The sequence below is a fragment of the Azohydromonas aeria genome, from assembly GCF_009760915.1.
Lineage (GTDB): Bacteria > Pseudomonadota > Gammaproteobacteria > Burkholderiales > Burkholderiaceae_C > Azohydromonas > Azohydromonas aeria.
Genome location: NZ_VIDQ01000006.1, coordinates 56,565 through 150,859 on the forward strand (window position 1 = coordinate 56,565; position 94,295 = coordinate 150,859).

Annotated in this window: 84 protein-coding genes and 4 tRNA genes (1 of these 88 only partly in view); 27 read left to right on the top strand and 61 right to left on the bottom strand. The window is 70.6% G+C overall.

Translation table 11 applies throughout. The features are described from left to right. From hflX to FJ694_RS05700, 14 genes are all read right to left on the bottom strand, one after another. Positions 1-137, bottom strand: partial view of a GTPase HflX gene (gene hflX / locus FJ694_RS05635; protein ID WP_157265215.1) — the start only. It extends 1,096 nt beyond the left edge of the window; the window shows 137 of its 1,233 coding nt (coding positions 1-137); the start codon lies at positions 135-137; its stop codon lies beyond the left edge, outside the window. A gap of 91 nt (positions 138-228) precedes the next feature. Next, entirely contained in the window at positions 229-471 is a 243-nt protein-coding gene (gene hfq, locus FJ694_RS05640) for an RNA chaperone Hfq (RefSeq protein ID WP_028999187.1), read from the bottom strand. A 92-nt stretch (positions 472-563) separates the two neighbouring features. Beyond that, complete coding sequence (gene der, locus FJ694_RS05645) at positions 564-1,907, bottom strand: ribosome biogenesis GTPase Der (RefSeq protein ID WP_157265088.1); 1,344 nt, start codon at positions 1,905-1,907, stop codon at positions 564-566. A 13-nt stretch (positions 1,908-1,920) separates the two neighbouring features. Further along, on the bottom strand, positions 1,921-3,039 hold the full coding sequence (bamB, locus tag FJ694_RS05650; protein WP_157265090.1) for an outer membrane protein assembly factor BamB: 1,119 nt from the start codon (positions 3,037-3,039) through the stop codon (positions 1,921-1,923). Continuing rightward, positions 3,036-3,719, bottom strand: a complete 684-nt coding sequence (locus FJ694_RS05655) for a YfgM family protein (protein WP_157265092.1) — start codon at positions 3,717-3,719, stop codon at positions 3,036-3,038. The genes bamB and FJ694_RS05655 overlap by 4 nt, the downstream gene beginning before the upstream one ends. 14 nt (positions 3,720-3,733) lie before the next feature. Continuing rightward, positions 3,734-5,062, bottom strand: a complete 1,329-nt coding sequence (gene hisS / locus FJ694_RS05660) for a histidine--tRNA ligase (protein ID WP_157265094.1) — start codon at positions 5,060-5,062, stop codon at positions 3,734-3,736. A gap of 84 nt (positions 5,063-5,146) precedes the next feature. Beyond that, positions 5,147-6,418, bottom strand: coding sequence for a flavodoxin-dependent (E)-4-hydroxy-3-methylbut-2-enyl-diphosphate synthase (gene ispG / locus FJ694_RS05665; protein ID WP_157265096.1), 1,272 nt, complete (start codon positions 6,416-6,418; stop codon positions 5,147-5,149). Positions 6,419-6,433: 15 nt separating this feature from the next. Further along, the gene (locus tag FJ694_RS05670) at positions 6,434-7,297 is read right to left on the bottom strand and encodes a helix-turn-helix domain-containing protein (protein WP_157265098.1); all 864 of its coding nucleotides are present in this window, start codon (positions 7,295-7,297) and stop codon (positions 6,434-6,436) included. Then, positions 7,290-8,084, bottom strand: coding sequence for a type IV pilus biogenesis/stability protein PilW (gene pilW, locus FJ694_RS05675; RefSeq protein ID WP_157265100.1), 795 nt, complete (start codon positions 8,082-8,084; stop codon positions 7,290-7,292). Before pilW ends, FJ694_RS05670 begins: the two co-directional genes overlap by 8 nt. A 51-nt stretch (positions 8,085-8,135) precedes the next feature. After that, positions 8,136-9,293 (bottom strand): dual-specificity RNA methyltransferase RlmN, encoded by a 1,158-nt coding sequence (gene rlmN, locus FJ694_RS05680; RefSeq protein WP_157265102.1) that lies wholly within the window; start codon positions 9,291-9,293, stop codon positions 8,136-8,138. A 50-nt stretch (positions 9,294-9,343) separates the two neighbouring features. Further along, the gene (gene ndk, locus FJ694_RS05685) at positions 9,344-9,769 is read right to left on the bottom strand and encodes a nucleoside-diphosphate kinase (protein ID WP_157265104.1); all 426 of its coding nucleotides are present in this window, start codon (positions 9,767-9,769) and stop codon (positions 9,344-9,346) included. A 130-nt stretch (positions 9,770-9,899) separates the two neighbouring features. Then, positions 9,900-12,443: a pseudouridine synthase gene (locus tag FJ694_RS05690; RefSeq protein WP_157265106.1), complete on the bottom strand. Its 2,544-nt coding sequence runs from the start codon at positions 12,441-12,443 to the stop codon at positions 9,900-9,902. After that, positions 12,440-13,135: an SMC-Scp complex subunit ScpB gene (scpB, locus tag FJ694_RS05695; protein WP_157265108.1), complete on the bottom strand. Its 696-nt coding sequence runs from the start codon at positions 13,133-13,135 to the stop codon at positions 12,440-12,442. The genes FJ694_RS05690 and scpB overlap by 4 nt, the downstream gene beginning before the upstream one ends. A gap of 310 nt (positions 13,136-13,445) precedes the next feature. Continuing rightward, the gene (locus FJ694_RS05700) at positions 13,446-14,423 is read right to left on the bottom strand and encodes an RluA family pseudouridine synthase (protein ID WP_157265110.1); all 978 of its coding nucleotides are present in this window, start codon (positions 14,421-14,423) and stop codon (positions 13,446-13,448) included. 57 nt (positions 14,424-14,480) lie between these two features. On the opposite strand from FJ694_RS05700, the gene FJ694_RS05705 reads away from it, so the two are divergent. After that, a complete protein-coding gene (locus FJ694_RS05705) occupies positions 14,481-15,308 on the top strand; it encodes an outer membrane protein assembly factor BamD (protein ID WP_157265112.1) in 828 nt (275 codons plus the stop codon). Between the two features lie 123 nt (positions 15,309-15,431). Here FJ694_RS05705 and yoaA read toward each other — a convergent pair whose 3' ends face one another. The 6 genes from yoaA to FJ694_RS05735 all read right to left on the bottom strand — a co-directional run bounded on the left by yoaA (position 15,432) and on the right by FJ694_RS05735 (position 25,016). Then, complete coding sequence (yoaA, locus tag FJ694_RS05710; protein WP_157265114.1) at positions 15,432-17,531, bottom strand: DNA repair helicase YoaA; 2,100 nt, start codon at positions 17,529-17,531, stop codon at positions 15,432-15,434. Positions 17,532-17,574: 43 nt separating this feature from the next. Then, positions 17,575-18,672 carry a cell division protein ZapE gene (zapE, locus tag FJ694_RS05715; RefSeq protein ID WP_157265116.1) on the bottom strand — a complete coding sequence of 366 codons (1,098 nt, stop codon included), beginning with the start codon at positions 18,670-18,672 and terminating at the stop codon, positions 17,575-17,577. Positions 18,673-18,743: 71 nt separating this feature from the next. Next, entirely contained in the window at positions 18,744-20,174 is a 1,431-nt protein-coding gene (gene lpdA, locus FJ694_RS05720; RefSeq protein ID WP_157265118.1) for a dihydrolipoyl dehydrogenase, read from the bottom strand. 34 nt (positions 20,175-20,208) lie between these two features. Further along, a complete protein-coding gene (locus FJ694_RS05725) occupies positions 20,209-20,676 on the bottom strand; it encodes a DUF29 domain-containing protein (protein WP_157265120.1) in 468 nt (155 codons plus the stop codon). A gap of 87 nt (positions 20,677-20,763) precedes the next feature. Beyond that, the gene (gene odhB / locus FJ694_RS05730; RefSeq protein WP_157265122.1) at positions 20,764-22,035 is read right to left on the bottom strand and encodes a 2-oxoglutarate dehydrogenase complex dihydrolipoyllysine-residue succinyltransferase; all 1,272 of its coding nucleotides are present in this window, start codon (positions 22,033-22,035) and stop codon (positions 20,764-20,766) included. A 125-nt stretch (positions 22,036-22,160) separates the two neighbouring features. Then, entirely contained in the window at positions 22,161-25,016 is a 2,856-nt protein-coding gene (locus FJ694_RS05735; RefSeq protein WP_157265124.1) for a 2-oxoglutarate dehydrogenase E1 component, read from the bottom strand. Positions 25,017-25,272: 256 nt separating this feature from the next. Between FJ694_RS05735 and FJ694_RS05740 the strand changes: the two genes are divergently transcribed. Beyond that, entirely contained in the window at positions 25,273-25,596 is a 324-nt protein-coding gene (locus tag FJ694_RS05740; RefSeq protein WP_157265126.1) for a hypothetical protein, read from the top strand. 48 nt (positions 25,597-25,644) lie between these two features. Here the strand turns inward: FJ694_RS05740 and FJ694_RS05745 are convergent, their stop codons facing one another. From FJ694_RS05745 to FJ694_RS05760, 4 genes are all read right to left on the bottom strand, one after another. Next, positions 25,645-26,601 carry an NAD(P)H-dependent flavin oxidoreductase gene (locus tag FJ694_RS05745; RefSeq protein WP_157265128.1) on the bottom strand — a complete coding sequence of 319 codons (957 nt, stop codon included), beginning with the start codon at positions 26,599-26,601 and terminating at the stop codon, positions 25,645-25,647. Between the two features lies 1 nt (position 26,602). Continuing rightward, positions 26,603-28,393: an acyl-CoA dehydrogenase gene (locus tag FJ694_RS05750; RefSeq protein ID WP_157265130.1), complete on the bottom strand. Its 1,791-nt coding sequence runs from the start codon at positions 28,391-28,393 to the stop codon at positions 26,603-26,605. 75 nt (positions 28,394-28,468) lie between these two features. After that, positions 28,469-29,401 carry an electron transfer flavoprotein subunit alpha/FixB family protein gene (locus tag FJ694_RS05755; protein ID WP_157265132.1) on the bottom strand — a complete coding sequence of 311 codons (933 nt, stop codon included), beginning with the start codon at positions 29,399-29,401 and terminating at the stop codon, positions 28,469-28,471. Position 29,402: 1 nt separating this feature from the next. Beyond that, positions 29,403-30,152: an electron transfer flavoprotein subunit beta/FixA family protein gene (locus FJ694_RS05760; protein WP_157265134.1), complete on the bottom strand. Its 750-nt coding sequence runs from the start codon at positions 30,150-30,152 to the stop codon at positions 29,403-29,405. A 99-nt stretch (positions 30,153-30,251) separates the two neighbouring features. Between FJ694_RS05760 and murI the strand changes: the two genes are divergently transcribed. Further along, positions 30,252-31,055, top strand: coding sequence for a glutamate racemase (gene murI / locus FJ694_RS05765; RefSeq protein ID WP_157265136.1), 804 nt, complete (start codon positions 30,252-30,254; stop codon positions 31,053-31,055). Positions 31,056-31,058: 3 nt separating this feature from the next. Here the strand turns inward: murI and FJ694_RS05770 are convergent, their stop codons facing one another. The 14 genes from FJ694_RS05770 to FJ694_RS05835 all read right to left on the bottom strand — a co-directional run bounded on the left by FJ694_RS05770 (position 31,059) and on the right by FJ694_RS05835 (position 44,382). Further along, complete coding sequence (locus FJ694_RS05770; protein WP_157265138.1) at positions 31,059-32,357, bottom strand: MFS transporter; 1,299 nt, start codon at positions 32,355-32,357, stop codon at positions 31,059-31,061. A gap of 178 nt (positions 32,358-32,535) precedes the next feature. Next, positions 32,536-32,997, bottom strand: a complete 462-nt coding sequence (locus FJ694_RS05775; RefSeq protein ID WP_157265140.1) for a hypothetical protein — start codon at positions 32,995-32,997, stop codon at positions 32,536-32,538. A gap of 122 nt (positions 32,998-33,119) precedes the next feature. Beyond that, a complete protein-coding gene (locus FJ694_RS05780; RefSeq protein WP_157265142.1) occupies positions 33,120-34,145 on the bottom strand; it encodes a type II toxin-antitoxin system HipA family toxin in 1,026 nt (341 codons plus the stop codon). A 72-nt stretch (positions 34,146-34,217) separates the two neighbouring features. Further along, positions 34,218-34,364, bottom strand: a complete 147-nt coding sequence (locus tag FJ694_RS05785) for a hypothetical protein (protein WP_157265144.1) — start codon at positions 34,362-34,364, stop codon at positions 34,218-34,220. Then, positions 34,361-34,690, bottom strand: a complete 330-nt coding sequence (locus FJ694_RS05790) for a helix-turn-helix transcriptional regulator (RefSeq protein ID WP_157265146.1) — start codon at positions 34,688-34,690, stop codon at positions 34,361-34,363. The genes FJ694_RS05785 and FJ694_RS05790 overlap by 4 nt, the downstream gene beginning before the upstream one ends. A gap of 304 nt (positions 34,691-34,994) precedes the next feature. Beyond that, positions 34,995-35,083 (bottom strand) — tRNA-Leu (locus tag FJ694_RS05795). A 66-nt stretch (positions 35,084-35,149) separates the two neighbouring features. After that, the gene (gene queE / locus FJ694_RS05800) at positions 35,150-35,782 is read right to left on the bottom strand and encodes a 7-carboxy-7-deazaguanine synthase (RefSeq protein WP_157265148.1); all 633 of its coding nucleotides are present in this window, start codon (positions 35,780-35,782) and stop codon (positions 35,150-35,152) included. A 15-nt stretch (positions 35,783-35,797) separates the two neighbouring features. Beyond that, complete coding sequence (locus FJ694_RS05805; RefSeq protein WP_157265150.1) at positions 35,798-36,862, bottom strand: 6-carboxytetrahydropterin synthase; 1,065 nt, start codon at positions 36,860-36,862, stop codon at positions 35,798-35,800. Positions 36,863-37,015: 153 nt separating this feature from the next. Further along, a complete protein-coding gene (locus tag FJ694_RS05810) occupies positions 37,016-38,167 on the bottom strand; it encodes an AI-2E family transporter (protein WP_198320728.1) in 1,152 nt (383 codons plus the stop codon). Between the two features lie 102 nt (positions 38,168-38,269). Next, a complete protein-coding gene (locus tag FJ694_RS05815; protein ID WP_157265152.1) occupies positions 38,270-39,484 on the bottom strand; it encodes an ABC transporter permease in 1,215 nt (404 codons plus the stop codon). Beyond that, complete coding sequence (locus FJ694_RS05820; RefSeq protein WP_157265154.1) at positions 39,484-40,296, bottom strand: ABC transporter ATP-binding protein; 813 nt, start codon at positions 40,294-40,296, stop codon at positions 39,484-39,486. The genes FJ694_RS05815 and FJ694_RS05820 overlap by 1 nt, the downstream gene beginning before the upstream one ends. A gap of 13 nt (positions 40,297-40,309) precedes the next feature. Then, positions 40,310-41,644, bottom strand: coding sequence for an efflux RND transporter periplasmic adaptor subunit (locus FJ694_RS05825; protein ID WP_157265156.1), 1,335 nt, complete (start codon positions 41,642-41,644; stop codon positions 40,310-40,312). Positions 41,645-41,715: 71 nt separating this feature from the next. Then, entirely contained in the window at positions 41,716-43,116 is a 1,401-nt protein-coding gene (locus FJ694_RS05830; protein WP_232539911.1) for an efflux transporter outer membrane subunit, read from the bottom strand. 102 nt (positions 43,117-43,218) lie between these two features. Further along, positions 43,219-44,382, bottom strand: a complete 1,164-nt coding sequence (locus FJ694_RS05835) for an ABC transporter substrate-binding protein (RefSeq protein WP_157265158.1) — start codon at positions 44,380-44,382, stop codon at positions 43,219-43,221. Positions 44,383-44,621: 239 nt separating this feature from the next. Here FJ694_RS05835 and FJ694_RS05840 point away from each other — a divergent pair, with 239 nt between their 5' ends. Genes FJ694_RS05840 through FJ694_RS05850 form a run of 3 tightly spaced genes read left to right on the top strand, consistent with a single transcriptional unit; the run spans position 44,622 to position 47,325 of the window. Beyond that, positions 44,622-45,320, top strand: coding sequence for a PIG-L deacetylase family protein (locus tag FJ694_RS05840; protein ID WP_157265160.1), 699 nt, complete (start codon positions 44,622-44,624; stop codon positions 45,318-45,320). Beyond that, complete coding sequence (locus FJ694_RS05845) at positions 45,320-46,231, top strand: glycosyltransferase family 2 protein (RefSeq protein ID WP_157265162.1); 912 nt, start codon at positions 45,320-45,322, stop codon at positions 46,229-46,231. The genes FJ694_RS05840 and FJ694_RS05845 overlap by 1 nt, the downstream gene beginning before the upstream one ends. After that, positions 46,231-47,325 carry a radical SAM protein gene (locus FJ694_RS05850; RefSeq protein ID WP_157265164.1) on the top strand — a complete coding sequence of 365 codons (1,095 nt, stop codon included), beginning with the start codon at positions 46,231-46,233 and terminating at the stop codon, positions 47,323-47,325. Before FJ694_RS05845 ends, FJ694_RS05850 begins: the two co-directional genes overlap by 1 nt. Before the next feature lie 137 nt (positions 47,326-47,462). Here FJ694_RS05850 and FJ694_RS05855 read toward each other — a convergent pair. The 7 genes from FJ694_RS05855 to FJ694_RS05885 all read right to left on the bottom strand — a co-directional run bounded on the left by FJ694_RS05855 (position 47,463) and on the right by FJ694_RS05885 (position 53,817). Further along, positions 47,463-47,536: transfer RNA gene (locus FJ694_RS05855), tRNA-Cys, on the bottom strand. Positions 47,537-47,577: 41 nt separating this feature from the next. Beyond that, positions 47,578-47,653 (bottom strand) — tRNA-Gly (locus FJ694_RS05860). A gap of 77 nt (positions 47,654-47,730) precedes the next feature. Continuing rightward, the gene (lon, locus tag FJ694_RS05865; protein ID WP_157265166.1) at positions 47,731-50,163 is read right to left on the bottom strand and encodes an endopeptidase La; all 2,433 of its coding nucleotides are present in this window, start codon (positions 50,161-50,163) and stop codon (positions 47,731-47,733) included. A gap of 101 nt (positions 50,164-50,264) precedes the next feature. Continuing rightward, positions 50,265-51,527 (bottom strand): ATP-dependent Clp protease ATP-binding subunit ClpX, encoded by a 1,263-nt coding sequence (gene clpX, locus FJ694_RS05870; protein ID WP_157265168.1) that lies wholly within the window; start codon positions 51,525-51,527, stop codon positions 50,265-50,267. Positions 51,528-51,682: 155 nt separating this feature from the next. Next, positions 51,683-52,291, bottom strand: a complete 609-nt coding sequence (gene clpP / locus FJ694_RS05875) for an ATP-dependent Clp endopeptidase proteolytic subunit ClpP (protein ID WP_157265170.1) — start codon at positions 52,289-52,291, stop codon at positions 51,683-51,685. A 104-nt stretch (positions 52,292-52,395) separates the two neighbouring features. Further along, complete coding sequence (gene tig / locus FJ694_RS05880) at positions 52,396-53,703, bottom strand: trigger factor (RefSeq protein WP_157265172.1); 1,308 nt, start codon at positions 53,701-53,703, stop codon at positions 52,396-52,398. Between the two features lie 27 nt (positions 53,704-53,730). Continuing rightward, positions 53,731-53,817: transfer RNA gene (locus tag FJ694_RS05885), tRNA-Leu, on the bottom strand. Positions 53,818-53,942: 125 nt separating this feature from the next. Here FJ694_RS05885 and hpnC point away from each other — a divergent pair. From hpnC to FJ694_RS05905, 4 genes are all read left to right on the top strand, one after another. Then, positions 53,943-54,794 carry a squalene synthase HpnC gene (gene hpnC / locus FJ694_RS05890; RefSeq protein ID WP_157265174.1) on the top strand — a complete coding sequence of 284 codons (852 nt, stop codon included), beginning with the start codon at positions 53,943-53,945 and terminating at the stop codon, positions 54,792-54,794. Next, on the top strand, positions 54,791-55,639 hold the full coding sequence (gene hpnD / locus FJ694_RS05895) for a presqualene diphosphate synthase HpnD (RefSeq protein WP_157265176.1): 849 nt from the start codon (positions 54,791-54,793) through the stop codon (positions 55,637-55,639). The genes hpnC and hpnD overlap by 4 nt, the downstream gene beginning before the upstream one ends. Beyond that, positions 55,639-56,958, top strand: coding sequence for a hydroxysqualene dehydroxylase HpnE (gene hpnE, locus FJ694_RS05900; RefSeq protein ID WP_198320729.1), 1,320 nt, complete (start codon positions 55,639-55,641; stop codon positions 56,956-56,958). The genes hpnD and hpnE overlap by 1 nt, the downstream gene beginning before the upstream one ends. A 119-nt stretch (positions 56,959-57,077) precedes the next feature. Continuing rightward, positions 57,078-57,854, top strand: coding sequence for an IclR family transcriptional regulator (locus FJ694_RS05905; protein WP_157265178.1), 777 nt, complete (start codon positions 57,078-57,080; stop codon positions 57,852-57,854). A gap of 113 nt (positions 57,855-57,967) precedes the next feature. Here FJ694_RS05905 and pbpG read toward each other — a convergent pair whose 3' ends face one another. From pbpG to FJ694_RS05940, 7 genes are all read right to left on the bottom strand, one after another. Further along, positions 57,968-58,978, bottom strand: coding sequence for a D-alanyl-D-alanine endopeptidase (pbpG, locus tag FJ694_RS05910; protein ID WP_157265180.1), 1,011 nt, complete (start codon positions 58,976-58,978; stop codon positions 57,968-57,970). A 161-nt stretch (positions 58,979-59,139) separates the two neighbouring features. Continuing rightward, positions 59,140-60,681 carry a 2-isopropylmalate synthase gene (locus tag FJ694_RS05915; protein ID WP_157265182.1) on the bottom strand — a complete coding sequence of 514 codons (1,542 nt, stop codon included), beginning with the start codon at positions 60,679-60,681 and terminating at the stop codon, positions 59,140-59,142. Positions 60,682-60,694: 13 nt separating this feature from the next. After that, positions 60,695-62,386, bottom strand: a complete 1,692-nt coding sequence (gene leuA, locus FJ694_RS05920) for a 2-isopropylmalate synthase (RefSeq protein ID WP_157265219.1) — start codon at positions 62,384-62,386, stop codon at positions 60,695-60,697. Positions 62,387-62,658: 272 nt separating this feature from the next. Further along, positions 62,659-63,501 carry a CDP-diacylglycerol--serine O-phosphatidyltransferase gene (gene pssA / locus FJ694_RS05925; RefSeq protein ID WP_157265184.1) on the bottom strand — a complete coding sequence of 281 codons (843 nt, stop codon included), beginning with the start codon at positions 63,499-63,501 and terminating at the stop codon, positions 62,659-62,661. A 120-nt stretch (positions 63,502-63,621) separates the two neighbouring features. Next, positions 63,622-64,638 (bottom strand): ketol-acid reductoisomerase, encoded by a 1,017-nt coding sequence (gene ilvC / locus FJ694_RS05930; protein ID WP_157265186.1) that lies wholly within the window; start codon positions 64,636-64,638, stop codon positions 63,622-63,624. Positions 64,639-64,801: 163 nt separating this feature from the next. Continuing rightward, the gene (ilvN, locus tag FJ694_RS05935) at positions 64,802-65,293 is read right to left on the bottom strand and encodes an acetolactate synthase small subunit (protein ID WP_157265188.1); all 492 of its coding nucleotides are present in this window, start codon (positions 65,291-65,293) and stop codon (positions 64,802-64,804) included. 167 nt (positions 65,294-65,460) lie between these two features. After that, positions 65,461-67,233 carry an acetolactate synthase 3 catalytic subunit gene (locus FJ694_RS05940; RefSeq protein WP_157265189.1) on the bottom strand — a complete coding sequence of 591 codons (1,773 nt, stop codon included), beginning with the start codon at positions 67,231-67,233 and terminating at the stop codon, positions 65,461-65,463. A 250-nt stretch (positions 67,234-67,483) separates the two neighbouring features. On the opposite strand from FJ694_RS05940, the gene FJ694_RS05945 reads away from it, so the two are divergent. The 8 genes from FJ694_RS05945 (at position 67,484) to FJ694_RS05980 (ending at position 73,367) form a co-directional block, all read left to right on the top strand. Beyond that, complete coding sequence (locus FJ694_RS05945) at positions 67,484-68,050, top strand: RNA polymerase sigma factor (protein WP_157265190.1); 567 nt, start codon at positions 67,484-67,486, stop codon at positions 68,048-68,050. Next, positions 68,047-68,505 carry a DUF3619 family protein gene (locus tag FJ694_RS05950; protein WP_157265191.1) on the top strand — a complete coding sequence of 153 codons (459 nt, stop codon included), beginning with the start codon at positions 68,047-68,049 and terminating at the stop codon, positions 68,503-68,505. Before FJ694_RS05945 ends, FJ694_RS05950 begins: the two co-directional genes overlap by 4 nt. A 137-nt stretch (positions 68,506-68,642) precedes the next feature. Further along, the gene (locus FJ694_RS05955; RefSeq protein WP_157265192.1) at positions 68,643-69,305 is read left to right on the top strand and encodes a DUF3106 domain-containing protein; all 663 of its coding nucleotides are present in this window, start codon (positions 68,643-68,645) and stop codon (positions 69,303-69,305) included. Then, positions 69,302-69,820 (top strand): RDD family protein, encoded by a 519-nt coding sequence (locus FJ694_RS05960; RefSeq protein WP_232539912.1) that lies wholly within the window; start codon positions 69,302-69,304, stop codon positions 69,818-69,820. The genes FJ694_RS05955 and FJ694_RS05960 overlap by 4 nt, the downstream gene beginning before the upstream one ends. Before the next feature lie 44 nt (positions 69,821-69,864). Further along, complete coding sequence (locus FJ694_RS05965) at positions 69,865-70,248, top strand: diacylglycerol kinase (protein WP_157265221.1); 384 nt, start codon at positions 69,865-69,867, stop codon at positions 70,246-70,248. A 70-nt stretch (positions 70,249-70,318) separates the two neighbouring features. After that, positions 70,319-71,545 (top strand): glycosyltransferase, encoded by a 1,227-nt coding sequence (locus tag FJ694_RS05970; RefSeq protein WP_157265193.1) that lies wholly within the window; start codon positions 70,319-70,321, stop codon positions 71,543-71,545. Positions 71,546-71,611: 66 nt separating this feature from the next. Next, positions 71,612-72,256, top strand: coding sequence for a DapH/DapD/GlmU-related protein (locus tag FJ694_RS05975; RefSeq protein WP_232539913.1), 645 nt, complete (start codon positions 71,612-71,614; stop codon positions 72,254-72,256). Positions 72,257-72,476: 220 nt separating this feature from the next. After that, on the top strand, positions 72,477-73,367 hold the full coding sequence (locus FJ694_RS05980; protein ID WP_157265195.1) for a PEP-CTERM sorting domain-containing protein: 891 nt from the start codon (positions 72,477-72,479) through the stop codon (positions 73,365-73,367). Between the two features lie 142 nt (positions 73,368-73,509). Here FJ694_RS05980 and FJ694_RS05985 read toward each other — a convergent pair whose 3' ends face one another. From FJ694_RS05985 to FJ694_RS06010, 6 genes are all read right to left on the bottom strand, one after another. After that, positions 73,510-74,643 (bottom strand): nitroreductase family protein, encoded by a 1,134-nt coding sequence (locus FJ694_RS05985; protein WP_157265196.1) that lies wholly within the window; start codon positions 74,641-74,643, stop codon positions 73,510-73,512. Continuing rightward, complete coding sequence (locus FJ694_RS05990) at positions 74,633-75,514, bottom strand: ThiF family adenylyltransferase (RefSeq protein ID WP_157265197.1); 882 nt, start codon at positions 75,512-75,514, stop codon at positions 74,633-74,635. Before FJ694_RS05990 ends, FJ694_RS05985 begins: the two co-directional genes overlap by 11 nt. Positions 75,515-75,651: 137 nt before the next feature. Continuing rightward, positions 75,652-77,991, bottom strand: coding sequence for a DNA topoisomerase IV subunit A (gene parC, locus FJ694_RS05995; protein ID WP_157265198.1), 2,340 nt, complete (start codon positions 77,989-77,991; stop codon positions 75,652-75,654). A gap of 66 nt (positions 77,992-78,057) precedes the next feature. After that, positions 78,058-78,492: a PIN domain-containing protein gene (locus FJ694_RS06000; RefSeq protein WP_157265199.1), complete on the bottom strand. Its 435-nt coding sequence runs from the start codon at positions 78,490-78,492 to the stop codon at positions 78,058-78,060. Then, the gene (locus FJ694_RS06005; protein WP_157265200.1) at positions 78,492-78,728 is read right to left on the bottom strand and encodes an AbrB/MazE/SpoVT family DNA-binding domain-containing protein; all 237 of its coding nucleotides are present in this window, start codon (positions 78,726-78,728) and stop codon (positions 78,492-78,494) included. The genes FJ694_RS06000 and FJ694_RS06005 overlap by 1 nt, the downstream gene beginning before the upstream one ends. A gap of 64 nt (positions 78,729-78,792) precedes the next feature. Then, positions 78,793-80,775, bottom strand: a complete 1,983-nt coding sequence (locus FJ694_RS06010) for a DNA topoisomerase IV subunit B (RefSeq protein ID WP_157265201.1) — start codon at positions 80,773-80,775, stop codon at positions 78,793-78,795. A 300-nt stretch (positions 80,776-81,075) separates the two neighbouring features. Between FJ694_RS06010 and FJ694_RS37755 the strand changes: the two genes are divergently transcribed. From FJ694_RS37755 to FJ694_RS06040, 7 genes are all read left to right on the top strand, one after another. Further along, positions 81,076-82,650 carry a calcium-binding protein gene (locus FJ694_RS37755; protein ID WP_310735032.1) on the top strand — a complete coding sequence of 525 codons (1,575 nt, stop codon included), beginning with the start codon at positions 81,076-81,078 and terminating at the stop codon, positions 82,648-82,650. A gap of 63 nt (positions 82,651-82,713) precedes the next feature. Next, positions 82,714-83,940, top strand: coding sequence for an MFS transporter (locus tag FJ694_RS06020; protein ID WP_157265203.1), 1,227 nt, complete (start codon positions 82,714-82,716; stop codon positions 83,938-83,940). 14 nt (positions 83,941-83,954) lie between these two features. Next, positions 83,955-84,092 carry a hypothetical protein gene (locus FJ694_RS36640; RefSeq protein ID WP_198320730.1) on the top strand — a complete coding sequence of 46 codons (138 nt, stop codon included), beginning with the start codon at positions 83,955-83,957 and terminating at the stop codon, positions 84,090-84,092. 73 nt (positions 84,093-84,165) lie between these two features. Then, on the top strand, positions 84,166-84,732 hold the full coding sequence (locus FJ694_RS06025; RefSeq protein ID WP_157265204.1) for a class I SAM-dependent methyltransferase: 567 nt from the start codon (positions 84,166-84,168) through the stop codon (positions 84,730-84,732). A gap of 67 nt (positions 84,733-84,799) precedes the next feature. Further along, positions 84,800-85,681, top strand: coding sequence for a 4-hydroxy-tetrahydrodipicolinate synthase (gene dapA / locus FJ694_RS06030; protein ID WP_157265205.1), 882 nt, complete (start codon positions 84,800-84,802; stop codon positions 85,679-85,681). A gap of 85 nt (positions 85,682-85,766) precedes the next feature. Continuing rightward, entirely contained in the window at positions 85,767-86,900 is a 1,134-nt protein-coding gene (gene bamC / locus FJ694_RS06035; RefSeq protein WP_375140201.1) for an NlpB/DapX family lipoprotein, read from the top strand. A 43-nt stretch (positions 86,901-86,943) separates the two neighbouring features. Continuing rightward, entirely contained in the window at positions 86,944-87,720 is a 777-nt protein-coding gene (locus FJ694_RS06040) for an MBL fold metallo-hydrolase (protein ID WP_157265207.1), read from the top strand. A 136-nt stretch (positions 87,721-87,856) separates the two neighbouring features. Here FJ694_RS06040 and FJ694_RS06045 read toward each other — a convergent pair whose 3' ends face one another. Further along, on the bottom strand, positions 87,857-88,078 hold the full coding sequence (locus FJ694_RS06045; RefSeq protein ID WP_157265208.1) for a hypothetical protein: 222 nt from the start codon (positions 88,076-88,078) through the stop codon (positions 87,857-87,859). A gap of 387 nt (positions 88,079-88,465) precedes the next feature. After that, positions 88,466-89,593, bottom strand: a complete 1,128-nt coding sequence (locus FJ694_RS06050) for a JmjC domain-containing protein (protein WP_157265209.1) — start codon at positions 89,591-89,593, stop codon at positions 88,466-88,468. A gap of 38 nt (positions 89,594-89,631) precedes the next feature. Here FJ694_RS06050 and FJ694_RS06055 point away from each other — a divergent pair, with 38 nt between their 5' ends. Both FJ694_RS06055 and FJ694_RS06060 read left to right on the top strand, forming a co-directional pair. Then, a complete protein-coding gene (locus FJ694_RS06055) occupies positions 89,632-90,162 on the top strand; it encodes an FKBP-type peptidyl-prolyl cis-trans isomerase (protein ID WP_157265210.1) in 531 nt (176 codons plus the stop codon). A gap of 22 nt (positions 90,163-90,184) precedes the next feature. Beyond that, positions 90,185-90,811 (top strand): LysE family translocator, encoded by a 627-nt coding sequence (locus FJ694_RS06060; RefSeq protein WP_157265211.1) that lies wholly within the window; start codon positions 90,185-90,187, stop codon positions 90,809-90,811. 219 nt (positions 90,812-91,030) lie between these two features. Here FJ694_RS06060 and FJ694_RS06065 read toward each other — a convergent pair whose 3' ends face one another. Then, the gene (locus tag FJ694_RS06065; RefSeq protein WP_157265212.1) at positions 91,031-94,138 is read right to left on the bottom strand and encodes an efflux RND transporter permease subunit; all 3,108 of its coding nucleotides are present in this window, start codon (positions 94,136-94,138) and stop codon (positions 91,031-91,033) included. Between the last annotated feature and the right edge of the window lie 157 nt (positions 94,139-94,295).

Genomic DNA, 94,295 nt, shown 5'->3' on the forward strand with positions numbered 1-94,295 from the left:
TTGCGGCGGGCAATCACGCGCGCAACGACCTCGTCTCCGGCCGATTCGGCCAACAGGGCAAGTTCGTCGAGCGTGGGATCGAAGGAGGAGGCGGGGCCGAGATCGACCCCGACCAGGACCGCGCGCGCCAACTGCATCGCAGACGACGTGGCGGCAGAGTTGTCGGAACTCAAGGTGTTAGTAATGGTGAACTCAGCTGGGTGGTGCGGTCACCGGAATGGCGGCGCGTCAGGAAGCTTCGTTCTGTTCTTGGGCGTGGAAGTTCACTGCACGCCCAGGCACGACGGTGGAAATCGCGTGCTTGTAGACCATCTGCGTCACGGTATTGCGCAGCAGCACCACGTACTGGTCGAAGGATTCGATGTGTCCTTGCAGCTTGATGCCGTTGACGAGGTAGATCGACACCGGCACGTGCTCCTTGCGAAGCAGGTTCAGGAACGGGTCTTGTAGCAGTTGCCCTTTGTTGCTCACGTGTTCTCCGTGATGAAAGTCCAGAAAGTCTGCACGTTAACACAGGGTTGCGTGCCCTCGCCGGGCACGGTTGATGCAGTCAAAACGCCGCTTTACTCCTTGTCCACGAACGGGTTTTGCGAGGACTTCATCTCGATGCGCAGCGGTGTGCCCACCAGCTTGAAATGGTCGCGGATGCGCCCTTCCAGATAGCGCTTGTAGCTGTCGGTGATGTGCTCCAGCGAGTTGCCGTGCACCACCACCACCGGCGGATTCATGCCGCCCTGGTGCGCATAGCGCAGCTTGGGCCGGAAGTGCCCGGCGCGCTTCGGCGCCTGGTGCTCCACGGCCTCCTGCACCAGCCGCGTGAGCACCGGCGTGGGCAGCTTGCGCGTGGCCGAGGCATGCGCGTCGGCGATGGCCTTCCACAGCGGCCCCAGGCCCTGCCGCTTGAGCGCGGAGATGTGCAGGATCGGCGCGAACTTCAGGAACGCCAGCCGCTGCGCGATCGAGCGCTCCACCATCTCCCGCTGGTACGCGTCCACCGCGTCCCACTTGTTGATGGCGATCACGACCGCGCGGCCCGAATCGAGCACGTAGCCGGCGATGTGCGCGTCCTGCTCGCTCACGCCCTGCATCGCGTCCACCAGCAGCAGCACGACGTTGGCGTCGGCAATGGCCTGCAGCGTCTTGACCACCGAGAACTTCTCGATCGCCTCGAACACCTTGCCCTTGCGGCGCAGCCCGGCCGTGTCGATGAGCTCGAACTTCTGTCCCAGCCGCTCGAAGGGGACGCTGATGGCGTCGCGCGTGGTGCCCGGCATGTCGAAGGCCACCAGCCGCTCCTCGCCCAGCCAGGTGTTGATCAGCGTGCTCTTGCCCACGTTAGGGCGCCCGGCCACGGCCAGGCGGATCGGCCGGCCGGCCTCGTCGGCAGCCGCGTCGTCCTCGTCCTCCTCGGGGAAGCCGAAGCTGTCCAGCACCGCTTCGAGCAGGCTGCGGATGCCCTGCCCGTGCGCCGACGAGATCGGGTGCGGCTCGCCCATGCCCAGCTCGTGGAATTCGGCCAGCAGCGGCGAGTCGGACATGCCCTCGGCCTTGTTCACGGCCAGGAACACGCGCTTGTTGCACTGGCGCAGGTAGCGCGCGATGTCGTGGTCCTGCCCGGACACGCCGTTGCGCAGGTCCACCACGAACACCACCGCGTCGGCCTCGGCCACCGCCTGCTTGGTCTGCTTGGCCATCTCCGCCACCACGCCGGACGGCTTCTCGGGCTCGAAGCCACCGGTGTCGATGACGATGAACTCGCGCGCGCCCAGCCGCGCGTCGCCGTAGTGGCGGTCGCGGGTGAGCCCGGAGAAGTCGGCCACGATCGCATCGCGGCTCTTGGTGATGCGGTTGAACAGCGTCGACTTGCCGACGTTGGGTCGGCCCACCAGGGCCACCACGGGTTTCATCAACGTTTCTTCCTCATTCAGGACGGAAGGCGAACACGCCTCCCTTGCGCGTGAGCACGATCACGGCGTCGCCGGCGCGCAGCGGCGTGCCCACCACCGCGGAGCCGTCGGTGGCCAGGCGCTGCAGCGTCTGGCCGTTGTCGCGCGACAGGAAGTGGACGTAGCCCTGCGCGTCGCCGAACACCACCGCGCGCTCCAGCGCCAGCGCGCCGCTGAGATCGCGGTTGAGCAGCTTGTCGCTGGTCCACGCCACCTCGCCGCTGGCGGCGTTCCAGGCGCTGATGCGGTCGCTGGCGTCGGCGCCGAACACCTGGCGCGCGTCGGCGCCCACCGGCGCGATGCCGCCCACGTTCTTGGCCCACAGCAACGTGGCGCGCTGCGCGTCCACGCAGCCCACCGCCGACTGGAAGGCGCGTGCGCACACCACGTCGCCGCTGCGCGCCGCCGGCCCGACCAGGTCGGCCAGGCGCTCGACCTCGTTGCTGCCGCGCGGCAGCGCCACCGCCACCTCCCAGCGCAGCGAGCCCTGCAGCGGATCGACGCCCGCCAGGCGCGGGCCCTGACCCACCAGCAGCGTGTCCTTGAAGGGCGCCAGCACGCCGGGCTCCAGCAGCGTCAGCGGCTCGCCCGGGCGCTGCAGCCGCCACAGCTGGTGGCCGTCGATCGCGTCGAAGGCCTGCACCGAGCGGTCCACGCCCAGCACGAACACGCGCTCGCCCGCCACCAGCGGCGCCGTGACCACGCGCGAGTTCAGGCGCTGGCGCCACAGCAGCTTGCCGCCTTCGAAGGTCAGCAGCTCGTTGTCGCGGCTGACCACGCTGGCGAAGCGCCCGTCGCTGCCGACACCGGCGGCCAGCGGCGCGCCGGCGCTGGCGCGCCAGAGCTCGCGCCCGCTGCCGGCCTCCAGCGCCAGCACCGCGCCGTCGCTGCCGGCCAGCACCAGCGTGTTGCCCCGCAGTGCCGGCGTGAGGGAGAAATTCAGCGTGCCGACGCTGCTGCGCCACAGCGGCTGCGCCGCCAGCTGCGGCTGGAAGTCCTGCAGCGCCGCCGGCTTCGGACGGCCGCCGGAGGACGCGCAACCCGCGGCCAGCACCGCCGCGGCCAGCGCGGCAACGATCAGGCGGCGGCTCATTGCGCCACCCCGCTGGCGGCAGCCGGGGCGGCGGATGCCGCGGGCGCGGCGCCCAGCGCCGTGAGCTTGGCCTCGACCAGCTGGCGGTACTCCACCGCCGCGTCCATGCCGGCATACGCCGCCTGGTAGGCCGTGCGTGCCTCGGCGGCCTTGCCCTGGAGCTGCAGCACGTCGCCGCGGCGATCCGCGACCAGCGCCTTGAACTCCTCGCCCTTGACGCCGTCGAGCGCCTTGAGCGCCTCGTCGTACTGCTTCTGGTCCATCAGCACCGCGGCCAGGCGCAGCCGGGCGATGTCGCGGTAGGCGTCGTCGCCGCCCTTGTCGGCGGCCCAGGTGAGTGTGGCGCGGGCGGCGTCGGCCTGGCCCTTGTCGGCCTGCACCCTGGCCGCCAGCAGCGCGCCCTGCGCCGCGTAGGTCGTGCCGCCGTGGCGCTCGCGCAGGTCATTGAAGGCCTGCGTCACCTTGTCGGACTCGCCGGCCTGCGCCGCGCGTTCGAGCTCGCCGTAGAGCGCGCCGGCCTTGTAGCCCTGCTCGCGCTGCCACCAGTTCCAGCCGTTCCAGGCCGCGAAGGCGCCCAGCACCACGATCAGCACCCAGGTGATGAGGTTGCCGTACTGCTTCCAGAACGCCTTGAGCTGGTCGATCTGTTCCTGTTCCTGCAGGTCGAGTGAGGTGGCCATGAAGCTGAGGGCTGTCAAAACGCGGGATTATCGTGCAGCAGGTGCGGCGCCCAGGACGCCACCTCCGCCAGCGCCAGGCTGCGCTGCGGCAGCTGCGAGCCGTCGGGCAGCGCGCGCAGCGCCTTGAGCGCCACCTCGCCGCGAGCCACTTCGTCGTCGCCGAAGATCAGCGCCCATTGCGCCCCGGACGCGTCCGCGCGCTTGAACTGCGACTTCATGCTGCCCTGTCCCGGGTGCATCAGCGCCGCCACGCCGGCCGCGCGCAGCGCCTCCAGCGCCACGAAGGCCTGGGGCAGCGCCGTGGCCGACGGGATCACCGCGTACACGCGCGGCGGCGGCGGCGGTGGCAGCACGCCGGCTTCTTCGAGCAGCAGCAGCAGCCGCTCCATGCCCAGCGCCCAGCCCACGGCCGGCGCCGGCTTGCCGCCAAGCTGCGCGATCAGCGGGTCGTAGCGCCCTCCGCCGCAGACCGTGCCCTGGGAGCCCAGCCGCGTCGTGACCCACTCGAAGACGGTGAGGTTGTAGTAGTCCATGCCGCGCACCAGGCGCGGATTGACGCGGTAGCCCAGCCCCGCGGCGTCGAGGATGGCGCACAGCCCCTCGAAATGCGCGCGCGACTCCGCGCCCAGGTAGTCCATGAGCTTCGGCGCCGACTCCACCACCGGCTGCATCGCCGGATTCTTGGTGTCGAGGATGCGCAGCGGGTTGCTGTGCAGGCGGCGCTTCGCGTCCTCGTCGAGCAGCTCGGCATGCGCCTCGAAATGCGCGATCAGCGCCGCGCGGTGCGCGTTGCGCTCGTCGGGCTGGCCGAGACTGTTGAGCTCCAGCGTGACGTCGCGCCCTTCCACCAGCCCCAGCTCGCGCCACAGCGCGCGGCACATCAGGATCAGCTCCGCGTCCACGTCCGGCCCGGTATGGCCCAGCGCCTCGGCGCCGGCCTGGTGGAACTGGCGGTAGCGGCCCTTTTGCGGCCGCTCGTGGCGGAACATCGGGCCGATGTAGAAGAGCCGCTTGCCGCCGTCGTGCAGCAGCGCGTGCTCGTTGACGGCGCGCACCATGCCGGCGGTGTTCTCCGGGCGCAGCGTGAGCCGGTCGCCGTTCATCGAGTCCTCGAAGGAATACATCTCCTTCTCGACGATGTCCGTGACCTCGCCCAGCCCGCGCACGAAGAGGGCCGTGGGCTCGACGATGGGCGTGCGCGCGTTGAGGTAGCCGTAGCGGCGCATCAGCGAGCGCAGCTTGTCCTCCAGCCATTCCCAGTGCGCGGACGTGGGCGGCAGGATGTCGTTCATGCCCTTGACCGCGCGCAGCGGCTCGATCTTGTTCTTCGGTTGTTCAGCCATGTCGGTACGGGCCGCTGCGGTGACAGCGGCAAATGGGCGCCGCGGCCCGGGGCCTGCGGCGCAAGGAATCAAACCCGGTCGGCGTCAGGCCGCCACGGAGCCGAAGCGGCGCTCGATGTAGTCCTCGACGATCTTCTGGAAGTCGGCGGCGATGCCCTCGCCGCGCAGCGTCAACGCCTTCTCGCCGTCGATGAACACGGGCGCTGCCGGCGCCTCGCCCGTGCCCGGCAGGCTGATGCCGATGTCGGCATGCTTGCTCTCGCCGGGGCCGTTGACGATGCAACCCATGACGGCCACCTTGAGGTTCTCCACGCCGGGATAGCGTGCCTTCCACACCGGCATCTGCGCGCGCAGGAAGTCGTCGATCTGCTTGGCCAGCTCCTGGAACGTGGTGCTGGTCGTGCGCCCGCAGCCCGGGCAGGCCGTGACGCTGGGATTGAAGGCGCGCAGCCCCAGCGCCTGCAGGATCTCCAGCGCCACCACCACTTCCTGCGTGCGCGGCTCGCCCGGCTGCGGCGTGAGGCTGACGCGGATGGTGTCGCCGATGCCTTCCTGCAGCAGCAGCGACAGCGCCGCCGCCGACGCCACCGTGCCCTTGGTGCCCATGCCGGCCTCGGTCAGCCCCAGGTGCAGCGAGTGCCGGCAGCGCGCCGCCAGCGCACGGTACACGCTCACCAGGTCCTGCACGCCGGAGACCTTGCAGCTCAGGATCACCTGCGCCGGGTCCATCCCCAGCTCGACCGCGAAGGCCGCCGAGGACAGCGCCGACTGCACCAGCGCCTGGTACATGACCTGCTTGCCGTCCCAGGGTTTCACCCGCTGCGCGTTCTCGTCCATCAGCGCGGCGAGCAGCTCCTGGTCCAGGCTGCCCCAGTTCACGCCGATGCGCACCGGGCGGTCATGCTTCAGCGCCGCCTCGATCATCTGGGCGAACTGCCGGTCGCGCTTGTCGCCCTTGCCGACGTTGCCCGGGTTGATGCGGTACTTGGACAAGGCGGCTGCCATGTCCGGAAACTCGCTGAGCAGCCGGTGGCCGTTGTAGTGGAAGTCCCCCACCAGCGGCACGCTGATGCCCATGCGGTCGAGCTGCTCGCGGATGTGCGGCACGGCCTGCGCGGCTTCCGGCGTGTTGACGGTGATGCGCACCAGCTCCGAGCCGGCCTGCGCCAGCTCCTTGACCTGGATCGCGGTGCCGATGACGTCCACCGTGTCGGTGTTGGTCATCGACTGCACGCGCACCGGCGCGTCGCCGCCCAGCGTCAGCACCTGGCCGCCCCAGGCCACGCGCGCCTGCAGCGAGCGGCGCGCGGCCGGCGCGGCCACGGCGATGGGTTCGAAGTCGGAAGGCATGTTCATCGGTGCAGCGCTCACTTACTTGAGTTCGAGGCGGGCCACGTTGTTCTGCGACTGCGTGCGCAAGTCCAGCAGCTGGCCGCGGAAGCTCACCGTGGTGGCCGCGGCATTGCCGATGGTCGCGCGCAGCGGCAGCACCCCGTCGAGGCTGACGGTTTCGCCGGCATGCAGCGCCCGCGACAGCAGCAGCTGGTTGGTGCCGTCGCGCACTTCCACCCAGGACTCGCCCGTGGCGCGCAGCACCAGCAGCCCGCCACCGGCGCCCGTGGCCGGCGCGGCCGGCGCCAGGTCCGCAGTGGTTGCCGGCAACGTGACGGAGCTCGTGCCTTCGGCGGGCGGCTGCGGTTGCGGCGCCCCGATCACGGTCTCCACCACCGAGGACGCGGTCGTGGCCGGCGTGGTTGAAGCCGTGGCACCGTCCGCTGCGGCGCTGCCGGGCAGTCCGCGGCCGAACTGGAGCCAGCTCGCCGGCACCAGCACGATGGCCGCCGCACCGAGCAGCAGCAGCAGCACGGCCCAGATGATGGGCCGCTTGAGCGGGCCCCAGTCGCGCGCCTCGCGCCGGTCGGAACGGAACGGGGTGTTCAGGCCGACGGCCACCTGCTCCAGCCGCGCGCCGTCCAGGCTGGAAGGCAGCCCGGCGAGCACCGGCGCGGCGTCGATCTTGAGCGTGCGGCACAGCGTCTTGGCCAGCGCGCGCGTGAAGGCCATGTCGGGCAGCTGCTCGTAGCGGTCGCTCTCCAGCGCGGCGAGCTTGTCGGGCCGCACCTTGATCGCGGCGGCCAGGGCGTCGAGCTCGACGCCCTGCTGCTGGCGCGCATGGCGCAGCAGCGCGCCGGGGGAATCTCCACCGCGCGAGGGCGGTGCGCTGGGCTCAGTCATCGAAACGTCCTTGATCCAGGGCAAGCGTCTGCGGCGCTTGCGGAAAGCGTTGGCGCAGCTCGCGCCCGATGGTTTCAACCGCGGCCTGGCGGCCCAGCCGGTGCTCGATGCGCGCGGCCAGCCACAGCGCCGCGGCGTCGGCGCGTGCCGGCGCGAAGCTCACGCGCTGCAGCTGCCCCTGCGCGCGCTCGGGCGCGCCACGCTTGAGCAGCACCTCGGCCAGCGCCAGCGCCGCGGCGGCATTGGCCGGCTCCAGGGCGGCGGCGCGCTCCAGGCTGCCTTGTGCCGCCTCCCAGCGCCCGGCACGCATCTGGCACACGCCCAGCGCCAGCAGGCTGCGCGCCGCGGCGCGGTAGCCCGGCTGCGCCAGCACGCGCTCGAACTGCGCCTGGGACTCGTCCCAGCGCTGCTGCTGGCACAGGAACCAGCCGAAGTTGTGCCGCGTGTCGGCATCGCCCGGCTCCAGCGCCAGCGCGCGCTCGAAGCTGGCGCGCGCCGCGGCCGCGTCGCCCAGGCTGGCCTGGGCCAGGCCGCGCAGGCTCCAGGCTGGCGCGAAGCGCGCGTCCGCCGCCAGGGCCTGGTCCACCTCCTCCAGCGCCGTGGCGGCCTGCCCCTGCTCGAAATAGGCCGAGGCCAGCGCCAGCCGCGCCTGCGCGCGGCGCTGCGCCGTGTCGGGCTCGGCCGCGTGCCGGGCCGGCGCGGCGCAGCCCGCCAGCAGCGCGCACGCGAGCGCGGCCGTGGCCAGCAGGCCGGTTGTGGGCAGCGCGCGGGCTCGGGTGGCGGGCATCGGGGCGGTGGGATTTCCAGCGATTCCGGCGTCGGGCGGCCGCGCGCGCGTTCAGGAGCGCGCGGTCGGCGCGCCGGCGGCGTGGATGCGGATCGGCGCGCGCGTCATGCGCTCGGCCGCGCGGGTGCGGTCCTGCACCTCGCCGGCGAGCTGGCCGCAGGCGGCGTCGATGTCGTCGCCGCGCGTCTTGCGCACCGTGGTGACGATGCCGGCATCGGCCAGCAGCCGCGCGAAGGCCAGCACCCGCTCGCGCGGCGAGCGCTTGAGCCCCGAGGCCGGGAAGGGGTTGAAGGGAATGAGGTTGAACTTGCAGCTGATGCCGCGCGTGCCGTCGCGGCGCGGGCTGCGGCGCACCAGCTCGATGAGCTCGCGCGCATGCGCGTCGGTGTCGTTGACGCCGTCGAGCATGCAGTACTCGAAGGTGATGAAGTCCCGCGGCGCGGCTTCCAGGTACGCGTGGCACGCGTCCAGCAGCTCGGCGATCGGGTACTTCCTGTTCAGGGGCACCAGCTCGTCGCGCAGCGGGTCGTTGGGCGCGTGCAGCGACACGGCCAGCGCCACGGGGCAGTCCTCGCGCAGCCGCTCGATCATCGGCACCACGCCCGAGGTGCTCACCGTCACGCGGCGGCGCGACAGGCCGTAGCCGTGGTCGTCGAGCATGGTGCGCAGCGCGGGCACCAGCGCCGCGTAGTTCTGCAGCGGCTCGCCCATGCCCATCATCACGACGTTGTCGATGGCGCGCTCGGTGGGGCCGAGCTTCAGCCGGGTACGCAGGTGATGTTCCGCATGCCACAGCTGCGCCAGGATCTCGCCGGTGGCGAGGTTGCGGCTGAAACCCTGGTGGCCGGTGGAGCAGAAGCGGCAGCCCACGGCGCAGCCGGCCTGCGAGGAGACGCACAGCGTGCCGCGGTCTTCCTCCGGGATGAACACGGTTTCCACCGCGTTGCCGCCGCCCACGTCGAACAGCCACTTCACGGTGCCGTCGCTGGACGCCTGCTCGCTGAGCACGGCCAGCGGCCGCACCTCGGCGCGCGTGGCCAGCTTGGCGCGCAGCGACTTGGCCAGATCGCTCATCTGGTCGAAGTCGCCCGCGCCTTTTTGATGGATCCAGCGGAACAACTGCACCGCGCGGAAGCGCTTCTCGCCCAGGCCCTCGCAGAAGGCGGTGAGGCCTTCGAGGTCGAAATCCAGCAGGTTGACGAGGCTCATGACTGCTCGGCCCGGTTGAGGCGGTGGTGTCGCGGATCCGTCAGCCTGTCTCAGCGGCTGAAGACCTGCATGCCGGGGAAGAAGAAGGCCACTTCCACGGCGGCGGTTTCGGGGGCGTCGGAGCCGTGCACGGCGTTGGCGTCGATGCTGTCGGCGAAGTCGGCGCGGATGGTGCCCTTGTCGGCCTTCTTCGGGTCGGTGGCGCCCATCAGCTCGCGGTTCTTGGCGATGGCGCCTTCACCTTCGAGCACCTGGATCATCACGGGGCCGGAGACCATGAAGTCCACCAGGTCCTTGAAGAACGGACGCGCGGCGTGCACGGCGTAGAACTGCTCGGCCTCGCGGCGCGACAGGTGCGCCATCCTGGCGGCGACGACCTTCAGGCCGGCGCCTTCGAAGCGGGCGTAGATCTGGCCGATCACGTTCTTGGCAACGGCGTCGGGCTTGATGATGGACAGGGTGCGTTCGATGGCCATGTGGCTTCTCCTTAGGGTGAATCGGGCAAACCCGCGATTGTACCGAGCCGGTTTCAACCGCCCGTGACACGCGGGTGTCCGCGCCGGCGCGCCCGAAGCGCCGCGCGGTCAACGTGTGGGAATGCGGGCCTCAGCGCCCGCCGCGGCCGCCCCGGCCGCCGCCGCGGCCCTTGCCGCGCAGGAAGGCGTCGGCGCCGATGTAGCCCACCGAGGTCTGCATCGGATCGGGCTGGCGCTCTCCGCCACCGCCCTTGCCCCGGCCACCGCCGCCGCCCTTGCCGCCGCGCGGGCCGTTGCCCTGGCCGCCGCCGAAGCCGCCGCCACCGGGCCCGCGGTTGCGGCCGAAACCACCACCGCCGCCGCCCATGCCCGGGCCCTTCTGCACGAAGCGCTTGTCAAACGTCTGCTGCAGCGGGTTCGGGATCGGCCCGTCCTCGCTGCGCTCGCGGCGCTGGCGCTCGGCCTGCAGCGCGCGCTTGTCGTAGGTCTGCTGCAGCGGGTTCGGGATCGGGCGGTTGTCGTCGTCGTCCCAGTCGGCGCTGCGGCTGCGCTGGCGCTCGGCCTGCAGCGCGCGCTTGTCGTAGGTCTGCTGCAGCGGATTCGGGATCGCGCCGCCTTCCGGACGCTCCGCCCGCGGGCCTGCGCCCTCGCCGCCGCGACCGCGCTTGCCACGGCGGTTGCGGTCGTTGCGCTCGCCCATGCGATCGCCACCGCGGTCGCCGCGCGGCGCCTGCTCGGCGGCGTCGCGGCGCGGGCCGCGCTGCTCGCGCTGCTCGCGCGGCTCGCGGGCCTCGCGCGGTTCGCGCTGCTCGCGCCCCTCCTGCGGCAGCGGCGCGCCTTCGCCGCGCTGGTCCTGGCCGCGGCCGCCGCGGCGCTTGTTGTTGCCGCGCCGGCCGCGCCGGTCGTCGCCGTCACCGCGGTCATTGCGGTCGCCGCGGCGCTCCTGCGCGCCCGGCCCCTGGGCCAGGCGGCGGATGGTGCGCACGTCGTTCTCGTCGAGGTCCACCCAGGCGCCGCGCTTGAGGCCGCGCGGCAGCACCACGGTGCCGTAGCGGATGCGGATGAGCCGGCTCACCGCCAGCCCCACCGCGTCGAACAGCTTCCTCACCTCGCGGTTGCGGCCCTCGGTGATGACGACGCGGTACCAGTGGTTCACGCCCTCGCCGCCGCCGTCCTCGATGGACTTGAACGACGCGGCCTGGCCCTCGATCTCCACGCCTTCGAGCAGCCGCGCGCGCGCATCCGGCTCCAGCGTGCCCAGCACGCGCACCGCGTACTCGCGCTCCACGCCGAAGCGCGGGTGCATCAGCTGGTTCGCCAGCTCGCCGGAGTTGGTGAACAGCAGCAGGCCCTCGGTGTTGATGTCCAGCCGGCCCACCGACTGCCACTTGCCCTGCTGCAGCCGCGGCAGGCGGCGGAACACGGTCGGGCGCTGCTGCGGGTCGTCGTGCGTGACGACCTCGCCCACGGGCTTGTGATAGGCGATCACGCGCGCCGGCGGCGGCGCGATGCGCACCTTGATCGGCTTGCCGTTGACCTGGATGCGGTCGCCCCAGGAGATGCGCTGCCCGGTGTGCGCGGGCTCGCCGTTGACGGTGATGCGCCCCTCGACGATGAGCTGCTCCATGTCGCGGCGCGAGCCCACGCCGGCCTGCGCCAGCACCTTGTGCAGCTTGGGCGCGTCGGGTTCGGCGGCCAGCACGCGCTTCGGCGCCGCGCCTTCCGCGCCGGCCTCGGCCTCCAGCTCGTCGCCTTCCGGCTCCACGTCGAAGGCGCCGGAGAGCACCTGCGCGAAGACTTCCTGCGTGTCGGGCACCGCCACCGGCGCGGCCTCGGCCGGCCTGGCGGCAACACCGCCCTCGGCCGGCGCGGCACCCTCGGCGCCGGGCTCGCGGGCACGGCGCTCGGCGCCGCGGTTGCGGCGGTTGCGCCCCTCGCGGCGGCCCTCGGGACGCGCCTCGGCGCCGGGTGCGGCCTCGGCGGCCTCGGCGGTCTCGGCGGCGTCCGCGGCTTCGCCGGCCTCGGCCGGCACCGCGTCGGCGGCGGGCCGTGCCTCGGCCGCATCCTCGGCCACGGGCGCCACGCGCGCCACGGGCGCCGCCACCACGTCCGCCGCGGCCACGGCCGCCTCGGTCGGGGCCGGTCCCACGATGTCTGCGACGGCCTCGGCCGCCGGCTTGTCGCGGCGCGTGCGGCGGCGGCGCGGACGCGCGGCCTCTTCCTCGCCCGCGGCAGCTTCGGCCGGCGCTTCGTCGGCGGGTGCCTCGGTCGCCGCCTCGGCCGGTGCCGCCTGCGGCGCCGGGCTCACCACCTCCACCGCCGCCGCTGCCGGCGCGTCCACCGCGGCGGCTTCCCCATCGCCCGCCTGCGCCTCGACCGCCTTCTTGCGCGCCGCGCGCGGGGCACGGGTGCGCTTTGGGGCGGCGGGCTGCGGCGCCTCCTCGGCGGGCGCGGCCTCGGCGGGCGCCGCGGCGGCGGACGCCGGCTCGGCCACGGCAGGCGCGCCGTCAGCCGCTTCGGCCGTGCTCACGGCTTCGGCGGCGGCCTTGGGCGCGGCACGCTTGCGCGGCGCCGCGCGCTTGCGTGGCGCGGGCGCGGCGGCCTCCTGCGCAGCCGGGGCGCCGTCTTCTGCGGCGGGGGTCGTCAACGGGTTGTCAGCGTCTTGGGGATTCATGGCTGCGAAGGGGTGGGTTCGGCCAGGGCGGCCGGCGGGGGTTCGGGGGTGGCGGCGGGCGCCGGCGCGTCGGACGCGGCAACGGCGGGCTCTTCCGGGGCTTCGGCAGGCGTGCCCAGCAGCGGCAACTGCTGCGCCAGGGCCGCCTGGATCGGGGACTCCAGCGCCTGCGGCAGCGCGCCGGGGGCCTGCAGCGGCGGCAGGCCGTCGAGCCCGCCCAGGCCCAGGTCGTCGAGGAACTGGCGCGTGGTGGCGTACAGGGCGGGCCGCCCCGGCGCCTCGCGGTGGCCGATGACTTCGATCCAGCCGCGCTCTTCGAGCTGGCGGATCACCTGCGTGCCCACCGTGACGCCGCGGATGTCCTCGATGTCGCCGCGTGTCACGGGCTGGCGGTAGGCAATGATGGCCAGCGTCTCCATCACCGCGCGCGAGTAGCGCGGCGGCTTCTCGGGCTGCAGCCGCGCCAGGTACGGCTGCATCTCCGGCCGGCTCTGGAAGCGCCAGCCCGAGGCCAGCGTCACCAGCTCCACGCCGCGGCCCTGCCAGTCGCGCGCGATCTCGTCGAGCAGCGTGCGCAGCGTGTCCGCGCCCAGCTCTCCGTCGAAGAGCAGGCGCAGCTCGCGCAGCGGCAGCGGCTGCTGCGCGCAGATCAGGGCGGTTTCAAGGACACGCTTGGCGTCCTGGGTATTCATCAAGGTCTGCGGGTGCCGAAGGCGGCAGCGTCGGACATCACGACGGTAGGGGTCGAAGGGCGGGCGCCCGTTTCACGGACAGCCGGCTGAGGGATTCGGACCTGGGGCCGACCCGGCTGCTGCGGCTCACGCCGGCGCTCGGGTGCGGGGCTTCAAGGCTGGGCGACTACAGCGGCAGGTGGGGCGGTGCGGGCCGCCCGGCTGCCGCGCGCGGTGGCGACCATTGTAACCCCCTGGAGAGGGATCTGCCGCCGCCCCTTCAGAGGGCTTGCCCCAGGGCGTGACCGGGGCCACGCATCGGGCGCGGCCTTCAGCCCTGCAACACCTGCAGCGCCGCGGCCAGGTCCGCCGGCGGCGGCTGCTCGAAGGCCAGCTCATGGCCCAGCACCGGGTGCGTGAAGCGCAGCCGGTGCGCGTGCAGCGCCTGGCGCTGCAGCCCCAGCGCCGGCGCGCCGCCGTAGAGCGCATCGGCCAGCAGCGGGTGCCCGCGCGAGGCCAGGTGCACGCGGATCTGGTGCGTGCGCCCGCTGTGCAGCGTGCAGCGCAGCGCGCTCGCGCCCTGCCCCGCGGCCAGCAGCTCGAAGTCGGTGCGCGCCGGCTTGCCCGATGCCACGAGCGCCATGCGCACGCGCGAGCGCGGGTCGCGGCCGATGGCCGCGTCCACCGTGAAGGCCGCCTCGCGCGGCACGCCGTGCGCCAGCGCCAGGTACTGGCGGCTGACCTCGCGCGCGGCGATGGCGCGCACCAGCGCCGTCATCGCCGGCAGCGACTTGGCCACCACCATCAGCCCCGAGGTGTCCTTGTCCAGCCGGTGCACGATGCCCGCGCGCGGCAGCCGCGCCGCGCCCGCGTGGTGCGCCAGCAGCGCGTTGAGCAGCGTGCCCGACCAGTTGCCCGCCGCCGGGTGCACCACCATCCCCGCGGGCTTGTCCAGCACCAGCAGGTGCTCGTCCTCGAACGCGATGGACAGCGGCAGCGCCTCGGCGCGGAAAGCCCGGCTCTCGGCCGTGGGCACCAGCTCCAGCCGGATGCGCTGGCCCAGCCGCAGCGCGCGCGCGGCGGTGCGCGCCACCTGGCCGTCGAGCTGCACGTGGCCGCGCTCGATCAGGCCCTGCAGGTGGCTGCGCGAGAACTCGCCGGCCATCAGCACCAGCGCCTTGTCCAGGCGCAGGCCGCGCAGCGAGGCGTCCACCTCGCGCTCGCGCCACTCGTGCTCCTGCTCCTCGGCGGCATCTTCTTCGTTCGCCGCATCGGGCAGTTCGGGCAGGTCGGGCAAGGGGTCAACCATACAATTCGTGTTTTTTCCGGACCTGCGGACGACGCGCGCGGCCGCCAGCAATCAGAGATGAGCTTTTCTTCCTGGAAGCGCCCCGGGGCGCATCGAACGCCCGCTTGCGCGGCAGCGGTGCTGGCGGCGGCCCTGGCGATGGCGGGCTGCGGCACCACCAAGGAGGACCCGCTGTCCACCACGGCGGTCGAAAAATTGTACGCAGACGCCAAGGACGACATCGGCGCCGGCAGCTACGAGCGCGCCATCAAGACGCTCGAGCGCGTCGAGGGCCGCGCCGCCGGCACGCTGCTGGCGCAGCAGGCCACGCTCGACCTGGCTTACGTGCGCTACCGCACCGGCGAGCGCGCCGAGTCGCTGGCCACGCTGGACCGCTTCATCAAGCTGAATCCGTCGAGCCCGGCGCTGGACTACGCGCTCTACCTGCGCGGCGTCGTCAACTTCAACGACAACCTGGGCATCCTGGGCCGCTTCACCAACCAGGAGCTGTCCGAGCGCGACCAGCAGGCCTCGCGCGAGGCCTACCAGTCGTTCAAGCAGCTGGTGGACCAGTTCCCGCAGTCGAAGTACTCGTCCGAAGCGCGCACGCGCATGGACTACATCGTCAACGCGCTCTCGGCCTACGAGGTCCACGTGGCGCGCTACTACTTCCGCCGCGGCGCCTACGTGGCCGCCGCCAACCGCGCCCAGCAGGCCATCAAGGAGTACCCGCAGACCCCCGCCATCGAGGAGGCGCTGTACCTGATGGTGCAGAGCTACGACCGGCTGGACCTGCCCCAGCTGCGCGACGACGCGCAGCGCGTGCTGCAGCAGAACTTCCCCGACAGCGCCTTCCTCACCGGCCAGGCGCAAGGCAAGAAGAAGCCGTGGTGGCAGGTGTGGTGAGCGCGCCGCGCCGCCGCTGAAGCGAAGCCAGCCCAGGGCTGGCTTTTTTCATGGCGCGCCGGTGGCGGCGGCAGCCCTGGAAGCACCCCCGACAGCACCGAATTTTGTGCGGTGATGTGTCAATCACTCCCGTGATTCATTCGGCACCTTGTCAAAGAGCGCCGATTTTTCCTCTGGCGAAGGCGAAGCCGCTCCAGCGTCCGCCCGCCCCGCCGCCAGTTCGCGCAGCCAGGCCAGCGCCTCGCCCTCCTCCTGCAGCCGCGTCATCGGCGGCAGCGCCCGGCGCAGGCGCGCGCCGTAGCCCTTGTGCGCCAGGCGCGGATCGCACACCACCAGCAGCCCGCGGTCGCGCTCGCTGCGGATCAGCCGCCCCGCGCCCTGCTTCAGCGACACAGCCGCCTCGGCCAGGAAATAGGCGTTGAAGGCGCTCTTGCCCTGCGCCTCCAGCTGCGCCGCGCGCGCCTCCACCAGCGGGTCGCCCGGCGGCGGGAAGGGCAGCTTGTCGATCAGCACGCACTGCAGCGCGTCGCCGGGCACGTCGATGCCCTCCCAGAAGCTGGCCGAGCCCACCAGCACCGAGTCCTGCGGATGCGCCAGGAAGCGCCGCACCAGCTGGCGCTTGGGCAGCTCCCCCTGCACCAGCACGTCGATGGCCACGCCCGCCTGCGCGAGCTCCTCGCGCAGCGCCGACGCCACCGCCGACAGTGCGCGCAGCGTGGTGGTCAGCACGAAGGTGCGCCCGCCCAGGGCGCTGGCCAGCCGCGCCGCCAGCCGCCCCACCGCCGGCGCATGCGGCTCGGTGCCGGCGGCGGCGAAGCGGTCGGGAATCCACAGCCGCGCGTGCGCGGCGTAATCGAAGGGGCTGTCCAGGCGCAGCACGCGCGCGTCCTCCAGCGCGGTGCTGCCGGTGAACCAGCTGAGCTTCGCGTCCGCGCCCAGCGTGGCCGAGGTGAAGATCCAGGCCTTGCGCCCGGCCTCGCGCTGCTGCGTGAGGGCATTGCGGATGTCCAGCGGCGACTCCACCAGCCGCACCTGCGCCGGCCCGATGTCGATCCAGCGCACCTGGTCAGCGGACGCGGGCGCGGCAAAGAGCGCCGTGCGCTCGGCCAGCAGCTGCGCGCGCTGGTGCAGGCGCTGCAGGTCCGGCCCGCTGCCGGCCAGCGGCTCCAGCGCACGCTGCGCCGCGCCGCAGGCGTCGGCCACGCCCTGCAGCGCGCCGTGGAAGGCGTCGCTGCCCTCGCGGTCGCTCCAGGCCAGGCGCGTGCTCATGCGCCCGGCGCCGTAGGTGCCGGCGGCATGCAGCCGCAGCTCGCGCGCGGCGGTCTCGCAGCGCGTGGCCAGCTCGTCCCAGGCGGCCAGGCCCCGCGCCGGCTGCGCGCCTTCCAGGCGCAGGTCGCGGGAAAAGTCGAGCAGCTGCGCGCTGCCCAGCGTGGTGCCCAGGAACTGCACGCCGGCCTCGACCAGCTGGTGGGCCTCGTCGAACACCGCCACGTCCACCGTGGGCAGCAGCTCGGCCACGCCGCTGTCGCGCAGCGCCAGGTCGGCGAAGAACAGGTGGTGATTCACCACCACCACGTCGGCGCCCACCGCCTCGCGCCGCGCGCGCATCACGTGGCAGCGCGTGAACTGCGGGCACTCGCCGCCCAGGCAGTTCTCGCGCGTGGAGCTGACCAGCGGCAGCAGCGGCGAGCGTTCATCCAGCAGGTCCAGCTCGGCCAGGTCGCCGCTGACGGTGGCGTGCGACCACAGCTCGATGCGCGCGAGCGCCCGCTGCGTGCGCGCGTCCATCTCGCCCGCGCGCGCCAGCTCCAGCCGGTGCCGGCACAGGTAGCTGGCGCGGCCCTTGAGCAGCGCCAGGCTCACCGGCTGGCCCAGCGCGGCGCGCAGCCGCGGCAGGTCCCGCAAATAGAGCTGGTCCTGCAGGTTCTTGGTGGCGGTGCTGACCAGCGCCCGCGCCCCGGACAGCAGCAGCGGCACCAGGTAGGCGAAGGTCTTGCCGATGCCGGTGCCGGCCTCGGCCACCAGCGCCTCGCGCCGCTCGATGGCCTGCGCCACGGCCAGCGCCATCTGCTGCTGCGCCGGGCGCTGGACGTAGTTCGGGTCGGCCTGCGCCAGCGCGCCGTCGGCACCGAAGGTTTTGCTCACGGCCTGCGCCAGCGCGCCGCTTTCAACGTCGGAGGCGGCCGCAACGGCAGCATCGTCGGGGGTGGTGGTGTTCGCCATGGGGGCGCGCAGTGTAGGCGGTGCCCCTTGGGCGCAACGCCCGTCAGGTCAGCGAGGTATCGACCTCGCGGTGTTCCAGCTCCAGGAACTCCTGGGACTGCATCTCGTTGAGGCGCGACACCGTGCGCGGGAACTCGTGCGCCAGCGGCCCCTCGGTGTAGAGCTCCTCGGGCGGCACCGCGGCCGAGACGATGAACTTGCACCTGCGGTCATACAAAACGTCCACCAGCCAGGTAAAACGCCGCGCCTCGCTGGCCAGGCGCACCGGCATGTGCGGCACGTCCGACAGCATCACGGTGTGGAAGCGGCTGGCGATCTCCAGGTAGTCGTTCTGCGAGCGCGGGCCGCCGCACAGCGTCTTGAAGTCAAACCAGACCACGCCGCCGGCGCGCCGGCGCGCCTGCAGCACGCGCTGCTCGATGTGCAGCACCGGGTCCTCTTCCCGGGCCTCGGCCAGCTCCTCGAACGCGGCCGCCATCTCGGCGTCGGCCTGCGCCCCCAGCGGGCAGTGGTAGAGCTTGACGTGCTGCAGCGTGCGCCGGCGGTAGTCGGTGCCGGCATCGACGTTGAGCACCTCCATGTTCGCCTTGAGCAGCTCGATGGCGGGCAGGATGCGGTCGCGGTGCAACCCGTTCGGGTACAGCCCGTCGGGATGGAAGTTCGACGTGGTGACGATCGACACCCGGTTGGCGAACAGCGCCTCCAGCAGCCGGTGCAGGATCATCGCGTCGGTCACGTCGGCGACGTGGAACTCGTCGAAGCAGATCAGCCGGTAGCGCCGCGCGATGCGCTTGCCCAGCTCGTCGAGCGGGTTCACCACGCCCTTGAGCTCCTGCAGCTCGCGGTGCACCTCGCGCATGAACTCGTGGAAATGCAGCCGCGTCTTGCGCTTCAGGGGCACGGACTGGAAGAAGCAGTCCATCAGGAAGCTCTTGCCGCGCCCCACGCCGCCGTACATGTACACGCCGCGCGGGATCGGCGGGCGGCGGATCAGCTTGGTCAGCGCGTTGTTGCGCCGCGCCTTGTAGGCGATCCACTCGTTCTCGCAGCGCTCCAGCGCCGCGATGGCGCGCAGCTGCGCCTCGTCGGTCTTGTAGCCGCGCTCGGTCAGCGTCTGTTCGTAGAGGGCTCGGACGGCCACGGTGATGCTTCAGCCAGTTGGGGGTTGAATCGAAAAGGGGCCCCGCGGGGCCCCTGCTCTGCGCGCTCGGCTCAGAAGTTGAGCGTGCGCTTGTCCACCGCCAGGGCGGCTTCCTTGGTCGCCTCGGACAGCGAGGGGTGCGCGTGGCAGATGCGCGCGATGTCCTCGGCGCTGGCCTTGAACTCCATCGCCACCACGGCTTCGGAGATCAGCTCCGAGGCCATGGGCCCCACGATGTGCACGCCCAGGATCTCGTCCGTGGCGGCGTCGGCCAGGAACTTCACCATGCCGGTGGTGTCGCCCAGCGCGCGCGCGCGGCCGTTGGCCAGGAACGGGAAGGTGCCGGCCTTGTAGGCGCGGCCCGCGGCCTTGAGCGCCTGCTCGGTCTGGCCCACCCAGGCGATCTCGGGGCTGGTGTAGATGACCCAGGGAATGGTGTCGAAGTTGACGTGCCCGTGCTGGCCGGCGATGCGCTCGGCCACCGCCACGCCTTCCTCTTCCGCCTTGTGCGCCAGCATCGGGCCGCGCACCACGTCGCCCACCGCCCACACGCCGGGCAGGTTGGTGCGGCACTCGGCGTCCACGACGATGGCGCCGCGCTCGTCGAGCTGCAGGCCCACGGCTTCAGGATTGAGGCCGATGGTGTTGGGCACGCGGCCGATCGAGACGATCAGCTTGTCCACGGCCAGGGTCTGCTCGCCGCCCTTGGCGTCGGTGTAGGCGATCGTGACGCCCTCGCCCTCGGTGCTGACCGAGCCGATCTTCACGCCCAGCTCGATCTTGAGGCCCTGCTTGACGAAGGCCTTGTGCGCTTCCTTGGCGATCTGCTCGTCGGCCGCGCCCAGGAACGTGGGCAGCATCTCCAGGATCGTCACTTCCGCGCCCAGGCGGCGCCAGACCGAGCCCATCTCCAGGCCGATCACGCCGGCGCCGATCACGCCCAGCTTCTTCGGGGTGGCACCGATGCGCAGCGCGCCGTCGTTGGACAGCACCTTGGCCTCGTCGTAGGGCAGGCCCGGCAGCTGGCGGGCGTTGGAGCCGGTCGCGACGATCACGTTCTTGGCTGTGAGCGTCTCGGCGGCCTTGCCGGCCACGCTGATCTCGTAGCCGCCGCCCTCGACCGCCTTGGCGAAGGAGCCGCGGCCGTGGAAGAACGTGACCTTGTTCTTCTTGAACAGGTAGAGGATGCCGTCGTTGTTCTGCTTCACGACGCTGTCCTTGCGGCCGACCATCTTGGCCACGTCGATCCGCAGGTTCTCCAGGCTGATGCCGTGGTCGCCGAAGTGCTTGGCGGCATGCTCGAAATGCTCGCTCGACTGCAGCAGCGCCTTGGAGGGGATGCAGCCGACGTTGGTGCAGGTGCCGCCCGGGGCCGGGCCGCCCTTGTCGTTCTGCCACTCGTCGATGCAGGCGGTGTTGAAGCCCAGCTGCGCGGCGCGGATCGCGGCGATGTAGCCGCCGGGGCCGCCACCGATGACGACGACGTCGAAGTTCTTGCTCATGCTTTTGTTCAGTAAGGGTGTGGGTGCGCCGGGCTCAGTCCAGCCCGAGGTCGCCTGACAGGATGCGCCGGACGTCGAAGGGACATTCCAGCGGGAAGCGCGCGACGTCCAGCCCGGTCTCGATCGCCGCGTTGCGGCGCGCCTTGGAGTAGGCCCGGCCCTGGAAGGCCGGGTCCTCCAGCACGGGGCGCAGGCTGGGGCTGTCGTCCAGGCCGTCGCGGATGCTCTCGCAGGCGTTCTCGATCGAGAGCCGCCAGCTGTTGCTGCGCATGGAGGGCTGGTGCTCCCACTTGAGCAGGTGCATCAGCAGGACCGAGAGGTGGCTTTCCAGCGCCCGCCGCTCGCTCTTGCCCATGTCTTCCAGTTCCTCGATCAGGTGCTCGACGTCCACTTCCGCGAAGCGCCGCTGGCGCAGCAGCTCCGCGTTCAGGCTCGCCCACGCCGCGGTGTCGGTGTCGTAGAGCTGCTCGCTCTTCTTCGGGGAACGGCCTTGCGTTGACATCGGGCTCTCCATGCGTTGCCGCGCTGCGGCCGCCGCGCCCCGCGAGGCACGGCGGCCGATCGCGCCGCGAGCGCGACTGCCGTTGGATCAGATGTCGAACAGCAGGCGCGCCGGGTCTTCCAGCGCTTCCTTCATCGTCACCAGGCCCAGCACCGCCTCGCGGCCGTCGATGATGCGGTGGTCGTAGCTCATGGCCAGGTAGTTCATCGGGCGCACTACGACCTGGCCGTTCTCCACCACGGCGCGGTCCTTGGTGGCGTGCACGCCCAGGATGGCCGACTGCGGCGGGTTGATGATCGGCGTGGACAGCATCGAGCCGAAGGTGCCGCCGTTGGAGATCGAGAAGGTGCCGCCGGAGAGCTCTTCCAGCGACAGCTTGCCGTCCTTGGCCTTCTGGCCGAAGCCGGCGATGGTCTTCTCGATGTCCGCGAACGACAGCTGGTCGGCGTTGCGGATGATGGGCACCACCAGGCCGCGCGGCGAGCCCACCGCGATGCCGATGTCGAAGTAGCCGTGGTAGACGATGTCGTTGCCGTCCACCGAGGCGTTCAGGACCGGGAACTTCTTGAGCGCGGCCACGGCGGCCTTCACGAAGAAGCTCATGAAGCCCAGCTTCACGCCGTGCTCCTTCTCGAACTTGTCCTGGAACTTCTTGCGCATCTCCATCACCGGCGCCATGTTCACTTCGTTGAACGTGGTCAGGATGGCGTTGGTGGACTGCGACTGCAGCAGCCGCTCGGCGACGCGGGCGCGCAGCCGGCTCATCGGCACGCGCTGCTCGGGGCGGTCGCCCAGGTTGGCGGCCACCGGCGCGGCCACGGCCGGCAGCGGCTTGGCCACGGCGGCGGCCACCGGGGCGGCCACCGGCGCGGGCACGGCCGCCTTGGCGCCGGCCAGCAGGTTCTGCAGCACGTCGCCCTTGGTGACGCGGCCGTCGCGGCCGGTGCCGGCCACGGAGCCGGCGGCCAGGCCGTTGTCGGCCATCAGCTTGGCGGCGGCGGGCATGGCCACGTCGCTCTTGGAGCCGCCCGTGGCGGCGGCGGCGGCCGCGGGCGCGGCCGGGGCGGCGGCAGCAGCGGGCGCGGCGGCGGCGGCCGGGGCCGCGGCACCGGCGGTGGCCTCGGTGTCGATCTTGGCGATGAGCTGGTCGCTCACCACGGTGCCGCCGTCGGCCACGACGATCTCACCCAGCACGCCGGCGGAAGGCGCGGGCACTTCCAGCACGACCTTGTCGGTCTCGATCTCGATCAGGATCTCGTCCTGCGCCACGGCCTCGCCGGCCTTCTTCTTCCACTGCAGCAGCGTGGCTTCGGCCACCGACTCGGACAGCTGCGGAACCTTGACTTCAACGATTGCCATTTTTCGTCTCTTCGGAATTGGGGTCTGCCGGGCGCGTACCCGGCTGCCGCGCGGCCCTTTGTTCTACGCGCGGGCCGCGCGTGCAGGAGACGGCGCGCAACAGCTGCGCGCCGCGGTTCATCACGTCACTTGTTGAGCACGAAGCCCTTGAGCTTGGCGAAAGCCTGCTCCAGCAGCGCCTTTTGCTGCTCCTGGTGCAGGTGCGCGTAGCCCACGGCCGGGGAGGCCGAGGAGGGACGGCCGGCGTAGCCGAGCTTTTGCCCTTCGCTCATGTTCTCGTGGATGTAGTGCTGCACGAAGAACCAGGCGCCCTGGTTCTGCGGCTCGTCCTGGCACCACACCACGTCCGTGGCGTTGGGGTACTTGCGCATCTCGGCGGCGAAGGCCTTGTGCGGGAACGGGTAGAGCTGCTCGACGCGGATGATGGCCACGTCGGCGGCGCCCTTCTCCTCGCGCTTCTTGACCAGGTCGTAATAGACCTTGCCCGAGCACGCGATCACGCGCTTGACCTTGGACGCGTCGATGTCGGCCTTGAGCTCCGGGATCACGGTGCGGAACTCGCCGCCGGTGAACTCGGACAGCGGCGACGTGGCGTCCTTGTTCCGCAGCAGCGACTTCGGGGTCATGATGACCAGCGGCTTGCGGAACTGGCGCACCATCTGGCGGCGCAGCACGTGGAAGATCTGGCTGGCCGTGGTCGGCTGCACGATCTGCATGTTGTTGTCCGCGGCCAGCTGCATGAAGCGCTCCAGGCGCGCCGAGCTGTGCTCGGGGCCCTGGCCTTCATAGCCGTGCGGCAGCATCATGACCAGGCCGTTGGCGCGGCCCCACTTCACCTCGCCCGAGGCGATGAACTGGTCGATGACGACCTGCGCGCCGTTGGCGAAGTCGCCGAACTGCGCTTCCCAGATCACCAGCGTGTTGGGCTCGGAGCCGGCGTAGCCGTACTCGAAGGCCAGCACGGCTTCTTCCGACAGGATCGAGTCGATGACGACGAACGGGGCCTGGTTGTCGGCCACGTTCTGCAGCGGCACGTAGGTGCCCTCGTCCCACTTCTCGCGCTTCTGGTCGTGGATGACGGCGTGGCGGTGCGTGAAGGTGCCGCGCCCGCAGTCCTCGCCGGACAGGCGCACCGCGTAGCCCGAGGCCACCAGCGAGGCGAAGGCCATGTGCTCGCCCATGCCCCAGTCCACGTTGATGTCGCCGCGGCCCATGGCGGCGCGGTCGTCGTAGACCTTCTTGACCAGCGGGTGCAGGTTCAGCGTCTCGGGGAAGGTGGTGAGCCGCTCGGCCAGGCGCTTCCACTCCGTCATCGGGATGGCGGTGTCGGCGGCGTCCGTCCACTTCTTGCCGATGAACGGCGTCCAGTCGACGGCGTACTTGCTCTTGAAGTTGCTGAGCACCGGGTCCACCGTGTGGCGGCCCTCGTCCATGGCGGCGCGGTAGGCCTTGACCATGTCGTCGCCCAGCGTCTCGCCCAGGCCCTGCACGGCCAGCTTGTCGGCGTAGAGCTTGCGGGTGCCGGGGTGCTGGGCGATCTTGCGGTACATCAGCGGCTGCGTCAGCGCCGGCGTGTCCTGCTCGTTGTGGCCCAGCTTGCGGAAGCAGATGATGTCCAGCACCACGTCCTTGCGGAACGTCATGCGGAACTCCAGCGCCAGCTGCGCGGCCAGCACCACGGCTTCCGGATCGTCGCCGTTGACGTGCAGCACCGGCGCTTCGACCATCTTGACGACGTCGGTGCAGTACAGCGTGGAGCGCAGGTCGCGCGGGTCGGAGGTGGTGAAGCCGATCTGGTTGTTGATGATCAGGTGCACCGTGCCGCCGGTGGAGTAGCCGCGCGTCTCCGACAGCGCCAGCGTCTCCTGGTTCACGCCCTGGCCGCCGAAGGCCGAGTCGCCGTGCACCAGCACGGGCAGCACCTGGGCGCCGGTCTTGTCGGCGCGGCGGTCCATGCGCGCGCGCACCGAGCCCTCGACCACCGGGTTCACGATCTCCAGGTGCGAGGGGTTGAAGGCCAGGCTCAGGTGCACCGGGCCGCCGGGGGTGGCCACGTCGCTGGAGAAGCCCTGGTGGTACTTCACGTCACCGGCGGGCAGGTCTTCCGGCGCGGTGTGCTCGAACTCGGCGAACAGGTCCTTGGGCATCTTGCCCAGGGTGTTGACGAGCACGTTGAGGCGGCCGCGGTGGGCCATGCCGATCACGATCTCCTGCACGCCCTTCTGGCCGGCCTGCTGGATGATCTCGTCCATCGCCGCAATGAAGCTCTCGCCGCCTTCGAGCGAGAAGCGCTTCTGGCCGACGTACTTGGTGTGCAGGTAGCGCTCCAGGCCTTCGGCCGCGGTCAGGCGGTCCAGCACGTGCTTCTTCTGCTCGGCGGTGAGCGTCGGCTTGCTGCGGATGCTCTCGAGTCGCTGCTGCCACCAGCGCTTTTGCGCCTGGTCGGTGATGTGCATGAACTCGGCACCGATGGTGCTGCAGTAGGTCTCGCGCAGCGCCTGCACGATCTGCCGCAGCGTCATCTGCTCGGCGGTCGTGAAGTAGGTGTTCGTGGCGCTGAACGTGATGTCCATGTCGGACTCGCTCAGGTCGTAGAACGCCGGCTCCAGCTCGGGGATCTTCGGGCGCTCGGTGCGCTTGAGCGGGTCGAGGTCGGCCCAGCGCGAGCCCAGCGAGCGGTACGCGGCGATCAGGCTCTGGACGTGGACCTGCTTGCGCGCCACGGCGAGGTCGGCGCTGCTGGCCTTGACGGCGAAGGCGTTGGACTTGGCGCGCTGCGCGAAGGATTCGATGACGGGCGCATGGGCCACGTCCGGACGCTCGCTGCCGTCCACGGCCGGGACGTGCTGCAGGGCATCGAAGTACTCCCGCCAGTTCTCGGGCACGGAACCGGGGTTGTCGAGGTAAGCCTCGTAAAGCTCCTCGACGTAGGGCGCGTTGCCCCCGAACAGGTACGAGTTCGACCTGTACTGCTGCATCATTTTTCGCTCACCTTTCACCTCGTCCACGAGGCTGTTGGCTGGTTTCAAGAACCTTCCGCGACACGGCTTGACCGGTTGGCGGATTGCGACCCGCCTTCACCAGGATTTCTTGTGAAAACCAGCAAAGGGGACGGGAAGGACGAATTCAAAGAACGGCGGACTGTACCATCCTCAATGCGGGGGATGACACCCGTCTGACGGCAGGGAAAGTCCCCGTTCACAACGGGCTTTTTGCGTGCTGCGGCACATTCAAGGAATGTCCGCCCAGCGCGTCATCGAGATCCACCCCGACGCGCCGCGCAAGCCCGCCGAAGGTGCCGCCTGCAACGGCTGCGGCGTGTGCTGCAGCGCCGAGCCCTGCCCGCTGGGCATGCTGCTGTCGCGCCGGCGCCGCGGCGCCTGCGCCGCGCTGGCCTGGGAGCCGGATCAACACCGCTACGTCTGCGATGCGCTGGTGCGCCCGCAACGCTTCGTGCCGCTGCCCTGGCGCTGGACGCAGCGCGCCTTCGCGCGCTGGGCCCGGCGCCTGGTCGCGGCCGGCCACGGCTGCGACTCCAGCGTGGAGGTGCTCACGCGCTGAAATGGTTTCCGTTCGTCCTGAGGTATCGAAGGATGAACGGCGCCCGTGTCACGTCGCCAGCCCCAGCCTTTCCCGCGCCGCCGCGTACTCGCGCTTGAGCTGCGCCACGCGCTCGGCCGCCGGCACCACCGCGCGCACCGCGCCGATGCCCTGCCCCGCGCCCCAGATGTCCTTCCAGGCCTTGGCCAGCCCGGCGCCGAAGTTCATGGCGCTGGGGTCGCTCTGCGGCAGCGCGTCCGGGTCCAGCCCGGCCGCGGCGATGGAGCCGCGCAGGTAGTTGCCGTGCACACCGGTGAAGAGGTTGGTGTAGACGATGTCCGACGCGCGCCCCTCGACGATCGCCTCTTTGTAGGCCGGCGCGGCGCGCGCCTCCTCGGTGGCGATGAAGGCCGAGCCCACGTAGGCCAGGTCCGCCCCGCAGGCCTGCGCCGCCAGCACCGCGCCGCCGTGGGCGATCGCCCCGGACAGCGCCAGCGGCCCGTCGAACCACTGCCGGATCTCCTGCACCAGCGCGAAGGGGTTGATCGTGCCGGCATGGCCGCCGGCACCCGCGGCCACGGCGATGAGCCCGTCGGCGCCCTTCTCCACCGCCTTGCGCGCGAAGCGGTCGTCGATCACGTCGTGCAGCACGATGCCGCCCCAGCCATGCACGGCCCGGTTGATCTCCTCGCGCGCGCCCAGCGAGCTGATGACCACGGGCACGCGGTACTTGGCGCACAGCGCCATGTCCTGCTCCAGCCGGTCGTTGCTCTTGTGCACGATCTGGTTGATGGCAAAGGGCGCCGCGGGCGCCTCGGGGTGCGCGCGGTCGTGCGCGGCCAGTGCCTGCGTGATCTCGTCGAGCCACTCGTCGAGCTGCGACGCCGGCCGCGCATTGAGCGCGGGCATCGCGCCCACGATGCCCGCGCAGCACTGCGCGATGACGAGCTTCGGATGGCTGATGATGAACAGCGGCGCGCCGATGACCGGCAGCGACAGGCGGGACAGCAGGGGTGGCAAGGCCATGTCAGTACGCCTCCAGCGGCATTGCCGCCAGCGCGTCGGCGCCCTGCACGATGGCGTCGCGCCGCCCGGGCAGCGCGCTCAGCACGTGGTCCGCGAAGAAGCGTGCCGTGGCGATCTTGGCGCGCATGAACTCCTCGTCCGTGCCCTCGCGCAGCCGGGCTTCGGCCACCAGCAGCGCGCGCGCCATCTGCCAGCCCGCCACCAGCGCGCCGGCCAGCATCAGGTACGGCACCGAGCCGGCATAGACGGCGTTGGGCCGCGACTTGCCGTGCTCCAGCACGAACTCGACCACGTCCATGAAGGCCTGGCGCGCGGCCGTGAGGCGGTGGTGCATGGCGCGCGCATGGGCGCTGCCGCTGTTGGCAAGCTCGGCTTCCGTGGTCTCGACCTGCTGCGCCAGCCAGCGCGCGGTCTGCCCGCCGTCGCGCAGCGTCTTGCGCCCGACCAGGTCGTTGGCCTGGATCGCGGTGGTGCCCTCGTAGATGGACAGGATCTTGGCGTCGCGCAGGTACTGCGCCGCGCCCGTCTCCTCGATGAAGCCCATGCCGCCGTGCACCTGGATGCCCAGCGAGGCCACGTCCAGGCTCACCTCGGTGCAGTAGCCCTTCACCAGCGGCACCAGGTAGTCGTAGAAGCGCCGGTTGGCCTCGCGCTGGCCCGGATCGACGTGCGCGTGCGCCGCGTCGTGCGCGGCCGCGGCGGCCAGCGCCAGGGCGCGGCTGCCCTCGGTCTGCGCGCGCATCGTCATGAGCATGCGCTGCACGTCGGGGTGGCGAATGATGGGCACCGACGCCGCGGCGCTGCCGTCCACCGGGCGCGACTGCACGCGCTCCTTCGCATAGGCCACGGCCTGCTGGTAGGCGCGCTCGGACAGCGCCACGCCCTGCACGCCCACCGCGTAGCGGGCGGCGTTCATCATGATGAACATGTACTCCAGCCCGCGGTTCTCCTCGCCCACGAGGTAGCCCACGGCGCCGCCCTGGTCGCCGTACTGCAGCACGGCCGTGGGGCTGGCCTTGATGCCCAGCTTGTGCTCGATGCTCACGCAGTGCACGTCGTTGCGCACGGTGGCCTGGCCCTGCGCGTCGGGCAGGAACTTCGGGACGATGAACAGGCTGATGCCCTTGACGCCTTCGGGCGCGCCCGCCACCCGCGCCAGCACCATGTGCACGATGTTCTCGGCCAGGTCGTGCTCGCCCCAGGTGATGTAGATCTTGGTGCCGAAGAGCTTGTAGCTGCCGTCGCCCTGCGGCTCGGCGCGGGTGCGCACCAGCGCCAGGTCCGAGCCCGCCTGCGGCTCGGTGAGGTTCATGGTGCCGGTCCAGCGCCCGTCGATCATGGCCGGTATCCAGGCCTGCCGCTGCGCGTCGGAGCCCGCCGTCAGCAGCGCCTCGATGGCGCCGTCGGTCAGCAGCGGGCACAGCGCGAAGCTGAGGTTGGCGCTGTTGACCATCTCGTTGCAGGCTGCACCAATCAGCTTGGGCAGGCCCTGCCCGCCGAAGTCCGCCGGGTGCTGCAGCCCCTGCCAGCCGCCGGCGGCGTATTGCTTGAAAGCCTCCTTGAAGCCCGGCGTGCTGTGCACGGCGCCGTTGTCCCAGCGCGCGGGGTTGCGGTCGCCCACGGCGTTCAGCGGCGCGAGCACCTCCTCGCAAAGCCTCGCGCACTCCTCCAGCACGGCCTGCGCGGTCTCGGGGCCGGCGTCCTCGAAGCCGGGCCAGCGCGCGACCTGGTCGAGGCGGCCGAGCTCGTTCATCACGAACAGCTGGTCCTTGATGGGTGCCTTGTAGGCCATGGACTTGTCTCCTGTCGTTATGTGTCGTGAGAGGGAAGAAAAAAGGGCGCCGCGGCGCCCTGGGTCTTGCTTGGCTTATAGCGCCTTGACCAGCGCCGGCACGGCCTCGAACACGTCGGCCTCCAGGCTGTAGTCGGCCACCGAGAAGATCGGCGCCTCCGGGTCCTTGTTGATCGCCACGATCACCTTGGAATCCTTCATCCCGGCCAGGTGCTGGATCGCCCCGCTGATGCCGCAGGCGATGTAGAGCGTCGGTGCCACGATCTTGCCGGTCTGGCCCACCTGCCAGTCGTTGGGCGCGTAACCGGCGTCCACCGCGGCGCGGCTGGCACCCAGCGCGGCGCCCAGTTTGTCCGCCAGCGGCGTGAGCACTTCCGTGAACTTCTCGGCCGAGCCCAGCGCGCGGCCGCCCGAGACGATGATCTTCGCGGCCGTCAGCTCGGGCCGGTCCGACTTGGTCAGCTCGCGGCCGACGAAGGCACTCTTGCCGCTGTCGGCGACGGCCGCGATGGTCTCCACCGCCGCGCTGCCGCCGGTGGCCGCCGCCGCGTCGAAGCCGGTGGTGCGCACCGTGATGACCTTGACCGGGTCGGCGCTCTGCACGATGGCGATGGCGTTGCCGGCGTAGATCGGGCGCTCGAAGGTGTCGGGCGCATCGACCTTGGTGATGTCGCTCAGTTGCGCCACGTCCAGCTTGGCGGCCACGCGCGGCGCGGCGTTGCGCCCGGCGGCGGTGGACGGGAACAGGATGTGGCTGTAGGTGTCGGCCACGGCCAGCACCTGAGCCGCGACGTTCTCGGCCAGCTGCGCGCCGAGTGCCGGCGAGTCGGCATGCAGCACCTTGGCGACGCCGGCGATCTGGCTGGCGGCCTGCGCCACGGCGGCGGCGTTCTCGCCGGCCACCAGCACATGCACCTCGCCGCCGCAAGCCAGCGCGGCGGTGACGGTGTTCAGGGTCGCGGCCTTCAGGCTCGCGTTGTCGTGTTCGGCGATGACGAGTGCGGTCATGTCAGATCACCTTGGCTTCGTTCTTGAGCTTGTCCACGAGGGTGGCCACGTCGGGCACCTTCACGCCGGCGCCGCGCTTGGGCGGCTCGCTGACCTTGAGCGTCTTGAGACGCGGCGTCACGTCCACGCCCAGGTCGGCCGGCTTGACGTTCTCCAGCGGCTTCTTCTTGGCCTTCATGATGTTGGGCAGCGTCACGTAGCGCGGCTCGTTGAGGCGCAGGTCGGTCGTCACGACCGCCGGCAGCGTCACCGACACCGTCTCCAGGCCGCCGTCCACCTCGCGCGTGACCTGGGCCTTGCCGTCGGCGACTTCGACCTTGGAAGCGAAGGTTGCCTGCGGCAGGTCGGCCAGGGCTGCCAGCATCTGGCCGACCTGGTTGCAGTCGTCGTCGATGGCCTGCTTGCCCAGAATCACCAGGCCCGGCTGTTCCTTGTCGATGAGCGCCTTGAGGATCTTGGCCACGGCCAGCGGCTGCAGCTCCGCATCGGTCTCGACCAGGATGGCGCGGTCGGCGCCGATCGCGAGAGCCGTGCGCAGCGTCTCCTGGCACTGCGCCACGCCGCAGGACACGGCGATGATCTCCGTGGCCACGCCCTTCTCCTTGAGCCGGACCGCTTCCTCGACGGCGATCTCGTCGAAGGGGTTCATGCTCATCTTCACGCCGGCGAGGTCCATGCCCGAGCCGTCGGACTTGACCCGGACCTTCACGTTGTAGTCCACCACCCGCTTCACGGGCACCAGCAGCTTCATGATCGCTCCTGTCATTTGAATGAGGCTTGACGGGCGATTTTAGAGTGCCCCCTGCGCCTCGCCGGTGCAGGGTCGGCCGCTGGCTACACTGCCGCCGCCATGAATGTTTCCCCTGCCGCCGGCTGCTGCATCGGCGTGTTCGATTCCGGCGTCGGCGGCTTGTCGGTGCTGCCCGCGCTGCGCGCGGCGCTGCCCGGCGCGCGGCTGCTGTACGTGGCCGACAGCGGCCACGCGCCCTACGGCGAACGCGGCGAGGCTTTCATCGTGGAGCGGGCGCTGCACATCGCGGCCTTCCTGCTGTCGCAGGGGGCGCAGATGCTGGTGGTGGCCTGCAACACGGCCACGGCCGCCGCGGTGGAGGCGCTGCGGCAGGCGCATCCGCAGACGCCCATGGTCGGCATCGAGCCCGGCGTGAAGCCGGCCGTGGCGCTCACGCGCCGCGGGCACGTGGGCGTGATGGCCACCAGCGGCACGCTGGCCAGCCGCAAGTTCCAGCGCCTGCTGGCCGCGCAGCCCACGCACGCGGCGGTGCACCTGCAGCCCTGCCCGGGCCTGGCGCTGGCCATCGAGCGCGGCGACCTGCAATCGGCCGAGCTGCGCGCCGTGGTCCGGCGCCACTGCGCGCCGCTGCGCGAGGCCGGCTGCGACGTGGTGGTGCTGGGCTGCACCCACTATCCCTTTGCCGCGCCGCTGATCCGCGAGGCGCTGCCCGGCGTCGCCCTGGTGGACACGGCCGAGGCCGTGGCGCGCCACACCGCCACGCTGGCGGCGCGGCTGCCGGCCTCGAACCTGGACCTGCCGGCGCTGCAGCTGTGGAGCAGCGGCGACCCGGCGCAGCTCGGCGCCTTCGCGCGGCGCTGGCTCGGGCCGGACTGGGACGTGACGGCGGCCGCGCTGCCGTGAGCGCTAGGCGGCTTCCGCCGCCGCCCTGCCCCGCTGCAAATCCAGCGGCTTGAGCAGCACCAGCCCCAGCACGAAGAACAGTCCCGTGAACGCGACGGACAGCCGGTGATTCCCGCCGCTGAGCCAGTTCACCAGCCCGTAGCTGACCGGCCCGGCCACGGCGGCCAGCCGCGTGGCCCAGGTCCACAGCCCGAAGAACTCGGCCAGCCGCGCCGGCGGCGCCAGCAGCCCGACCAGCGTGCGCGCCGCCGACTGGCTGGAGCCGATGCACAGCCCGGCCAGCGTGGCCGCGCACCAGAACAGCGCCGGCCCGGTGGACGCCGCGGCCAGCACCGTCATCACGATCCAGCCCAGCAGCGTCACCGCCAGCGCGCGCTTGTGGCCGGCCTGGTCCTGCCAGTAGCCGAAGGCGAAGGCGCCCAGCGCCGCGGCGATGTTGACCAGGAAGATCAGCGTCATGGTCTGCACGCGCGTGAAGCCCAGCACCGCCTCGGCATAGACCGCCGACAGCATGATCACCGCCGCGATGCCCGCCTGGTAGGCCGCGGTGCAGGCCAGCAGCCGGCCGAAGTCCGGGTAGTGCCGCGCGGCGTGCCAGGTGCCGCGCAGGCGCCGCAGCGACTCGACCAGCCCGGCGGACGCCCCGGCGCCCGGCCGCGGCTGCGCGCGCTCGCGCAGCAGCGCGAAGGTGGGCAGCGAGGCCAGGGCGTAGACGCCGGCCGTGATCAGCATCGTCACCGGCACGTACTGCGTCGCGTCCTGCCCCTGGGCCTGCGCGTGCAGCACCCAGGCCAGTCCCAGGCCCAGGCTGAGCATCCCGCCCAGGAAGCCGAAGCTCCAGCCCCAGCCCGAGACGCGGCCCAGCGCCTCGCGCCGCGCCAGCTCGGGCAGGAAGGCGGCGCACAGCGACTCGCCGGCGCTGTAGAAGGCGTTGGACAGCACCACCGCCACCACCGCCAGCGCCAGGTCGCCCCTCCCGCAGCCCGCCAGCAGCGCGGTGCTGAGCACGCAGCCGATGGTGACCACGGCCAGCAGCCGCTTCTTGGCGCCATGCCGGTCCGCCCAGGCGCCCAGCGCCGGCTGCAGCGCCATCACCAGCAGGTTCGACGCGCCCACCGTCAGCGTCCACGCCAGCGTGGCCCAGGCGGTGTTGCCCGCCACCACGCCCACGAAGTAGGCGTTGAAGACGGCGGTGAGGACCACCGTCGTGTAGCCCGAGTTGGCGAAGTCGTACATCGCCCAGCCGAAAACCTCGCGGCGGCGCACGCCGGGATTGAGCAGGGAATGGGTAATGGCAGGCATGGCGCGGGCCGCGGCCGGCGCCGGGACGTGAGGACCGGGCGCCGGACGGTGCGGCAGGGCTGTGGAAGCCGCGAGTGTGCGGCCTGGGCGCCCGCGCGCCGCCTGTTGAAGGGGGCAAATGCACGGCCGAGGCGCGCGTGGCGCCTCGGGATCGGAAGCCAGCGGAGCTTGTTGAACGTCAGCGGCTGTTGCCGCTGCCGGAGCCGCCCATCGTCGCGCCGCCGCTGCGGGAGCCGGAGGACGTGCCGCTGCTGCCGCTGGTGGAGCCGCTGCCCGCCGTCGCGCCGCTGCCCGTAGTGGAGCCGCTGCCCATCGTGGCGCCGCTGCCCGTGGTGGAGCCCGCCCCCGACCGGCTGCTGGCCCCCGTGGAGCTTTCCGGCGACGGACCGCCCTGCGTGCCGCCCTGGGCCGGCTTGTCCACTGCGGCCTCGGCCTGCCCGGCCGCATCGGCCACCGGCGGCTTGCCGGCCTTGTTGCCGCCCGCGGGCGTGCCCGAAGCCGCCGGCGCCGCGGTGGACGGGCTCATGGTCGTGCCCGACGACCCGCTGCCGCCGCTCTGCGCCCAGGCGGCGGGCACGACGGCGGCCGCAAGGGCCAGCGCGCCCAGGCCACGGACTAGGGGTTTGATGAGGGTGCTCATGGCGTTGTCTCCTGCTTTGACGGGTGGGAGCCGGCACCGGCGGAAATCCGCGGTGCGCGGGCCGAGCCAGCCACCGGCAAGGGAGATTCCCGCCGCAGCACCAGTCTTTCCAGTGCCGGGATTCAGGCCATGCCGTCAAATTCGAAAACCGGCGCCCAATCTTCCATGGCGGCTTCAGCCTGGCCCTGGGCATGCCTTTCGAAAATGGTTTGCCAATGGTCTCGCACGTGGCTGCTGATTTCGGCAATCAATTGCCGGGCCATTTCCTCCTGCAACCCGCCGATCAGGCGTCCAGCCGATACCAGGTTGGATATTGAACCGACACGCTCCTGACGGTCCGTGATGGCCATCCGGAATACCGGCCGGCCCGTGCGCGAAAAGAAGGGCAGCACGTCGTAGAGCGGCGCCAATTCCCAGTCGCCCAGGCCGACCTGGCGCAGGCTGGTATTCCAGGGATGGTCGTCGGTATTGCCGACCACGGCATTGAGGACGATGCGCTTGAACAACTCCAGCCCGTCGCCCGGGCGCTTGAGTTTGGAGCGCAGGCGCACGTAACTCTGCTTCGGGTCTTCCACTTGGGAACCGGGAACCAGGTCCAGCGCGGTGGCGGCGCTGACGCAATGAAAAGCAGGGCCGTCGATTCGCGGTCCCCGGTCGAACCGGCAAATGCACAAGGCCGGCTGCCCGCCCCACCATGTCACGCGGTGCTCGGGCACGCGCAGCCCCATTTCCCGGGCCAGGCTCAACGCCGTGGCCTCCGCGATTACGCTGTCCGGCCGCTCACTCGGCAGCGCGAATTTCAAAATGCTGGGATGAACGGGCCCCGGATTGCGGTCGTCCTCCCAATGAATGGCAATCTTGGGCCGCTCACCGCCCAGCGCCCCGGACGACGATTCTCCCAGCGCGATTCGTTCCAGCGACGCTTTCGTGACCCGGCTCAATTCCTCGACCAGCGCGGCTTCCACGCGCTGCTTGTCTTGAACATCCCCGACAAACAAGGCACCAAAGCCATCGGCCGGCGCGAAGATCAAGCGCTCCCACCAGCCCCAGGGCTCGTCGGGATCGATATTCCAATCCGGCAGAACCTTCCCTGCCCTTTTTTGCACCGCATCCAGCGCCCAGCCGGACAAGGCAATGTCGCAAAACACGGGATGCGGCGCAGGCCCCAGCCGTGAATAGGCCGAGCGCTGCTTGGTGCGAATGCCGGTCGGGTCCAGTTCCTAGGCCTGGAGTCCGCGGGCCAGGTAATCGGCGTCGTAGCGGAATTCCCAGCGGGTGGCTTCCTGCGTCAATTCACCCACGCGCACGGCCTGGCGGCCCTGCGCGTCATCGTGGCTCCACCGGAATACCGGGGCACGCCGGGTCATGCCGATTCCTTTTTCGCCCGGCGCTTGAAGCGCGGCAGCCGGCTGCGCACGGCGTCCTGGTAAGCCTCGTCCTCGGTCGCCGAGGCCAGCGCGCCTTGAAGGCTGACGTCGTCCAGCGCCCACAGCACCCGTGCCACGTCGGCAAAGCGGGTGGACAGGGCGCCCGCCTCGATCGCCATGAGCGTCTGCCGGCTGATGTCGGCCCGCTCGGCCAGGTCCGCCTGCGACAGCCCCCGTGCCAGGCGCTGCACGCGGATGCGCGTGCCGACCTCGGCCACGAACTGGGTCACTTCAAAGGGTTCGGAGAGCGGGTCTCGGGCACGCATGATGTCTGCTCATGTCAACATGGAGGCATTCTATGTTGACACTCGTTGACATCGACGAACTCCAACCGCTGCTCCGGCCGGCATGCCGGCGGCCTGCGAACCGTATCCGTCCCGCTCAGGACAAACGAATGCAGAAATGATGCGGCAAAGCAATTGTCGAAACGACAAAAAGCGAGGCGGCGAATCAATAAGCCGTTGGAAAATACCCCGGAGAATGTGCTGAAACCCCAGGCATTTCGGCGACGGCACGTGAAAATATCAGGCGCCTTCCCGGCGAGCCGACATGAATCTTGAGGACTTTATTTGGTGCCCGGAACGGGACTCGAACCCGTAAGCCGTTTTAGCGGCGGCGGATTTTAAGTCCGCTGCGTCTACCGATTTCGCCACCCGGGCGGGCTGCCGTGCGCGGGGCACGGCGGGCAAGGGGCGCATTATCGCCTCAAGACTGACGCCGTCCCTTCAGGGAATGTCGAGCAGCTTGTGCGTCTGCAGCCCCAGCCGCCAGCGCGGGTGCGCCAGGCAGTAGTCCAGCGCCAGGCGCGTGTTGCGCTCGCGCTCCGGGCCGTCCAACGGCTGCAGGATGAAATGCCTGAAATCCAGCTGCTCGAAGCGCTCGGGCCGCGCCAGCGCCTGCGGAAAGACCAGCTTGAGCTCGTCGCCGCGCGTGAGCACCACCGGCGCATCGGCCTTGGGGCTGACACAGATCCAGTCCAGCCCCGCGGGCGCCGGCTGCGTGCCGTTCGTCTCCACCGCGATCTCGAAGCCGCGCACGTGCAGCGCGTCGATCAGCGCCGTGTCGAGCTGCAGCAGCGGCTCGCCGCCGGTGCACACCACCAGCGGCTTGCCCTCGCTGCCCGGCCACTGCGCCGCGACCGCATCCGCCAGCGCCGGCGCGTCGGCGAACTTGCCGCCGCCCGGGCCGTCGGTTCCGACGAAGTCGGTGTCGCAGAAGCGGCAGGCGGCCGTGGCGCGGTCCTGCTCTCGCCCGCTCCAGAGGTTGCAGCCGGCAAAGCGGCAGAACACCGCCGCGCGCCCGGCCTGCGCGCCCTCACCCTGCAGCGTGTAGAAGATTTCCTTGACCGCGTACGTCATGGCTTCCTGCCCCGCTCAGACCGGCAGCGCCGGCGCGGCGCCGCCCAGCTGCACCGTAGCGCCGCAGCCGGGCGTCTCGTGAAGGTCCACCCGGTCCACCTGCGGCAGCCGCTCGCGCGCCTGCGCCAGCACCCACTGCGCCAGCGTCGCGGCGTCGCAGTCGGCCAGGCCCTCGATCTCGTGCAGCGGCCTGTGGTCCAGGCTGCGGAACACCGGGTCGAACAGGCGCTTCACGTCGCCGAAGTCCAGCGTCCAGCCCATCAGCGCGTCCAGCGGCGCCGCCAAGTGCAGGCGCAGCGTGTAGGTGTGGCCGTGCAGGCGGCTCAAGGGGCTGCCCTCCGGTGCGCGCTTGAGCATCAGCGCGCTGTCCAGGGTGAACTCCTTCCAGGTGCGCCACTGGTGGCCGTCGTGGCAGGCGCCGCAGGAGGCCGTCTCGAACACCGCGACGTGCAGCGCCCCGGACAACTCCGGGCGCAGCCGCTCCCAGATCCAGCTGGACAGCATCTCGCTCGTCGGGTTCTCCAGCCCGGGCAACTCGTTGAGGCAGGCCATGTGCAGCCGCGCCTGCAGCGGGGCCCAGGCGGCGTCGAGGCGCTCGTGGCTCACGCCCTCGGCATGGATCAGCGCCTCGAAGCCGTGGCCGTGCATGCGGCCGCACTTGTGGCCTTCGGGCACGTTGGGCAGGCGGTGCGCGGAGTGGAAGGCGTAGCGGCGCCAGGCGTGGGCGCGGCCAGCGCCGTCCAGGTCCACGCCGCGCGTGGCCATGCTCTGCACGCCCACTTCCAGCGGCAGCCCGACGCGGCAGCCGATCCAGCGCGCCAGGCGCTCGTCGCTGGGCTCGTTCAGCACGTCGTTGAGGAAGCGGTGGTCCAGCGTCGCGGCCACCTCGGCCAGCCGGGAGTGCAGTGCCTCGACTTCGCCCCCGGGAAAGGCGGCCGCCCCGGCGGGCAGCGCGCCGCGCACGCGGGCCTGGAAACCGTGGCCGTGCAGGTGGCGTGCGCGGTGGCCGTCGGGCAGCCGATCCATCCGCCGCGCCGCCTCGAAACCGGCTGCCGCCGAATGCCAAATCTTGCCGTCCATCACCGCCTCGCTCCCGCTGCCCGACTGCACGCGCGCCGGGGCGGCGCGCGCAAAAGCGCGGCAGTCTACGTGCCGGGGCGCGCCGCTGCCGGCCGGCGCCGGCATGTCCCTGCAACCGCGCCGTGCCCGTGGCCGGTTGCCACGGCTGCGGCGTCAGCGCACTTCGGGCAGCCGCTTCTCGCGGCGCTCGATGAAGATGTCCCAGGCGGCCATGAAGAGGGCGGCGATCAGCGGGCCGATGACGAAGCCGTTGAGCCCGAACACGGCGATGCCGCCGAGGGTGGAGATCAGCACCAGGTAGTCGGGCATCTTGGTGTCCTTGCCGACCAGGATCGGGCGCAGCACGTTGTCCACCAGCCCGATCACGACCACGCCCCAGGCGATCAGCGCGATGCCCTTCCACATCGCGCCGGTGACCAGCAGGTAGATGGCCACCGGCCCCCACACCAGCGCCGCGCCCACGGCCGGCAGCAGCGACAGCACCGCCATCACCACGCCCCACAGCAGCGCGCCGTGGATGCCCAGGAACCAGAAGGCCAGGCTGCCCAGCGCGCCCTGCACCAGCGCCACCACGATGTTGCCCTTGACGGTGGCGCGGATCACGGTGGCGAAGCGCGTGAGCAGCTCGCGCTTGTCCTGCTCGTCGAGCGGGATGGCGCGGCGCACCCGCGCCGCCAGCGCGTTGCCGTCGCGCAGCAGGAAGAACAGCAGGTACAGCATCACGCCGAAGGTGATGAGGAAGTTGAAGGTGCCCTGCCCGATGCCCACCGCGCGCGCGGCCAGCATCTGCGTGCCCTGCGTCAGCCGCTCGCCCAGCTGCGCCTTGAGCCCGGCCAGGTCGGCCAGCCCGAAGCGGTCGAGCAGCCCGGTGAGCCAGTCCGGCAGCGCGGCGTAGATCTGCTCGCCGTAGCGGGTGAAGTTGATCTCGCCGCTCTGCACCCGCGCCAGCACGCCCATGGCCTCCTGCACCAGCATCGAGCTGACCATGGTCAGCGGCAGGATCACGATCACCAGCACGATCAGCAGCGTCAGCAGCGCCGCGGCGTTGGCGCGGCCCTTGAGGTTGCGCTGGATGCGCCGCTGCACCGTGGTGAACAGGATCGCCGTGACCACGGCCCAGAACACCGCCGTGTAGTAGGGCAGCAGGATCCAGCCAAAGGCCAGCGTCACCAGCACCAGCAGCCACAGCAGGGCGCGGTACTCCAGGCGGCCGCTGCGCAGCCGGGCGGATTCGTGGTCGTCGGGCAACGGGCGCGGGCGGCCGGCAAGCTCGGCAGGGCGGGCAGGATCGGGGCGGTCGTTCATCGTGGGGCGGTGGTCTGAAGGGGAAACCGCGCCCGCGCCCTGGCAAACCGCACGCCCGGGCGCGGGCGGCCAGCCCGCGTTCCATCCCGGGCCAGGATCAATTTACTCGTGCCGCAGCGCCTCGATCGGGTCCAGCCGCGCCGCGCGCCGCGCCGGGAAGTAGCCGAAGAGCACGCCGATGCCCGCCGAGAACACGAAGGCCAGCACGTTGATGGGCACGTCAAACGTGTAGGGCACGCCCATCAGCCGCGCGCCGGTGACCGAGAACACGGCCGCCAGCACGATGCCGATCACGCCGCCCAGCGCCGCCAGCGCCACGGCCTCGATCAGGAACTGCAGCAGCACCTCGGCCTCCAGCGCACCGATGGCCAGGCGCACGCCGATCTCGCGCGTGCGCTCGGTCACGCTCACCAGCATGATGTTCATGATCCCGATGCCGCCCACCAGCAGGCTCACCGCGGCCACGGCGCTCAGCAGCATCGTCATCACGCGCGTGGTGCTGGAAAACGTCTGCGCCAGCTGCGCGGTGTCGAGCACGTTGAAGTTGTCCTCCTCGCCGGCCGCGAGCTTGCGCCGCTCGCGCAGCAGGTCGCGGATGCCGGCCTTCACGCGCTCGGCGTCGCTGCCCTCGGCCATCGACACCAGGATCGTCTGCACCCGCGTGCTGCCCGTGACGCGGCGCTGCACGGTGGCCAGCGGCATGAGCACCACGTCGTCCTGGTCGTTGCCCATCGCGCCCTGCCCCTTGGAGGCCAGCACGCCCGCCACCTCGCAGGAGAACTGCCTGATGCGCAACCGCTGGCCCAGCACCTGGGCGGCGTCGGCCGCGAACAGCTCGCGGCGCACCGTCTCGCCGATCAGGCACACCGCCGCGCCGGCGCGCTCCTCGGCCTCCTCGAAGCCGCGGCCCGCGGCGATGCGCCAGTTGTTGGTGAAGAAGTAGTCGCTGCTGGTGCCGGTGACGCTGGTGGCCCAGTTGCGGCCGTTGGCCACCACCGTCACGCCGGAGCGCACCTCCGGTGCCACCGCGGCCACGCCGCCGATCTGGCCGCGGATGGCGGCCACGTCCTCCACCGTGAAGCTGGGCGCGCCGGCGCCGCCGCTGCCCGGGCCCAGGCGCTGGCCCGGGCGCACCATGAGCAGGTTGGTGCCCAGGCTCGTGATCTCGCTTTGCACCGCCTGCGTCGCGCCCTTGCCCAGCGTCACCATGGTGATGACGGCGCTCACGCCGATGACGATGCCCAGGATGGTCAGGAAGCTGCGCAGCAGGTGGCGGCGGATCTCGCGCAGCGCCAGCAGCAGGCTGTTCCACAGCATCAGTTCGCTCCCTGCGAGACGATCGAGGCGGGCCCCGTCACTTCATCGGCGGGCACCGCCGCGGCGGCGGCCACGTCCAGCCCGGCCGGGCGCTCGTTGCGCGTGTCGCTGTCCACGCGGCCATCGACGAAGCGCACGACGCGCCGCGCCCACGCGGCCATGTCGCTCTCGTGCGTGACCATCAGCACGGTGATGCCGCGCTCGCTGTTGAGCCGCCACAGCAGCTCCATGATCTCGCGGCTGCGCTGGGTGTCGAGGTTGCCGGTGGGCTCGTCGGCCAGCAGCACCTTCGGGTCCGTCACCAGCGCCCGCGCGATGGCCACGCGCTGCTGCTGCCCCCCCGACAACTCGGCCGGCGTGTGGTGCGCCCACTGCGCCAGCCCGACGGTGTCGAGCGACTCCAGCGCCAGGCGCCGCCGCTCCTTCGCGGGCGTGCCGCGGTAGAGCAGCGGCAGCTCGACGTTCTCCTGCGCCGACGTGCGCGCCAGGAGGTTGAAACCCTGGAACACGAAGCCGAGCTGCTGGCGGCGCAGCCGGGCGCGCTGGTCGCGGCTCAGCGCGTGCACCGGCACGCCGCGGAAGAAGTACTCGCCGCTGCTGGGCACGTCCAGGCAGCCGAGCAGGTTCATCACCGTGCTTTTCCCGGAGCCGCTGGGGCCCATCACGGCGACGAAGTCGCCCTCGTCGATGTCCAGGTCCACGCCCTTGAGCGCGAGGAAGGCGGCCTGGCCCTGGCCGTAGCGCTTGGTGATGCCGCGCAGCCGGATCAGCGGCTGGCGCTCGGCGGCGTTTGTCAGGGGGGTCACGTTCATGCTCGTCCCGGCCTCACCTGGGCTGCGCGCGCTGGTCCACGATCACCTGCATGCCGGGCTGGAGCTGGTCGCTGCGCACCTCGGTGCGGCGGCCGTCGCTGGCGCCGGTGGTGACGGTGACGGCCACGGGGCGGCCCTCCTGCAGCAGCCACAGCGTCCTGCTGGCGCCGCTGCCGGCGGCCTCGCCGGCCTGCTTGCGTGCGTTGCGCGGCATGCGCGGCATCAGCACCGAGGTGACGCCGGCACCGCCGCCGCCGCCCGCGGCCGGGCCGCCGCCGTCCTGCGGCGCGGCCGCGGTGGAGGGCGTGAAGCGCAGTGCTTGGTTGGGCACCAGCAGCACGCCGCGGCGCGGGTCGCTGTGGATGGTGGCCGTGGCCGTCATGCCCGGGCGCAGCGACAGGTCCTCGTTGGCCACCTCCAGCAGCGTCGGGTAGGTCACGACGTTGTCGGTGGTGGTGGAGCCGTAAGCCACGCGCGTGACGGTGGCCGGGTAGCGCCGCTGCGGCCAGGCGCTGACGCTGAAGTCGGCCTGCTGGCCCACGGCGAGCGACCCCACGTCGGCCTCGTCCACGTTGACCTGCAGCCGCATGCGCTTGAGGTCCTCGGCCAGGGTGAAGAGCGTGACCGCCTGCAGCGAGGCGGCCACGGCGTTGCCCGGGTCCACGCTGCGCGTGAGGATCACGCCGTCGATGGGCGCGCGGATGGCGGTCTTGCCCAGGTTCGTCTCGTCGATGAGCACCTGCGCCTGCGCGTCGGTCACGGCCGCGCGCGCGGCGCTCAGGTCGGCCTGCGCGCGCGCCAGGCTGGCGCGCGCGGTGTCGAGCTCGGACTGCGAGGGCACCTTGCCGCCGGACAGCCGCGCCACCTCCTCGAAGCGGCCGAGTTGCGCCTGGGCCTCGCGCAGCGTGGCCTCCGCCTGGGACACCCGGGCGCGGCTGGAGGCCAGCGTGGCGCGCGAGCGCTCCAGCTGCCCCTGCAGCCGGGTGCGGTCCAGCTCGACCAGCACCTGGCCCTTCTTCACCTGGTCGTTCACGTCCACCAGCACGCGCGCCACGGTGCCGGAGAGCTCGCTGCCGATGTTCACGGTGCGCGTGGGCTGCAGCGTGCCGTTGGCGCTGACGCTCAAGCTGAGGTCGCCGCGCGTCACCGGCTCGGTGACGAACACCGGCACGGCCTGCTGCGCCTGGCGCTGCTGCCAGGCCAGGCCGCCGGCCACCGCGGCGGCGAGCACGCCCGCGCCGATCCAGGTGGCGGGCCGGCGCCGCCAGGGCCGCGGCCGGGCGCCGGCGCCCAGCAGCGCGTCGAGTTCGGGGCCGGCCTTGGCGTCGGCTTTGTCGGTGGACTTCATGGTTCGGGAATCCGGTCTCGATGCTCGGCCGGCCGCAGCGCACGCAAAGCGCGCCGCCGGCACGAAAGGTGTCAGGGCATGGCCACCGTGGCGGCGTCGGGCTGCCAGCCGCCGCCCAGCGCCTTGTACAGGCGCACGTGGGCGATGGCGGCGTCGGCCTGCGCGGCGGCCAGGCTGTCCTGCAGGGCAAACTGGGTGCGCTGGGTCTGCAGCACGGTCTGGAAATCCACCAGCCCGCCGCCGTACTGCTGCGTGGCCAGCAGCGCGGCATTCGCAGCCGCCTGCGCCGCGCGCGCGAGCGTGGCCTGGCGCTCGCGGCTGCTGCGCAGCTCGACCAGCGCGTCCTCCACTTCCTTGAGCGCATTGAGCGCCACCGACTGCAGGCTGGCCGCCGACTGCTGGGCCGCGGCCTGTTGCGCGCGCACCTGGGCGTTGATGGCGCCGCCGTCGAAGAGCGGCAGCGACAGCCCCGCGACCAGCGAGCTGACCACCGCGCCGGGGCCGGTGAGCCCGCCCACGGTCAGCGCGCTCAGGCCGAGCGAGCCGCTCAAGCTGAAGCTGGGATAGCGCGCTGCGTCGGCCTGGGTGACGCGCGCCAGCGCGGCGCGCACCTGCGCCTCGGCGGCGCGCACGTCCGGGCGCTGGCGCAGCGTGTCGGTGGGCAGGCTCTGCGCCAGGCCGTCCGGCGCGGCCGGGATGGGCGCCGGCTGCTCCAGCCCCGGCATGCCGGGCGGCCGCCCGGTGAGCACCGCCAGCGCGCTGGCGAACTGGGCGATCGAGAGTTCCAGCGCCGGGATCTGCGCCTGCGTCTGCTCGGCGGCGGCGCGGGCCTGCTCGGCCTCCAGCGAGGTGGCCAGGCCGGCCTGCAGCCGCCACTGCGCGATCTGGTTCGTCTCCAGCTGGCTGGCCAGGTTGTCCCGGGCGATCGCCAGCCGCGCCTGCAGGCCGCGCAGCGTGACCAGGTTCACGGCCACCTCGGCCGCCAGCGACACCTGCACGTCGGCCAGCGACAGCGCGCTGGCGGCGATGTCCTGTTCGGCGGCCGCGACGCCGGCGCGGGTGCGGCCGAACAGGTCGGGCTCCCAGGCCGCGTCGAAGCCGGTGCGGAAACTGTTGCCGGTGGCGTTCTGGGCGCGGCTGCGGCTGGCCGAGGCCGAGGCACCGAGGTTCGGATACAGGCCCGCGGCGGCCAGGTCGCGCAGCGCGCGGGCCTGGCGCAGCGTGGCGCGCGCCGACTCGGCCTGCGGGCTGGCGCGCAGTGCCTCGTCCACCAGGCCGGGCAGCAGCGGGTCGCCGAACTGGCTCCACCACGAGGCGGTGGCGGCGGCATGGGCCGATGGCGCGGCCCCGGCGCCGGCAGCGGGCCGGGGGGCGGCCTCGGCATCGGCGGGCGGGCGGATCGCCGCGCAGCCCGACAGCAGCGCCACCGCGGCGCAGGCCACGGCGCGGCGCCAGGGACGAAGGGATGTCACGGATTGATTCACGAGGAGCAGTCTGCCAGCCGGATGTGGCGCGGCCGCTGCCCCTGCTTTGCTACAGCGTAAAGACGCACATTGCGGCCGCCGCCGCGGCGCTCAAGGCTGGACCGGGGGCAGCAGCTTCCAGGCGCCGTTCTCGACCTTCACCATCACGCGCGCGCGGTGGTCGAGGCCGAGGTGGTCGCTGGGCGAGAGGCTGAAGATGCCGTGCGCGCCGGGCAGCTCGTGGATGGTTTCCAGCGCATCGCGCAACGCGGCGCGGAACTCGGCCGTCCCGGGCTGCGCCTTCTTCAGCGCCACGGGCACGGCGGCGGCCACGAGCTGGCCGGCGTCCCAGGCATGCGCGCCGAAGGTGGAGACGCTGCCCTTGCCGTGAGCCGCCTCGTACAGGGCGACGTACGCCAGGGCGCTCTTCCTCACCGGGTGCGTGGCGGCCAGCTGCTCGGCCACCAGCACCGGGCCGGCGGGCAGCACGGTGCCTTCCACGTCCTTGCCGCCCACGCGCAGGAAGTCGGCGTTGGCCACGCCGTGCGTCTGGTAGAAGCGCCCGGCGTAGCCGCGCTCGCGCAGCGCGCGCTGCGGCAGTACGGCCGGGGTGCCGGAGGCGGCCACCAGCACCGCGTCGGGCTTGACGGCCAGGATGCGGAACGCCTGGGCGGCGACGGCATTGTCGGTGCGGGCGTAGCGCTCGTTGGCCACCACGGCGATGCGCTTGAGCGCCGCGGCCTTGCTGAACTCCTGGAACCAGCCCTCGCCGTAGGCGTCGGCAAAGCCGATGAAGGCGACGTTGCGCACGCCGGCCGCGGCCATGTGCTCGGCGATGGCCACCGACATGGCGATGTCGTTCTGCGGCGTCTTGAAGACCCAGCGCCGGCGCGCGTCCTGCGGCTCGACGATGCGTGCGCCGGCGGCCATGGAAATCATGGGCGTCTGCGACTCGGCGGCCACGTCGATCATGGCCAGCGAGTTGGGCGTGGTGGTGCTGCCCAGCAGCACGTCCACCCTGTGCTCGGTCACGAGGCGGCGCGCGTTGGCAACGGCCGTGGGCGCGTCCGAGGCGTCGTCGAGCACGATGTAGTTCAGCTTCTGCCCGGCCACCGTGGCGGGCAGCAGCGCGATGGTGTGCTTCGCCGGGATGCCCAGCGACGCGGCCGGGCCGCTGGTGGAGAGCGTGACGCCGACGTTGACGTCGGCCCGCGCCAGCGCGGCGGCCAGCAGCGCGGCGGCCAGGGCGACGAGGCGGGGCGTCGGGATTTTCATGAGGCGGCTCTCCTCCGGGCGCGACGACGGCATGCGCCGGACGGGAAGCGCCGGCTGGGCTGCTTGCAACGTGACATTGTGGCCCGCGCCGAGGCTTGTCCCGGCACCGGACAAGCGCATTCCGCTTGCGCCGGCCTGACGAAATCCCCTGTGCCATCCCTGCCTTGACGCGTCAAAGCCGCTGCACGGGCTTGGCAATTGCTGCACTGCACCGTCGCCACTGCTTCCTCCAGCCGTCCATGCCTGCCCTGCTCGTCTCGCCACATCTCGACGATGCCGTTTTCGGTTGTGGGGAGTGGCTGCAGGCGAATCCGGGCACGCGCGTGACGACGGTGTTCGCCGGGCTGCCTCCCGACGGCGGGCAGCGCACCGACTGGGACGCACGATGCGGCTTCGAAAGCGCCGCGCAGGCGGTGCGCGAGCGGCGCGAGGAAGACCGCGCCGCGCTGGCGCTGCTGGGCGGCGAGCCGTGCTGGCTGGAGTTCGGCGACAGCCAGTACGGCGCCACGCCGTCGGTCGAGGCGGTGACCGATGCGCTGTCGGACCTGCTGGCGCGGCAGGCGCCGGATGCGCTGTTCGTCTTCCCGATAGGACTCTTCCATTCCGATCACCGGCTGGTGCACGAGGCCTGCATGGCGGCCTGGCGGCGCCGGCCACGCCCGGCCCTGCTGTACGAGGACGCGCTCTACCGCGGCATCCCGGGGCTGCTGCAGCAGCGGCTGGCCGAGCTGCTGCAGGCCGGGCTCGTGCTCACGCCGGCGAAGGAGCGGCCGGTGGCGGACACGGCCGGGGCCAAGGCGCGCGCGGTGCGCTGCTACGCCAGCCAGCTGCGCGCCTTCGGCCCCGGCGGCCATGACGACACGGCGCGGCCGGAGCGGCGCTGGCGTTTCGAGATCAACACCGCCGGCGCAGCGCCGGCCAGCGAAGGGACATCGTGATGACACAGGTGGATGCGCGCGTGAGCGTGGTGGTGCTCACGCACGAGCGCCCGCAGGAGCTCGAGCACACGCTGCGGCGGCTCGATGCGCTGCCGCAGCGGCCGGCGCTGGTCGTGGTGGACAACGCCGCCTCGCCGGCCGCGGAAGAAGTCGTGCGACGCTTTCCCGGCGCGCAGTACGTGCCCTGCCCCGGCAACCCCGGCGCGGCCGGGCGCAACGCAGGCGTGGAACGGGTGCGCACGCCCTATGTCGCGTTCTGCGACGACGACACCTGGTGGGAGCCGGGCGCGCTGGCGCGCGCGGCCGACGTGCTGGACGCCCATCCGCGCCTGGGCGTGCTCAATGCGCAGGTGCTGGTGGGGCCCCAGGACCGGCCCGACCCGGCCTGCGAGCGCATGCACACCAGCCCGCTGGACTCGCGCGGGCTGCCCGGGCCGCGGCTGGTGGGCTTCATGGCCGGCGCGGTGGTGATGCGCGTGCGTGCCTTCCGCGAGGCCGGCGGCTACGAGCGGCGCTTTCACCTGGGCGCCGAGGAGGGGCTGCTGGGCCAGGACCTGATGGCCGCGGGCTGGGACCTGGCCTTCGTGCCGGCGGTGCGCACGCACCACCACCCGTCGCCGGCACGGGACCGGCGCGCGCGCCAGCTCGTCACCACGCGCAACCGCTTCTGGCTGGCCTGGCTGCGGTTGCCGTGGCGGCTGGCCTGGCACGAGACGCGCAAGGTCTGGCGCGACGGCCGCGCGCAGGGCGTGCTCGGCCCTGCGCTGCGCGCCGCGCTGGCCGGGCTGCCCTGGGCGCTGGCGCGGCGGCGCGTGCTGCCGCCGGCGGTGGTGGAGATGATCGTGGCGGTGCACGGCGGGCCGCCGCCGGCGCGGCAGCGCCTGCACGTCGCCCAGGGAGTGCAGCGCTGATGCGGAAGAACCTGAAGCTGGGCGCCGTCGTGCCGGACGCGGTCGCGCCCGGAGCGGTCACGGCCTCTCCCTGCCCTGCCCCGGCGGCCGCGGCGCCGGTGGAGCTGTACCCGCCGCTGCCGCGCTTCGCGCAGATCGAGCCGGTGGGCCGCTGCAACCTGGCCTGCCGCATGTGCACCGTCAACGACCGCGGCGACGCCATCGGCGAAATGTCGCTGGAGCGCTTCACGCAGCTGCTGGACCAGATGCCGGGACTGCAGGAGCTGCACCTGCAGGGCCTGGGCGAGCCGATGCTGCATCCGCACTTCTTCGACATGGTGGCGCTGGCGGCGGCGCGCGGCATCCGCGTCTCGGCGAACACGAACCTCACGCTGCTGACGGCGGCGCGGGCGGCGCGCTGTGTCGAGGGGCCGTTGAGCGCACTGTCGGTGTCGCTGGACGGCGCCAGCGCGGCGGTCTACGAGTCGATCCGGCGCAAGGCGAACTTCGCCAAGGTGGTGCGCAACCTGGGCCGGCTGATGCAGGCGCGGCGCGAGGCCGGCAGCACGCTGGAGGTGCGCGGCGTGATGGTGCTGATGCGCCACAACGCGCACGAGCTGCCGGCGCTGTTGCGGCTGCTGCACGCGCACGGCGTGCCGGAGCTGCTGGTGCAGCGCCTGTCCAGCGACCTGCAGCAGCCGGAACTGGCGGCGCGCTACATCCCGATCCGCAGCTACGTGAACGAGCACGAGCTGGCCGAGGACGAGCTGCCCGGGCTGGAGTCGCTGTTCGCCGAGTCACGCGCGCTGGCCGCGCAGCTGGGCATGAGGCTGAACCTGCCGCGGCTACGGCCGCGTGCGCAGCGGCAGTCCACCGGGCCGCGCTGCGACTGGCCCTGGGAGCAGCTCTACATCACCGCCGCCGGTCAGATGCTGCCGTGCTGCATGGCGGCCAGCGCGGACCGGGCGACGTTCGGGGACGTGTTCGAGCAGCCGGTGGACGGGTTGCGTGCGCGCTGGCACGGCGAGCAGGCGGTGGCGCTGCGCGCCGCGCTGGCCGCGGACACGCCGCCGAGCCTGTGCCGCTCCTGCGCGCTGTACCGGGGCATGTTCTGAGTCCAAGGGCAGCCGCAGCGGCCCCTGCCCCGGCGCACGGTCCATTTCGGCGTCACGGCGTCACGGCGGAATGGAACGCCCAAAAGAAAAGCGGCCCACGAGGGGCCGCTAAGTATTTGATTTTATTTCGAGTTCTTTGGAGGCGCGGGCGGGAGTCGAACCCACCTGGACGGATTTGCAATCCGCTGCATAACCGCTTTGCTACCGCGCCGCTGCATGAAAAAAGGAAGCCGGGGCTTCCTTTTCGGTATCTGGAGCGGGAAACGAGACTCGAACTCGCGACCTCAACCTTGGCAAGGTTGCGCTCTACCAACTGAGCTATTCCCGCATTGCCTTCGCTTCACATTGCTGCTCAGCGAAGACTCGCAGTATACACCGCTTTTTTTGACCCGCGCAAGCCTTTTTTCAGTGCTTGATCGCGTCGCCGGTGGACGAGGCTGCGGGTTCGGCCGGCTTGGCCGAAGTGGCTTCCACCTTGGCCGGCACTTCCTCCTCGGGCAGCGCTTCGGGCAGGGCTTCCAGCGCCACTTCGAGCACGCGGTCGATCCAGCGCACCGGGACGATCTCGAGCTGGTTCTTGACGTTCTCCGGGATGTCCTGCAGGTCCTTGACGTTCTCCTCGGGGATCAGCACGGTCTTGATGCCGCCGCGGTGCGCGGCCAGCAGCTTTTCCTTGAGGCCGCCGATGGCCGTGACCTCGCCGCGCAGCGTGATCTCGCCCGTCATCGCCACGTCCGCGCGCACCGGGATGCCGGTGAGCGAGGAGACGAAGGCGGTGGTCATGGCAATGCCGGCGCTGGGGCCGTCCTTGGGCGTGGCGCCGTCGGGCACGTGGATGTGGATGTCGCGCTTCTCGAACATCTCGTCCTTGATGCCCAGTCGCCGCGCGCGCGAGCGCACCACCGAGCGCGCCGCCTCGACCGACTCCTTCATCACGTCGCCGAGCTGGCCGGTGCGGATGATGTTGCCCTTGCCGGGCATCACCACCGCCTCGATGGTCAGCAGGTCGCCGCCGACTTCCGTCCAGGCCAGGCCGACCACCTGGCCGACCTGGTTCTTCTTCTCGGCGCGACCGAAGTCGAACTTGCGCACGCCCAGGAAGTCGTGCAGGTTCTCCTCGGTCACCACGACCTGGCCGGTGTAGGTCTTGAGCTGCAGGCCCTTGACCACCTTGCGGCAGATCTTGGAGATCTCGCGCTCGAGCGAACGCACGCCGGCCTCGCGGGTGTAGTAGCGCACGATGCCGCGCAGCGCGCTTTCCGTGACGTCCATCTCGTCGTCACGCACGCCGTTGTTCTTCTGCTGCTTGGGCAGCAGGTAGCGGCGGGCGATGTTGAGCTTCTCGTCCTCGGTGTAGCCCGACAGCCGGATCACCTCCATGCGGTCCAGCAGCGCCGGCGGGATGTTCATGGAGTTGGAGGTCGCCACGAACATCACGTCCGAGAGGTCGAAATCGACCTCGACGTAGTGGTCGCCGAAGGTGTGGTTCTGCTCGGGGTCGAGCACCTCCAGCAGCGCCGACGACGGGTCGCCGCGGAAGTCCATGCCCAGCTTGTCGATCTCGTCGAGCAGGAACAGCGGATTGCGGGTGCCCACTTTGGTCAGGCTCTGCAGCACCTTGCCCGGCATGGAGCCGATGTAGGTACGGCGGTGGCCACGGATCTCGGCCTCGTCGCGCACGCCGCCCAGCGCCATGCGCACGAACTTCCGGCCCGTGGCCCGGGCCACGCTCTGGCCCAGCGAGGTCTTGCCCACGCCCGGGGGCCCGACCAGGCACAGGATCGGCGCCTTGACCTTGTCCACGCGCTGCTGCACCGCGAGGTATTCGAGGATGCGGTCCTTGACCTTCTCCAGGCCGTAGTGGTCCTCGTTGAGGACTTCCTCGGCATGCGACAGGTCGTGCTTGATCTTGGTCTTCTTGGACCAGGGCAGGTTGATCAGCGTGTCGATGTAGTTGCGCACCACGGTGGCCTCGGCCGACATGGGCGACATCAGCTTGAGCTTCTTGAGCTCGCTGTCGGCCTTCTTGCGCGCCTCCTTGGGCATCTTGGCCGCGACGATCTTCTTCTCCAGCTCCTCGAGGTCGGCGCCTTCCTCGCCGTCGCCGAGTTCCTTCTGGATCGCCTTGACCTGCTCGTTGAGGTAGTACTCGCGCTGGCTCTTCTCCATCTGGCGCTTGACGCGGCCGCGGATGCGCTTTTCCACCTGCAGGATGTCGACCTCGTGCTCCAGCAGCTCCAGCAGCTTCTCCAGCCGCTTGTCCACCTCGTGCAGGTCGAGCACCGACTGCTTGGCTTCAAGCTTGAGCGGCAGGTGCGCGGCGATGGTGTCGGCCAGACGGCCGGCGTCGTCGATGCCCGCGATGGAGGTCAGGATCTCCGGCGGGATCTTCTTGTTGAGCTTGACGTACTGGTCGAACTGCTGCGTCACGGCGCGGCGCAGGGCCTCGACCTCGGGCTTGGCGTCGGTCTCCGGCGGGATCGGGTTGACCACGGCCACGAAGTGTTCGCCGTTGTCGGTGATCTCGGCGGTATGCGCGCGCTGCGTGCCCTCGACCAACACCTTCACGGTGCCGTCAGGCAGCTTGAGCATCTGCAGGATGCTGGAGACGCAGCCGATCTCGAACATGTCGTCCGCCTTGGGCTCGTCCTTGCCGGCGGCTTTTTGTGCCACCAGCATGATCTGGCGCCCGGCCTCCATGGCCGCTTCGAGCGCCTTGATCGACTTGGGCCGCCCCACGAACAGCGGGATCACCATGTGGGGAAACACCACGACGTCGCGCAGCGGCAGCAGCGGCAGCGTCGTCGAATCGGCGGGCAATACAGGATGTCCTGACATGGGTTCCTCTCTTTCTCAGGCCCACGTGGGGCCCGAGGTCTGAAATGCAAGCGGGAACGGCCGCCGCCGTGTCTGGAACTGGGGGAGCGAGTGGATCGGGATCAGGCGCTGGCCTTCTGCTCGCGGTACACGAGCAGCGGCTTGGCGCCCTCTTCGATGTTGTGCTCGTCGACGACGACCTTGGCCACGCCGTCGAGCGTGGGCAGGTCGAACATCGTGTCGATGAGGGCATGCTCCATGATCGAGCGCAGGCCGCGCGCGCCGGTCTTGCGCGCCAGCGCCTTGCGCGCGATGGCCGACAGCGCCGAGGGGCGGATCTCCAGCTCGACGCCGTCCATGCCGAAGAGACGCTGGTACTGCTTGAGCAGCGCGTTCTTGGGCTCGGTGAGGATCTGCACCAGCGCGTCCTCGGTCAGCTCGCCCAGCGTCGCGACCACCGGCAGCCGGCCCACCAACTCGGGAATCAGGCCGAACTTGATCAGGTCTTCCGGCTCGGCCTCGCGGAACAGGTCCGACACCCGCTTCTCGCTCTTGCTGTGCACCGTGGCGGCGAAGCCGATGCCCGACTTCTCGGTGCGGTTCTGGATGACCTTCTCCAGCCCGTCGAAGGCGCCGCCGCAGATGAACAGGATGTTGGTCGTGTCGATCTGCAGGAAATCCTGGTTCGGATGCTTGCGCCCGCCCTGCGGCGGCACGCTGGCCATGGTGCCCTCGACCAGCTTGAGCAGCGCCTGCTGCACGCCCTCGCCCGAGACGTCGCGCGTGATGCTGGGGTTGTCGGCCTTGCGGCTGATCTTGTCGATCTCGTCGATGTAGACGATGCCGCGCTGAGCGCGCTCGACGTCGTAGTTGCAGTTCTGCAGCAGCTTCTGGATGATGTTCTCGACGTCCTCGCCCACGTAGCCGGCCTCGGTCAACGTGGTGGCATCGGCGATGACGAAGGGCACGTTGAGCAGCCGCGCCAGCGTCTGCGCCAGCAGCGTCTTGCCCGAGCCGGTCGGGCCGATGAGCAGGATGTTGCTCTTGCTGAGCTCCACCTCCTCCTTGGCGCCGCCCATGTGCTTCAGGCGCTTGTAGTGGTTGTAGACCGCCACGGCCAGCGTGCGCTTGGCCACTTCCTGGCCGATCACGTACTGATCCAGGCTGGACTTGATCTCGCCCGGGGTGGGCAGGTCGGACTTGGCGGACTTGGCGGCGCCTTCAGGCGGCACCTCGTCGCGGATGATGTCGTTGCACAGCTCGATGCACTCGTCGCAGATGAACACCGAGGGGCCGGCAATCAGCTTCTTTACCTCGTGCTGGCTCTTGCCGCAGAACGAGCAATACAGCACCTTTTCGCTCGAAGCGCCTTTTTTGTCGGCCATGGAATGTGGGGTCGCTAATGCGCGTTAGAGGGTCGGGTCAATGATAGTGCAATGGGAAACGGGGCTCCCCGCGTGCGGAGAGCCCCGTCGCTCAAGGTGCTTAAGAAGCCACGCCGCGGGCTTTTCCCTTGGAGAAAAGCCCGCGGCAAGCCCCTTCAGGGCCGGCGGTCAATGACCTGATCAATCAGCCCGTAGCCCTTGGCCTCGGCCGCGGACATGAAGTAGTCGCGCTCGGTGTCGGCCTGGATCTTCTCCAGCGGCTGCCCGGTGCGCTCGGCCAGAATGCGGTTGAGCTGCTCGCGCGTCTTGAGGATCTCGCGGGCATGGATCTCGATGTCGGTGGCCTGGCCCTGCGCGCCGCCCAGCGGCTGGTGGATCATGACCTTGGAGTTCGGCAGCGAGAAGCGCTTGCCCTTGGCACCCGCGGCCAGCAGGAACGCGCCCATGCTCGCGGCGATGCCCATGCACAGCGTGGACACGTCGGGCTTGATGAACTGCATCGTGTCGTAGATCGACATGCCCGCGCTGACGCTGCCGCCAGGGGAGTTGATGTAGAGCGAGATGTCCTTGTCCGGGTTCTCGCTCTCCAGGAACAGCAGCTGCGCCACCACCAGGTTGGCCGACTGGTCGTTCACCGGCCCCACCAGGAAGATCACCCGCTCGCGCAGCAGCCGGCTGTAGATGTCGTACGCGCGCTCGCCGCGGCCCGACTGTTCGATGACGATGGGCACCATGCCCAGGTTGTTCGTGTCCAGCGCACTCATGCAGATTGTCCTTACAGGGGAGGTTCCGCGACGATTATGTCGCGAAGAAAACAAGGGCGCCGGCCTTGCGGCGCGGCGCCCTCGGGCCCTCTAAAAGCAAGCCCTTAGCCGGCCATCAGCTCCTCGAAAGGCAGCTGCTTGTCATTGACCTTGGCCTGGCCCAGCACGAAGTCGGTAACGTTGTTCTCGATCACGACGGCCTCGACTTCAGCCATGCGCTGGCGGTCGCTGAGGTACCAGCGCACCACCTCGGCCGGGTTCTCGTAGCTTTGCGCCATCTCCTCGATGTGCGCCTGAAGCTGCTCGGGCTTGGCCTGCAGGTTGTTGGCGCGCACCAGCTCGGCCACCACCAGGCCCAGGCGCACGCGCTTCTCGGCCTGCGGCTGGAAGATCTCGGCGGGGATCGGCGCCTTGTCGGCGTCCTTGATGCCGCGCTGCTTCAGGTCGGCGCGGGCACCTTGCGTCATGCGCTCGACCTCGCCCTCGACCAGCGCCTTGGGCAGGTCCAGCTCGGCCACGGCCACCAGCGCGTCCATCACGGCGGCCTTGTTGCGGGCCTGCACGCGGAACTTGACCTCGCGCTCCAGGTTCTTGCGCACGTCGGCGCGCAGCGCCTCGACCGAGCCCTCGGCGATGCCCAGCGACTGGGCGAACTCCTCGTTCACCTCGGGCAGGTGCTGCTGCTCGATCTTCTTCATCGTGACCAGGAAGTCGGCTTCCTTGCCCGCGACGTCCTTGCCGTGGTAGTCCTCGGGGAACTGCAGCGGGAAGGTCTTGCTCTCGCCGGTCTTCATGCCGCGCACGGCCTTGTCGAACTGCTCGAGCATCTGGCCTTCGCCGATGATGAACTGGAAGCCCTCGGCCTTGCCGCCGGCAAAGGGCTCGCCGTCGATCTTGCCTTCGAAGTCGATGCTGACGCGGTCGCCTTCTTCGGCACCCTCTTCGGCGGCACGCTCGGTGAAGCTGCGGCGCTGCTTGCGCAGGATATCGATGGTCTTGTCGATGGCGGCGTCGCTGACCTCGGTGGTCACGCGCTCGACCTCGGCAGCGGCCAGGTCGCCGATCTTGACGTCCGGGTAGACCTCGAAGGTGGCGTCAAAGGCGAGCTGGCCTTCGCCGGCTTCTTCCTTCTGCGTGATCTTCGGGGCGCCGGCCACGCGCAACTTGGCCTCGGTGGCGGCGTTGGCGAAGGCCTCGCCGACCTTGTCGTTCATGACCTCGTACTGCACCGAGAAGCCGTAGCGCTGGGCCACCACGCTCATGGGCACCTTGCCCGGGCGGAAGCCGTCGGCCTTGACGGTGCGCGAGAGCTTCTTCAAGCGCGACTGCACCTCGTTGTTGATGGCGTCCGCGGGCAGCGTCAGCGTGATGCGGCGCTCCAGCTTCTCGAGGGTTTCCACTTGGACGGTCATGATGTCGTGCTCTTTCGTTGCTTCGTGTGGTGCGCGGGGCCGGACTCGAACCGGCACGCTCTTGCGAGCGTCAGGACCTAAACCTGGTGCGTCTACCAATTTCGCCACCCGCGCCGTTGTCCCAGCGCTGCCGCCCGAGCGAGGCCGGCAGTGCGCAGTGAATTCGGCAAACCCCGGATTTTAGCCTCCCGCCGAGGCGGTCCCTCGCACGGGGGTTGCGGCATGGACAATCGCGTCCCGTGAGCATCGACCATTACGAGAATTTCCCCGTCGCTTCCGTGCTGTGTCCGCCGGCACTGCGCCCGGCCGTGACGGCGATCTACCACTTCGCGCGCACCGCCGACGACATCGCCGACGAGGGCGACGCGCCGCCCGCGCAGCGCCTGGCCGAGCTGGGCGCCTACCGCGCCGAGCTCGAGCGCTGCGCCGCAGGCGAGCCGGCGCAGGACGCGCGCTGGCGCCGCGTGTTCGAGCCGCTGGCCGTGCAGATGCGCCGCCACGCCTTGCCGCTGCCGCTGCTGCGCGACCTGCTCAGCGCCTTCGAGCAGGACACCGGCAACCCGCGCTACGCCGACCGCGCCGCGCTGCTCGACTACTGCCGCCGCTCCGCCGACCCCATCGGGCGGCTGCTGCTGCACCTCTACGGCGTGCGCGACGCCGCGGCGCTGGCGCAGTCCGATGCCATCTGCAGCGCCTTGCAGCTCATCAACTTCTGGCAGGACCTGAGCGTGGACCTGCCGCGCGGGCGCCACTACGTGCCGCAGGCCGACGCGGCGCGCCACGGCCTGACGCTGGAGCAGCTTGCACTGCAGCAGGACGGCCCCGCCACGCGCGCCCTGGTGCGCGAGCTCTGCGGCTGGGCGCAGGCGCTGATGCGGTCGGGCGCGCCGCTCGTGCACCGGCTGCCCGGGCGCGCCGGCTGGGAGCTGCGCCTGGTGGTCCAGGGCGGGCTGCGCATCCTTGAGAAAATCGACGCGATGAACCACGCCACCCTCGCCCGCCGTCCCAAGCTGGGCGCCCCCGACGTGCCGCGCCTGCTGTGGCGCGCCCTGGGCATGCGCGCGGCGCCGCCGGCCGGGAGCCTGGCATGACGCCGCAACAGTACGTGCAGGACAAGGCGGCGGCCAGCGGCTCCTCCTTCTATTACGCCTTCCGCTTCCTGCCGCCGGCGCGGCGCGAGGCCATCACCGCGTTCTACGCCTTCTGCCGCGAGGTGGACGATGTGGTGGACGAGGCGCACGACCCGGGCGTGGCCGCCACCAAGCTGGCCTGGTGGCGCCAGGAGGTGGGCTCGGCCTTCACCGGCAAGCCCAGCCACCCGGTGATGCAGGCGCTCATGCCGCACGTGGCCGACTACGGCATCGAGCCACGCCAGCTGCTGGCCGTGATCGAGGGCTGCGAGATGGACCTGCAGCAGACGCGCTACCTCGACTTCCCCGCGCTGCAGCGCTATTGCCACCTGGTGGCCGGCATCGTGGGCGAGGTGGCGGCGGGCATCTTCGGCCGCACCCAGGACAAGACGCTGCAGTACGCGCACACGCTGGGGCTGGCCATGCAGCTCACCAACATCATCCGCGACGTCGGCGAGGACGCGCGGCGCGGGCGCATCTACCTGCCGGTGAGCGAGCTGCAGCGCTTCGACGTCAAGGCGCACGAGCTGCTCAAGCGCGAGGCGCCCTGGGGCTACAGCGAGCGCTTCACGGCGCTCATGCGCTTCCAGGCCGAGCGCGCGCACCGCCTCTACGACGAGGCCCTGGCGCTGCTGCCCGACGCCGACCGGCGCACGCAGCGGCCCGGGCTGATGATGGCCGAGATCTACCGCACGCTGCTGCGCGAGATCGAGGCGGCGGATTTCCAGGTGCTGCACCAGCGCATCTCGCTGACGCCGCTGCGCAAGGTCTGGATCGCCATGCGCACCAACTGGCAGGCGCGCTGATGGCGGCGCCCTCGCCGGCCCGCGCCGCGGCGCGGCCGCTGGACATGGCCGTCGTCGGCGGCGGCTGGGCCGGCCTGGCGGCGGCGGTGGAGGCGGTGTCCCGGGGGCATCGCGTCACGCTGTTCGAGATGGCGCCGCGCCTGGGCGGGCGCGCCCGCGCCCTGCCCGACGGCGTGCTCGACAACGGCCAGCACATCCTTATCGGCGCCTACCGGCAGACGCTGGCGCTGATGCGCCGCGTCGGCATCGAACCCGAGCAGGTGCTGCTGCGCCTGCCGCTGTCGCTGGTGACCCCCGACGGGCGCGGCCTGCGCATGCCGCCAGGGCCGCCGCTGGCCACCTTCGGCTGGGCCGTGCTGCGCCGCCCGGGCTGGAGCGCGGGCGACCGGTTGCGGCTGCTGGGTGCCGCGCTGCGCTGGGCCGCGATGCGCTTTCGCTGCCCCGACGACTGGAGCGTGGCACGGCTGTGTCAGACATTGCCGCCGCGGGTGCGCGCCGAGCTGATCGACCCGCTGTGCGTGGCCGCGCTCAACACGCCGGCCGCGCAGGCCAGCGCCGCGGTGTTCCTGCGCGTGCTGCGCGACGCCCTCTTCGGCGGCGCCGGCGCGGCCGACCTGCTGCTGCCGCGCCGTCCGCTGTCCGAGCTGCTGCCCGAGCCCGCCGGCGCCTGGCTGCGCCGCCAGGGCGCGACCCTGCGCACCGCCACCCGGGTGCAGGCGCTGGTGCCCGCGGGAAACGCCTGGGAAGTGGACGGCGAGCGCTTCGACGCCGTGGTGCTGGCCGCCAGCGCCGCCGAGGCCGCGCGCCTGGCGCAGCCGCTGGCCCCGGCCTGGGCCGCGCAGGCCGCGGCGCTGCGCTACGAGCCCATCGTCACCGTGTACGTGGACAGCCCGGGCAGCCGCCTGGCGCTGCCGATGGTGCAGCTGCACGAGTCGGAACGCGCGCCGGCGCAGTTCGTGTTCGACCACGGCCCGCTCAGCGGCACGCCGGGCTGCTTCGCCGCCGTGATCAGCGGCGCCGCGCCCTGGACCGCGCGCGGGCTGCAGGCCACGGGCGAGGCGGTGCAGGTGCAGCTGCAGGAAGCGTTTCCGGCCGGCACCTGGCAGCAGCCTCCGCAGGTGCGGCGCGTGGTGGCCGAGCGCCGCGCCACCTTTGCCTGCACGCCCGCGCTGCAGCGGCCGCCGGCGCAGATCGCGCCCGGACTCCGGGCGGCTGGCGACTACGTGCAGGGCCCGTATCCCGCCACGCTGGAAGGCGCGGTGCGTGCCGGCGTCGCTGCCGCACAGGCACTCGACGTCGGCGCGGACGGCCGGCCTTGAGTCCCCGGCATGCCATCCGTGGCATGCCGCACGCCCGGGACAACCCTGGGTTTCCATGTCAGCAAGCAAAGTGAAGTTTCGCGATGCAAAATATCGCGAACCACAGGACAATCGCCGCCATGCAGAAGAAGGAAACCCAGACGCCCACGATCCAGGTCCTGGAGCGCAGTTTCGCCCTGCTGGACGTGCTGGCCGCGCACCGCGATCCGGTGTCGCTCAAGGAGATCAGCGAGCGCACCGGGCTGCACCCGTCCACGGCGCACCGCATCCTCAACGACCTGGCAGCCGGCCGCTTCGTGGACCGGCCCGAGGCCGGCAGCTACCGGCTGGGCATGCGGCTGCTGGAGCTGGGCAACCTGGTGAAGGCGCGGCTGGACGTGCGCGACGCGGCGCTGGGCCCGATGCGCGAGCTGCACCGGCTCACGCACCAGACCGTCAACCTGTCGGTGCGGCAAGGCGACGAGATCGTCTACATCGAGCGCACCTACAGCGAGCGCTCCGGGATGCAGGTGGTGCGCGCCGTGGGCGGCCGCGCGCCGCTGCACCTGACGTCCGTCGGCAAGCTGTTCCTGGCCCATGACGAGCCGCAGCGCGTGCGTGCCTACGCCACCCGCACCGGGCTGGCCGGCCACACGCGCAACAGCATCACCGAGCTCGCGCGGCTGGAGCGCGAGCTCAGCAGCGTGCGCCAGCAGGGCGTGGCGCGCGACGACGAGGAGCTGGAGCTGGGCGTGCGCTGCATGGCCGCGGGCATCTACGACGACCAGAACCAGCTCGTGGCCGGACTGTCGCTGTCGGCGCCGGCCGACCGGCTGGAGGAAGGCTGGATCGAGCGCGTCAAGTCCACCGCCGCCGAGATCTCGCGGGCGCTGGGCCAGCACGGCGGCCAGGGCTGAGGCCACGCTGCCACGCACATGTCACCCTGAAATGCAAAAGGCCTGTCCCCTGGGACAGGCCTTTTGCATGGCGGACGTCCTGCCGGCCCGGCAGGCTCCTTGTTGCCCGCTGCTCAGCCGCCGGTATGGACCACTGCAGTGACACCAGCCGCCGTACCCTGCAGCAGCCACTTGCGCAGCCGCTCGGCGTCGCCGATGCGCGAATACTTACCGGCCGAGTCGAGCAGCACCATGATCAGCTTGCGCCCGGCCAGGTCGGCCTGCATCACCAGGCAGCGACCGGCTTCGGAGATGTAGCCGGTCTTCTGCAGCCCGATGTCCCAGCTGCCGCCGCGCACCAGGCCGTTGGTGTTGCGGAACGCCATCTGGCGGCTGCCGACGGCCACGATGTGCTCGGTGGAGGTCGAGAACTCGCGCAGCAGCTGGTTGCCGTGCGCGTACTTGACCAGCGCCGCCAGGTCGCGCGCGCTGGACTGGTTGCGGCTGGACAGCCCGGTGGGCTCGGCATAGTGGGTGTCGTTCATGCCCAGCTCGCGCGCCTTGCGGTTCATGGCGGCGACGAAGGCTTCCAGGCCTCCGGGGTAGTGGCGGCCGAGCGCATTGGCAGCCCGGTTCTCGGAGGCCATCAGCGCCAGGTGCAGCATGTCCTCGCGCGACAGCTGCGTGCCCACGGCCAGGCGCGAGCTGCTGTTCTTCTCGGTGTCGACGTCTTCAGAGGTGACGGTGAGCACCTCGTCCATCGGCAGCCTGGCCTCGGTCACCACCAGCGCCGTCATCAGCTTGGTGATGGAGGCGATCGGCAGCACGGCCTGCGGGTTCTTGCTGAACAGGACCTCGTTGGTGTCCTGGTCCATCACCAGCGCGACGCTGGACTTCAGGTCCAGCGGGTCGCTGGTGCCGTGCAGGCCGTAGATCTGGCCGAAGGACAGGCGCCCGGGCACCACGTCCTCCGCCGCGGCGCGGCGCGCCAGCACCGTGCGCACCTTGCTTTTCTCGATCTTCGCCTCGACGCGCTTGACCTCGACCCGCGCCGCGGACTTGCGCACCGGTTTTCGGTTGGCCGCTTCGGACGTGTCGGGTTGCAGCAAGGCCACACCGACCAATACGGCCAGCGACCAACTCATGAGGCGGAGATTCTTCAGGCGACGCACGGTCAAGCTTCCGGACTGCGGGGGCAGCAGAGTGTAGTTGAGGGCAAAAACATAGGCAATATCAAAAACTTAGAGCAACTTCCTCAAGTTTGACTTGCACATGCTCGGTCCCTGCGGGCCAACCGCACCCCTTGTTAGCCCTGGGCTGCCACGCGCTCAGCCTGGCTGTGGAGCTTGTTCAGCGCCGACAGGTAGGCCTTGGCCGAGGCGATGACGATGTCGGGGTCGGCCCCGACGCCGTTCACGACCCGGCCACCGAGTTGCAGCCGCACCGTCACCTCGCCCTGCGATTCTGTGCTGCCAGAGGTGATGGCATTGACCGAATACAGCAACAGTTCGGCACCACTTCTCACTTTCGACTCGATGGCCTTGAGGCTGGCATCCACCGGCCCGTTGCCTTCGCTCTCCGCATGGTGCTCCTGGTCTCCGGCGGCAAACACCACACGGGCGGAGGGCCGCTCGCCGGTCTCAGAGCGCTGAGCCAGGGCAAGAAGGCGGTAATGCTCGTGTTCGCTTGTAACGCTCTCATCGCCCAGCAGCGCGATGATGTCCTCGTCGAAGATCTCGCTCTTGCGGTCGGCCAGGTCCTTGAAGCGCGCGAAGGCGGCATTGAGCTCGGCCTCCGACTCCAGCTCCACGCCGAGGTCCTGCAGCCGCTGGCGGAAGGCGTTGCGGCCCGAGAGCTTGCCCAGCACGATCTTGTTGGCCGTCCAGCCCACGTCCTCGGCGCGCATGATCTCGTAGGTGTCGCGCGCCTTGAGCACGCCGTCCTGGTGGATGCCGCTGGCATGCGCGAAGGCATTGGCGCCCACCACGGCCTTGTTGGGCTGCACCACGAAGCCAGTGGTCTGGGCCACCAGGCGCGAAGCCGGCACGATCTGCGTGGTGTCGATGCCCACCTCCAGCCCGAAGTGGTCGCGCCGCGTGCGCACGGCCATCACCACCTCTTCCAGCGAGGTGTTGCCGGCGCGCTCGCCCAGGCCGTTGATGGTGCATTCCACCTGGCGCGCGCCGCCGATCTTCACGCCGGCCAGCGAGTTGGCCACCGCCATGCCCAGGTCGTTGTGGCAGTGCACCGACCACACCGCCTTGTCCGCATTGGGCACGCGCTCGCGCAGCATGCGGATGAAGTTGCCGTAGAGCTCGGGAATGGCGTAGCCGACCGTGTCGGGCACGTTGATGGTGGTGGCGCCCTCCTCGATCACCGCCTCCAGCACGCGGCACAGGAAGTCCGGGTCGGAGCGGTAGCCGTCCTCGGGCGAGAACTCGATGTCCGGGCACAGGTTGCGCGCGAAGCGCACCGCCAGCCGCGCCTGCTCCAGCACCTGCTCGCGCGTCATGCGCAGCTTCTTCTCCATGTGCAGCTCGCTGGTGGCGATGAAGGTGTGGATGCGCGAGCGCGGCGCCTCCTTCAAAGCCTCGGCGGCGCGCGCGATGTCGCGGTCGTTGGCACGCGCCAGCGAGCAGACGGTGGCCTCGCGGATGTGGCTGGCGATGGTGCGCACGGCCTCGAAGTCGCCGGGGCTCGCCGCGGCGAAGCCGGCCTCGATCACGTCCACGCGCAGCCGCTCCAGCTGCCGCGCGATGCGCAGCTTCTCGTCGCGGGTCATGGACGCGCCGGGCGACTGCTCGCCGTCACGCAGGGTGGTGTCGAAAATGATCAGCTTGTCGCTCATGGCCTTGTCTCCTTCAGGCAGCCTGTTCCTGCACCACCGCGGCGGGCCCCGCCACCACGCCGGCACGCGCCAGCCCGGACAGCAGCGCCTTGAGCGAGGCGTGGACGATGTTGGCGTCGATACCCGCGCCGAAGAGCACCTGCGTGCCCGCGCGCAGCTCGATGTAGGCGGCCGCGCGCGCCTGCGCGCCGGCGCCCAGGGCGTGCTCGTGGTAGTCGAGCACCTGCAGCTCGGTCGTGCCGACATGCGCGCGCAGCGCCGCCACGAAGGCGTCCACCGGGCCGTTGCCCTCGCCGTGCAGCAGCAGCGCGCGGCCCTCGATCGTGGCCTGCGCCTGCACGCGCACGCGGCCCTCGCCGACTTCCTCGAGCTTCACCGCGCCCAGCGCCACGCGCTCCAGGCGGTACTCGCGGTCGAACAGCGCCCACAGGTCGGCGGCGCTGAGCTCGCGGCCTTCGAGGTCCATCACCTGCTGCACGCGACGGCTGAACTCCATCTGCAGCCGGCGCGGCAGCACCAGGCCGTATTCCTTCTCCAGCAGGTAGGCGATGCCGCCCTTGCCCGACTGGCTGTTGACGCGGATCACGGCCTCGTAGCTGCGGCCCAGGTCCTGCGGGTCGATGGGCAGGTAGGGCATGTCCCAGGCGTCACCGTCGCGGCGCGAGGCGAAAGCCTTCCTGATCGCGTCCTGGTGCGAGCCGGAGAACGAGGTGTAGACCAGGTCGCCCACGTACGGATGGCGCGCCGGCACGGGCAACTGGTTGCAGTGCTCGACGGTGCGGCGGATGTCGTCGATGTCCGAGAAATCCAGGCCCGGCGCCACGCCCTGCGTGTAGAGGTTGAGCGCGACGTTGACGAGGTCGAGGTTGCCGGTGCGCTCGCCGTTGCCGAAGAGGCAGCCTTCGAGCCGGTCGGCGCCGGCCATGAGCGCCAGCTCCGCCGCGGCGGTGCCGGTGCCGCGGTCGTTGTGCGGGTGCACCGACAGCACGATGGCGTCGCGGCGCGCGAGGTGCCGGTGCATCCACTCGACCATGTCGGCAAACACGTTGGGCGTGGAGTGCTCCACCGTCGAGGGCAGGTTGACGATGCACTTGCGCTCGGCCGTGGGCGCCCACTCGGCGGTCACGGCGTCCACCACGCGCTTGCTGAATTCGAGCTCGGTGCCGGAGAACATCTCCGGGGAGTACTGGAAGGTCCAGTCGGTCCCAGGCTGCTGGGCGGCCAGTTCGCGGATCAGCCGCGCGTGGCTCGTGGCCAGCTCCACGATGCCGTCCTCGTCCAGCCCCAGCACCACGCGGCGCATCAGCGGCGCGGTCGCGTTGTAGACGTGCACGATGGCGCGCGGCGCGCCGGCCAGGGCCTCGAAGGTGCGCCGGATCAGCTCGCCGCGCGCGGGCGTCAGCACCTGGATCGTGACGTCGGCCGGGATGAGGCCGCCCTCGATGAGCTGGCGCACGAAGTCGAAGTCCGCCTGCGAGGCGGAAGGGAAGCCGACCTCGATCTCCTTGAAGCCGATGTCCACCAGGGTGCTGAACATGCGCATCTTGCGCGCCGGGTCCATCGGCTCGATCAGCGCCTGGTTGCCGTCGCGCAGGTCCACGCTGCACCACAGCGGCGCGCGCGTGATCACCGCGTCCGGCCAGGTGCGGTCGGCCAGCCGCACGGGGGCGAAGGCGCGGTATTTCCGGGCGGGGTCAGACAACATCGGCATCAGGATCTCCTGGGGAAAACGAAGACTCGCAGCCACGGAAAAAAGCAAAACGGCCCGCTGCGAGACGCTGGCGGGCCGTTGATCCGTAGGGTAAGGACGAAGTCGATCAGCGCGCCCGCGGCACTCCTAGGGTCAGTAGCGAAAAAGCGCGGCGGGACGACATCGGTCCAATATAGCACGCCCCTTGGAGGGCCCCCGCAATGGGGTTGCCCATGGCAGCCATGGCGTGCACGAGTGCGCGCGGCGAGGGCATGCCAAGCATCCTTTCAGCGGTGCAGCCCCGCCTCGTCGGGCTCGTCGGTGGAGGTGGCGATCACGCTCACCGGGCGGCCCTTGCTGCGCTTGTAGGCGAACACCGCGTAGCCCGAGAAGCCGTACACCACGAACAACGCGAACAGCACCATCGGCGGATGGATGTTGATCACCGCGATGCCCAGCGCGATGGCCACGATCACGATGAAGGGCACCGTGCGCTTGAAGCTCACGTCCTTGAAGCTGTAGAAGGGCACGTTGGTCACCATGGTCAGCCCCGCGTACAGCGTCAGGGCAAAGGTGGTCCAGCGCAGCCAGTCCACGCTCCAGGCATCGCGCCAGCCGGCCGAGTCCATGACCCAGATGAAGCCGATGATCAGCGCCGCCGCCGCCGGGCTGGGCAGGCCCTGGAAGAAGCGCTTGTCCACCACGCCGATGTTGGTGTTGAAGCGCGCCAGCCGCAGCGCCGCGCCCGAGCAGTACACGAAGGCGGCGATCCAGCCCAGCTTGCCCAGGCCCTGCAGCGCCCACTCGTAGGCGATGAGCGCCGGCGCTGCGCCGAAGCTCACCATGTCGGAGAGGCTGTCCATCTGCTCGCCGAAGGCGCTTTGCGTGTTGGTCATGCGCGCCACGCGGCCGTCCAGGCTGTCGAGCACCGCGGCGCAGAAGATGCCGATGGCGGCCTGCTCGAAGCGCCCGTCCATGGCCATCACCACGGCGTAGAAGCCGCCGAACAGCGCGGCCAGCGTGAACAGGTTGGGCAGGATGTAGATGCCCTTGCGGCGCGGGCGCGGCGGCTCGGGCGCCTCGAGGTCGTCGGCCTCGCGTTCGGCGCGGTCGGGAGTGGCGTCGCTCATGCAGCGCGAACGCGGCCTCGGGGGCCGCGCCTGGGGGGTCGATTTTTCATGCGCGGGAGGATAACCGAACGAAAAAAGCCGCCCGAGGGCGGCTTTCACGAAGTGAAACGGCAAGCCGGATCAGTTGCGGCTCTTGTCCACCAGCTTGTTGGCCTTGATCCAGGGCATCATCGCGCGCAGCTTCTCGCCGACCTGCTCGATCTGGTGATCGGCGGTGAGGCGGCGGCGCGAGATCAGGGTCGGGGCGCCGGCCTTGTTCTCCAGGATGAAGCTCTTGGCGTACTCGCCGGTCTGGATGTCCCTGAGGCACTGGCGCATGGCGTCCTTGGTGGCCTCGGTCACGACGCGCGGACCCGTCACGTACTCGCCGTACTCGGCGTTGTTCGAGATCGAGTAGTTCATGTTGCCGATGCCGCCTTCGTAGATCAGGTCCACGATCAGCTTGAGCTCGTGCAGGCATTCGAAGTAGGCCATCTCGGGCGCATAGCCGGCTTCCACCAGCGTCTCGAAGCCGGCCTTGATCAGCTCGACGGTGCCGCCGCACAGCACGGCCTGCTCGCCGAACAGGTCGGTCTCGGTCTCTTCGCGGAAGTTGGTCTCGATGATGCCGGCCTTGCCGCCGCCGTTGGCCGCGGCGTAGGACAGGGCCAGGTCGCGCGCGCGGCCGGTCTTGTCCTGGTGCACGGCGATCAGGTGCGGCACGCCGCCGCCCTGGCTGTAGGTGTTGCGCACGGTGTGGCCCGGGGCCTTCGGGGCCACCATCCACACGTCGATGTCCTCGCGCGGCACGACCTGGCCGTAGTGCACGTTGAAGCCGTGCGCGAAGGCCAGCGAGGCGCCGGGCTTCAGGTTCGGGGCCACTTCGGCGTTGTAGACGGAGGCGATCTGCTCGTCGGGCAGCAGGATCATGACGACGTCGGCTTCCTTGACCGCGTCGGCGATCTCGGCGACTTTCAGGCCGGCCTTCTCGGCCTTGACCCAGGACGCGCCGCCACGGCGCAGGCCCACGGTGACGCGCACGCCCGAATCGTTGAGGTTCAGCGCATGGGCATGGCCCTGCGAGCCGTAGCCGATGATGGTGACGTTCTTGCCCTTGATCAGGCTCAGGTCCGCGTCCTTGTCGTAGTAGACGTTCATGTCGTGTGCTTCCTAGGTGGGGTTCTTGAAGGCGTGAAGGGCGAGAGGTGAAGCGTGCGAAACGCCGGAACAGCAAGGTACGGAAAAGCGCCCTGGGGCGCCTTGCCGCTCACCCTTCACTCTTCACGCTTCACGAGAGGAAATGGCTCGAAGGCGCGCGTGCTCAGACGCGCAGGATGCGCTCGCCGCGGCCGATGCCGCTGGCGCCGGTGCGCACCGTCTCCAGGATGGCGGCGCGGTCCAGCGCCTGCAGGAAGGCGTCGAGCTTGCTGCCGTCGCCGGTGAGCTCCACGGTGTAGCTCTTGTCCGTGACGTCCACGATGTGGCCGCGGAAGATGTCGGCGGTGCGCTTGATCTCCTCGCGCTCCTTGCCCACGGCGCGCACCTTCACCAGCATGAGCTCGCGCTCGATGAAGCTGCCTTCCGTGAGGTCCACCACCTTCACCACCTCGATGAGGCGGTTCAGGTGCTTCGTGATCTGCTCGATGACCTCGTCGCTGCCCGTGGTCACGATGGTCATGCGCGAGAGCGAGGCGTCCTCGGTGGGCGCGACGGTGAGGCTCTCGATGTTGTAGCCGCGCGCCGAGAACAGCGCGACGACGCGCGAGAGGGCGCCGGGCTCGTTTTCCAGCAGCAGCGCGATGATGTGCTTCATAAGTTCGTCCTTCAGGGCTCTTGGGCGCCGGCGGCGGTAACCGCCGGGCCGTGGCCCCGTGTGCGAAGTCAACGGGGAAATGAATGCGAGCCGCCCGGCACACCGGCACCCGGGCAGGACGCGGTAACGCCCTGCCCCGTGCCGGCCGCCGGCCGGCTTCGCGAGCTTTACAGGTCTTCGGAGCCCAGCAGCATCTCGCTGATGCCCTTGCCCGCCTTGACCATCGGCCAGACGTTCTCGGTCGGGTCGGTGCGCACGTCCAGGAACACGGTGCGGTCCTTGAGGCGGATGGCTTCGCGCAGCGCGGGCTCCACGTCGGCCGGGCTCTCGATCTTCAGGCCGACGTGGCCGTAGGCCTCGGCGAGCTTGACGAAGTCGGGCAGCGCGTCCATGTAGCTGTGCGAGTAGCGGCCCTCGTAGTCGAGCTCCTGCCACTGCCGCACCATGCCCAGGTAGCGGTTGTTGAGCGAGATGACCTTGACCGGCGTCTTGTACTGCTGGCAGGTCGAGAGCTCCTGGATGCACATCTGGATCGAGCCCTCGCCCGTGATGCAGAACACGTCGCTCTCGGGCTTGGCCAGCTTGATGCCCATGGCGTAGGGCAGGCCCACGCCCATGGTGCCCAGGCCGCCGGAGTTGATCCAGCGCCGCGGCTCCTCGAAGCCGTAGAACTGCGCGGCGAACATCTGATGCTGGCCGACGTCGGAGGTGATGTAGGTGTCGCGCCCGCGGGTGAGCTCGGCGAGCTTCTGCACCACGTACTGCGGCTTGATGACCTCGGAGCTGTTCTTGTAGGCCAGGCACTCGCGCTGGCGCCAGCTGTTGACCTGGCTCCACCACTGCGCCAGCGCCTGCTGGTCCGGGCGCTGCTGGGCTTCGCGGATCTGGCTGATGAGCTCCTGCAGCACCTCCTTGACGTCGCCGACGATGGGGATGTCCACCTTGACGCGCTTGGAGATCGAGGACGGGTCGATGTCCACGTGGATGATCTTGCGCTCCACCTGCGCGAAGTGCGCCGGGTTGCCGATCACGCGGTCGTCGAAGCGCGCGCCCACGGCCAGCAGCACGTCGCAGTGCTGCATGGTCATGTTGGCCTCGTAGGTGCCGTGCATGCCCAGCATGCCCAGGAACTTGGGGTCGCTCGCGGGAATCGCGCCCAGGCCCATGAGCGTGTTGGTGCAGGGATAGCCCAGCAGGTCGGCGAGCTCGCGCAGTTCGGCCGCCGCGTCGGCCAGCACCACGCCGCCGCCGCTGTAGATGTAGGGACGCCTGGCCTGCAGCAGCAGCTGCACCGCCTTGCGGATCTGGCCGCCGTGGCCCTTGCGCACCGGGTTGTAGGAGCGCATCTCGACCTTGTCGGGATAGCTGAACGGCGCGGTCTTGAGCGAGACGTCCTTGGGCACGTCCACCACCACCGGACCGGGCCGGCCGGTGCGCGCGATGTGGAACGCCTTCTTCAGCGTCAAAGCCAGGTCGCGCACGTCCTTGACCAGGAAGTTGTGCTTGACCACCGGGCGCGTGATGCCCACGGTGTCGCACTCCTGGAAGGCGTCCAGGCCGATGGCGGCGGTGGGCACCTGGCCGGTGATGATCACCATCGGGATCGAGTCCATGTAGGCCGTGGCAATGCCGGTGACGGCATTGGTCACGCCCGGACCCGAGGTCACCAGCGCCACGCCCACGTCGCCGGTGGCGCGCGCATAGCCGTCGGCCGCGTGCACGGCCGCCTGCTCGTGGCGCACCAGCACGTGCTGGATGGTGTCCTGCTTGTACAGCGCGTCGTAGATGTAGAGCACCGAGCCGCCGGGGTAGCCCCAGAGGTACTTGACCCCTTCGGCCTGCAGGCAGCGAACGAGGATTTCGGAGCCGTTGAGCTCGGCGTTGGGAGATTGCGGTTGGGCCCGGAGGGCACCCTTGACTTCCGCGGCAGACATGTCCATGAAGAACCTTTGCGATTTTCTCTGACGAAAAACCATCGGTGTCCCTCCTCGCGCCTTCGTGGGGCGGATTCGGAACCTGCGCGGTCAAAAACGAGACACCCGGGATCGGGCGGCGGCTTGAGACCAAGATAGCGTTGTGCGAACCCGTGATTATGGCATCACCGCTGCGTCAGGGTCTTGACGGGCGGCTCAAGGCCGTGACGCGCCGGGCATAATCGCGCGCGTTTTGCCGCCGCCGGCCCCTCCAGTCTTGGCCTCCGACAAAGAACTTTCCGACTTCCTCGCCAGCATCGAGAAGCGCGCCTTCAAGCGCACCGCCTACACCGTCCGCGACGACGATGCAGCGCTCGACATCGTGCAGGACGCCATGATCCGGCTGGCGGAGAAGTACGCGGACCGGCCCGCGGCGGAGCTGCCGCTGCTGTTCCAGCGCATCCTCTCCAACGCCACCATGGACTGGTTCCGCCGCCGCAAGGTGCGCTCGGCGGTGGAGTCGAACTTCTCCAACTTCGAGGGCAACGGCGGCGACGAGGACTTCGACCTGCTGGAGATGCTGGAGACGCAGGACGGCAGCCTGGGCGCCGAGGGCGCGGACGCCGAGGCCTCGCGCACGCAGATGCTGCAGGCCATCGAGCAGGAGGTGGCGCAGCTGCCCGCGCGTCAACGCGAAGCGTTTCTGTTGCGTTACTGGGAGGAGCTCGATGTCGCCGAGACCGCGACGGTCATGGGCTGCTCCGAGGGCAGTGTCAAGACGCACTGCTCCCGGGCAGTACATGCGTTGGCCAAGGCTCTGCGTGCCAAGGGAATTGCGCCATGAACGACCCCCGAACCTTTTCATCTTCGCTTGACGCCCAGGCGCTCGAAGCGCGCTTTGCGTTGCGCGTGACGGCGCGCCTGAGCGAACAGGCGGCCCGCCAGCCTCACTCCATCGAAGAGCGGCTGCGCTTCGCACGCCAGCAGGCGCTGGAGCGCGCGCGCGTGCGCCGCAAGGCAGCCGCCATGGCGTCGGACGTGCAGGCGCTGGGCTCGACGCTGGCCCTGGGCGGCGGCGCCGGGCAGCAGCACAGCGGCTGGTGGCAGCGGGCCATGGCCACGGCGCTGCCCCTGGCCGTGCTGCTGGGCGGGCTGACGCTGATCCACTGGAACCAGACGCATGCCCAGATCGAGGCGGCGGTGCAGATCGATGCCGAGCTGCTCACCGACGACCTGCCGCCGGCCGCCTACAGCGACCCGGGCTTCTACGAGTTCCTGCGCAAGCAGCAGGGCGGCTGACCCTTCTTTTGACACTCCTGAACCTGCCCTCCCCGATGAGCCCCTGCCGCTGGCACCTCTTGCTCCTGGCCCTGCCCGCTGCGGCGTGCCTGGCCCAGCCGGTGCCGTCGGCAACGCCGGGGGCGGCCTCAGCTTCCATGCCGCCGCGCGCAGCCGCGCCGGGCGCGGAACGCTCCTCCGCCTGGACTTCGCTGACGCCCGCGCAGCGCGCGACGCTGGCGCCGCTGCAGCGCGAATGGGGCCGCATCGACCCGTTGCGCCAGCGCAAGTGGCTGGAGATCGCCATGCGTTTTCCGCGCATGTCGGCCGAGGAGCAGCAGCGGGTGCAGGAACGCATGGCCGAGTGGGCGCGCATGACGCCCGAAGAGCGTGGCCGGGCCCGGGTGCAGTTCCTGGAGACGCGCCAGATGAGCCCGCAGGAGCGCCAGGCCGGCTGGGAGGCCTACCAGGCACTGCCGCCCGAGGAAAAGCGTGAATTAGCCCAGCGGGCCGTGCCTGCGGCGGGGCGCGGTGCCGCATCGGCCACCGAACCGGGCACAAAATCCACCATCGTGCGCGTGCCCAGCGCGCCACCCGTGCTCAAGCCTGTCGGACCGACGCTGATGCAGGTGGCGCCCGGCGCCACGACCACCAGCGTCACGCGCGCGCCCGCGCCGCCGCTGCACCAGCAACCCGGCCTGCCCAAGATGGCGGCGACTCCGACTTTCGTGGACAAGAACACCCTTCTGCCCAAGCGCGGCGTGCAAGCCGCCGCCACCGTCACCGAACCGGCTGCTCCCCCGGCGGCAAGCCGCCCGTGACGGCGGCCGCTCCCGCCGCGCTGCAGACCCCTCCCCTGCGGCGCCGCCTGGCGTGCATGCTCTACGAAGGTGTCCTGCTGTTCGGCGTGCTCATGATCGCCGGCCTGCTCTACGCCGGCGTGACGCAGCAGCGGCATGCGCTGCAGGGACAGCACGGCCTGCAAGCCTTCCTGTTCGTCGTGCTGGGCCTGTATTTCGTCTGGTTCTGGACGCATGGCGGCCAGACGGTGGCGATGAAGACCTGGCACATCCGGCTGCTCGACGCTCAAGGCCAGCCCGTGTCGCGCAGGCGCGCGCTGTGCCGCTACCTGGCCAGCTGGTTGTGGTTCGTGCCGGCCCTGGTGACGGCCTGGCTGGCACGGCTGCAATCCAGCGCTGCCATCTTCGGCCTGCTGGCCGTCGGCATGCTGGCCTACGCGCTGCTGGCGCTGCTGCAGCCGCGGCGCCAGTACTGTCATGACCGGCTCTGCGGCACCCAACTCGTCGTCTGGCGCCCCGCGCCGCGCAAGCGCTGATGGCCGCCCCCGACACCTGCGAGGGCGCGGGCACAATCGTGTCGATGACCAACCCTTACAAGGGCCGCACCGGGCTGAACCGGGTGCTGCGCGCCACCCGCCACTCGCTCGACGGCCTGCGGATCGCCTACCGCGGCGAAGCGGCGTTTCGCCAGGAGGTCTGGCTGGCCGCCGTGCTGGTGCCGCTGGCGCTGTGGCTGGGACGCACCTGGGCCGAAACCGCACTGCTGCTGGGCAGCGTGCTGCTGGTGCTCATCGTCGAGCTGCTCAATTCCGGCATTGAAGCTGCCATCGACCGGGTCTCGCTGGAGCTGCATGACCTCTCCAAGCGGGCTAAAGATTTGGCCAGCGCTGCCGTTTTCCTGTCATTGCTGCTGTGCGCCGTCGTCTGGTTCATGGCGATTTGGCATCTTGCAATGGGGGCATGACTTGGAAATCACTCAGCAGGCCGGAAGTACCGGCCTTTTTTTTGACTCTGCTGCCCAATTGAAACAGCCCGTGTCACCCCGGCGGCGCGTCCTGTTTTTCGCCGAAGCGGTGACGCTGGCTCATGTCGCGCGCCCGATCGTGCTGGCCAAGGCGCTCGATCCTGAACGCTACGACGTGCGGGTGGCCTGCGATGAACGCTACCGGCGCTTCGTGCAGAGCGAGGGGCTGCAACATATTCCGCTGCACAGCATCAGCAGCGAGCGCTTCATGGCCGCGCTGGCCAAGGGCAGTCCCGTCTACGACCTGGCCACGCTGCAGCGCTATGCCGAGGAAGACCGGCGCCTGATGCAGGGCTTCCAGCCGGACCTGGTCGTCGGCGACTTCCGGCTGTCGCTGTCGGTGAGCGCCCGGCAGGCACGCATTCCCTACGCCGCCCTGAGCAACACCTACTGGAGTCCCTACACCGCCGACCCCGAGATGCCGCTGCCGGTGCTGCCCTGGACGCGCTGGCTGCCGCTGGGCCTGGCGCGGCGCATGTTCGCGACGTTCGCGCCGCTGGCCATGGGCGCGCACTGCCGGCCGCTGAACCTGCTGCGCGCGCAGGCCGGCCTGCCGGCGCTGCCAAGCCTGCGCCACATCTACACCGACGCCGACCACGTGCTCTACGCCGACGTGCCGGCGCTGTTCCCGACCCGGGGCCAGCCGGACAACCATCACCACCTGGGCCCGATCCTGTGGTCGCCGCCGGCCACGCTGCCGGCGTGGTGGTCCACGTTGCCCGCCGACCGGCCGCTGGTCTACGTCACGCTGGGCAGCTCGGGCATGGCCTCGCTGCTGCCCCGGGTCGTGCAGTGCCTCGCTGCTCAACCGGTGGTGGCGATGGTGGCCACCGCGGGGGCCAAGGTGACCCTGCCGCGCGCCGACAACGTCTTCGTGGCCGATTACCTGCCGGGCACCGAAGCCGCGGCCCGCTCCAGCGTGGTGGTGTGCAACGGCGGCAGCCCGACCAGCCTGCAGGCGCTCAGCGCCGGCGTGCCGGTGCTGGCCATCGCGTCGAACATGGACCAGTTCATGAACATGGCCGCCATCGTGCGCGCGGGCGCCGGCTCACTCATGCGCGCCGACCGGTTCCAGCCGCAAGACTTCGGCCGCCGGCTCCAGGCCCTGCTGGGCGATCCGTCGTGCGCCGGCCGCGCGCGCGAGCTCGCCACGGTGCTGGCCGCACGCCAAGCCCCCGAGACCTTCGCGCAACTCGTACCGGGCGTGGTGCGCTCCGCCTGCGACGCCGCCCTCTGAGCCTTTCGACGAACCGGTCCTGACCCCGCCATGCGACAAATCTCTCCACGCCAGATCACCTGCTTCATGTCCCTGCTCGGGGTGACCGTGGCCGGCACCGCCGCGCTGAGCCTGGGCCTGGCGGCCGTGCTGCCCGCGGGCGACCTGCGCGGCATCGTGCTGGCGCTGTGCACCGTGCTGTTCTTCTACGCCTGCGCCTTCGCGGTCTACAGGCTGTTCCTGCGGCTGTGCCCGCTCAGCGAGGGCGAGTTGCCCGAGGGCTCGCGCGCCGAGTTCGCCGCGCAGGTCAACATCCTGTTTTACCTGCTGCTGTTCAACAGCCTCATCCGCACCAACTTCATCCCGGTGCCGCTGCTGCGCCTGGTCTACCTGGCGCTGGGCGCCAGGCTCGGCCGCAACACGTACAGCGCCGGTGCGCTGCTCGACCCGCCGCTCACGCGCATCGGCGACAACTGCATCATCGGCCACAACGCGGTGCTGTTCTCGCACGCCATCGAGGGCTCGCGCTTCAGCCTGGATGCCATCGTGATCGGCCACGAGGTGACCATCGGCTCCATGGCGGTGGTGATGTCGGGCGTGCACATCGGCAACGGCGCCATCGTCTCGGCCGGGGCCGTGGTCAACAAGGGCACGCGCATCGGCCCCAACGAAATCTGGGGCGGCGTGCCGGCGCGGCTGATCAAGCACCGCAGCGACCCGGTGTCGGCATAGCTGTCAGCGAGTGTCGGAGTTCTTTACAGCTGCTCGCTGCGGCACTTGATGCAAGCCCGTTTTCTCAGCCAAGTCCTTGATTTTATTGAGCATGAAGCTGTTGGCCCGGTTCCTGCTTCGTATGCGGCGTCGGCAGGAAATTCGTTGGTCCCATCCTGGCCGGTGCAGTTGAAGAGGCTTCAAGGCCTCCTGGCCAACGAACAACCAATGAGAGGGAAACATGCTCAACAACATTCTTAAGAAGGCTCTGCCGGCCGCCGCAGCACTCGGCACGCTGGCCTGCTCCACCGGCGCCATGGCCGGCCCGGCGATCGGCTTCCTCGATCCGAAGAACGGCGGCTCCGTGGTCTACACCGACCTCTGGACCAACAACACCGACACGGCGCTGGCGACGGGCTTCATCGCGAACAAGAACGTTCCTCCGAACGCGCCTTACGAAACCGGCCTGGTCGGCCAGATGCGCCTGTCGACCATGAACTACCAGGGCGATCCGGTCCTCAACGACTTCGGCATCGGCACCGTTGGCCGCGAGATCACCCAGGTGATCAAGCTGACGGAGCTGGTGACCAACCAGACCAGCGGCCAGTTCGCGAAAGCCGACTTCGGCCTGCCGGCCCAGCAGACCATCGACATCGACCCCACCACAGCCGGCAAGCAGCAGTTCGCCTGGTACTACGACACGTACAACAACGGCGATCAGTCCAAGGCCAACCCCAACACCGCCACCGGCTACAACGGCTCAGGCGGCGGCGTGCTGATGGCATCGGGCCACATCACCAAGAACATCTCCAGCTTCGCGGCCGCCGGCACCGTCGGCACGGGCTCGTTCGACCTGACCTTCGTGTTCGACTATGTCAACGACACGCTGCTGGACATCAAGACGAACAACATCTACGGCTTCCGCATCACCGGCACCACCAACATCCCGCCCGCGTTCAACCCGGCCAACATGTGGGACGGCACGGCAACGGCCTCCGGCCTGAAGCTGAAGGTCGACTCGTCGTTCGAGTTCCTGGCCGTGCCGGAGCCGGGCAGCCTGGCGCTGGTCGGCCTGGCCATGGGCGGCCTGGGCGTGACGACCTTCGGCCGTCGCCGCAACAAGAAGGCCTGAAGCCTCCAGCCCTTGGCTGAAGCGCCGCGCTGACGCGGCGCCTCGCCAGTGAAAAGGCGCCGGACGGGACAACCCGTCCGGCGCCTTTTTCCTTCACCGCCTGGCCGGCGCGCGCCGGCACGGGGGCTGCCGGCGGCAGGGCTCAGCCCACCCGGGTCGGCTCCCGCGCCAGCGACGGCGCGGCGGGCTGGGTTGGATTGTTGCCCTGGACTTCGAGCCGCTGCAGCGGCAGCCGCAGCGAGCGGCTGGCCGGCGCCGGCCCGGCGCCGACGCGGCCCATGAACACCGTCGCCTGCAGCGTCGAGGCGCCCAGCAGCTCGCCCATGCGCTTCACCGCCCGCGTGGCCTCGGCCGACACGCCCGGCTGCGCCGTGAACGCGCGCCGCTCGCGCAGGTAGCGCGCGAAGATCAGCGGCGTCACCGCCGGCTGCAGGTTCAGCCCTAGCTGCGTCACCGTGAGCCAGAAGCGCTGCACGGTGCGGCCGGCCGCGACGTAGTCGTCGATGGTCACCGGCTCCTGCTTCGCCACCAGCGCGAAATGCGCGGCGCAGGCCAGGCCGGGAATCAGGTCCATCTGGATGCGCGGCGCCACCGTGCCGGCCAGCCAGCGGTTGAAGAAGCGCACCCGCTCCCAGCTGCCCAGCACGAAGCGCATCATCTTCGCCGTCATGCGGTCCACGCCCAGGGCCTGGTCGGGCACGCGGTCGATGCTGAAGCGCGCGTCCCACTCGATGATGTCGCGGTGCGTGGGATAGGCCTCGGGCATGGTCAGCCGCACCTTGGCGAAGGTGCTGAGCAGCCGGGCGGACTCCAGGCGCTGGCTGAAATCCTCGCGCCAGACGACGCGGCAGTGCGGCGCCGCGGCCGCTTCCAGCGCCTGCTTCTCCTGCACCGTGAGCCGCCGCGTGGCCATGGGCCGGCGCTGCACGCTGCGCTTGTCAATGCTGGCGATCAGCGCATCGGGGCGCACCTGCGCATCGGGCGCGAAGCGCACGTCGAAGACGGGCCGGCCCACCGGCGCGTCGGCGCGGCGCGTGGCCTGCATCGAGGCGCCCTGGGCGCTGGCGGCGATCGCCATGGTCTCCAGCAGCGCGCCCAGCGACAGCTCGCTGGCGTGGCCGTCGAGGTCGTAGACGCAGTGCTCGCGCGTGTCGAAGCCGTGCACCACCACGTGGCCCTGGCCGGCCAGCTCGAAGCGCCAGGGCTGCGTGTTGTCGCCGCTGGGCGCCCAGCGGGCCAGGTCCAGGATGGCGCGAAGATCGATGTCAGAGGGCATGCTGCACCTTCAAGGCCGCGATGCGGCGGCGTCCGATGGACAGGGCCAGGCGCTGCAGCGGATGCCGGTGCCCGCCCGGGCGCCAGGTGCGCACGTGGCGGTTGAGGTAGGCATCGAAGTGCAGCCCGTACGGCGCGGCCCACACCTTGCCGCGGCCCAGCAGGATCTTGGCGGCCTCGGCGGCCGCCATGCCGGCGGCCAGCTGGCAGCCGATGATGGTCGAAGGCCCGCGCCGCTCGGCCAGGTTCAGCGTGGTCGGGTCCACCAGGTAGCGGCTGTGCAGCCCCGCCGGCGACAGGCCGACCAGGAAGCGCAGCGCCTTCTCGTCCTCGTCGTGGTCGCCCCAGCCGAAGTACTCCTCGAAGCTCATCTGCCCGGGCAGGAAGCTCAGCACCGCCGAGCCCATGCCCAGCGGCGCCGCGGTGACGGCCGGGATGCGGCGCTCGTGGCAGGCGTGGAAGGCCATCTGACGCGCGGAGAAGGCGAAGAAGTCCAGCCCGTCCACGTACAGATCGACCCCGTCGAAGAAGGCATCGACGTTGTCCCGGTTCACGCCGCCGCCGAAGGCCTGGATGTCGAGCTCCGGGTTGATGTCCAGCGCCATGGCCTTGAGCACCTCGGCCTTGGGCTGGTTCAGCGTGCTCATGGTCGCGCCGACCTGGCGGTTGAAGTTCACGACGTCGAAGACGTCGAAGTCGGCGATGCGGAAGCTGCCGATGCCCAGCCGCGCCAGCGTCAGCAGGTGCACGCCGCCGACGCCGCCCATGCCGGCGATGGCGATGCGCTTGCCGCGCAGCACGGCCTGCTCGGCACGCGTCACCCAGCCAATGTTGCGGGAGAAGGCATCCTGGTAGAGGAATTGGGGATCCATGGATCGGGCCGGAAGCCGCAGATTTTTTCGCAGCTGACACTGTAGGTCACGGATCTGCCCAGGCCGCACCGGCCTGTGTCAAGGAATTCACGCCGGTGCACGCCACGGGGCGGCGCGCACCGGCACGCCGCGCGGCCTCAGGCCGCCACCACGCGCAGCGGCTTGGGAAAGCCCTCGACCTTGCGCCCGCGCTTGGCGCGCTTGCCCTGATAGGACGACACGCCGGCCCAGCGCAGCGTCTCCTCCTTGGCCTTGCCGCCGCGGCCCTGGCCCAGCACCGTCAGCGCCTCGCCGAAGGTGGTCGCCGACAGCAGCGGCTCCCTGGCATCGACTTCCATCAGGATCAGCCCGCGCCCGCCGCCGGGCTGCAGCTTGAGCTCCTCGCGCGCGAACACCAGCAGCCGCCCGTCCAGCGTCAGGCAGGCGACCTGTTTATGGCTGGGCTGCACCACCGCCGGCGGCAGCAGGTGCTCGCCGTCCTCCAGCGTCAGGAAGGCCTTGCCCGCGCGGTTGCGCCCCTGCAGGTCGCTCACCCGCGCCATCAACCCGAAGCCGCCGGTGTGCGCCAGCAGCAGCGTGGTGGCGGCGCCGCCGGCGAAGTAGTGCGCCGGCTGCGTGCCCGGCTCCAGCTCGATCAGGCTGGTGATGGGCACGCCGTCGCCGCGCCCGCCCGGCAGCGCCGAAACCGCCACCGAGTACACCCGTCCGCTGCCCTTGGCCGCGCTGCCGAACACCAGCAGCGTGTCCACGCTGCGGCACGGGAAGATGCCGTAGAGCGAGTCCCCGGCCTTGAAGGCCAGCGTGGCGGCGTCGATCTCGTGCCCCTTGAGCGCCCGCACCCAGCCCTTGAGGCTGACCACCACCGTCACCGGCTCGTCGGCCACCTTGAGCTCGACGCTGGCGCGCTTGTCGGCCTGGATCAGCGTGCGCCGGTCGTCGCCGAAGGCCTTGGCGTCGGCCTCGATCTCCTTGACCACGGTACGCTTGAGCGCCGCCGGCGTGGCCAGGATGTTCTCCAGCTTCTCCTGCTCGGCGCGCAATACCTTGAGTTCCTGCTCGATCTTGATCGCCTCCAGCCGCGCCAGCTGGCGCAGCCGGATCTCGAGGATGTCCTCGGCCTGCCGGTCGCTCAGCTTGAAGCGCTCGATCAGCGCCGGCTTGGGCTCCTCGGCGTTGCGGATGATGCGGATGACCTCGTCGATGTTGAGCAGCACCAGCTGCCGCCCTTCCAGCACGTGGATGCGGTCGAGCACCTTGGCCAGCCGGTGCCGCGTGCGCTTCTGCACCGTGTCCAGCCGGAAGCCGATCCACTCCAGCAGCACCTGGCGCAGGCTCTTCTGCGTGGGCCGGCCGTCGGCGCCGACCATGGTCAGGTTCATCGGCGCGTTGCCTTCGAGGCTGGTGTGCGCCAGCAGCACCGTCATGAATTCCTGCTGCGAGACGGTGCGGCTCTTGGGCTCGAACACCAGCCGCACCGGCGCATCCTTGCTGGACTCGTCGCGCACCGTGTCGAGCACGCCCAGCAGCGTCTGCTTGAGCTGCAGCTGCTCGGCCGAGAGCGTCTTCTTGCCGGCCTTGACCTTGGGGTTGGTCAGCTCCTCGATCTCCTCCAGCACCTTCTGCGCGCTGGCGCCCGGGGGCAGCTCGGTGACGACGACCTGCCACTGCCCGCGCGCGAGGTCCTCGATCTTCCAGCGCGCGCGCACCTTGAGGCTGCCGCGGCCCGACGCGTAGGCGTCGCGGATCTCGGCCGGGCTGCTGATGATCTGGCCGCCGCCGGGAAAGTCCGGGCCCGGCAGCAGCGTGAAGAGGTCGTCGTCGGGCAGCGCCTCGTTCCTGATCAGCGCCACGGCCGCGGCCGCCACCTCGCGCAGGTTGTGGCTGGGCACCTCGGTGGCCAGGCCCACGGCGATGCCCGAGGCACCGTTGAGCAGCACGAAGGGCAGCCGCGCCGGCAACTGCTTCGGCTCGGCGGTGGAGCCGTCGTAGTTGGGCACGAAGGCGACGGTGCCCTCGTCGATCTCGTCGAGCAGCAGCCGCGTGATGGGTGCCAGGCGCGCCTCGGTGTAGCGCATGGCCGCTGCGCCGTCGCCGTCGCGGCTGCCGAAGTTGCCCTGCCCGTCGATGAGCGGGTAGCGCTGGGAGAAGTCCTGCGCCATGCGCACCAGCGCGTCGTAGGCCGCGGTGTCGCCGTGCGGGTGGTAGCGGCCCAGCACGTCGCCGACCACGCGCGCGCTCTTGACCGGCTTCGGCCCCGCGGCCGTCGTGAACGACAGCCCCATGCGCTGCATCGCGTACAGGATGCGGCGCTGCACCGGCTTCTGGCCGTCGCACACGTCGGGCAGCGCGCGGCCCTTGACCACGCTGAGCGCGTACTCCAGGTAAGCCTGCTGCGCGTAGTGCGCCAGCGTGATGGCGTCGCCCGCGGCCGAGTTGCCGTCGTCGCCGCCTTGGAAATCAAGGGTGCTTTGGTCCATGTTGGTCTTTTCGTCGGCCGGCATAGCGCCGGCCATTTGCATTGACGCCTTCCGAGTTCCGAGCACTCAGCCAGGAATGGGCGCCATGTCGTCCTTGAAGGGATTGCGGATGCGCAGCGTGCCTTCCACTACCAAGCCGTCGTGCAGATCCTCGCTCAGCAGCTCGGCACAGCTCGCCTCCAGTGCCGCCGCCACCACCAGCGCGTCGTACCAGGAGAAGCCGTAGCGCGATGCCAGCTTCAGGGCCTGCTCGTGCACCTGCAGCGTCAGCGGACGGACGCTGCAGCGCCGTCTCACCAGCGACAGCACGTCTTCGATCTCAGGCCAGGCCAGGCGCATCTTGCGGCGCGCAACGCTGGCGAATTCGTTGAGCACCTGCAGCCCGACCACGCCACCGCGTGCCAGCAGGGCTTCCGCCTTCTCGGCCTTGGAGGAGTCAGCAGAAAAGGCGTAGAGCAGCACGTTGGTATCGAGAAAGGCTTGTGCCTTGGTCTGCCTCATCACTCCCCACGCTCGTTGGCTTCCAGGCGGTCGAACTTGAAATCCGCCGGCAGGCGACCCCGGTAAGCGCGCAGGCGCTGCAGCACTTCTTCGACATCCGCGGAGCGGCGCACTTCGAACTGCCGTGCACCCACGACCTCGATGTCGATGTCGTCGCCCTCCTTCAGGCCAAGTGCCTCGACCACAGCGGCCGGCAGCCGTACCGCCAGGCTGTTGCCCCATTTCGATACCTGCATCACGCCTCCAAAGCGCCGGATATACAAAACACAGTGTATATCCAGGCTTGATGACCGGGTTGTGTCAGACGTCCACTTCCACCGCGTCGCCGTGCAGTTCCATCAGCTCGCGCCGCGCCGCCGCCTCGCCCTTGCCCATGAGCTTGGTCAGCCACTGGGTGGTGGCGGCGAAGTCGAGCTGGCCGAAGGCCACGGGCAGCAGCCGGCGCGTGTCCGGATTGAGGGTGGTTTCCCACAGCTGCGCCGCGCTCATCTCGCCCAGGCCCTTGAAGCGGCTGATGGCCCACGAGCCCTCGCGCGCGCCTTCCTTGCGCAGCTTGTCGAGCATCGCTTCGAGCTCACCCTCGTCGAGCGCGTAGAGCTTGGCCGCGGGCTTCTTGCCGCGCGCCGGCGCGTCGATGCGGAAGAGGGGCGGCTTGGCCACGAACACGTGCCCGGCCTCGATGAGCCTGGGGAAATGGCGGAAGAACAGCGTGAGCAGCAGCACCTGGATGTGCGAGCCGTCCACGTCCGCGTCGGACAGGATGCACACCTTGCCGTAGCGCAGCCCGGAGAGGTCGGGGTTGTCGTTGGGGCCGTGCGGGTCCACGCCCACCGCCACGGCGATGTCGTGGATCTCGTTGTTCTTGAACAGCAGGTCGCGCTCGACTTCCCAGGCGTTGAGCACCTTGCCGCGCAGCGGCAGGATCGCCTGCGTCTCCTTGTCGCGGCCCATCTTGGCGCTGCCGCCGGCGCTGTCGCCCTCGACCAGGAACAGCTCATTGAGCGTGAGGTCGCGGCTCTCGCAATCGGTGAGCTTCCCGGGCAGCACCGCCACGCCGGAACCCTTCTTCTTCTCGACCTTCTGCGCCGCGCGCTGGCGCGTCTGCGCCTGCTTGATGACCAGCTCCGCGAGCTTCTTGCCGTGCTCCACGTGCTGGTTGAGCCACAGCTCCAGCGCCGGGCGCACGAAGGCCGTCACCAGCCGCAGCGCGTCGCGCGAGTTCAAGCGCTCCTTGGTCTGCCCCTGGAACTGCGGGTCCAGCACCTTGGCCGACAGCACGAAGCTCGCGCGCGAGAACACGTCTTCGGGCATGAGCTTCACGCCCTTGGGCTGCAGCCCGTGCATCTCGACGAAGCCCTTCACCGCGTTGAACAGGCCGTCCTTGAGGCCCGCCTCGTGCGTGCCGCCGGCCACCGTCGGGATCAGGTTGACGTAGCTCTCGCGCAGCGTGCCGCCCTCTTCCGTGAAGGCCACGCACCAGGCGGCGCCCTCGCCCTCGGCGAAGTTCTCGGTCTCGGAGGCGGTGGCGTAGCGCTCGCCCTCGAACAGCGGGATCAGCGCGTCAGCCGGCAGGCTCTGCTGCAGGTAGTCGCGCAGGCCGCCCTTGTAGAGCCACTCCAGCGTCTCGCCGCTCTTCTCCACGTGCAGCGTCACGCTCACGCCGGGCATGAGCACGGCCTTGCTGCGCAGCAGGTGGATGAGCTCATTGCGCGGCAGCTCCGCGCTCTCGAAGTACTTCGCGTCCGGCCACACGCGCACGCGCGTGCCGCTCTTGCGCTCGCCGCTGCCGGCCTTGCGCACCACCAGCGGCTCGATCACGTCGCCGCCGCCGAAGGCCAGCGTGGCGGCCTTGCCTTCGCGCCAGACCTCCACCTGCAGCCGCGTGGCCAGCGCGTTGGTCACGCTCACGCCCACGCCGTGCAGGCCGCCGGAGAAGCTGTAGGCGCCGCCGGCGCCCTTGTCGAACTTGCCGCCGGCGTGCAGCCGCGTGAAGACGATCTCCAGCACCGGCACGCCCTCCTCGGGATGCAGCCCGAAGGGAATGCCGCGGCCGTCGTCTTCCACCGACACGGAGGCGTCGGCATGCAGCGTGACGGCGATGCGTCGGCCGTGGCCGGCCAGCGCCTCGTCGGCGGCGTTGTCGATCACTTCCTGCACCACGTGCAGCGGGTTGTCGGTGCGGGTGTACATGCCCGGCCGCTGCTTGACGGGCTCCAGCCCTTTCAGGACGCGGATCGAGCCTTCGCCATAACCGGCGGCGGGAGTCGTGCTTCGGGTTGCCATGGGCAGATTGTAGGTAGCCCCCACCGGGTCGCCGGGGAAGAACCCGAATACTGTGTATTTATACAGACATCCAGCTTGCGAGCCTGCTTCCCGGCCACGAAGACGAAGTCGTCACATGGGCAGTGCACCGAGACGCTGACAATAGACAGTCACGTTTCAAACGTGACACTTGTTTTTTTCCCTTGACTGACGTGCTGCCGCACGCCACCCGAACTTCTCCACTCACTCAGCATCATGGCCAACTTCTCCTTGTTCAGCCCGACGGATCCCTTCAGCTTTGGTGAAGGTACGCAGTGGGACGTGACGGTCTTCACCTCCACCCAGCTCGTGTTCGAGAACGGGGACATGAAGGTGGTCATTGGCGGCAGCGGCTTTGCGACCAACGGCGTCACGTTCAGCGGCACGATCACGTCGGCCAAGGCTTACGAGATCGACACCAGCAGCGGCACGTCCGTGGACCGGCTGCAGGTGCAGTCCACTTCGGCGCTGTCGCTGAGCCTCCAGGGCCTGTTCGACGCCATTGAATCCAGCGACTGGGACTGGGGTGGTTTCGACTACCTGCTGTCGGGTCACGACAGCATCACCGGTACCGCGGGCAGCGATGACGTCGATGCAGCCATGGGCAACGACACCGTGCGCGGCCTCGACGGCAACGACTCCCTATACGGCGACTTCTACTACTCCGAGACACCGCAATTCGGCGGCGCCGACCTGCTCGACGGCGGCAACGGCAACGACGAACTGCACGGCGGCGGCGGCAACGACACCCTGCTGGGCGGCGCCGGCGACGACCTGCTCAACGGCGAATGGGGCGCCGACAGCATGGTCGGCGGCGCTGGCAATGACTACTACCTGGTGTCCGCACCGGGCGACATCGTGGTCGAGGAGGTCAACGGCGGCCTCTACGACCGCGTGAGCTTCACCACCCAGGGCGGCATGAGCGCCTACACGCTCTCGGCCAACGTCGAGAACCTGGACATCTCGCACGACGGCGGCCCGGCCAACTTCACGGGCAGCGGCAACCTGCTGGCCAATCGCATCACGGTCATCGACTACGGCTATGCCAGCAGCGAAGTGCTGCAGGGCCTGGGCGGCAACGACCGCCTCTCCAGCGGCTCCGGCAACGACACCCTGGACGGCGGCACCGGCAACGACACCCTGCTGGGCGGCAGCGGCTCGGACACGTACCTCGTGGACGCACTGGGCGACGTGGTCTCGGAAAGCCTCATCGGCGGCAGCCCCGCCGATGCCGACACCGTCGTGATCCAGATCGCGGGCGCGGCCACCTATTCCCTCGGCGGCACCGTCACCGGCCTGTCCGCCGCCAAGGCCTTCGCCGGCATCGAGAACCTGACGCTGGGCAGTGCCACCGCGCTCAACGCCATCGGCAGCACCGCCGCCAACGTCCTCACCGGCAACGCCGGCGCCAACAGGCTCTTCGGCCTGGGCGGCAACGACTCGCTCCTGGGCGGCGCTGGCAACGACTCGCTGGACGGCGGCGCCGACGCCGACGTGCTCACCGGCGGCACCGGCGCCGACACGCTCGTGGGCGGCGCAGGCAACGACCGCTTCGTCTTCAATGCGGCCACCGACACCGGCAAGGGCAGCGCCGCCTTGCGTGACGTCATCAGCGACTTCGCCGTGGGCGACCTGGTGGACCTGCGTGGCATCGACGCCAACGCGACGCTGGCTGGCGACCAGGCCTTCACGTTCATCGGCAGCAGCGCCTTCGGCGCCAATGCCACCGGCCAGCTGCGCTATGCCGGCGGCGTGCTCTACGGCAGCACCAATGCCGACACGGCAGCGGAGTTCGAGATCGCGGTCACGCTGCTGGGCGGACGCACCGCGATGGCGGTGAACGACTTCCTGCTCTGACACCAGCGCCGCCGCTCACCCGGCGCGGGCCGGGCGCGCCGCGGCGCTGGTTACAGTCACGCGATGAATTCGCGCAGCAGCCCCCCGACCCGCCTTTCCATGACCCAGGTGCTGCTGTGCGGCGCCGCCATCGTCACGCTGTCGATGGGCATCCGCCACGGCTTCGGGCTGTGGCTGCAGCCGGTGACGACCGACCGCGGCTGGACGCGCGAGGCCTTCGCCTTCGCGCTGGCGGTGCAGAACCTGGCCTGGGGCCTGGCCGGCCCCTTTGCCGGCATGCTCGCCGACCGCTTCGGCGCCTTCCGCGTGCTGGTGGCCGGGGCGCTGGCCTACGCGCTGGGGCTGGCGCTGATGGCGCTGTCGGCCACCACCACCGGCTTCACCGCCAGCGCCGGGCTGCTCATCGGCATGGCGCAGTCGGGCACCACCTACGCCGTGATCTACGGCGTGATCGGACGCCAGGTCGCCCCCGAGAAGCGCAGCTGGGCCATGGGCGTGGCGGCCGCCGCGGGCTCCTTCGGCCAGTTCCTGATGGTGCCGGTGGAAAACGGCCTCATCGGCGCCCTGGGCTGGCAGAACGCACTGTTCGTGCTCGGCGCCCTGGCGCTGGTGATCGCGCCGCTGGCGCTGGGCCTGCGCGAGCCGCGGGCGGTGGCCGCCGCCAGCGGGCTGCCGCAACAGGGCGTGGGCGCGGCGCTGAAGGAAGCTTTCGGGTCGCGCTCGTTCCGGCTGCTGACCGCGGGCTACTTCGTGTGCGGCTTCCAGGTGGTGTTCATCGGCGTGCACCTGCCCAGCTACCTCAAGGACCGCGGGCTGGAGCCGCAGGTGGCCACCACGGCGCTGGCGCTCATCGGCCTGTTCAACGTGCTGGGCACCTACGGCGCCGGCGTGCTGGGCCAGCGCCTGGCCAAGCGCCACATCCTCTCGGCCATCTACGCGCTGCGCGCGCTGGCCATCACGCTCTTCGTGTCGCTGCCGCTGACGCCGATGAGTGTCTACGTCTTCGCCTCGGTGATGGGCGTGCTGTGGCTGTCCACGGTGCCGCCGACCAATGCCCTGATCGCGCAGATCTTCGGCGTGCGCCACCTCTCGATGCTGGGCGGCTTCGTGTTCCTGAGCCACCAGCTCGGCTCGTTCCTGGGCGTGTGGCTGGGCGGCAGGCTGTTCGATGCCACCGGCAGCTACGACGTGGTGTGGTGGATCGCGGTGGCGCTGGGCGTGTTCGCGGCACTCGTGAACCAGCCGGTGCGCGAGCAGCCCGTGGCCCGGCCCGTGCCGGCTTCCGCCTGAGCGGGCCCCGCGCCATGCCGCCGCCGAACGCCCGCCTCAAGCGGCTGCTGGCCTGGACCGCGGCCGCGGCGGCGCTGGCGCTGGTCTTCGCCGCCTACCTGCAGCCGGCGTTGGCCTTCAGCCTCGCCAACCAGCTCTGGAGCTGCTTCTGAGCCGACACGCCCGGCCGCCGCCACGGCGCGCTGCTGCCATTACCCCCCGGACAACCACGACCTTCCCGCCGCCATGCACCCTGGTTCCTCCCCCGCCGACGCCGCCTCGCCCTGGATCCGCCGCTTCACGCCGCTGCTGCGCCCGGGCTGCACCGTGCTGGACGTGGCCTGCGGCGGCGGCCGCCACGTGCACTGGTTCCTGCAGCACGGCTTCGAGGCGGTGGCGCTGGACCGCGACACGGACGCCGTGGCGCCGCTGCGCGGCCTGGCGCGCGTGGTCGTGGCCGACATCGAGAACGGCCCCTGGCCGCTGCTGGACGAGCGCTTCGGCGCCGTGGTGGTGACCAACTACCTGTGGCGCCCGCTGTTGCCGCGCCTGCTCGACAGCCTCGAAGACGGCGGCGTGCTGCTCTACGAGACCTTTGCCGTGGGCAACGAGACGGTGGGCCGGCCGCGCAGCCCGGACTTCCTGCTGCGCCCGGGCGAGCTGCTCGACGCCGCGCGCGGGCTGCGCGTGGTCGCCTTTGAGGACGGCTTCCTCGACGCGCCGCCGCGCTTCGTGCAGCGCATCGCCGCCGTGCGCGAGGCCCCAGGCGCGCCGGGCGTGGCGGATGCCGCGCCGCCACGCCATCCGCTGTAGCCCCCGGACGGGGGTCACCCGGAAGGGGGCGGCTAGAATCACCTGATTAAAGGCATCTCCCTCCCCCATGAAACCGATCACCGGAAGCATCGTCGCCCTGGTCACGCCCCTGCATGACGATGGCAGCGTGGACTACGCCGCGCTGCGCAGCCTCATCGACTGGCACATCGCCGAAGGCACCGACTGCATCGGCGTGGTGGGCACCACGGGCGAGTCGCCCACGGTGTCGGTGGAGGAGCACTGCGAGATCATCCGCGTGGCCGTCGAGCAGGCCGCGGGCCGCGTGCCGATCATGGCCGGCGCCGGCGCCAACTCCACGCGCGAGGCCATCGAGCTGTCGGAGTTCGCCCGCAAGGTCGGCGCCGACTGCACGCTGCAGGTGGTGCCCTACTACAACAAGCCGACGCAGGAAGGCATCTACCGCCACTTCCGCGCCATCGCCGAAGCCGTGGACATCCCCGTGGTGCTCTACAACGTGCCCGGCCGCACCGTGGCCGATATGGCGCACGACACCGTGCTGCGCCTGGCGCAGGTGCCCGGCATCGTCGGCATCAAGGAAGCCACCGGCAACATCGACCGCGCCACCTGGCTCATCAAGCAGGCGCCGCAGGGCTTCAGCATCTACTCCGGCGACGACCCCACCGCCTTCGCGCTGATGCTCGCCGGCGGCCACGGCAACGTCAGCGTCACGGCCAACGTCGCGCCGCGCGCCATGGCCGAGCTGTGCAAGGCCGCGATGACCGGCGACGCCCGCCGCGCCGTCGAGCTGCACATGCAGCTGCTGCCGCTGCACAAGCAGCTCTTCGTCGAACCCAACCCCATCCCCGTGAAATGGGCGCTGGCACGCCTGGGCCGCTGCGGTCCGGCGCTGCGCCTGCCGCTGACCCCGCTGTCCGAAGCCGCCCAGCCGCTGCTGGAGCAGGCGCTGCGCGACAGCGGCCTGCTCTGAGTCCACGCGCTGCTCCGGTCCGCCGCTCTTCGCGCCTGTCCCGTTTCCCGTCCGCCGCGCGGCGGCGGCTTTTGCGATGCCTGAAATGAATCGTCTCGTCGTCCCGTCCGCGCTGGTGCTGGCCCTTGGATTCGCCGGCTGCTCCACCATCGAAAACACGCTCTCCGGCGACAAGCTGGACTACCGCAGCCAGGCCAACAAGACCGCGCCGCTGGAAGTGCCGCCGGACCTGACGCAGCTGGCCCGCGACCAGCAGCGCTACCAGCCGCAGAACGGCCCGGTCAGCGCCGCCGCCTTCCAGCAGCCCGGCGCGGCCACGCCGGCCGCCAGCGCCGCCCCGGGCGCGCAGCCCGCCACCGCCGCGGTGGCGCCGCAGGCACTCGGCGACGCGCGCATCGAGCGCGCGGGCAACGAGCGCTGGCTCGTGACCTCGATCCCGCCCGAAGCGCTCTGGCCCCGGCTGCTGGAGTTCTGGCAGGAGCGCGGCTTCAACATCGCCAACGAGAACGCGCAGACCGGCGTGATCGAGACCGAGTGGGCCGAGAACCGCGCCAAGATCCCGCAGGACTTCATCCGCCGCTCCATCGGCAAGATCTTCGAGGGCGCCTGGTCCACCAGCGAGCGCGACATGTTCCGCACCCGCGTGGAGCGCACCGCGCGCGGCACGGAGGTCACCATCGCGCACCGCGGCATGGAGGAGGTGTTCGTCAGCCAGATGCGCGACCAGACCCGGTGGGCGCCCCGCGCCAGCGATCCGGGCCTGGAGGCCGAGTTCCTCAGCCGGCTGCTGGTCAAGCTCGGCAGCAAGGAGGAAGTGGCCCGTGCCGCCGTGGCGCAGGCCTCGGTGCAGGCGCCGCGTGCGCGCGCCATCGCCGGCGACGGCGCCGCGCTGCAGGTGGACGACGGCTTCGAGCGCGCGTGGCGCCGCGTCGGCGTGGCGCTGGACCGCAGCGGCTTCACCGTCGAGGACCGCGACCGCACCAGCGGGCTGTACTACGTGCGCTACGTCGATCCCAAGGAAGCCAGCGCCGAGAAGCCGGGCTTCTTCGGCAGGCTCTTCGGCCGCGAGGAGACGCGTGCCACCACCGACCGCTACCGCGTCGCCGTCAAGTCCGAGGGCAACGCCAGCACCGTGTCGGTGCAGAACGCGCAGGGCCAGCCCGCCAGCGGCGCCGTGGCGCAGCGCATCGTGCAGGCGCTGCTCGACGACCTGAAGTAAGCCGGCCTCTCCCCCGGTACACCTCTGGCGTGATCTCCGCGTGATGCGCTTCAGCAGCCTGGGCAGCGGCAGCTCGGGCAACGCCACGCTGGTCGAGGCCGGCGACCCGGCCCGGCCCACGCGGCTGCTGGTGGACTGCGGCTTCTCGCTGCGCGAGCTCACCCGGCGCCTGGCCGTGCGCGGCGTGGCGCCGGACGGCATCGACGCCGTTTTCGTCACGCACGAGCACGGCGACCACGTCGGCTGCGCGCTGACGCTGGCGCGCCGCCACGGCGTGCGGCTGTGCATGAGCGCGGGCACCTGGTCCGCGCTGCGCCAGGACGAGGCGCCCGCGGCGCTGCACCTGCTGGCCTGCGGCGACACGCTCGACGTCGGTGCCCTGCAACTGAAACCCTTTGCCGTGCCGCACGACGCGCGCGAGCCGCTGCAGCTGCGCGTGCACGACGGCCAGCACCACCTGGGCCTGCTCACCGACCTGGGCGAGGTGACGGAAGATGTCGCGCAGGCCCTGGCCGGCTGCGGCGCGCTGCTGCTGGAGGCCAACCACGACCGCGAGATGCTGCTGTCTGGGCCCTATCCCTGGGTGCTCAAGCGCCGCGTCGGCGGGCGCTTCGGCCACCTGGAAAACGGCGCCGCGGCCGCGCTGCTGCGCCGGCTGCACCACGGCGGCCTGCGCCACGTGGTGGCGGCGCACCTGAGCAAGCAGAACAACCGGCCCGAGCTTGCCGCCCAGGCGCTGGCCGCGGCGCTGGACACCACCGAGCGCGACATCGTCGTGGCCGACCCGGCCCTGGGCTGCGGCTGGCTCGACCTGCACTGAGCGCCGGCACCGGCCACCACGGCACGCGCACACCAGCGCGCCGGCGCCCTCTTCTCCTGCCGATCCGATCCTTGCGGGCGCAACGGGCGCAAAAAAAGCCGCCCACGGGGCGGCTTTTCGAGGTGCCTTGCTGGAATTACTGCGAAGCAGCCGAGGCAGCGCCGGCGGCGGCGGAAGCAGCGGCGTCAGCAGCGCCGGCCACGGCGGAGGCGGCGGACGCAGCGGCGTCGGCGGCGGGAGCCGGGGTCGCGACCGGAGCGGGAGCCGGGGCCGGAGCCGGGGCGGCTTCTTCCTTCTTGCCGCAGGCGGTCAGGGCGGCGGCGGCGATGACAGCAGCCAGCAGGAGCGACTTGTTCATTTGTGTGTCCTCGAATTCGAAAAGTTGGTCGAACAATTACCGATCGGCTGGGGTGTTCGGAGCCCCGACTCACGTAGACGCGGAACGCTTCTGTGAACCTTGTCCAACGCGAAATTATACCGGCGCACTAGGGAAGTTACTTACACAACGCCAGCGCGCCGCCCAGCGAAGGTGCGAGCGTTGCAACGACGCATCACTTCTGTGCCTGCCCGCCGGACTCGTTGCCGACAGCCAAAAACAGCCGCTTGCGTTCGCAAACATCCAGCAACGCCCGGTTGGGGTTGCCAGTGTCATGCAACGACCACCCCGGGTACAGCCCTGTGCTGCGACGGCGGGACCGCACCCGGACACCCCTTCGCCGGGCGATGGGGCAATGGCTGTGCCTTCTTAGCCGGGCAGCGGCAGCACCCAGCCGGCGGCAGCCCAGTCGTCGAGCAGCTCGCGCGCACCGTCGCTGAGCGCGGCGACCTCGCGCCCCGTGAGCGTGCCGGCGTCGGCCAGGAGGCGCATGAGCCGCGCGTCGCGCCCGCCGGCGTGGAAGGACTCGCCGTTGATGAAGACGAACTTGTCGTCGTACATCATCCGGCTGCGCCGGTGCAGCGTGACGCCGCCGGCCGTGTCCACCGCCTCGTCCTGCTCGAACCAGACGTTGGGCTTCGGCTCGCTCAGCAGCTCGCCCAGCGTCGCCTGCAGCAGCGCCGGGTCGCGCAGCGCGCGCTCCAGCGCCCGGCGCGCGAAGTCCGACAGCGCCGCCGGCACCAGCCCCGGCGTGTCGGTGGCGGGCTGCTTCGGGTCGCGGTAGAGGCGGCCGTGCTCTTCCTCGTCCATCAGCTCGGGCAGGCGCTGCAGCAGCTCGCGCGCGAGGTCGCCCTCGCAGGGCACGCGAAAGCCCACCGAGCAGGTCATGCACTCGCCGCCCTCGGCGACGCCGTCGTGGCCCCAGCCCGGGGGCAGGTACAGCAGGTCCCCGGGTTCGAGAACGTGCTCTTCCTGGGGCTCGAAGTGGGCCAGCAGCTTCAGCGGCACGCCTTCGACCAGCGTGTCGTCCACGACCGGCCCGATGCGCCAGCGCCTTTTGCCGGCAACCTGGATCAGGAACACGTCGTAGTTGTCCTTGTGCGCGCCGACGCCGCCGCCCTCGCTGGCCCAGGAGATCATCAGGTCGTCGAGGCGCGCCTGCGGCACGAAGCGAAAGCGCGACAGCAGCTCATGAGCGGCGTCCGAATGCAGGTCCAGGCCCTGCACCAGCAGCGTCCAGCGCGGCTGCTTCACCGGCGGCAGCGCCTGGCGCGGCAGCGGCCCGTGGCGCAGCTTCCACGCGTCGCCCTTGGCGACGATGAGGCGGGACTCGACGTCCTCCTGCTGCGCCAGCGCGAACATCTCGGCGCGGCTGACGGGCGGCTCGATGCCCGGGAGCGCCTGGCGCACCAGCAGCGGCTTCTTCTGCCAGTGCCGGCGCATGAAGGTGGCGGGGCTGAGGCCGCCGAGCAAGGTCGTGGGTTGGTCAATCTGCATTCCCGGGATTGTCATGCGCGCTGTGGCACATTCCCGCGATGAACATCAACGCACCTTGCGTGGTCAGCCTCACCTGGACGCTGGCCGACGCCCAGGGCCAGACCATCGACGAGCTGGCCGACCCGGTCGAATTCTTTTTTGGCGGCGAGGACCTGCTGCCCAAGGTCGAGGAGGCCCTGGCCGGCCACGAGACCGGCCACGAGGCTTGGCTGCACCTGGAGCCCGAGCACGCCTTCGGCGACTACAAGCCCGAGCTGGTGTGCTTCGAGGCGCGCTCGCTCTTCCCGGACCAGATCGAGCCGGGCATGGCCTTCGAGGGCCTGCCCGAAGGCAGCGCCACCACCGGCATGCCCGCCGACACCATCTACATGGTCACCGAGGTGTACCCGGAGCACGTCGTGCTCGACGGCAACCATCCGCTGGCCGGCATCGCGCTGCAGATGCACATCCGCGTGCGCGACGTGCGCGAGGCCACCGAGGAGGAGATCGAGGCCGGCAGCGTCGGCGACAGCGTGCTGGCGCTGCTGGCGCCCCCGCCGGGCGCGCCGCACGACGAGACCCTGCACTGACTATCTCCCGGAGACACCTGCGATGGATTCGGGCATCCAGTGGGGCCTCTTCATGGCCGCGTCGCTGGCGCTGGCCTGCACGCCGGGGCCGGACATGATCTACGTCGTCTCGCGCGCCCTGGCCCAGGGCCGCATGGCGGGGCTCATCTCCGCCGCCGGGCTGTCGCTGGGACTGGCTGCGCACACCCTGCTCGCGGCCTTCGGCGTCACGGTGCTGCTGCAGACCTCGGAGCTGGCCTTCACGGCGCTCAAGGTCGTGGGCGCGTGCTACCTGCTGTGGATGGGCGTGCAGCTGTGGCGCGCGGCGCCGCGCATCGACATCCACGCCGCCGGCGACCGGCTGCCCACGCGCGCGCTGTTCCTGCAGGGCGCGCTCTCGGCGCTGCTCAACCCCAAGCTGGCGCTGTTCTTCCTGGCCTTCCTGCCCCAGTTCGTGCCCGCGGCCAGCGCCTCGCCGACGCGCGACACCGTGCTGCTGGGCCTGGCCTTCTCCGTCGTGGGCATCGGCGTGCAGGCCCTGGCCGGCTGGGTCGCGGGCAGCCTGAGCCAGGCACTGCGCCGCAACCCGCGCGCCGTCGCCGGCGCGTTCCGCTTCAGCGGCGCGCTGATGCTGATCCTGGGGCTGCGGCTGCTGGTGGCGCCGCGCTGAAGTTGCTTCATACGCGAGTGAAAACGCCGGCCCGGGAGCCGGCGTTTTTCATGGTGGCGGCGTCACTCATACGGCCGGACAAAAAACCCGTTCGGGCTGAGCTTGTCGAAGCCTGTCCTGAGCAGGGTCGAAGAGCCGCTGGCGGCGTGACGAGCGCCTGCCCTTCGACAGGCTCAGGGCGCACGGGGAAGTGGGTCTGACGGACAAGTCCGTTCCGTATCAGGTCGCCGGCGCTTGCCGCGTCCCCTCGCCCTGCTCCGGCGCCGTGATCGGCCCCTTGCCGCTGAAGCGGTCCAGCGCCAGGTAGATCACCGGCGTGATGTAGAGCGTCACCGCCTGCGAGAACACCAGCCCGCCCACCACCGCCAGGCCCAGCGGCTGGCGCAGCTCGGCGCCGGCGCCGATGCCCATGGCGATCGGCAGCGCGCCCATCAGCGCCGCCAGCGTCGTCATCATAATCGGCCGGAAGCGCAGGATGCAGGCCTCGCGGATGGCTTCCAGCGGCTTCATGCCGCGCTCGCGCTGCGCGTCCAGCGCGAAGTCGATCATCATGATCGCGTTCTTCTTGACGATGCCGATGAGCAGCAGGATGCCGATGGTGGCAATCAGCGTCAGGTCCTGCCCGAAGAACTTGAGCATCAGCAGCGCCCCGACCGCCGCGGACGGCAGCCCGGCCAGGATCGTCAGCGGGTGGATGTAGCTCTCGTAGAGCACGCCCAGCAGCACGTAGATCACCAGCAGCGCCGCCACGATCAGGACGGCCTGGCTGCCCTGCGAGCTCTTGAACACCGCCGCGTCGCCGCCGTAGCGCGTGATGATCGACTCGGGCATGCCGATCTCGGCGCGGTAGCGCTCCAGGTTGGCCGTGGCGTCGCCCAGCGCCGCGCCCGGCGCGAGGTTGAAGGACACCGTCACCGCGCGCAGCTGCCCGACGTGGTTGACCGAGATCGGCCCGACCGTGCGCGACACGGTGGCGAAGGCCGACAGCGGCACCAGCCCCCCGGCGCTGGAGCGCACGTAGATGCGCGAGAGGTCCGCCTCCTCCTGCTTGGCCTCCGGGGCGGCTTCCAGGATCACCTGGTAGCTGTCCGCGGCGGTGTAGATGGTGGACACCTGGCGCTCGCCGAAGGCGCTGTAGAGCGCGGTGCGCACCGCGTCAATGCTCACGCCCAGCGTGTTGGCGCGGTCGCGGTCGATGGAGAGGGAGGCCTGCAGCCCGCGCAGCTGCGCGTCGCTGGTGACGTCGCGGAACAGCGCGTCGGCGCGCAGCCGCGCCTGCAGCTTCTCGGCCCACTCGTTGAGCTCGCCGGCCTGTACGCTCTGCAGGATGTACTGGTACTGCGCCTTGCTGGAGCGGCCGCCAAGCTGCAGGTTCTGCACCGGGCGCATGTAGACGGTGATGCCCGGCACCTCGCGCAGCTTGCGCCGCAGGCCCTCGATCACCTGCTTCATCGGCGCGCGCTCGGCGCGCGGCTTGAGGTTGATGAACATCCGCCCGGTGTTGCCGGTGTTGCCGCCGCCGCCCAGGAAGGAGTTGACGCTGGCGATGTTGGGGTCGCGGCGGAACACCTCGGCCGCGCGCTCCTGCAGCGCCACCATGGCCGTGAAGGAGATGTCCTCCGCCGCCTCGGTGCTGACCGTGATCTGGCCGATGTCCTCCTCGGGAAAGAAGCCCTTGGGGATGGTCACGAACAGCCAGGCCGTGGCCGCGAAGGTGCCCAGCGCCAGCAGCAGCACCGCGCCGCGGAACCTCAGCGCGGCGTCGAGCGTGCGGGTGTAGAGGCGCAGCACCGCGTCGAAGCCGCGCTCGAAGCCGCGCACGACGAGTCCCGGGGGCTTCTTGTGCGCCTCGTCGGAGAGGAAGCGGCTGGCGAGCATGGGCACGAGGGTCAGCGACACGAAGGCCGACACCAGGATCGCCAGCGACACCACTACGGCGAACTCGTGGAACAGCAGCCCGATCACGCCGGGCATGAAGAAGATCGGGATGAAGACCGCCACCAGCGAGGTGGAGATCGAGATGATGGTGAAGCCCACCTCGCGCGAGCCGCGCAGCGCCGCCTGGAACGGCGGCACCCCCTTCTCGACGTGGCGCATGATGTTTTCGAGCATCACGATGGCGTCGTCCACCACCAGGCCCACGGCCAGCGTCAGGCCCAGCAGCGAGATGTTGTCCAGCGAGTAGCCCAGGCCCCACAGCAGAGACAGCGCCCCCACCAGCGACACCGGCAGCGACAGCGACGGGATGACGGTGGCGACGAAGCGGCGCAGGAACAGGAAGATCACCAGCACCACCAGCGCCACCGTGCCCAGCAGCGTGAGGTTGACGTCGTGCAGCGCCTCGCGGATCGACACGGAGCGGTCGTTGACGAGATTGATCTGCACCGACTGCGGCAGCTGCTCGCGAAAGCCCGGCAGCGCCGCGCGCACGGCGTCCACCACGCGCACGGTGTTGGCGTCGGGCTGGCGCTGGATGGCCAGCGTGATCGAGCGCTCGCCGTTGTAGGTGTTGTAGTTCCTGACAATCTCGAAGCTGTCCTGGACCTGCGCCACGTCGCGCAGCCGCACCGGGTTGCCGTTGCGGGTGGCGACGATCACTTCCGAGAACTCCGCCGCGTTGCGCAGCTGGCGGTTGGCCTGCAGCGTCAGCGTCTGGCTGGGGCCCTCCAGCGTGCCCACGGGCGTGTTGGCATTGGCCGCGCGCAGCGCGCTGGCGACCTCGTCGAGGCCGATGTTGCGCGAGGCGAGCTGGTCGGGCAGCACGCGCACGCGCACCGCGAAGCGCTTCTGGCCGAAGACGTTGACCTGCGCCACGCCGGGCAGCGTGGACAGTGACGGCGAGATCAGGTGCTCGGCGTAGTCGTTGAGGTCCGACAGGCTCAGCGCCGGCGAGGTCAGCGCCAGCAGCAGCACCGGCGCGTCGGCGGGGTTGACCTTGCGGTACGAGGGCGGCTGCGTCATGTCCTGCGGCAGCTGGCGCTGCGCGCGCAGCAGCGCGGCCTGCACGTCCACGGCGGCGGCGTCGATGTCGCGCGACTCGTCGAACTCCAGCGTCACCGAGGTGTTGCCCAGCGTGCTGGTGGAGCTGATGACGTTGAGCCCCGGAATGGTCTGGAACTGCTTTTCCAGCGGCAGCGCCACCGAGGTGGCCATGTTCTCGGGGCTGGCCCCGGGCAGCGAGGCCGAGACGTTGATGACCGGCGTGTTGTAGCTGGGCAGCGCCGCCACCGGGATGCGGCCGTAGGCCAGCACGCCGGCCACGACGATGGCCAGGTTGAGCAGCACCGTCATCACCGGACGGCGGATGAACAGCTCCGACAGGTTCACCGCATCGCCTCCGCCTGCGACGCGGCGGTGGCCAGCGACATCGCGTTGCCCGGCTGCGAGGCGCCCGGCGCCGCCGCGCCGCTGCCGCCGCCACCGGCATTGCCCGCCCCGCCGGCGCCACCGGCACCGCCGCCGCCGGCGCCGCCGCTGCCCCCCG

Coding starts and splice junctions, on each gene's coding strand:
- der (WP_157265088.1), bottom strand. CDS start 1,907: ATGAAACCCGTGGTGGCCCTGGTGGGCCGACCCAACGTCGGCAAGTCG.
- bamB (WP_157265090.1), bottom strand. CDS start 3,039: ATGAGCCGCCGCCTGATCGTTGCCGCGCTGGCCGCGGCGGTGCTGGCC.
- FJ694_RS05655 (WP_157265092.1), bottom strand. CDS start 3,719: ATGGCCACCTCACTCGACCTGCAGGAACAGGAACAGATCGACCAGCTC.
- hisS (WP_157265094.1), bottom strand. CDS start 5,062: ATGGCTGAACAACCGAAGAACAAGATCGAGCCGCTGCGCGCGGTCAAG.
- ispG (WP_157265096.1), bottom strand. CDS start 6,418: ATGAACATGCCTTCCGACTTCGAACCCATCGCCGTGGCCGCGCCGGCC.
- FJ694_RS05670 (WP_157265098.1), bottom strand. CDS start 7,297: ATGACTGAGCCCAGCGCACCGCCCTCGCGCGGTGGAGATTCCCCCGGC.
- pilW (WP_157265100.1), bottom strand. CDS start 8,084: ATGCCCGCCACCCGAGCCCGCGCGCTGCCCACAACCGGCCTGCTGGCC.
- rlmN (WP_157265102.1), bottom strand. CDS start 9,293: ATGAGCCTCGTCAACCTGCTGGATTTCGACCTCGAAGGCCTCACCGCC.
- ndk (WP_157265104.1), bottom strand. CDS start 9,769: ATGGCCATCGAACGCACCCTGTCCATCATCAAGCCCGACGCCGTTGCC.
- FJ694_RS05690 (WP_157265106.1), bottom strand. CDS start 12,443: ATGAATCCCCAAGACGCTGACAACCCGTTGACGACCCCCGCCGCAGAA.
- scpB (WP_157265108.1), bottom strand. CDS start 13,135: ATGAATACCCAGGACGCCAAGCGTGTCCTTGAAACCGCCCTGATCTGC.
- FJ694_RS05700 (WP_157265110.1), bottom strand. CDS start 14,423: ATGGTTGACCCCTTGCCCGACCTGCCCGAACTGCCCGATGCGGCGAAC.
- FJ694_RS05705 (WP_157265112.1), top strand. CDS start 14,481: ATGAGCTTTTCTTCCTGGAAGCGCCCCGGGGCGCATCGAACGCCCGCT.
- yoaA (WP_157265114.1), bottom strand. CDS start 17,531: ATGGCGAACACCACCACCCCCGACGATGCTGCCGTTGCGGCCGCCTCC.
- lpdA (WP_157265118.1), bottom strand. CDS start 20,174: ATGAGCAAGAACTTCGACGTCGTCGTCATCGGTGGCGGCCCCGGCGGC.
- FJ694_RS05725 (WP_157265120.1), bottom strand. CDS start 20,676: ATGTCAACGCAAGGCCGTTCCCCGAAGAAGAGCGAGCAGCTCTACGAC.
- odhB (WP_157265122.1), bottom strand. CDS start 22,035: ATGGCAATCGTTGAAGTCAAGGTTCCGCAGCTGTCCGAGTCGGTGGCC.
- FJ694_RS05735 (WP_157265124.1), bottom strand. CDS start 25,016: ATGATGCAGCAGTACAGGTCGAACTCGTACCTGTTCGGGGGCAACGCG.
- FJ694_RS05740 (WP_157265126.1), top strand. CDS start 25,273: ATGTCCGCCCAGCGCGTCATCGAGATCCACCCCGACGCGCCGCGCAAG.
- FJ694_RS05745 (WP_157265128.1), bottom strand. CDS start 26,601: ATGGCCTTGCCACCCCTGCTGTCCCGCCTGTCGCTGCCGGTCATCGGC.
- FJ694_RS05750 (WP_157265130.1), bottom strand. CDS start 28,393: ATGGCCTACAAGGCACCCATCAAGGACCAGCTGTTCGTGATGAACGAG.
- FJ694_RS05755 (WP_157265132.1), bottom strand. CDS start 29,401: ATGACCGCACTCGTCATCGCCGAACACGACAACGCGAGCCTGAAGGCC.
- FJ694_RS05760 (WP_157265134.1), bottom strand. CDS start 30,152: ATGAAGCTGCTGGTGCCCGTGAAGCGGGTGGTGGACTACAACGTGAAG.
- murI (WP_157265136.1), top strand. CDS start 30,252: ATGAATGTTTCCCCTGCCGCCGGCTGCTGCATCGGCGTGTTCGATTCC.
- FJ694_RS05770 (WP_157265138.1), bottom strand. CDS start 32,357: ATGCCTGCCATTACCCATTCCCTGCTCAATCCCGGCGTGCGCCGCCGC.
- FJ694_RS05775 (WP_157265140.1), bottom strand. CDS start 32,997: ATGAGCACCCTCATCAAACCCCTAGTCCGTGGCCTGGGCGCGCTGGCC.
- FJ694_RS05785 (WP_157265144.1), bottom strand. CDS start 34,364: ATGACCCGGCGTGCCCCGGTATTCCGGTGGAGCCACGATGACGCGCAG.
- FJ694_RS05790 (WP_157265146.1), bottom strand. CDS start 34,690: ATGCGTGCCCGAGACCCGCTCTCCGAACCCTTTGAAGTGACCCAGTTC.
- queE (WP_157265148.1), bottom strand. CDS start 35,782: ATGACGTACGCGGTCAAGGAAATCTTCTACACGCTGCAGGGTGAGGGC.
- FJ694_RS05805 (WP_157265150.1), bottom strand. CDS start 36,862: ATGGACGGCAAGATTTGGCATTCGGCGGCAGCCGGTTTCGAGGCGGCG.
- FJ694_RS05810 (WP_198320728.1), bottom strand. CDS start 38,167: ATGAACGACCGCCCCGATCCTGCCCGCCCTGCCGAGCTTGCCGGCCGC.
- FJ694_RS05815 (WP_157265152.1), bottom strand. CDS start 39,484: ATGCTGTGGAACAGCCTGCTGCTGGCGCTGCGCGAGATCCGCCGCCAC.
- FJ694_RS05820 (WP_157265154.1), bottom strand. CDS start 40,296: ATGAACGTGACCCCCCTGACAAACGCCGCCGAGCGCCAGCCGCTGATC.
- FJ694_RS05825 (WP_157265156.1), bottom strand. CDS start 41,644: ATGAAGTCCACCGACAAAGCCGACGCCAAGGCCGGCCCCGAACTCGAC.
- FJ694_RS05835 (WP_157265158.1), bottom strand. CDS start 44,382: ATGAAAATCCCGACGCCCCGCCTCGTCGCCCTGGCCGCCGCGCTGCTG.
- FJ694_RS05840 (WP_157265160.1), top strand. CDS start 44,622: ATGCCTGCCCTGCTCGTCTCGCCACATCTCGACGATGCCGTTTTCGGT.
- FJ694_RS05845 (WP_157265162.1), top strand. CDS start 45,320: ATGACACAGGTGGATGCGCGCGTGAGCGTGGTGGTGCTCACGCACGAG.
- FJ694_RS05850 (WP_157265164.1), top strand. CDS start 46,231: ATGCGGAAGAACCTGAAGCTGGGCGCCGTCGTGCCGGACGCGGTCGCG.
- lon (WP_157265166.1), bottom strand. CDS start 50,163: ATGTCAGGACATCCTGTATTGCCCGCCGATTCGACGACGCTGCCGCTG.
- clpX (WP_157265168.1), bottom strand. CDS start 51,527: ATGGCCGACAAAAAAGGCGCTTCGAGCGAAAAGGTGCTGTATTGCTCG.
- clpP (WP_157265170.1), bottom strand. CDS start 52,291: ATGAGTGCGCTGGACACGAACAACCTGGGCATGGTGCCCATCGTCATC.
- tig (WP_157265172.1), bottom strand. CDS start 53,703: ATGACCGTCCAAGTGGAAACCCTCGAGAAGCTGGAGCGCCGCATCACG.
- hpnD (WP_157265176.1), top strand. CDS start 54,791: ATGACGCCGCAACAGTACGTGCAGGACAAGGCGGCGGCCAGCGGCTCC.
- hpnE (WP_198320729.1), top strand. CDS start 55,639: ATGGCGGCGCCCTCGCCGGCCCGCGCCGCGGCGCGGCCGCTGGACATG.
- FJ694_RS05905 (WP_157265178.1), top strand. CDS start 57,078: ATGCAGAAGAAGGAAACCCAGACGCCCACGATCCAGGTCCTGGAGCGC.
- pbpG (WP_157265180.1), bottom strand. CDS start 58,978: ATGAGTTGGTCGCTGGCCGTATTGGTCGGTGTGGCCTTGCTGCAACCC.
- FJ694_RS05915 (WP_157265182.1), bottom strand. CDS start 60,681: ATGAGCGACAAGCTGATCATTTTCGACACCACCCTGCGTGACGGCGAG.
- leuA (WP_157265219.1), bottom strand. CDS start 62,386: ATGTTGTCTGACCCCGCCCGGAAATACCGCGCCTTCGCCCCCGTGCGG.
- pssA (WP_157265184.1), bottom strand. CDS start 63,501: ATGAGCGACGCCACTCCCGACCGCGCCGAACGCGAGGCCGACGACCTC.
- ilvC (WP_157265186.1), bottom strand. CDS start 64,638: ATGAACGTCTACTACGACAAGGACGCGGACCTGAGCCTGATCAAGGGC.
- ilvN (WP_157265188.1), bottom strand. CDS start 65,293: ATGAAGCACATCATCGCGCTGCTGCTGGAAAACGAGCCCGGCGCCCTC.
- FJ694_RS05940 (WP_157265189.1), bottom strand. CDS start 67,233: ATGGACATGTCTGCCGCGGAAGTCAAGGGTGCCCTCCGGGCCCAACCG.
- FJ694_RS05950 (WP_157265191.1), top strand. CDS start 68,047: ATGAACGACCCCCGAACCTTTTCATCTTCGCTTGACGCCCAGGCGCTC.
- FJ694_RS05955 (WP_157265192.1), top strand. CDS start 68,643: ATGCCGCCGCGCGCAGCCGCGCCGGGCGCGGAACGCTCCTCCGCCTGG.
- FJ694_RS05965 (WP_157265221.1), top strand. CDS start 69,865: ATGACCAACCCTTACAAGGGCCGCACCGGGCTGAACCGGGTGCTGCGC.
- FJ694_RS05975 (WP_232539913.1), top strand. CDS start 71,612: ATGTCCCTGCTCGGGGTGACCGTGGCCGGCACCGCCGCGCTGAGCCTG.
- FJ694_RS05980 (WP_157265195.1), top strand. CDS start 72,477: ATGCTCAACAACATTCTTAAGAAGGCTCTGCCGGCCGCCGCAGCACTC.
- FJ694_RS05985 (WP_157265196.1), bottom strand. CDS start 74,643: ATGCCCTCTGACATCGATCTTCGCGCCATCCTGGACCTGGCCCGCTGG.
- FJ694_RS05990 (WP_157265197.1), bottom strand. CDS start 75,514: ATGGATCCCCAATTCCTCTACCAGGATGCCTTCTCCCGCAACATTGGC.
- parC (WP_157265198.1), bottom strand. CDS start 77,991: ATGGACCAAAGCACCCTTGATTTCCAAGGCGGCGACGACGGCAACTCG.
- FJ694_RS06000 (WP_157265199.1), bottom strand. CDS start 78,492: ATGAGGCAGACCAAGGCACAAGCCTTTCTCGATACCAACGTGCTGCTC.
- FJ694_RS06005 (WP_157265200.1), bottom strand. CDS start 78,728: ATGCAGGTATCGAAATGGGGCAACAGCCTGGCGGTACGGCTGCCGGCC.
- FJ694_RS06010 (WP_157265201.1), bottom strand. CDS start 80,775: ATGGCAACCCGAAGCACGACTCCCGCCGCCGGTTATGGCGAAGGCTCG.
- FJ694_RS06020 (WP_157265203.1), top strand. CDS start 82,714: ATGAATTCGCGCAGCAGCCCCCCGACCCGCCTTTCCATGACCCAGGTG.
- FJ694_RS36640 (WP_198320730.1), top strand. CDS start 83,955: ATGCCGCCGCCGAACGCCCGCCTCAAGCGGCTGCTGGCCTGGACCGCG.
- FJ694_RS06025 (WP_157265204.1), top strand. CDS start 84,166: ATGCACCCTGGTTCCTCCCCCGCCGACGCCGCCTCGCCCTGGATCCGC.
- dapA (WP_157265205.1), top strand. CDS start 84,800: ATGAAACCGATCACCGGAAGCATCGTCGCCCTGGTCACGCCCCTGCAT.
- bamC (WP_375140201.1), top strand. CDS start 85,767: ATGAATCGTCTCGTCGTCCCGTCCGCGCTGGTGCTGGCCCTTGGATTC.
- FJ694_RS06040 (WP_157265207.1), top strand. CDS start 86,944: ATGCGCTTCAGCAGCCTGGGCAGCGGCAGCTCGGGCAACGCCACGCTG.
- FJ694_RS06045 (WP_157265208.1), bottom strand. CDS start 88,078: ATGAACAAGTCGCTCCTGCTGGCTGCTGTCATCGCCGCCGCCGCCCTG.
- FJ694_RS06050 (WP_157265209.1), bottom strand. CDS start 89,593: ATGCAGATTGACCAACCCACGACCTTGCTCGGCGGCCTCAGCCCCGCC.
- FJ694_RS06055 (WP_157265210.1), top strand. CDS start 89,632: ATGAACATCAACGCACCTTGCGTGGTCAGCCTCACCTGGACGCTGGCC.
- FJ694_RS06060 (WP_157265211.1), top strand. CDS start 90,185: ATGGATTCGGGCATCCAGTGGGGCCTCTTCATGGCCGCGTCGCTGGCG.